The organism is Actinophytocola oryzae (assembly GCF_004364325.1).
Classification (GTDB): domain Bacteria; phylum Actinomycetota; class Actinomycetes; order Mycobacteriales; family Pseudonocardiaceae; genus Actinophytocola; species Actinophytocola oryzae.
The window spans coordinates 1-115,343 of the sequence record NZ_SOCP01000025.1; the positions used below are offsets into that span (position 1 = coordinate 1).

The window sequence follows — 115,343 nt, forward strand, 5'->3', positions numbered from 1 at the left end:
CTGCGCGAGCGAAGCGAGCCCAGGGACTTCCGCGCGCAGGAGGGAAGACGCCGGGTAAAGGCCCGCTCACCGCGAGCGGAGCGAGCCAATGTCACAGCCCGCTCACCCGCGAGCGGAGCGAGCCAATGTCACAGCCCGCTCACCCGCGAGCGGAGCGAGCCAATGTCACAGCATTCAGGTGTGCCACGGCGTCGTCCACGGCTACCTCCGTGCGTTCGCCGGTGCGTCGGTCCTTGACCTCCACGACCCCGTTGGCGAGTCCCCTGCCCACGACCACGATCGTCGGCACTCCGATGAGGTCGGCATCCGCGAACTTGACGCCCGGCATGGACGTGCGGTCGTCGAGCAGCACCGACAGGCCCGCGGCGTCGAGGGCGGCGGCCAGCTTCTCGCCGCCGGCACGGATCTCGTCGGTCTTGCCCGCGATCACGACGTGGACGTCCGCGGGCGCGACCTCGCGGGGCCAGATCAGCCCGTGCTCGTCGTAGGACTGCTCGGCGATCACGGCGACCAGCCTGGACACGCCCACACCGTAGGAGCCCATGGTGATCCGGATCGGCTTGCTGTCCGCCCCGAGCGCGTCGAGCGAGAACGCGTCCGCGTACTTTCGGCCCAGCTGGAAGATGTGGCCGATCTCGATGCCACGCGCGGCGACGAGCGTGCCCTTGCCGTCCGGCGAGGGGTCGCCCTCACGCACCTCGGCCGCCTCGATCACGCCGTCCGGCGTGAAGTCCCGCCCGACGACCAGGTCCACGACGTGGTGGTCCGCCTTGTCCGCACCGGTCACCCACGCGGTGCCGGTGACGACGCGGGGATCGGCGAGGTAGCGAACCCCGTTCTCCTGCAACGCCTTGGGGCCGATGTAGCCCTTCACGAGGAAGGAGTTGGCCGCGAAGTCGGCCTCCTCGAGGATCGCGACCGCGCGGGGCTCCAGGCCTGCCTCGAGCCGCTTCATGTCGACCTCGCGGTCACCCGGCACGGCGACGGCCAGCAGCTCCCACTTGTCCTCGCCGGGGGCGCGGGTCTTCAGCAGGACGTTCTTCAGCGTGTCCGCCGCGGTGAACGTCCTGCCGAGGTCGGCCTTGTTGAGGAAGGTGACCAGCGACTCGATGGTCGGCGTGTCGGGCGTGTGGTGCACCTGCGCCGCGGGCTTGTCCTCGATGGACTGTGCGGGCGGCACGGGCGTGTGCACGGCCTCCACGTTGGCCGCGTAGCCGGACTCCGTGCTGCGCACGAACGTGTCCTCGCCCGTGTCGGCCTCGGCGAGGAACTCCTCGGACGCGGACCCGCCCATCGCACCGGACATGGCCGACACGATCACGTACTTCAGGCCAAGCCGGTCGAAGATCCTGATGTAGGCGTCGCGGTGCTTGTAGTAGCTCACCGACTGCCCGTCGTCGTCCAGGTCGAACGAGTACGAGTCCTTCATGAGGAACTCGCGGCCACGCAGGATGCCCGCGCGGGGCCGCGCCTCGTCCCGGTACTTCGTCTGGATCTGGTACAGGGTGACGGGGTAGTCCTTGTACGAGCTGTACTCGCCCTTCACGGTGAGCGTGAACAGCTCCTCGTGCGTGGGGCCGAGGAGGTAGTCGGCCTTCTTGCGGTCCTTGAGGCGGAAGATGTTGTCGCCGTACTCGGTCCAGCGGCCGGTGGCCTCGTAGGGCTCGCGGGGCAGCAGCGCGGGGAACTGGATCTCCTGCGCACCCATCGCGTCCATCTCCTCGCGGACGACGCGCTCGATGTTCCGCAGGACCCGCAGGCCGAGCGGCAGCCAGGAGAAGCCGCCCGGTGCCACGCGGCGGACGTACCCGGCGCGGACCAGCAACCTGTGGCTGGGCACCTCGGCGTCCGCCGGATCCTCACGCAGTGTGCGCAGGAACAGCGACGACATCCTGGTGATCACGGCATTACTCCTCGGATGGGAAACGTGCAGCAAGGGTAGTGAACGCCGCCCGGTCGACGCATGCGGGTTACGCCGGGCGCTCTCCCGCCGCCGGGCGGACCAGCCGCTCCTCGGTCACGATGGCGGTCACCAGGTCGGCGGGCGTGACGTCGAACGCGAGGTTGAGGGTCGCCGTCTCGGGCAGGGCGCCGAGGATCTCCCTGCCGTCACGCACCTCGATCTCGACGTCCGCGCCGGACGCCAGCGCCGGGTCGATGGTCGACTCGGGCGCGGCGACCACGAACGGCACACCGGCGCGGGCCGCCGCGAGCGCCAGCGGGTAGGTGCCGATCTTGTTGACGACGTCGCCGTTGGCGGTGATGCGGTCCGCGCCGACGACGACCGCGTCGGCGAGTCCCCTGGCCAGGACGCTCGGGCCGGCGGAGTCGACGACGAGGGTGTGTTCGACCCCCATGCCCGCCAGCTCCCACGTGGTGAGGCGGGCGCCCTGGAGCAGCGGACGGGTCTCGTCGACGTAGACGTGGCGGAGGTTGCCGCGTTCGTGCAGGGAGCGGACGACGCCGAGCGCGGTGCCCCACTCCACGCAGGCGAGCGCGCCCGCGTTGCAGTGCGTCTGTATCGCCATGACGCCGTCGACGTGCCGGGCGAGGAAGTCCGCGCCACGCTCGCCGAGTGCCCTGTTGCGGGCGGCGTCCGTCTCGAGGAGGTCGACGGCCGCGGCGAGCACGGCGTCCTCGCCGTCGGGCAGCCTTTCGAGCACCCGGTCCACGCCCCACGCGAGGTTGACCGCGGTCGGCCGCGCGGCCCGCAGTGCGGCCAGGTCGCGGTCCCGGTGCGGGGGTGTGTCGCGGACCGCCATGGCCGCTCCCAACGCGCCGGCCACCCCCAGTGCCGGCGCCCCCCGGATGGCTAGTCGCCTGATCGCGTCGACCAGGTCCTCCACGGTGAAGATCTCCATGATCACGACTTCGGTGGGTAGCTTCGTCTGGTCGATGGCCACGATGTGGTGGTCCTGCCAGTCAATGGTGCGCACGACACCCATTTTTGTCGGTGTCCGCCCGTAGCGTGCCGGGCATGAACCTGAACATGGGTGGAGTCGTCATCGACTGCGCCGAACCACGGGAGCTCGCGGAGTTCTGGACCAGGGCCCTCGGCCTGGAGGTCGTGCTCGACGCCGACGGGGAGTTCCTGGCGCTGCGGACCCCGGGGAGCACCGACGGACTGTACCTGGGGCTGCAGAAGGTGCCGGAGGACAAGGTCGGGAAGAACCGGGTGCACCTGGACCTGAGCACCTCGAACCGGCAGGACGAGGTCGCGCGGCTGGTGGCGCTCGGCGCGACCGAGGGCGAGAGCTTCGAGGTCTCCGGGCTCGCGTGGACGGTCTTACACGACCCGGTGGGCAACGAGTTCTGCGTCGGCTCGCACAGCTGACGGTAATTCGGTTGCGGTGCGGTGGTGGAGCCTGGAAGTGTTCTCGTCGTCGGACAGTCAGCGCGCCGGTGGTTCACCGGCGGACGTCAGGGAGGTGCCAGATGGCTAACAAGGTCGCCTGGACGTGGCACACCCGCGTCCGCTCGCCCCGCTGACGAGGCTCGTCTGTCGCTGACACACGCCTTGGTGGGGCGTCACTTTCCCTTGCTCTGAGGAGAACCCACCAGTGCGTCTGCACGACATCGAAGACTTCTTTGACGACGAGAGCGCCTACGACGACCGCCGTTCGCGCCCCCGCAAACCGAAACGCAGCGAGAACGAGGCTCAGGACCGTGCAGTCCCGGCCGACCTCGGCGACGGGGTGTTCGACCCGCAGTCACCACGCTCGGGCCGCCTGACCGAGGCGGAGAAGGCCCGGCTGGCGCTCGTGCGCGAGAGCGCGCTCGCCGGTCCACCCCTGCCACCCGGTGCCGACCGGTGGTCCACCTGGGGCGACGGCGAGCAGGGTCCGCACCCGAGGCCGAAATGGGTGGTCACCGAGCTGGCGGCCGCGGACAGCGAGCTGGGCATCCTGAAGACCGGCAAGGAGGCCGACGTCTTCCTGCTCGAGCGTGCCGTCCCGGACACCGACCAGGGCTGCCTGATGGCGGCGAAGCGCTACCGCTCCAACGAGCACCGGCTGTTCCACCGGGACGCCGGCTATCTCGAGGGCAGGCGGATGCGCCGCAGCCGCGAGATGCGCGCGATCGCGAACCGGACGTCCTTCGGCCGCAACCTGATCGCCGAGCAGTGGGCGGTGGCCGAGTTCGCCGCCCTGTCCCGGCTGTGGTCGCTGGGTGCCCCGGTGCCCTACCCGGTCCAGCGCAGCGGCACCGAGCTGCTGATGGAGTACCTGGGCGACGAGGACGGCATGGCCGCACCCCGGCTCGCCGAGCTGCGGCCGGACGGCGACGAGCTGCTCGACCTGTGGCACCAGCTGGTCGACGTGCTGTCCCTGCTCGCGAGCGAGGGACTGACCCACGGCGACCTGTCGGCCTTCAACCTCCTCGTCCACGGCACGCGGCTGATGCTCATCGACCTGCCGCAGATCGTGGACCTGGTGGCCAACCCCCGCGGTCTCGAGTTCCTGGGAAGGGACGTCGCGAACGTGGCGGCCTGGTTCCAGGCGAGGGGCCTGCCGGAAGAAACCGCCAACCCGATGGCGTTGACAGAGGAGCTGATCGCGACGGCCGGACTGGACTGACCGCGACACGAGCCGGGGAAGGTGAACTCCGCCGGCCGGCCACGTGCCGGTCGGCGGGGGCTACAGGGAACTCCTCACCCGGCACGTTCGACACACCGGTGTGTCGAACGTCATGATCTGGATCCACCAGCACCGCCACCGGGTCGGAACCACGGTCTGGCGGCCCGCTCAGGGGGTAGGCCGCCAGGCCGCGAGCCGAGCGGGAACAGGTGGGTCGGGTCCGGTGTTGCACAGGCCGGTCACTGAATCGAGTACGATAGTGATCGCATCGCGAGTGGACCCAGTGCCGCTCCCGCGCCCGGCCCAGGCCGGTTCGGCGACAGCGATGCCCACCTTGCACTTCGGCGCAACGTGCGCCGGGCCCGTCCGTGCCCCTGTCCTCCCTGTCAGGGCCTCCGAGACGTGCCATGTCCCGAGAGGACCTTTGTGACGACCATGCATGACCGGTCGGCTGGCCACAGCCACCGCAACCACCGCAAGCCGCGCAACCGCGTCGGCGGCGGTACCCCCACCCGGCATCCCCGCGTGAGCCACACGCAGCCGGTGCTCGAAGACATCCCGAACACCCCGATCCCCGACGTCGACACGTTCGACGAGCTGGGGGTCCCCCGCAAGCTGTCGGCCGCGCTGGCCGAGGCGGGCATCATCAAGCCGTTCCCCATCCAGGCCGCGACGCTGCCCGACGCGCTCGCGGGCCGGGACGTGCTCGGCCGCGCGCAGACCGGCTCCGGCAAGACGCTGGCGTTCGGCCTCGCACTGCTGGCCCGCCTCGACGGCGGCAAGACCCGGCCCAAGCACCCCCGGGCGATCATCCTCGTGCCGACCCGTGAACTCGCCATGCAGGTCAGCGAGGCGCTGTCCCCGCTGGCCCGCTCGCTCGGCCTGTGGTGCCGCACGGTCGTGGGCGGCCTGTCGTTCGTCAAGCAGGTCGACCAGCTCCGCCGGGGCGTCGACCTGTTGATCGCGACGCCGGGACGGCTGTCCGACCACGTCCGCCAGGGCACCTGCGTGCTCGACGAGGTCCAGTTCACCGCGCTGGACGAGGCCGACCAGATGGCGGACATGGGCTTCATGCCGCAGGTCCGCGCCATCCTCGACCTCACGCCGGTCGGTCAGCGCATGCTGTTCTCCGCCACGCTGGACGGCGACGTCCGGCAGTTGGTCGAGCGTTACCTGCACGACCCGGTGACGCACTCGGTGCAGCCCGCCACGGCGAGCGTGGAGACCATGGACCACCACGTGCTACTGGTGTCCAAGGACGACAAGCCCGCGGTGATCGCGGAGATGGCCGCCCGTGAGGGTCGCACCATCCTGTTCCTGCGCACGAAGCACCACGTGGACCGCCTGACCGCGAAGCTGCGGTCGATCGGCGTCAACGCGGGCGCACTGCACGGCGGCAAGACTCAGGGCGCGCGCAACCGCGTCCTGGACGACTTCCGCGAGGGCACGCTGCCCGTGCTGGTCGCCACAGACGTCGCGGCCCGCGGCATCCACGTCGACGGCGTCAGCCTGGTCGTCCACGTCGACCCGCCCGCCGACTCGAAGGCGTACCTGCACCGGGCAGGCCGCACGGCCCGCGCGGGCGAGTCGGGCACGGTGGTCACGATCGCGACGCACCAGGAGCGCCGGACCGTGTTCCGCATGACCGAGCAGGCAGGCGTGCGCCCGACGAGCACGAAGGTCAGCCCGGGCAACGACGACCTGGTCCGCATCACGGGCGCCCGCATCCCGAGTGGCGAACCGATCGTGGAGCAGGAGCGCGCCAAGCGCCCGCCGCGTGCCCGCACAGGCGGCGGTGGCTACCGCGGCCAGGGCGGCCAAGGTGGCCAAGGTGGCCAAGGTGGCGCTCGCAAGCGCTTCACCCCACGCCGCGCCCGCACCGAGCGCTAACTACGAAGACCGGCCACCGGCCCGATCACTATGACGGCCGGTGGCCGAATTCCCTGGGCGACGACGTCATCGGCGACCTTGTCCAGGGTGGACCTGACGACACGCTGCCGCGCCGTGGTTCCTTCCTGAACCACGGCGACGGGCGTGTCCTCCGGCCGGCCACCGGCCAGCAACGCCTCCGCGATCGCCCCGATCCGCTCGACGGCCATCAGCAACACGACTGTGCCCCGCAGCCTCGCGAGTGCCGGCCAGTCCACCAGCGACGCGGGATTCCCCGGCGCCACGTGCCCCGACACGACCACCACCTCGTGCGTGACCCCGCGGTGGGTCACCGGTACCCCGGCCATGGCGGGCACCCCGAACGCCGAGGTCACCCCCGGCACGACGGTGACGGGCACGTCGGCCTCCGCGCAGGCGAGCAGCTCCTCGAACCCGCGCCCGAACACGTACGGGTCGCCGCCCTTGAGCCGCACGACGAAGCGGCCCTCCCTGGCGTGCGAGACCAGCAGCGAGTTGATCGCCTCCTGCGAGGCGGAGCGCCCGTAGGGCAGCTTGGCCGCGTCGATGACCGTCACGGACGGTGACAGCTCCTCCAGCAGCGCCGCGGGTGCGAGGTGGTCGGCGATCACCACGTCCGCCAGCCCGAGCAGCCGCCGCCCCCGCACCGTGATCAGGTCCGGATCCCCCGGGCCACCCCCGACGAGCGCCACCCCGCTCGGCCGCGTGAGCTCCACCTGGAGGTCGCCGGACCGGAGCGCGGCGAGCAGGCTGTCGCGCACGGCGGCCGACCGCCGGAAGGCACCCCCGGCGAGCACCCCGACCAGCAACCCGTCGTGGTCCCCGGTGGCCGGGGTGACGGCCGTGCCCTCGTCCCCGTCGTCGGCCCGCACGCAGAACACCCGGCGCCGCTCGGCCTCGTCGGACACGGCGGCGTTGACCCGCGCGTCGGAGGTGCAGCACAGCACGTACCAGGCGCCGTCGAGATCCCCTTCGGCGTAGGGCCGGCCGTGCCAGACGACGGCTCCGGAGGTGACGAGTGCCTCCACGGAGGGTGTGACCTCGGGCGAGACCACCTCGACCAGTGCCCCGGACGCCACCAGCCTGGGCAGGCGCCGCTGCGCGACGGTCCCCCCGCCAACCACCACGACCCGACGCCCGGCCAGGGCCAGACCGGCCAGATAGTGCGACTCCGTCATGGCGTCAGCATGCCCGAACCCGTGCCCCTCGTGGGGTCATGGTCGCCACACCACGAAGGGCCGCCCCCGCGGTACGGGGACGACCCTTGCGTCGCTCCTGCTCAGCCGATCTGTTCCGTCAGCTCGTCGTACATCGCCGACACCCTGCCGTACACGCCGTAGAAGTCCGGCTCGGCGCAACCCTGGCCCCACGACACGATGCCGATCAGCTTGCGGGTGCCGTCCGCGGCCTGCTCCACCAGCGGGCCGCCGGAGTCACCCTGACAGCTGTCCTTGCCGCCCTCCTTCAGCCCGGCGCACACCATCGTCGTCGCGTCGAACTGGTCGCCGTAGGACGCTGCGCAGTCCTCGTCGGCCGTCACCGGGACGTCGACCTTGCGAAGCGTGTCCGAGGTGTCCCCGCTCTCGGTGACCCCCCAGCCCAGCACGGTGCTGTTCGCACCTGCCGCGTACAGGTCCGCGTCGGCAGGCGACGCCAGCTCGAGCGGCTCCTCCGACAGCTCGGTGTCGAGCGTCAGGACCGACGAGTCGTTCGTCATCGTCGACGAGTTCCAGTCGGGGTGGATCCAGATGTCGGTGACCCCCGCAGAGGTGCCGCCTCCCGCGGAGAGCGACGTCCGGCCGGCGACCACGATGATGTCGGGTTCCGACTGACCCTCCGTGCAGTGTGCGGCGGTCAGCACCTTGTTCGGCGCGACGATCGTGCCGCCGCAGAACTGGAACCCGTCCGTGGTGGTCAGTGCCACCACGAACGGGTTCTCCTCGACAGTCGTCTCCTCGCCCCCGATGATCTTCGGCTGGGCGCCGGACGACGGTTGGTCCGCGTATGCGGGGGACACCGTCGCGGCGATGCCGATCGTGGTGAGAGCCGCTGCGGCAACCCCGATCAGGCGGAGCACACGCCTTGCCTCAGCCATGCCTCGTTCTCCCTTGTTCAGGCTCGTCGTGACCACGAGCTCACCCATAGCTACAAGGTGATCACGTGCGGCACAACGGTCGAACGTTGTAGGCCGAACGGGTGAATACAGGGCGAAACGCCGCGCTGACCTGCGGGAACACGAAGACCCAACTATCGGGTGAACTTACCGCCTCGGCCGGTCCACACCGTCCACAGTGGCCTGTCCTCAGAGGTCGGCCTTCCTGAACTCGATCTCCTTGGCCGCGTCGGAGGTGAAGTTGTACCTGACCTTCTTCAGGCCGAACGGCTTGGCCGGGTCGACCGCGAAGATCGTGCTCGACCTGGGCGGGTTCCTGGTCTCGGCCGGGCCGTACCGGTAGTCGCCGCTCAGTCCCTCGAAGGAGACCGTGCCGAGCCCGGCCGACGCCTTGAGCACGCCCTCGCGCGAGAGGTCACCCAGCTCGACGGCCTTCTCCAGGACGGCGGTCATGGCGCGGGCCTGGTTGTAGCCGAAGGCGAAGTAGTAGTCCGGCTCCTGGTCGGGTGCGTACTTCGTCGCGTCGGCCACCATCTCCTCCATGCCCGGCACCGAGTTGTCGCCCCACTCCGTCCCCTCGGAGACGATCAGCACCGACTTCTGCATGTAGGGCGCCACCGCGGACTTCGCGAGCGCGCCGGTGTAGCTCGGCGACTGCCCGAACCACTGCGGCGCGAACCGGGCCTGTGCCGCGGTGCCCCAGACCTTCGCGGCGTCCGACGGCGTGGCCACGAGGAACACGACCTGGCACTTGGCGCCGGCGAGCGCGCCGATCTGCCCGGCGTAGTTCTCGGTGCCCACCTTGAACTTCTGCGTGTTGGCGACCGTGAAGCCGTACTTCTCCGCCGCGAAGTCGATGCCCTGCTGGCCCGCCTCGCCGTAGACGTCGTCCTGGATCATCGTGCAGATCGTGTCGCTCTTGGACCCGCCGCCGTCGTCGAAGTAGTACTCCATCGCGTTGATGGCCTGGACCTGGTAGGGCGCACCGACCGGCAGCAGGTTCGCCTCACGCACCCACAGCGCGTCGAGGGAGGCGGGCGCGGCGAGGATCCTGTCCGTCTTCAGCTGTGGCAGCACGGCGAGTGTCGGCGCGGTGCCGAGCACCTGGGTGAACGCGACCACGTCGCCCTTGATCTTGTTGTACTTCTGGACGGCGATGTCGGTCTTGTACTGCGTGTCCTCCTGGACCAGCTCGACCTCGTACTTGCCCGCGATGCCACCGTCGGCGTTGAGCGCCTTGAAGAACACCTCGTTGCCCGCGGTCAACGGCTGCCCGATCACCGCGACCGTGCCGGTCAGGGGCGTGAGCACGCCGAGCTTGATCGTCTTGCCGTCGAAGCCGTCCGTGGTGCCCGGCTCCCCCGCGGCGCCCCCACCGCCACCGCTGTCGTTCCCCGCCCCACCGCAGGCCGCGAGGACCAGCGTGAGACCGATCGCCAGTACACCCTTGAACACCCGCATGTGACGCCTCCTCGCTTCAGTAGGAAAACGGCCAGGCCTTGAAGTAGGCCTTGACCCGGACCCAGATCCCGGCGAGACCGCGCGGCTCGAACACGAGGAACAGCACGATCAGCAGCCCGAAGATGGCCTGGTTGAGCGCGAACACGGAGATGAACCCGTCACCGCCCGCCTCGGTGGAGACGCCCGGGATGGCACTGGAGTACTCGTCGATGAGCGCGGGCAGGGCGCCGACGAAGACCGCGCCGAGCACCGAGCCGAAGATCGTGCCGAGCCCGCCGACGATGATGATCGCGATGTACTGGATGGACAGCAGCAACGTCCAGTCGTCCGGGCTCACGTGTTGTTGGTAGGAACCGAAGAGCGCGCCCGCCATGGCGGCGATCGCGCTGGACACCATGAACGCGCCGATCTTGTACCGCCCGGCACGCACGCCGATCACCTCCGCCGCCTGGTCGTGGTCGCGGACCGCGCGCAGCGCCCGGCCGGGGCGGGTGCGCACGAGGTTCCTGGCCAGCAGCGCGATGACCGCGACGAGCCCCCACACGAGCCAGAAGTACCCCTGGTTGCGGGAGTAGACCTCGCCTGCGAGGCGTAGGGAGCCGAGGTCGACGGGTCCGATGGTGGCCTGCGCGCCGACGGACGTGCCGTTGTTGCCACCGGTGACCGTCCGCAGGTTGCGCCAGAGGTGCTCGCCGATGAAGATCAGCCCGAGCGTGACGATCGCGAGGTAGTGCCCGCGCAGTCGCAGCGCGAACGGTCCGATGAGCCCGCCGAGCACGGCGCCCACGGCAGCGGAACCCAGTAGCCACAAGGGAAGCGGCAGCCCGAGGTCGCCGCCGAGGACCGCGGCCGCGTACGCGCCCGCGCCGATGAAGAACGCGTGGCCCAGTGAGATCTGGCCGGTGTAGCCGGTGAGCAGGTTGAGCCCGATGGCGCCGATGGCCGTGATGCCGGAGTAGATGAGCACGGACAGCCAGAAGTCGTCCCGCACGACCGTCGGCAGGACCAGCAGCGTGCCGAGCATGAGCACGAGGCCGACCTTCGACATGGGCGAGCCGAAGAGCCGCAGGTCCTGCGCGTAGCTGCGGACGAGGTTGCGGTGCGGCCTCATATGCGCCTCACGTCCTTGGTGCCGAGGAGCCCGTACGGCCGGATCAGCAGGATCACGATCATGAGCACGTAGGGCACGATCAGGGAGACGTTGTCGCCCGCCCACGAGAAGAGCTGGTCCTGGTAGCCACGCGTGAGCGCCTCGGCGAGCCCGATGATCACGCCACCGAGGACCGCGCCGGCAGGCGAGTCGAGGCCGCCGAGGATCATGGCCGGGAAGGCGGCGAGCGCGATGAAGCTGATCGAGGGCTGGAGCCCGCCCGGCCCGGCGGCGAGGGTGATGCCGGCGAGCGCGGCGAGGGCGGCGGCGATGGCCCAACTGGTCGCGTAGACCCGCCGGGCGCTGATCCCCTGCGCGAGCGCGGCCTCCGGGTCGAAGGCGGTGGCCCGCATGGCGAGTCCCATGCGTGTGTAGCGGAAGAAGAGGAAGAACCCGACCACGACGGCGGCGGTGATCCCGATGGTCCAGAGGTCGCGCACCCCGAGGACCAGGTGTCCGATCTGGACGGTCCGGATGTTCCACGGGTTGTCGACCGGCAGGTTGTCGAACCCCCAGACGGCGGTGATCAGCGGCTCCAGCAGGAACAGCAGCCCGATGGTGATCATGATGACCGCGAAGGGCGGCTGCCCGACCATCCGCCTGAGCACCAGCCGTTCCACGCTGGCCCCCACGACGGCGGCGGACACGCAGGCCAGCAGGATCGCCACTCCGAAGGCGACGGCCAGGTTGTTGGAGAAGGTGTAGCCGAGGTAGGCCCCGAGCGCGAGCAACCCGCCCTGGGCGAAGTTGATCACCCCGGTGGACTTGTAGATGACCACGAACCCGAGCGCGACGAGTGCGTAGGTGGAGCCGAGCGCCAGGCCCGCGAACACGTTGGTGAGGAAGGCGATCACGGGTACATCGCCTCGATCTCGGCGTCGAAGCGCTGCTCCAGGGCTCGGCGTTTCACCTTCTGCGTCGCCGTCAGCTCACCGTCCTCGTGGTCGAGCTCCTTGGTGAGCAGCGTGAAGTGCTTGATCTGCGCGACCTGGGCCAGGTTGCCGTTCGCTTCCTCGACCACCCCGGCCACCAGGTCGCGGACCTCCGCCTTGCCGGACAGGTCGGCGTAGGTGGTGTAGGCCAGGTTCCTGCGGGACGCCCAGCTGCCCACCGTCTCCAGCTCGATGCCGATCAGGGCGGTGACGTACTTCCTCCTGTCGCCGACGACCACGGCCTCGCGGATGTACGGGGAGACCTTGAGGTGGTTCTCGATCTCCGACGGGGAGAGGTTCTTGCCGCCCGCGGTGATGATGATGTCCTTCTTGCGGTCGGTGATCGTCAGGAAGCCGTCGTCGGACAGCTCGCCCACGTCGCCGGTGTGCAGCCAGCCGTCGTCGTCCACCGCGGTCTTCGTGGCCGCCGGATCGTTGAGGTAGCCCTGGAAGACGCCCGCCGATCTGGTGAGGATCTCCCCGTCCTCGGCGATCCGGACCTCCACGCCCGGCATCACCGTGCCCACCGCGCCGAGGCGGATGTCGTCCTGGGGCGTCAGCGTGCAGATGGCCGTGTTCTCCGTCTGCCCGTAGCCCTCACGGACCGGGATTCCTATGGCCCACAGGTACTCCAGCACCTGTGGTGCTATCGGGGCGGCGCCGCTCAGTGCCGAACGCACCCGCGACATGCCCAGTTTCTCCCGGAGGGGGCGGAAGACCAGCAGCTCGCAGAACGCCAGCACGACGCGGTCCGCCACGGTCAGGCTGTGGGACATCCGACGGGGTGCCGTTCGGCGGCCCTGGCGCAGACATGTCCGGTACAGCAGGCGTTTCAGCCGGGACGCGTCCGCCATCCTGATCTCCACCGACGCCAGCATCTTCTCCCAGACCCTTGGCACGCCGAGGAAAACGGTCGGCTGCACGTCGCGGAGGTCCTGGGTGAACGACGGGCCGCCCTCGCCGAAGTTCACCACCAGTCCTGCCCACACGCCGTCGATCACCGAGATCAGACGCTCCGCGACGTGGCACAGCGGCAGGTAGCTCAGCACCTCGTCGCCCCGCTCGGCGCCCAGCGTCACCGCCGTCCTGCCCGCCGCGACCAGGTTGTCGTGGGAGATCATCGCGCCCTTGGGCGGGCCGGTCGTGCCCGACGTGTACACCAGGACCGCCGTCGAGTCCGGGTCCAGCGCAGCCACCGACTCCTCGTACTCCGCGACGGATCCGTTCTGTTCCAGGGAGTCGAACGTCGGGATCTGGGGAGTGACGCCCCGCGGGTCGATCACCACCACGTGACGCAGCAGCGGCAGGCGGACGCGGACCTCCAGCGCCTTGTCCAGCTGCTCCTCGTCCTCGGCGATCAGCACCGACGCCCCCGAGTGGGACAGGACGTACTCCACCTCGGCCGCCGGGGAGGTCGGGTACACGCCAACCGTGCACGCGCCGATGCCCTGCGCGGCGAGGTCGGCGATCACCCACTCCGGGCGGTTCTCGGAGTGGATGGCCACCCGGTCGCCTGCGCCGACACCCAGTGCCCGCAGGCCCGCGGCCACCGACGCCACCCGCCGCGCGTACTCCGCCCAGGTCCACTCCCGCCAGATGCCGCGGTGTTTCTCGCGGATCGCCACGTCGTCGGCGTGTTCCCGCGCGTTGTCCAGCAACCGGGCGCACAGGGTCATGCCGCACCACCCAGGTACGCCTCGACCACCTTCGGGTCCCGCTGGATCTCCCCGGGGGTGCCCGTCGCGATAGGGGTGCCGAAGTCCAGTGCCAGCACGCGGTCCGCGAGGTCCATGACCAGGCGCGTGTCGTGCTCGACGAGGATCATCGCCAGGTCCAGCTCGCGGCGGACCTCCACCAGGTACCTGGCCATGTCCTCGGTCTCCTCCACGTTCATGCCCGCCACCGGCTCGTCGAGCAGCAGCAGCGTCGGGGCCATCGCCAGCGCCCTGCCCAGCTCCGCGCGTTTCGCCACGCCGTACGGGAGCAGACCGGCCGGGGTGTGGCGGTAGGGCTCCAGCTCCAGCAGCTCGACGATCTCCTCGCACGCCGCCCGGTGCTCGACCTCCTCGCGTTTGGCCCTGCCCCACCAGAACATGCCCGCGAGCAGTCCCGTGCGCATCAGGTGGTGGCGGCCGAGCATGAGGTTCTCGACCAGCGTGAGCTGCTCGAACAGGCCGAGGTTCTGGAACGTGCGTGCCACGCCCATCCCGGCGACGGCGGCCGGTGAACGACCGTTGAGCCGCGTGCCCGCCAACGTGATCGTGCCGCGCTGTGGGCGGTAGACACCGTTGACACAGTTGAAGATCGACGTCTTGCCCGCGCCGTTCGGGCCGATCACCGCGAACAGCTCGCCCCTCCCGACGGTGAAGCTCACGCCGTTCAGGGCGGTGACCCCACCGAAGCGCAGGGTGAGGTCCGAGACCTCCAGCAGGGGCGCCGCCTCGCTCACGCGCTCCATCGCTTCTTCCTCCGGTAGCTCTTGACCTCGGCGAACGAGCGCCTGCCCGCGTCCGGCGTCGAGCCGAGGTAGAACTCGCGGATGTCCTCGTCGTCGAGCAGCTCGCGCGCCGGGCCGTCGCGGACGACCTTGCCGACCTCCAGGACGTAGCCGTAGCTCGCGATCGACAGCGCCATCACCGCGTTCTGCTCGACCAGCAGCACGCTCGTGCCCTGGCCGTTGATCTGCACGACGATGTCGCGCACCTGCTCCACCAGCCGTGGGGCGAGGCCGAGCGAGGGCTCGTCCATCAGCAGGAGCCTCGGCCTCGCCATGAGCGCGCGGCCGATCGCGAGCATCTGCTGCTCGCCGCCGGACAGATAGCCCGCGGTGGCGCGACGGCGCTCCGCGAGGACCGGGAACAGGTCGTACACCCTGGTCACGTCCTCGCGGTACTCGCCGCGCCTCCTGGAATGGGCGCCTGCCCGCAGGTTGTCCTCGACGCTCATCTCGGCGAAGACCCGGCGGCCCTCCATGACCTGCGCGACGCCCTCCCGTACGACGTCGGCGGGATCGGCCCCCGTGCGGTCGGTGCCGCCGATCCGCACGGAGCCCTTGGTGATCCGGCCTCGGTGGGCGATGAGCAGACCGGTGACCGCACGCAGGAGCGTGGTCTTGCCAGCGCCGTTCGCGCCGAGGAGCGCCACGATCGCGCCGTCCGGCACGTCGAGGGACAGCCCGCGCAGGACGAGGACGACGTCGTCGTACACGACCTCGAGGTTGTTGACCGACAGGACAGGCAGCGGTGCCATAACCCCTCCGGGGGTGACGTCGATCACGTCAGAAACGGACCGTATCCCCGTGCTCCACGTGGAGCAAGGATCAAGCCGAACCGTTACCAGCCGGGCATATCGGTCGCGGCCGGACCGCGGGCCGGCCCCGAGTCGCCGGATGTCAGACTCGACCGCGTGACCTCGGTTTTCGACTGGCTCGACACGCGTGCGGACGAGCGGCGCCGCGCGGGACTGGCGCGGCAGCTCCGGCCGCGGCGCCACGACGCGGACCACCTCGACCTCGCGGGCAACGACTACCTCGGCCTGTCGAAGGACAAGCGGGTGACCGGCGCCGCCGCCGCGGCCGCACTCCGGTGGGGTGCCGGTTCGACCGGGTCCCGGCTCGTCACGGGCACGCTCGAGCTGCACACCGAGCTGGAGCACGAGCTGGCGGCGTTCTGCGGCGCACAGGCCGCGCTCGTGTTCTCCTCCGGCTTCACGGCGAACCTCGGCGTGCTGACCGCGCTGTCCGGCAAGGGCTCCGCGATCGTCACGGACGCCTACCTGCACGCCTCCCTGATCGACGGCTGCCGCCTGTCCAGAGCGGACGTCGCGGTGATGCCGCACGGCGACGTCGCCGCGATCACCCACGCGCTGAAGACACGCCGGTCCGAGCGCGCCCTGGTCGTGACCGACTCCGTGTTCTCCGTGGACGGCGACCTCGTGGCACTGCGCGACCTGCACGCCGTCTGCCGCGCGCACAACGCCGCCCTGGTCGTCGACGACGCCCACGGCCTCGGCGTGCGCGGCGAGGGCGGCCGGGGTGCCGTGGCGGAGGCAGGCCTCATCGGCGAGCCGGACGTGGTCACGACGGTGACGCTGTCGAAGTCCCTCGGTGCCCAGGGCGGTGCGGTCCTCGGGCCGCGGCGGGTGATCAAGCACCTGGTCGACAACGCACGCAGCTTCATCTTCGACACGGGCCTGTCCCCGTCGAGCACGGCGGCGGCGCTGACCGCGCTGCACATCCTGAAGGACGAGCCGGGCCTGCCAGAGCGGGTGCTCACGGTCGCCCAGACCCTGGCCATGCGGCTGAAGGAGGCGGGGCTGAAGGTCAGCGCCCCGGACGCCGCGGTCGTCTCGGTCATGGCCCCCACGGCCGAGGCCGCGGCCACCTGGGCCGAGGACTGCCGGGCCGCCGGTGTCTGGGTGGGCTGCTTCCGGCCGCCGTCGGTCCCCGACGGCGTGTCCCGCCTACGCCTGACGGCCCGCGCCAACCTGACGGACGCCGAGATCGATCACGCGACCGAGGTGATCACCCGCCACGCACCACGCGGCGCATCGTGATGTGCTCGATGCCGTCCTCGAGGTAGGGCTCGCCGGTCGAGGAGAAGCCGAAGCGGGCGTAGAACTTCTGGGCGTACGTCTGGGCCTCGAGCACCGCCGGTTCGTCGCCGACGCGTTCCATCGCGGCCTTCATGAGCAGGGCGCCGAGGCCCGTGCCCCTGGTGCGGCGGGTCGTGCAGACACGGCCGATGCGGTGGGTGCCGTCCCGGTCACGGAGCAGGCGCAGGTAACCGTCCGGCTCGTCGGCGGGCTGCCACCACAGGTGGTGTGTCGTCGGCAGGAGGTCCCGCCCGTCCGGGTCCTGGTACAGGGACGCCTGTTCGACGACGAACACGGCGGAACGCAGCATGAGCAGCGGGTACAGCTGGGCGGCGGTGATCTCGTCCCCTGGCGCGGTGTACAGCACCACCCCTGGATATCAGATCCAGACGCCGTCCCGCATGAGGTCGCGGTCCGCGATCTCGTTGACCTCGCGCCACGCCTGGACGAGCCGGGGTTCGACCCGGAAGAACGGGTACCTGGGCAGCTTCCTCGGGTCGAAGCCGGTCCGCGTCGCGAACGCCTCGGCCACGTCGGCAGGCGGATCCACGACGCTCGCGACGCCCTCGACCAGCACCACGTCCCTGGTCTCGCCGAGGGTCAGGCGCACCCGGCCGTTGGCCACGATGTTCCGCGCGGTCGGGTTGGTGTCCAGCGTCGACAGGTACAACGCCGTACCGTCCCAGTGGAACGACAGCGGCACCAGGCACGGCACGTCGCCCCCTGCGGTCGCGACCCACGCGTCGACGTCCTCGGTGAGGCGGTGAAGCGTGTCCGCTCGGCGCCGCTCACGGGTCCTCGGTTCGTCCATGCGCACATCCGATCACGACCCACCGACAGCCGTGGTCAGAGCCGGCTGCGCACCAGGTCCACGTACGTCCCGAGCCGCGTGTACACGCCCGGGTTGCCCGGTGCCGCACAGCCCACGCCCCATGACGTGAGGCCCGCGAGCCTGCCGTTCACGACGAGCGGGCCACCCGAGTCGCCCTGGCAGGTGTCGATGCCGCCGTCCGGCAGGCCGGCGCACACCATGGCCTTGGCGTCGTAGTCGGAGTACGAGTTCACGCAGTCGGCGTCGGCCACCAGCGGGACACTCGCCTTGAGCAGGTACTGGGACGACTGGCCGTCGACGGCCGTGCGGCCCCAGCCGAGGATCGTGGCAGGCGTCCTCGCGGCGTACAGGGTGGCGTCGTTCGCGTCCGGCAGGCCGAGCGGCGTGTACGGGAGCCGCTGGTCCAGCGTCAGGACCGACACGTCGGAGCCCACGCGCACGTCGGTGTAGTCCGGGTGGATCCAGATGTCGGTGACGGCGCTGGTGATGCCCTCGGCGCTCGTCTTGTCCTCGCGACCCGCCACGACCCGCACGTCGCCAGGCGCCTTGCGGATCGTGCAGTGTGCCGCCGTGACCACCTTGTTGTCGGCGACCAGGGTGCCGCCGCAGAACTGGAAGCCGTCCGGGGTCGACAGGAAGACGACGTACTGGTGGTCGGCGATGCTCGCCCGGCTGCCGCCGACGATCTGCTCGGTCGCGCTCGCGGACGCGAGCCCGACCGCGACGGCCGAGATGGCCAGTCCCGCGGCGAACAGGAGCCGGATGGGCCGCATGTGTCGTTCTCCTCACTTTCGGATTCGACGACCCTTTCGTTCCCTGCCACTCCGGGTCAACTTGACCATGTAGCTCAACCGGGTGAAGTAGGTGATCAGGCATCCTGAGGGGATGCGCAGAGTCCTGGTGTTGGCCGCCATCGTGCTGGCGGGCTGTTCGAGCACGCCTCCGGCGCCGCCGACGGCACCGAGGACGGTCACGCCACCCGCCTCGTCCGCGACGACCGCCGCGACCGCGAGCCCGGCCCCCGTCACTCCTCAGTGGACGGTCGGCGCCACCCCGCTCCCCCTGCGGCCGGACGGGTTCGGGCAGGTGCTGCCGACGCCGCCGGTGCTCCGGAACCGGGCGCTGCCGACGGCCGACCGCCTGCCGCCGCCTGCCGACGGCAGGTACGCGGCGACCGTCGCCCCGGTGCCGCCGGACGTGCTCGCACGCAGCACGTGGCGGCCGTCGTGTCCCGTCGCCTCGGCCGACCTCCGCTACCTGACGATGTCGTTCTGGGGCTTCGACGGCAGGGCGCACACCGGCGAGATGATCGTCGGCTCGAGGTACGCGGAGGCGATCACCCGCGCCTTCGGGCACCTGTACGACGCGAGGTTCCCCCTGGAGGAGATGCGGGTCGTGTCACCCGCCGAGCTGAACGTGCCGCCGACGGGCGACGGCAACAACACGACCGCGTTCGTGTGCCGCAGCGCGACCGGGCAGACGAGGTGGTCGGCCCACGCGTACGGCCTCGCGCTCGACGTGAACCCGTTCTGCAACCCCTACATCCGGGGCGACCTCGTGCTGCCCGAGCTCGCGTCGTCCTATGTGGACAGGGGCGATGTGCGGCCCGGCATGATCGAGCCGGGCGACGTGGTCGTCCGCTCCTTCACGGCCATCGGCTGGTCGTGGGGCGCGGAGTGGACGACCCCCAAGGACATCCAGCACTTCAGCGCGACCGGCGACTAGCCGAGACCCCTCAGCACGACCGCGAGCCCCTCGCGGAACTCGGTGTCGCCGCCGATCTTCCTCGCCTCGGCGGCGGTCTCGGCGAGCAGCGGGAACCGCTCCTGCGCCGCCATCGACGCCGTGCCCGCCCCACCGAGCGGGCCGTGGTGCTCGTTCTGCAGCATGCCGAACAGGAACGCGATGATCGTCCGCTGGGCGATCACCCGCCGCTCACCGGTGAACCCCGCGTCGGTGAGGATGGCGAGCATCGCCTCGATCTGGACCAGCGACGCCGGCACGGCATGCCTGTGCCGCAACAACAACGGCACGGTCGCGGGATGCCCGACGACGGCCTCGCGTACGCGGGTCAGCAGTTCGGTGACGCGGTCGCGCCACTGTCCCGGCGGCACGGCGAGGTCGACGCCCGTGAGCACGTGGTCGACGACGAGCACCTCCAGCTCGTCCTTGTCGCCGACGTAGCGGTAGAGCGACATGGTGGCCATGCCCAGCTCCCTGGCGACCGCACGCATGGTGAGCGCCTCGAGACCGTCCCTGTCGATCACGGCGAGGGTGGCGGTGGCGAGGCGTTCCGTGGTCAGCGAGCGTGGCCGGGGCACGAGTTGACAGCGTACGGGATACGCGCATACTCGTAGATGTACGTTGTACGCCTACAAGTGACGGAGTCATCCCATGGACCACGTGCCGACCAGGGAGCTGGTCGACATCCACGGCGCCCCCGTGCGCCTCCCCGACCAGGAACGCCTCGTGCACCTGCAGTTCCGCCGGTTCGCCGGCTGCCCGGTGTGCAACCTCCACCTGCGGTCGTTCGTCGCACGGCACGACGAGGTGACCTCGGCGGGCATCCACGAGGTTGTCGTGTTCCACACGAACGCCGACGACCTGCGCCCGCACGTCGCGGACCTGCCGTTCGACGTGGTCGCCGACCCGGGGAAGGTCCTCTACCGCGAGTTCGGCGTCGAGTCGGCGCGCCGGTCGCTCCTGCACCCGAAGGCGTGGCCGTGGATCGTGGCGGCCGTCGCGGCAGGCCTGCCGGACGTGCTGCGCAGGCGCAAACCGTTGCCGCCACCCGATCCCGAGGGCGGCCGGTTCGGGTTACCCGCCGACTTCCTGATCGCGCCGGACGGCCGGGTGCTCGCGAGCCACCACGGCACCCACGTGTACGACCAGTGGTCGGTCGACGAGCTGCTGGACCTCCTGCCGGTCAGGGAGAACCGGACCTGACGGCTACTGCCCGCCGTCGGCGCCGTCCTGCGTGTCGCCCCTGCCGCCGAACCTGTTGAAGACCCTGCCCGCGGCACCCGAGACGGCCTCCCCGACGTCGCTCAGGACCTTGGCCAGCGGGTCGGTCGAACTGGACCACGACTCCTTGTAGGACTGCCCGGCCGCCCTGACGTCGTCCATCATCGTCGAGGTCGGCTGGTCGTCCTCGCGGCGCAGGTAGTCGCCCGCGAGGATCGCGCGGTACTCCTCGGACGCGGCCCAGCGCTGCAGCTGCGCGGCCCGCACGACCGAGAACGGGTGGCTCATGGTCTCGACGGTCATCAGCTTCAGGATGCTGTCGCGGATGTCGTCGACCTCCTCGTACTCCTTGGCCTGCGCCATGAACTCGGGGATGTCGATGTCGTCCATCGAGGTGCCGCCCGCCAGGTACACGTGCGCGCGCAGGGCGGCGGCCGGGTCCTGCGAGCACAGCAGGCCCGCGCGGTCGCCGGTCAGCTCGGCCTTGCGGTACCACTCCATGAGCGCGGCGATCACGGCACGCAGACCGAGCGCGCCGAGCGCCATCCACTGGACGTTGGCCTGCAGGCGCAGCAACCGCATCAGGAGGGTGCGCAGCACGCTGTGGCCGGAGAGGATGTGGCCGACCTCGTGCCCGACGACCACCCGCAGGCTCTCGTTGTCCAGCGCCTCGACGATGCCGGTGGTGAGCACGATGAACGGCTTGTCGATGCCGATCGCGTACGCGTTGGCGACCGGGTGGCGCGCCACGTACAGGTCGGGCACGGTGTCCAGGTCGAGCGTCTCCGCACAGTCGACACGCAGCCGGTTGAGCTTCGGGTACTGCTTCTGCCCCACCCGGATGGTCGAGGCGAGCGTGAACAGCCGCTCGGCACGCTCGTTCCACATCCCGGCGACGGCCTTCAACACGGACGCCACCCCGGGCACCGCCCGCAGCGCGGCCATGGCCGCGCGGTCGGCCGGGTGCTCGTAAGCTCTCGGACTGATCCCCCGGAAGCGCACCCGCGTGGTCCCGGTTGACTCGACATCCTCTGACATTGGCTCGCTCCGCTCACGGTGACATTGGCTCGCTCCGCTCGCTGGTGAGCGGGCCTTTACCCGGCGTCTTCCCTCCTGCGCGCGAAGGTCCCTGGGCTCGTTCCTCGCGCAGGGACCTTCGTGCTCGTCAGTCCAGACACCGGCGGCCCGCTCACGGTGACATTGGCTCGCTCCGCTCGCTGGTGAGCGGGCCTTTACCCGGCGTCTTCCCTCCTGCGCGCGAAGGTCCCTGGGCTCGTTCCTCGCGCAGGGACCTTCGTGCTCGTCAGTCCAGACACCGGCGGCCCGCTCACGGTGACATTGGCTCGCTCCGCTCGCTGGTGAGCGCAGCGTGGTTGCACCTTCTCTTCGTTTCGGAGCGGGGTGTTCCCTGCGCTGCTCGCTCGTCGCCTGTGGTGTCCGTGTGGCCACCATATGCCCGAAACCATGGTCGGCGAGGCGGTTCGGGCGGGTCTAGGGTGGGTTCGCCCCCCCGAAAGTGATCACCTCAATGGGAGACACGATGAGTCTCGAGCGTCCCACCGCGCCCGATCCGTACTCGCTGCTGCCCGCGGTCGGCTCGTTCACGGTCAGTTCCACCGACGTGACCGACGGGCAGCAGCTGCCGCTCTCGGCCGCGCACGACAGCGCGGGCGGGGAGAACCGCTCGCCGCAGCTGTCGTGGTCGGGTGCCCCGGACGGGACGAAGAGCTACGTCGTCACGTGCTTCGACCCCGACGCGCCGGTGCCCGGCGGGTTCTGGCACTGGGTCGCCGTCAACCTCCCCGCCTCGACGACCGAGCTGGCGGCGGGCGCCGGTGCGGACGACGCGAGCCTGCCGGGTGACGCGTTCCACGTGCGCAACGACTTCGCGTCCCGCGAGTACGGCGGCGCCGCCCCGCCGCAGGGTGACGTGCCGCACCGGTACTACTTCGTGGTGCACGCCGTCGACGTGGACTCACTCGAGGTCGACGAGAACGCCTCGGCCGCGGTCGTGAGCTTCAACCTCGCCTTCCACACGCTGGCCAGGGCCGTCATCACACCCACCTACCAGCACTGACGGGAATCGGCGCGGAGGTGACCGGGTTGAATGGGCACGTGACGCACTTCGACCTGGTCATCATCGGCACCGGCTCCGGCAACTCCATCCTCGACTCTCGGTTCGCCGACCAGCGGGTCGCGCTCGTCGAGCGCGGCATGTTCGGCGGCACGTGCCTCAACGTCGGCTGCATCCCGACGAAGATGTTCGTGCACCCCGCCGACCTGGCCTCGATGCCCGCCGCCGGGGCCAGGCTCGGCGTCGACGCCACGCTCGACGGCGTCCGCTGGGCCGACATCCGGGACCGCGTGTTCGGCCGGATCGACCCCATCGCGGCGGGTGGGCGGGAGTACCGCCTGCACCACGAGGACAACAAGAACGTGACGGTGTACGAGGGCACCGCCCGGTTCACCGGCCCACGCACCCTCGATGTCGACGGCGCCGTGCTCACCGCGGACCGCATCGTGCTCGCCGCGGGCGGCAGGCCCGTCCTGCCGGACGTGCCGGGTCTCGAGGAGGTCGGCTGCCACACCAGCGACACCGTGATGCGCATCGACAAGCTCCCCCGCCGTCTGACGATCATCGGTGGCGGCTTCGTGTCGGCCGAGTTCGCACACGTGTTCTCCTCGTTCGGCGTCGAGGTGTCGGTCGTCGCGAGGTCGGGCTCACTGCTCCGCCACGAGGACGCGGAGGTCAGCGCCCGGTTCACGGAGCTGGCGCGGGAGAAGTGGGACGTCCGGCCCGGGCGGAAGGTGCTGCGTGCGTCCCGCACGGCGGGTGGCATCCGGCTGGAGCTGGACGAGGGTGCGCTGGAGACGGACCTGGTGCTGGCGGCGATCGGACGAATCCCGAACTCGGACCTGCTGAACCTGCCCGCGGCGGGCATCGAGGTCGCGGAGACCGGACACGTGGTCGTCGACGCCCAGCAGCGCACGACGGCCGAGGGCGTGTGGGCGCTGGGCGACCTCAGCTCGCCGTACGAGCTCAAGCACGTCGCCAACCACGAGGAGCGGGTGGTGCAGCACAACCTGCTCAACCCGTCGTCCCCGGTCGAGTCGGACCACCGGTTCGTGCCGCACGCGGTGTTCACGGCACCGCAGATCGCGTCGGTGGGGCTGACCGAGGAGGAGGCCCGCGCGAAGGGCGTGCGGTACGTCGTGGCGAAGCAGGCCTACGGCGACATCGCCTACGGCTGGGCCATGGAGGACACGACGGGCTTCGCGAAGCTGCTCGCCGACCCGGCGTCGGGGCAGCTGCTGGGGGCCCACATCATCGGCCCGCAGGCGTCGACCCTGATCCAGCCGCTGATCCAGGCGATGAGCTTCGGTCTGAGCGCACGCGACATGGCCAGGGGCCAGTACTGGATCCACCCGGCGATGCCGGAGCTGGTGGAGAACGCCCTGCTGAACCTGCGGTTCGACTGACCCGTCACCCGCGTGCCTCGGCGGCGGGCCACACGATCTCCCGCGCACGGACGTCCTTCGGGTAGACGACCTTCCATTGGCCGTTCAGCCGCTGCTCGACGACCGCGCGGGCACCGGTGTTCTGGTGCCGGTCGTCGAACCTGATGCCGTCCCAGGGCATGATCGTGTCCCGGCCCGGGATGTCCAGCGCGACCAGCGCGGCACGCACGGCGTCCGGCTCGACGGATCCCGCGTCGTCGAAAGCCCGCGCCACCGCCATGATCGTGGTGAACACCTGCGCCGCGTTCTCCGTGAACGGTGCGTGGTAACGCTTCTCGTACTCGTCGGCGACGAGCTTCGCCGCCGGGTTGCGGCTGCCGAGGTCCTCCGACCACGCCACGCGCCGCGACATGCCGTCCAGGTCCGCACCCGAGTCGGCGAAGCCCGCGCCGGACGCCAGCACGGCGGGCGGCAGGTAGTCGAGCTGCGCTGCCGCGGCGGCGAACAGCGTCGTGGCAGGCGCGTCGGCGGCGACGAGCACCGCGTCCGGCCGGGCGCCCTGGATGTTCCGCAGCTGCGGGACGAGGTCGGTCGCCGACGGGTCGAACGGCACGTCGGCGACGACCAGCCTGCCGTTCGCCTGGGCGAGGCTCCTCGCCACGTTCGCCGCCTCCGAGCCGAACGCGTCGTTCGTGTACAGCAGGGCGATCGTCGCCGCCTTCTCGTCGGCGAGCAGGCCGAAGAACGGCTGTGCGTAGGTGATATCCGTCGGCCCGGTGCGGAAGAACCACTTGAGGCCCTGCTGTGTCAGGTCGGGCGAGGAGGAGACGCTTGCCACGAACGGCACCCGGAGCCGCTCGGCCGCCTGTGCCTCGGCCGACGTGACCTCGGAATCCAGCCCGCCCGCCAGGATGTCGACGCCCTTGCCGTTGACGAGGTCGTCGACCACGCTCGCGCCGGTCTCCGCACTGCCCTGCGTGTCCGCCGACACGATCGCGAGCTTCGCGTGACCGAGGTTCGGGACGCCCTTCTCGCCTGCCGGCGGCAGTGTCAGGCCGGGCAGGCCGTTGTTCACGACCTCCGCGGCCAGCTGGGCGGCCCGCAGCGCGTCCTTGCCGAGCGCGGCGTTCGGCCCCGAGAGCGGCAGCGGTGTGCCGATCCTGATCTCGGTCACGTCCGGCGCACCGGGGCCCGCGTCGGCCACGGTGCACGCCGGCACACCGAGCACGGCGACGACCGTCACCGCGGCGAGTACCCGGCCGGGCAGGACACGCTGGACCACGTCAGCTCCTCGACGAGTGGGATGTCTGGTCAGTTGTCGGTCGGGTTGACGCGTCGCCTGCGTTGCTGCCGCCGCATGGCGACCGCGTCCCGCAGGTCGAGCGCCCGGCCGGGCAGGTACGGCGCGATCTCCCCGACACCGGTCGAGTCCTGCCGGCCGTTGGCCGGGGCCGTCCTCGGCATCCGCTGGTACTCCTGCGGTTCCTCGCCGACCAGGATGGTTCCCGGCAGCACGACCGTGGCGGTGACGCCGCCGCCGTCGGTCGGCCCGAGCCGCACCTCGATGCCGTGTCGCGCGGCGAGCCTGCCGACCACGATGAGACCCATGTTGCGGACCGTCGAGCCGTCGACGTCCTCCGGTGCGGTGACACGCCGGTTCAGCTCGGCGAGCCGCTCCTGCGACAGGCCGACGCCGTGGTCGCGGACCAGCACGACGACCGCGCCGGGATCCGAGGGCGTCCGCATGAACCCAACCGTGACCTGCGTCGACGGCGGCGAGAACGTGGTCGCGTTGTCCAGCAGCTCGGACAGCAGGTGCACGACGTGCGGCACCGCGTGTCCCGCCACGACCACGCCGTCGCCCGCGGACCGCCGGACGACCCGCGTGTAGAATTCCACCTCGGACAGTGCGGCGCCGACGACCTCGTCGAGTGCCGTCGGCCCGGCGCGCCTGCCGACCGTCTGCGCGCCCGCGAGGACCATCAGGCTGTCGTCCGTGCGGCGCATGCGGGTGGCGAGGTGGTCGATTACGAACAGCCTGCGCAGCCGCTCGGTGTCCAGCTCGTCCTGCTCCCACTCGTCGAGTGCGCGAAGGATGCGTTCCGCGCAGAGTTGGTTGCGGCGGGCCAGGTTGACGAAGCCCGCGTTCATCGAGCCACGCAGCTCGCTCCGGTCCTCGACCAGCCTGGCGCAGGCCGAGGTGACCGAGTCGAACGCGCGGGCCACCTCGCCGATCTCGTCGCCGGTGTCGATCTCGACGCGTGGCAGCGGTGACGCCGCCTGCTCGGCACCCGAGGGCCGCCGCGTCAGCTCCTCGGCGACGTGCACCGCCGAGGTCCGCAACCTGCGCAGGGACCGGGACAGCGAGCGGCCGACCACCGCGGACAGGGCGACGGCGAGCAGGATCAGCAGCGCGAACACGCCGATGGTGACCCACGCCGCCACCAGCGCGTCGTCCTGGAGGCCGTCCACGGCGTCGATCGCGCCGCTCAGGAGCTGCGTCTGCGCGTCACGCAACAGGTTCAGCTTCTCGGTGGCCGCGGCGAAGGAGACGGTCGGATCGATGGTGAGCCGCTCGGCACCCGCCTGCTCGAGGGCGCCCGCCTGGTCCGTCCCCACCTGCGAGACGGCGGCGCCCTGGACCGCGTTGGCGTAGCGGGTGCGCTGGTCGCCGGAGGCGTCGGCCAGCAGTGCGTCGACGGCGTCCTGCTGGCGGGCCAGGATGCCGGTGAAGTCCTGGAGGGTGCCGGTGCCGAACGCGCCGGCGGCGAGGACGGCACCCAGCTCGGCACGTGCCTGGCTCGCGTACTCCTTGACCTTGAACATGTCGCCGAGCACGCGCAGGTCGCCCGCGAGGCGCGGGTCCGTGCCGTCCGGGTCGAACGTGACGAGCGAGAACAGCGTCGCGACCGCCTCGGTGTAGGTCGCGCGGATGGCGCCCTCGGTGAGGTTCGCGTTGGTCACCGCGCTGCGCACCGGCTTCAGGCCGTCCAGCGCGTCGTCGGTGTCGGCGACGACCTCCGGGAGACCCGGGGTGTCGGTGACGTCGAGGCCGCCGATCGCGGTGCGGTACTTGGCGACCGCCGTGTCCGTGTCGGTTCTCGCGGCGTCGACCTCGTCCTCCAGCAGGCCCCGGCCGGAGGACACGTAGACCGCGGTGACGTCGCGCTCCTGCTGCAGTGCGTCGGCCAGGTCGTTGATCTGGTGGTGGACTCGCACGAGGTTCGACGCCTGGCCGAGATCGGCGACGGAGGACCAGGAGCCGAGGGCGCCGTGGACGGCCAGCGCGACGGCGACGAGCGCGGGCGCGGCGACGACCACGACGAGCTTCCGCCGCACACGCCAGTGGCGCGGATCGGCGCGCCTCGCGAAACCTGGTTTGGCCTTGGTTTCCGACTGCGCAGCGTAACTGGATCGCGACACGCGGCGGACTATATAGGTATCGCCCGTTCGGAGGCACCAGTCACCGTCAGAAATTTTCCCGACCTGCCTCTTTCTCGGCCGCCGGTTTCGCCTCAGCGGGTGACGGCCAGGCGCGGGAGAGGTTGCGGACCACCAGTGGCGAGCTTCTCGAGCGCCGCGGTGTCGAGATGCTGTGCCACCAGGTCACCCAGCACGTCGAGCTGGGCGGCGCGTGCCTGCGCGACACTCGTGCCCGGTGCCGGGGTGAAGCCCGTCCTGCCTGTCCGGTCCGCAGTCCAGCGAAGGACGTGGCGGCGAAAGTCGTCGTTGTCGAGGAGGCCGTGCCAGTGGGTACCTATCACCCGGTTGGAGTACGCACCTTCGAGTGGGTCCTGGATCAGCGGCGACGCCGGCTGGCGGGTGACGCGCCCGTGGTGGATCTCGTAGCCGCTGACGGCGTGTCCGAAGGCCGTGCCGGTCGGGCGCGCGAGGGTCTTCTCGGTGGCGAACTCGATCTCCAGGTCGAGGAGCCCGAGGCCGGGCACCTCGCCGCGGCCGGACTCGACGTGGTCGACGATGCGCGTGCCGAGCATCTGGTAGCCGCCGCAGATGCCGAGGACCGGGGTGTCCGAGCTGACGATGGCGTCGGCGATCCCCTTTCTCCGCAGCCATTCCAGATCATCCACAGTGGACTTCGAGCCGGGCAGGACGATCAGGTCGGCGTCCGCGAGACGGTCGGGCTCGCTCACGAACCGCACTGACACACCCGGTTCGCAGGCGAGCGCCTCGACGTCGGTCGCGTTGGAGATGCGCGGCAGCCGCACGGCCGCGACACGCAACCACTGGTCACCGTGTGGCGGCAGGGGTCTGCCGACGACGCCGTCCGCGGCGTAGGACAGGGAGTCCTCCGCGTCGAGCCAGAGGTCCTCGCGCCAGGGCAGGACACCGAGCACGGGCCGTCCGGTGGTCTCGGTGAGCCAGTCGAGCCCGGGTTGCAGAAGGGACCGGTCGCCGCGGAACTTGTTGACGGCAAAGGCCTGGATCATGGCCTGGTCGGCGGGGTCGAGCACGGCGAGCGTGCCGAAGAGGTGCGCGAGCACCCCACCGCGGTCGATGTCGCCGACGACGAGGACGGGCAGGTTCGCGGCACGCGCGAGTCCCAGGTTGGCGATGTCGCGGTCGCGGAGGTTGACCTCGGCAGGCGATCCCGCGCCCTCGCAGACGACGACGTCGAAGTCCGCGCGCAGGTCGTCCAATGTGGACAGGACGACGTCGCGGTAGTCCCGCTCCCGGTAGTCACGGAGGGTGCCGACGGGGTGGCCGTGGATGATCACCTGCGAGCTGTTGTCCGAACCGGGTTTGAGTAGCACGGGGTTGAAGCGGGTGCTCGGCTCGAGCCCCGCGGCGCGGGCCTGCGTCGCCTGCGCGCGCCCGATCTCACCGCCGTCGGCCGTGACCGCCGAGTTGTTGGACATGTTCTGCGCCTTGAACGGCGCGACGCGAACGCCCTCGCGCGAAAGCCACCGGCAGATCCCTGCGACCAGCACGCTCTTGCCCGCGTCCGACGACGTGCCCGCGACCAGCAGCGCTCCCCGCATCTCTTTCCTTCCGATCACCTGCCATCATCGCGGACATGGCCGCCACCCCCGTCACCGCCGTACTGGTGCACAGCCCCTTCCTCGGTCCGGCGAGCCTACGGCCACTGGCCGACGCCCTGGCCGCACAGGGACACCCGGCGGTGCTGCTGGACCTGCGCCCGTCGGTGGTGGCACCCCCGGTCCACCAGGTCCTGCTCGGCGCCTTCGCCGACGCGATGAGCGAGGAGCTGCTGGAGGGCCCGGTGGTCCTGATCGGCCACAGCGGCGCGGGCCCGCTGCTGCCCGCGTTCGCGGACTCCCTGGAGGAGGCTGTGACGGGCCTGGTGTTCGTGGACGCGGGCCTGCCGACGCCGGGCCTGTCGTGGCGGGACACGGTGCCCGCGTCGATGTACGCGGAGCTGCGGGCGTCGTCGAGGGAGGGTCAGCTGCCGAGGTGGCAGCGCTGGTTCACCCCGGACCCGCTGGCGACGCTGGTCGCCGATCCCGTGCTGCGGGCGGAGATGGCGGACGAGGCGCCCGAGGTGCCGATCGCGTTCCTGAAGGAGGAGCGCCCGGAGGTGCCGTGGGACGGGCCGGCGGGTTATGTCCTGTTGTCGCCTGCCTACGAGTCGGACGCCGCGGCAGCAGCGGCGAAGGGCTGGCCGGTCCGGCGCCTGGACACCCATCACCTGGCCCCGGCGACGGACCCCGATCCCGTGGCACGCGCGGTACTGGAGGTCCTGTCCGAACTGCTGTGAGAGGGGAACGCCCCAGCGGGGCGGGTGAGCAGCGCGGCGAGCCTGTCGGTGGTCTCGGGTAGCAGCCAGTAGTACACCCAGGTCCCGCGCCGCTCGCAGTCGATCAGGCCGGCCTGGCGCAGCAGCCTCAGGTGGTGGGAGATCGTCGGCTGGGACAGGTCGAACCCCGGCGTCAGCTCGCACACGCACACCTCTCCCCCGGCACGCGACGCGATCATCGACAGCAGCCTCAACCGGACCGGGTCGCCCAGCGCCTTGAACACGGCCGCCAGCTCGACGGCGCGCTCCTCGGACAGCGGGGCGGAGGTCAGGTCGGCACAGCAGTCCTGACCGACGACCGGCAACTCTTGGATCGACACACTTCTATATTGACAGTCCTCTATTCAGGGGGCAACACTGCATCGACAAACGTCGATACAGTGCTCGGAGGATCCACCCATGAGTGACACCACCGATCTGCGCGAGACCGTGCGTGCCCGCTATGCCGCCGCCGCGAACTCGGTCGTCGACGGCACCCGGCAGGCGAAGGACGGCTGCTGCGGCCCCGGAGAGCCGGAGGACGGCTTCGGGTCGGCGCTCTACGCCACGTCGGAGCGGGCCGAGCTGCCCGAGGACGCGGTGACCGCGTCGCTGGGCTGCGGCAACCCGACCGCCGTCGCGGAGCTGCGGGAGGGTGAGGTGGTGCTGGACCTCGGCTCGGGCGGCGGTATCGACGTGCTGCTCTCCGCGCGGCGGGTCGGGCCGACCGGCAGGGCCTACGGCGTGGACATGACCGACGAGATGCTCGCGCTCGCCCGGGCCAACGCGGCGCAGGCCCACGCGACCAACGTCGAGTTCCTGAAGGGCACCATCGAGGCCGTCCCGCTGCCCGCGAACACGGTCGACGTGGTGATCTCCAACTGCGTGGTCAACCTGTCCGTGGACAAGCCCGCCGTGTTCGCCGAGATGTTCCGCGTACTGAACCCGGGCGGTCGGATCGGTGTGTCCGATGTGGTCGCCGAGGACCGGCTCACTCGGGAACAGCGGGCCGAGCGCGGCTCTTACGTCGGCTGCGTCGCGGGTGCCCTGTCGATCTCCGAGTACCGCCTGGGTCTTACCGCCGCGGGCTTCGCCGAGGTGGAGGTCACGCCGACCCACGAGGTCGCCGACGGCATGCACTCGGCCATCGTCCGTGCCGTCAAACCCGCCACCGACGACTGAACCCGAGAGCTCAGGGCAGCGTCAGGATCTCCGCGCCGTCGTCCGTGACCACCATCGTGTGCTCGAACTGGGCGGTCCAGCTCTTGTCCTTGGTGGTGACCGTCCAGCCGTCCTGCCAGATGTCGTAGTCGATGCCACCCAGGGTGATCATCGGCTCGATCGTGAAGGTCATGCCCTTCTCGATGACCGTGTCCACGCTGGGCTCCTCGTAGTGGAGGATCACCAGGCCGCTGTGGAAGGCCCTGCCGATGCCGTGGCCGGTGAAGTCGCGGACCACGCCGTAGTCGAACCGCTTCGCGTAGGCCTCGATCACCCGGCCGATCACGTTCAGTGCCCGGCCGGGACGCACCGCCTTGATCGCGCGCATGGTCGCCTCGTGGGTGCGCTCGACCAGCAGGCGGACCTCCTCCTCGACCTCGCCTGCCAGGAAGGTCGCGTTCGTGTCGCCGTGGACGCCGCCGATGAACGCCGTCACGTCGATGTTGACGATGTCGCCGTCCTCGATGCGCGTCGTGTCCGGGATGCCGTGGCAGATCACCTCGTTGAGCGAGGTGCAGCACGACTTGGGGAAGTGCCGGTAGCCGAGCGTGGACGGATACGCGTGGTGGTCCAGCAGGAACTCGTGGACGATCGCGTCGATGTCGTCCGTCGTGGCGCCCGGTTTTACCGCCTTGCCGCCTTCCGCGAGCGCCTGCGCCGCGATCCGGCCCGCCACCCGCATGGCCTCGATCGTCTCGGGGGTCTGGACCCACGGCTCGGTGTTGCGCTTCGGCGCGGGCTTGTCCACGTACTCCGGCCGGGGGATCGACGACGGCACGGCGCGGCGCGGTGACTGCACACCAGGCTTCAACGGGGCACGAACGGGCATGGCTCCACCCTAGGACAGGCCGGACAGGAACCGGGTCGCGGCTGCCACAGCCTTGCTCGACACCTCGGCGCCGGTCAACAGGACCGCGAACGCCAGGTCACCCTGGTAGCCGACGAACCACCCGTGCGAGTGGACGCCGTCACCGAACTGGGCGGTTCCCGTCTTACCCCGCAGGTCCGGGAAGCCGGCCAGCGCGGGCGTCGACCTGACCATCTCCTGCATCATCGCCCGCACACCGTCGAGCACCTGCGGCGACACGGGCGTCACCGTCGAGTTCGCCTTCGTCGTCTGGCCGGTCAGCAGCGACGGCGTGGGCATCTTCCCCGTCGCGACGGTCGACACCACCAGGGCCATGCCGAACGGGCTCGCCACCACCTTGCCCTGGCCGAAGCCGTCCTCGGCACGCTCGACGATCCCGGTCGCCTGGGGCACCGAGCCGGTGACCGTCGTCGCACCCGGCATCTCGAAGTCGACGCCGAGACCGAGGTTCTTCGCCGCGTCACTCAGCTCCGACGGGCCCATCTGCGACGCGAGCTGCGCGAACGTCGTGTTGCACGACACCGCGAACGCCGTCGACAGCGGGATCGTGCCCTTGTCGAACTTGCCGGAGTTCGGGATCTCGCGACCGTCGATCGTGATCGTGCCGGGACAGCCGACGGGCGAGGCGCCGTTGACCTTGCCCTCGGACAGCGCCGCGGTCGCGGTGACGATCTTGAACGTCGACCCCGGCGGGTAGCGGCCCATCAACGCGACGGGTCCCTGCTGGTCGGCGAGCGCGTTCTGCGCGACCGCCAGCACCTGCCCCGTCGACGGCTGCATCGCGACGATCATCGACGGCGTCGGCTCGGTGTTCACCGCCGCCTGCGCCGCGTTCTGCACACCGACGCTCAACGTCGTGTGGGCGGCCTCCGCGGGCTCGGGTGCCTTCGCGTACAGCTCCTCGACCTCGGCGCCGGTCGTGTCGGTCGTGATCACCCGCCAGCCGGCCTTACCGGTCAGGTCGGCCTCGACGACCTTGCGGATGCCCGGCAGCACGGCCGACCCGAACGCCTTGTCGTTGGGCAACAGCCGCGGCGCCGAGGTGAACCGCACGCCGGGCAGGTCGTAGATGGCCGGCTTGACCGCGTCGTAGTCACTCTGCCGCAGCGCGACGACCTGGTAGGGCTGGCCTGCCGGGGCCTTGTTGACGCCGTCGAGGATCGACTGCTGCGTGATCGTGTTGTCGATACCGGACAGGTTGGTCGCGAGCGCACCCGCCACCGCGTTGACGTCCCCGGCCTTGTCCTTCTCGAGCAGCACGGACACGACCCGGGTCGGCGAGAGCACGAGGTTGCCGTCCCGGTCGAGCACGGGCGCCAGCTCGGGCTGCTGGCCCTGCACGGCGATGGCCTGCTGCTGCGCGAGCTTGGGGTGGATGACGGTGGGGGCCCAGTGGACCAGCCAGGTGCCGTCCTGGTCGCGCAGCTCGAGGTGGCTCTCGTAGGACCACGTCCGGTTGCCGCCGAGGTCCCAGTCCAGCTCGTAGGACGCGTCGGCCGTGGCGGCGCCGTCGTCCTGACCGACCTCCTTGACCTTCACCCTGACCGACTTCGGCTCCAGCGCCTTCCACACCTCGGTGAGCTGCTTCCTGGCCGAGTCCGCCGAGTCGGTCTGCCTGGCCGCCCCACCGAGGTCGTGCTTGGCGAACGCGTTGAGGAACGCGTCGACCGTGTCGCCCGGCGCGGCCTCCGAGCTACACGCGACAAGCGGAACCAAAAGGGCAAGGACAGCGACGAGCCGGGTAACACGCACGGCGGCGAGTATGCCCGAACCCGTGAGCGGGCCGCCGGCGTCTGGACTGACGAGCACGAAGGTCCCTGCGCGAGGAACGAGCCCAGAGGCTTGCGCGCGCAGGAGGGAAGACGCCGGGTAAAGGCCCGGTCACCTGCGAGCGGAGCGAGCCAATGTCACCGTGAGCGGGCCGCCGGTGTCTGGACTGACGAGCACGAAAGCCTCTGCGCGAGGAACGAGCCCAGAGGCTTGCGCGCGCAGGAGGGAAGACGCCGGGTAAAGGCCCGGTCACCTGCGAGCGGAGCGAGCCAATGTCACCGTGAGCGGGCCGCCGGCGTCTGGACTGACGAGCACGAAAGCCTCTGCGCGAGGAACGAGCCCAGAGGCTTCCGCGCGCAGGAGGGAAGACGCCGGACAAAGGCCCGCTCACCTGCGAGCGGAGCGAGCCAATGTCACCGTGAGCGGGCCGCCGGCGTCTGGACTGACGAGCACGGAAGTCCCTGCGCGAGGAACGAGCCCAGAGGCTTGCGCGCGCAGGAGGGAAGACGCCGGACAAAGGCCCGCTCACCAGCGAGCGGAGCGAGCCAATGTCACCGTGAGCGGGCCGCCGGCGTCTGGACTGACGAGCACGGAAGCCCCTGCGCGAGCGAAGCGAGCCCAGGGACTTCCGCGCGCAGGAGGGAAGACGCCGGATGAAGGCCCGCTCACCAGCGAGCGGAGCGAGCCAATGTAACAGCAATGTTGCTAGAAAAGTACCGTGGCGTATTGGCCGACCTGTACGAAACCGATCCGCTTGTATGCCGACTGGGCGACCACGTTGAAGGAGTTGACGTACAGGCTCGCCGTGCGGCCCATGCCTCGGATGAGGCGGTCGGCGACGCTGGCGGTGCCGGTCGAGCCGAGGCCGTGGCCGCGGCGGTCCGGGTGGACCCACACGCCCTGGATCTGTCCGACCGACGACGACAGGGCGCCGATCTCGGCCTTGAACACGACCTCGCCGCCTTCGAACCGGGCGAAGGCGCGGCCGGCCGCGATGAGTTCGGCCACCCGCGCCCGGTAGCTCGCGCCGCCGTCGCCCGCGCGGGGGTCGACGCCGACCTCCTCGATGAACATGGCGATCGCGGCAGGTAGGTAGCGGTCGAGCTCGTGCGGGCGCACCGGCCGCACCTGCGGGTCGGCGGCGATCGCGGGGGACTTGTTGATCGACATGAGCGGCTGGTCGGCACGGACCTCGCGGGCGGGGCCCCAGTCCAGCTCAAGCTCCGACCACAGCCCCATCACCTGCTCGGCGGGGCCGACGACCGACGAGCACATGCGCCTGCGGCGTAAGGCCCGGTCCGCGAACGCACGCAGGGCGGACCGGCTGCCGTGCAGCGGGATCAGGTTCGATCCGGCGAAGCACAGCGAGTCGAGGCGGCTGCCGCGGAAACCGCGGGGCTCACAGCCCCACAGCTCGCCGCCGAGCCGCCAGGGGTCCATGCCGAGGTTCTCGATCCGTGACGCGACCATGCAGGACGCGACGGGATCCGACATGAGCATCGCACGGACGGACAACCGATCCCGCTCGTCCAGCAGCCGTGCACCCGCGAGGCGCAACACAACTTCCAGCGTGCCAGATTCGCCGCCGGCAAAAAAGTCGAGGCCCGTCACGGGAGGAAATCGCACCCGACCTGTCGATATGCCGTGATCCGAGCCGCGTGGACGCGGACGTCGAGTTCCAGGAGGTCGTGCGATGAGTTTCGGTGCACGCGGCAGTCTGTACTGCCATGGGCAAGCTGACTTATGGCATGAACGTGTCGATCGACGGATACATCGAGGACCGGAACCGGGACCTCGGCTGGACCACTCCTGACGACGAGGTGTTCCAGTACTTCACCGACCGGGTCCGGTCCACCTCCGTCGCGCTGTACGGGAGGCGGCTGTACGAGGGGATGGCCGCGCACTGGCCTGCCGCGGGCCAGGCCCCGGACGTCTCGGCGGCGCATGCCGAGTACTCGCGGGTCTGGTGCGACATGCCGAAGGTGGTGTTCTCGCGGACGCTCACGTCGGTCGACTGGAACTCGCGGCTGGCGCAGGGGGACCCCGTCGAGGTCGCGAAGAAGCTGAAGGCGGAGACGGACGGGATCGTCGAGGTCGTCGGGGCCACGCTCGCCGCACCAGTCGTCCAGGCCGGGCTGGTGGACGAGTTCACGATCGTCGTGATGCCGGCCGCCGTCGGGGGTGGCACGTCGTTCATCCCGGAGCTGGAGTCGTGGGTGAAGCTCAGGCTGCTGGAGAACCGGACATTTCCATCAGGAGTGGTTCTCCTCCGCTACGAGGCGGTGCGGTGATGCGGTTCGTGGCGCTGATGTACACCGAGCCCGCGCGGACGGCCGTCATGACCGCCGACGAGCACGCCGAGATCGCCAGGAAGTTCGGGGAGATGGGCGAGGAGCTGGTCGCCTCCGGCGAGCTGCGCAACGGCTGCGGGATGGACTACCCCGCGAAGACCACCACGCTGCGCTTGGGCCGCGAGCCGACCGAGGGCTCGTTCCACACAGGCGACACGCTGCTGTCCGCGTACTGGGTGCTGGACTGTGCCGACAGGGAACGAGCCCTGGCGATCGGCGAACGGATGCTCGACTGGCACGTGACCGCGGTCGAGATCCGCGCCGTCCACGACTCGGTCGATTGACTACCCGACCGTGACGGTGGGGGCGCCGGTCTCGGCCTGCGCTCCCGCCTCCTCGGCGATGCGCATGGCCTCCTCGATCAGGGTCTCCACGATCTGGTGCTCCGGGACCGTCTTGATGACCTGGCCCTTCACGAAGATCTGGCCCTTGCCGTTGCCCGACGCGACCCCGAGATCGGCTTCCCGAGCCTCACCTGGCCCGTTCACCACGCAGCCCATCACGGCGACCCGAAGCGGGGTCTCCATGCCCTCGAGCCCCGCGGTGACCTCGTCGGCGAGCTTGTACACGTCGACCTGCGCCCGCCCGCACGACGGGCAGGACACGATCTCCAGCTTGCGGGGGCGCAGGTTCAGCGACTGCAGGATCTGCGTGCCGACCTTGACCTCCTCGACGGGCGGGGCGGACAGGGACACCCGGATCGTGTCGCCGATGCCCTGGCGCAGCAGCGCGCCGAACGCCACCGCCGACTTGATCGTGCCCTGGAAGGCGGGGCCGGCCTCGGTGACGCCGAGGTGCAGCGGGTAGTCGCACTGCTCGGCCAGGATCTCGTAGGCCCGGATCATGACGACCGGGTCGTTGTGCTTGACCGAGATCTTGAGGTCGTGGAAGTCGTGCTCCGCGAACAGGGACGCCTCCCACATCGCGGACTCCGCGAGGGCCTCCGGGGTCGCCTTGCCGTACTTCTTCAGCAGGCGCGGGTCGAGCGAACCCGCGTTCACGCCGATGCGGATCGGCGTGCCGTGGTCGCGCGCCGCGGCGGCGATCTCGCGGACCTTGTCGTCGAACTTCTTGATGTTCCCGGGGTTCACCCGGACCGCGGCGCAGCCGGCCTCGATGGCCGCGAAGACGTACTTCGGCTGGAAGTGGATGTCGGCGATCACCGGAATCTGGGACTTCGCCGCGATGGCGGGCAGCGCCTCCGCGTCGTCCTGGGACGGGCACGCCACCCGCACGATGTCGCAGCCCGCGGCCGTCAGCTCGGCGATCTGCTGCAGCGTCGCGTTCACGTCCGCCGTGACCGTGGTGGTCATCGACTGGACCGAGATCGGGAACCCGCTGCCGACACCGACCTTGCCGACCATCAACTGCCTGGTTTCGCGCCGCTCCGCCAACACAGGTGGTGGGGTGGCCGGCATGCCCAGCATCACTTCGCTCATGACCTCAAGGTTACCGACCACATCGTTACTGCTCCGACAGGCGGGTGTGACCCGTGTGACCTGTTCGGACGCGCCTACTGCCCTATTCGGATAGGGTTCACGATGTCAGCGGTCACTGTGAGCAGCACCACTGCTCCACCTATGAAGATCACGACCATCGTGACCGCCGAAAGCTTGGTGTAGTCGACCGGGCCGCCCGCGGGCTTGCCGCGTGCCCTGCGGACCCAGTCGCGGATCTTCTCGTAGAACAGGATCGCGATGTGGCCGCCGTCGAGCGGCAGCAGCGGCAGCAGGTTGAACACGCCCACGAAGAAGTTCAGCGTCGCGAGCAGCAGCAGGAACAGCTCCCACACGCCTGCCTCGACCGCGTCGCCGCCGATGATGCTCGCGCCGACGACCGACACCGGGGTGTCCGGGTCGCGCTCGCCGCCGCCGATGGCCTGGATGACCTTCGGGATCTTCTCCGGGAACGCGAGGAGCCCCTCCCACACCCTGACGAACATCGTCCCGGTGAACTCGACCGAGCCGCCGAACGCGCTCCCCGCGTTGTAGTGGTAGACGGGGGTGCTCGTCACGCCGATGGCACCGACGTCGACCAGCTTGTTGCCCTCCGCGCCGATCTTGGCGTCCGGGGCCAGCCGCTTCACGGTCGGGATGTCGATGGTGAGCCTGCGCTCCGCGCCGTCCCGCATGACGACGAACTCGTGCTCGCCACGCAGCTTCTGGACCCGGCTCACGACGTCGGTCCAGGTCGGGGTGGCCTTCCCGTCGATGCTGACGATCTCGTCGCCCTCGCGCAGGCCGGCGTCACGGGCGGGTGACGGGTCGTTCGCGCCGCACTCGGCGTAGTCGCCCGTCTTCGGGTCCTGTGTCGACGCCGCGCAGGAGGTGCCGCTGATCACCGGCGTGCCCGCCACGTTCGGCAGGCCCATCGTGGCGGCCAGCAGGTACAGGATGATGAACCCGAGGATGAAGTGCGTCACCGAGCCCGCGACCATCACGACGAAGCGCTTCCAGGTCGGGAAGCGCCACATCGCGCGGGGCGCCTCCTCGGGGGTCACCTCGTCGAGGGCCGTCATGCCGGCGATGTCGCAGAAGCCGCCGGCCGGGATGGCCTTGAGGCCGTACTCGGTCTCACCGCGGCGGAACGACCAGATCTTCGGGCCGAAGCCGATGAAGTACCGGCGCACCTTCATGCCGAAGGCCTTGGCGGCGACCATGTGCCCGGCCTCGTGCAGTGCCACGGACGCGCAGATCCCCAGCGCGAACAGCACGACCCCTAGCAACCACGCGAGCACTTGTCAGTCCCTTCCTCGCCCGGCGGCGCCGGACCCTGTCACGAGCAGCTCACGGGCACGGGCACGGGCCCAGTCCTCCGCCGCGAGCACCTCCTCGACGCCACCGGGCTCACGGTGCCAGTCATGCGCGTCGTCGAGGACGTGGTGGACAGTGTCCACAATCCCGGTGAAGGCCGTGTGTCCTTCGGTGAAGGCGGTGACCGCCTCCTCGTTCGCGGCGTTGTAGACCGCGGGCAGGCAGCCGCCCACCGTGCCTGCCTGGCGGGCGAGCCGCACGGCGGGGAACGTGTCCTCGTCCAGTGGTTCGAACGTCCACGCGGTGGCCTCGGTGAAGTCCACCGGCCGCGCGGCACCCGCGATCCGGTCCGGCCAGCCGAGTGCGAGCGAGATCGGCAGCTTCATGTCCGGCGGACTGGCCTGCGCGAGTGTCGACCCGTCGGTGAATGTCACCATCGAGTGAATGACCGACTGGGGGTGGACCACGACGTCGATGCGGTCGTAGGGCACGCCGAACAGCAGCTGCGCCTCGATCAGCTCGAGGCCCTTGTTGACGAGCGTCGCCGAGTTGATCGTGATGACCGGGCCCATGTCCCAGGTCGGGTGCGCCATGGCGTCCTTGACGCCGACGTCGGCGAGGTCCGCGCGGCGACGCCCCCGGAACGGGCCGCCGGATGCGGTGAGCACCAGCTTCGCGACCTCGCGCGGCTGTCCCCCGCGCAGGCACTGGGCGATCGCGGAGTGCTCGGAGTCGACCGGCACGAGCTGGCCCGGCTTCGCGGCCTTCAGCACGAGCGGGCCGCCCGCGATCAGGGACTCCTTGTTGGCGAGCGCGAGCGTGGCGCCGGTGTCGAGCGCGGCGAGCGTTGGCGCGAGCCCGCGTGACCCGGTGATGGCGTTGAGCACGATGTCGGCCGGGGTCTCGGCGATCAGCGTGGTCACGGCGTCGGGGCCGGCGAGAATCCTGGGCAACTCGAACTCGCCCCGGTCGTAGCCACGCCGCTGCGCCTCGGCGTACAGGGCGAGCTGCATGTCCTCGGCCGAGGTGGCCTTCGACACGGCCAGCGCGCGAACACGGTGCGTGAGCGCCTGGGCGGCGAGGGCGGCCGGATCGGCGCCACCCGCGGCGACGCCGACGACGTCGAAGCGGTCGGGGTTGGCCTCGATGACGTCGAGGGCCTGGACGCCGACCGAGCCCGTCGAGCCGAGGACGAGCAGGGAGCGCTTGGTCGCGGAGAGTGTCATCGGGGGACATTCTTCCCCGAGTGCCCTCGACCACGCGGGTCGGGGGCGTGTGGGAGCATGACGGCGAACGAAAGAGTGAGGGGACGTGGCGGGCGCGTGCGACCGACGCGAAGGAGCCCTCCGCCGGACCGACCGAGCAGCGGGCTCGGGAGCGAGGCACGAGCGGCGAGCCCGCGAGCGAAGGAGGCGGCTGGGCGGATGAGCGCAGCGAACAGTTCGACACAGCTCGAGAAGCGGGCGAAGAACGCGGTCGACCCGGTCGAGCAGCCGTCCGCGGAGTGGGGCTGGCACGGCAGCTTCCCCAGGGGCCGCGAGATCGGCGGCTGGTTCACCGTCGTCGCCTTCGCCGTGATGGCGTTCGTCGGCAACCACGTTGCCGAGACCGAGCGCCTGTGGCTGCTCGGCATCACCGCGCTGCTCGTGATCGTCCTGATCGGCGAGCGCGTCCGTCGGCGCACCTCCTGGCGCCGCTAGAGCCAACGACTTCCCGAAAAGGCCGTCCGCGATGCACGGGCGGCCTTTTCGTGTGCGCAGGGGTCTGGCGGAGATTTCTACCAGATGGTAGAAATCTTAGTGGGAGCGCTTCCACAGCGGTCCAGCACCTCCAGGGGAGATGGCCATGAGCACAACGTCCGTGCAGCTCTACTCCGTCCGAGAAGCCTTCGCCGAAGATCCCGCCGACACGCTCGCGCGCCTGGCCGGTATCGGGTTCACCCAGGTCGAGCCGTTCGGGCTCGCCGAGCACGCCGAGATCCTGCGCACCGCGCTGCCCGAGCACGGGCTGACGGCGCCGACCGCGCACGCCAAGCTCGTCGGCACCGACCAGGACGCGGTGTTCGCCGCCGCGGTCGCCTGCGGTGTCGGCGTCGTGATCGACCCCTATGTCCCGCCGGAGCAGTGGGAGAACGAGGCGGACGTCGCGGCGACCGCGACCGCGCTCAACGCGGCCGCCAAGAAGGCCGCCGACCTCGGCCTCGCCGTCGGCTACCACAACCACTGGTGGGAGCTGCAGAACTCGTTCGGCGGACGCAGTGCCCTGGAGGTGTTCGCCGAGCTGCTCGACCCCGAGCTGGTGCTGGAGGTCGACACGTACTGGGCCGCCGCCGGTGGCGCCGACGCCCCCGCCCTGCTGGACAGGCTCGGCGACCGGGTGATCGCGCTGCACGTCAAGGACGGCGACCTGGCCACGGACGCGTCGGGACAGGTCCCCGCCGGACAGGGCCGGGTACCGGTGGCCGACGTGCTGGCCGCGTCGCCGGACGCGTTGCGGGTCATCGAGTTCGACGCCTACGACGGCGACATGTTCGAGGGCCTGGCGACGAGCTACGCCTACGTGACGGGTGCGGCGCGGTGAACGCCGGGCCCGTTGGCGTCGGCCTGATCGGCGCAGGCGTCATCAGCGACACCTACCTGGAGAACCTGACCGCGTTCCCGGACGTCCGCGTGCTGATGGTGTCCGACCTGGACCTCCCGAGGGCGGCGGCGCAGGCGGAGAAGCACGGCGTGCCGAGGTCGGGCTCGGTCGCGGAGCTGCTGGCCGACCAGGAGATCGAGCTGGTCGTGAACCTGACGATCCCGGCCGCGCACGTGGACGTCGGGGTCGCGGCACTGGACGCGGGCAAGCACGTGTGGGCGGAGAAGCCGCTCGCGCTGGACCGCGAGTCCGGGCGCAAGCTCCTCGGCACGGCGGCGGAGAAGGGCCTGCGCGTCGCGAGCGCGCCGGACACCGTGCTCGGCGCGGGCATGCAGACCGCCCGCCGCGCCGTCGAGAGGGGCCGGATCGGCGAGCCGCGCACCGCGCTCGCCGTGTTCCAGACGCCGGGGCCGGAGAGCTGGCACCCGGCACCGGAGTTCCTGTTCCAGACCGGCGGCGGTCCGCTGCTGGACATGGGCCCGTACTACCTGACGGCGCTCGTCCAGTTGCTCGGCCCGATCCGCCGGGTGACGGGGGCAGGTGGCCGCGCGCGGGACACGAGGGTCATCGGCTCCGGCCCGCGCGCGGGCACCGAGTTCCCCGTGACCGTGCCGACCACGGTGACCGCGCTCGTCGAGTTCGAGCGCGGCGGGTCCGCGCAGCTGGTGCTGAGCTTCGACTCGGCGCTGCGGCGGGTGATGCTGGAGCTGACCGGCACGGCGGGTGCCGCGGTCCTGCCGGACCCGAACGGCTTCGACGGCTCGACGCTGGTGCACCCGCTCGGCACGGACGAGCTGGTGGAGCTGGCGGCGGAGGGCCACAAGGCGTCCCGAGGCACCGGTGCGCTGGAGCTGGCCAGGGCGATCCGGGCAGGTGAGCCGGAGCGGGCGTCGGGCGAGCTGGCCTACCACGTGCTCGACGCGATGCTGGCCATCGACGAGTCGATCACCTCGGGTGAGCGGGTCGTGGTGGAGAGCACGGTCGTGGTCCCGCCCCCGCTGCCCGCGACGTGGGACCCGCACGCCCGCACCCTCTAGATGGGCTCGGCGAGCATCGTGTTGATGTAGTGGCGAAGCACCCCGACGAGGTCCACCTCGTCGGGCTTCGTCAGCCACTGCACCTGAAGGCCGTCCGAGAGGGCCATGAAGGTGACCGCGGCCGTGCGGGCGTCGACGCCGGTCCGCAGCTCGCCGCGCTCGCCGAGCACCCGGAAGGTCTCGAAGGCGGAGCGCCGCGCGATCCGGTAGTGGCGCACGAAGTAGTCGTGCGCGGGGTGGTCCGGCGCCACCGCCTCGGCCGCGAGCCTGCTGTACAGCTCGACGATGCCCGGGTTCGCGACGTTGTGTTCCGCGAGGGCGAGCCAGTGGCGGAGCACGTCGCGCCCTGGTGGCGCGTTGAGCCGCAGCCGCACGCCGTCGTCGGCGTCCCGCCGCTCCAGGACGGCGGCGAGCAGGGCTTCCTTGGTCGGGAAGTAGTAGAGCAGGCCGGCGTGGGTGATGCCCGCGCGCTTGGCCACCTCCCGCAAGGACGAACCGTGGTACCCGGCCTCCCCGTAGACGGCGACGGCCGCCGTGAGGATGTCCTCGCGGCGGATCCGGCCCTTGGGGTAGCCGCCCTCCATGGCTCGCACCAGCTCATCATGCCGTGCGCGGCCGGGACTTGGACTAGCCGTTGCCGGGACCGGCCTGCGTCCAGCCGGGGACGAGGACCTCGCGGCCGACGTCCGCGGCGTGGACGTCCTCGCCGCAGGTCGCGCAGACGGTCTTCGCGGCCAGCTCGTGGTCGTGGTGGGTCAGGCGGACCGGCGGGGTGGTGACCGCCCAGCGGTCGCCCCAGGTCAGCAGAGCACGCATGGTGGTGCCGAGATCGCGGCCCGCGTCGGTGAGGTGGTAGCCGTCGAGGCGGCCGGGCCCCTTGGTGAGGACACCGGCTGCCACCAGGTCCTTGAGCCGCGCGGCCAGGCGGTCGCGCGGCGCGCCGGTGTTGCGGGCGATCTGGCTGAACTGGTGGTTCCCGTACGCCACCTCCCGCACGGCGAGGAGTGCCCACCGATCCCCCACGACCTCCAGCGCCGCGGCGAGCGAGCAGGGACGACCGGGGAGTGTGGACGGGTCACGACGCATGTGTCCACGATATGACTGGTTTGCTTTTCAAACTACCCAACGGCTACGATTCGCTCCGTGGTTGGAAAATCAAACCGTATGGCGACCGTCGTGGTCGTACTCGCCGTGTTCATGACGAACCTCGACCTGTGGATCGTCAACGTCGCACTGCCGGACCTGGGCAGGAGCTTCGCGCCGGCGACGCTGGGCGACCTGTCGTGGGTGCTGAACGGCTACGCGATCACGCTGGCGGCGCTGCTGGTGGTCGTCGGCCGGGTGGGTGACCGGGTCGGTCAGCGCCCGGTGTTCCTGACCGGGGTGGTCGTGTTCACGGTCGCGTCGCTGGCGTGCGCGCTGGCGCCGAGCCTGTGGGTGCTGGTGCTGGCGAGGGTCGTGCAGGCAGCCGGCGCGGCGGCCCAGCTGCCGACGTCACTGGCCCTGCTGCTGGCCACGGTCCCGGCCGAGAGCCGCACGAAGGCGACCAGAAGCTGGGCGGCCGTGGGTGGCCTGGCCGCGGCGGCGGGACCGGTGCTCGGTGGACTGCTGGTACAGCTCGACTGGCGCTGGGTGTTCGTGGTGAACGTGCCGATCGGCGTGTTCGCGGTGCTGGCGGGGCGTGCGGTGCTCCCACGTCCGGCCGCGCGCGAGACGGGCGCACTGCCGGACGTGGGCGGCGCGGTCCTGGTGACGGTGGCGGTAGCGGCGCTGACGGGTGCGCTGGTGCAGGCACCCGACTGGGGTTGGACGTCCGGGGCCACGCTCGCGCTGCTGGGTGTGGCGGTGCTGGCGGGTGCGTGGTTCGTAACCCGTACGGCAAGGCACGAGACCCCGCTGCTGGAGCTGCACCTGCTGAGGCTCCCCCGCTTCGGCCTGGCAAGCGTGGGGACGACGGTGTTCGGCGTCGCGTTCGCGATCATGCTGATGTCGAATGTGCTGTGGTGCCAGGACGTCTGGGGCTGGAGTGCGCTGCAGACGGGCGTGGCGCTGGTGCCGGGCCCGGCGCTGGTACCGATAGTGACCGTCCTGACGGCGAGGGCAGCGGCCCGGCTGGGCCACGGCCCACTGGTCACGGTGGGCGGCCTGCTGTTCGCGGCGGGGATGACGTGGCGGTCGGTGTTCGTCTCGCAGACGCCGAACTACGTGCGGGATCTGCTGCCGAGCATGCTCCTGACGGGCACCGGGGTGGGGCTCGCGCTGGGCACGCTGGTGGCCGCGGGCGTCCAGTCCCTGCCGCCGAACCGCGCGGCGACGGGTTCCGCGTTGGTGAACTCGTTCCGCCAGATCTCGGCGGCGGTCGGCGTGGCGCTGCTGGTGACGATCCTGGGCACGCACGTGGACTCGGTCAACGAGTTCCGCACGGCATGGCTGCTGGGCGCGGTACTGAGCCTCGCCACCGCCGCGACCGGCGTCGCACTGACCCGAGCCCACCGGCGCGCCGCGATCCCGGTCCCGGCCTAGTCAGCCCAGGGATCGAGCACGGTGAGCTCAACGCGGTCGGTAGACGTCGGCCCGGTGGTCGACGCGCAGCACCACGACTCGTCGGCGTTCGTCGTCGATCTCGTAGAGAACGCGGAACGCCCCACGTCGCGCGGACCGGATGCCGTCCAGCTCGTACCGGAGCGCCTTGCCCACGCGGTGCAGATTCTCCAACAACGTCCCCGTGATGAACTCGATCACGGCAGCGGCAACGCCTTCCGGGAGCTTGTGCTGGATCAGCCGGGCGGCGCCTGCCGCGACTTCGAGATCGTAGTGTTCGGTCACGACCGCGGCCGCAGGGCGCGGACCGCATCCACCCCACGAACGACATCGCCGCGGTCCACCTCGCCGCGACCTTCCCGGATTCCCGCCATCGTCTCGGAGTCGCTGAGAATCTCCAGCGTCTCCTCCAGCGCAGCCAGATCCTCGTATCCGATCAGCACTGCCGCGGGCCGTCCGTTGCGGGTGACGACGACGCGCTCATGCTCGCGCTCCGCCCGATCGACGAACTCCGACAGGTGGTCACGCACAGCGCGCAACGGCTCCACGGTCATGGCCACAATTGTGGCACGCACTCGACTGAACGGCCAGCGCCTGTCGGACGCGGTTCACCAGGGCCGGATGCGGTCCAGCCAGCGATCGATGGTGTCTTCGTACCGGCCGGGGTCATAGGTGGCCTGCGCCCCGTCGACGGCCTTCATCACCGGTCCGCGGACCGCGTCGGCCCACTTGGGCAGGGCGAAGATCTGGCAGTAGTAGCCGTCCCGCATCTGCACGGTCCCGACGTGCTCGTAGCCCTTCGTCGCGAGCGGTACGTCCAGACCGTAGGCGTCGGCAGGAATGTTCGGGTCGTAGCTGCGCACCACGATGACCGTCGGCCTGGCCTCGACGACTCGCGTGGTCGGGTTCTCGCCGTGGGCGACGGCCTCGTCGTTGAGTCCGATGAAGTCGATCGTGTTCCAGCGGCTGTAGTAGGGCATGGCGCCCGCGTCGTTGACCGCCAGGGTGCGCTGGTCCGCGGGCACATCCGCCTCGGCGAGCCCTTTGCCGATGGGGACGTGGGTGCGAGCCAGGTCGGGACCGTAGTTGGCGATCAGCGGCAGGTCCGGCGCCTGCACACCGGTCACGGCAATCCATCCGACGGCAACCGCACCGATGCCGGACGCGAGCCACCGCCGGCGGAACGGCCCGACCACGAGGCCCGCGGCCAGGCACAGCACCGGGAACGCGTGGTAGGCGAACCGGTACAGGTAGTCCATGGTCGGTCCGGACACGACGTAGGTCAGGTAGGTGGCGCCGACCGTCGCGCACAGCACCACGCCCGACCACCGGGTGTCACGGCGAATCAGCAGCGCGAGGGTGCACAGCAGCAGCGGCAGCAACACCGGCACGGTGGTCTCCAACCACAGCCTGCCCATGTCGACGTTGCCGAACTTGACGTAGAACGTGTTGGGGAACGGGTGCCCGTAGTAGGCCCACCGCCACGCGAAGTAGGCCCCGCCGACAACCGCGGCGCCGGCAGTCCACAGCCACGCCTTGCGTTCGCGCCTGTTGACCCAGAGCCAGGCGGCGAACGCGGGGAACGCGGCGAGCACACCTTCTGGCCGAAGCATGCCGGCGAGCACGAGCAGCAGTGGCGGCTCCCACGTCCGCACGGACTGACCGTTGACAGCCCGCAGGCCGACGATGACCACCCGCAGCAGGAGCGCCGCGAACGCCATGGTCTCGAGGCCACTGGTGATGTGGAAGTACGTCGGCACGAAGACCACGTACGCGCTACCCGCCACGAGCGCCGACACGAGCCCGTACCGCTGGTGGCAGTACCGCACCAACAGCACCAGCGCGGCGGCACCCGCGACGAACGAGGTCAGCTTCGCGACGAGCGGCAGGTTCGCGCCGAAGAGAGCGAACGGCGTGTGCCACAGCATCCACAGGAAGTTGGTGAACCCCTCGATCGGGTCCTCACCGACGTTCCACACCGGCCCGTGCCCCGCGGCGAAGTTGTCCGAGTACCGGAAGGTGATGTAGGCGTCGTCGATCGTGAAGAACCACGCCGCCCGTGTGCCCAACAGGAACAGCACACCCAGGCCGATCGCGACGAACAACCATGTCCGCCGTGATCGGGCCGCGGGTGTGGGTTCCTCGTCGGACGAGATCACCTGATCAGTAGACGTGACAGTCACTCGCCGACCTCAGACATGTGTTGTGAAACCCCCGATCCGGCGAAAAACTATCACTCAAAAGGGGTCTTCGACTGCGTGGGGTCACCCACCAACGGGCAGATCCACGAACGCTTCAGCACTCCGGCCACCCACTGGAGGGTTGTAGCGACGCAGCTTCGGCAAACCCGTGTCGGTGACGTACGCGACCACCCAGGTACTCGCGCTCGGCACGGCGAGCGCGGTCGGGTCAGTGGAGGTCTGATCGGCGGTGGTGATGATCCGCCACGGGTTGAACGTGGTCGCGCCGGGCGCGGTCTGGCCGGCGTAGTAGAGGTAGCCGTCCACGCCGCGCACGACCACCTGCAGTGTGCCGTCCGGTGCCATGATCGCCGACGGACTGCCTGCCGCGGTCACTCCGCCGACCGCGGTCCAGGTGCCCGGGAAGCCGGTCGCGCCCTGCCGCTGGGTCTGCACCACGCCTGCGCTGTCGACGGCGAACACCTGGAGCTTGCCGTCCGGCATGGTCACGGCCGACGCACTGCCTGCGAACGCGCTGCCACCCAGACCAGCCCAGGTCGAACGCGAGCCGGGGTTGAACACCGCCGTCTGGAACACACCGTTGCGACCGAGGCCGATGATCTGCACGCCGCCCAGGCTGTTGGGCACCACGGTGAGCCGCTCGTGCGCGAGTGGGGTCGCGCCGACGAACCGCCATCCGTCCAGCGGCGCGTTGGCGGACGGCTGCTGACGGGTCCACAAGTTGTAGTCGGCGTCGAGGGCGTAGGCGGCGAGCTGGTTGGTGGACAACCGCGCGACCGTGGGCGCGGTGCGCAGGTAACCACCCTCGTTGGTCGGCGTGGACCAGGCGTCGTTGGCCCCGAGGATGCTTTCCCGCGTGTCGGCGTCGGTGCCGGTGGCCAGTAGCGCGACCCTGCCGTCCTGGTACTCGCCGGTGGCCGTGGTAGCGGTGGCGCCGACGAAACCGGGCACCACCGCCACGCCGACGGGGGTGCCGCCGGACAGGTCCGCCGCCTCGCCGTGCACCGCCCGACCCTCGCTGTCCACGTAGCTGAGGTGGACGTGGCCGTCGGTCGCGCCGAGCAGGGTTACGGCGCCGTTCGGCTGTGCGGGCACGGCCGGACGCGCGGGAACAGTGGTGCCGACCCGCTGGCACGCGTCCGGCTGAGCGGTCGCCGCCAGGTCCAGCCAACCCCGCCCGATCAGCCCGCCGGTCTGCGCAGCCCAGGAGTCGGTGTCCTCGTTCCACCGATACCAGAACATCTCACCGTCGGGCTCGATCGCGTAGAGGATGTCGCCGCCCGCGGAGAACACGCGGTCGAAGCGCTGCCAGTCGCGGCCGATGTCCTGCACCGTGCCGATCCACCGGTTGGACGCGGCGTGGTAGCGGTAGCGGTGCAGGTTCCCGTTGGGAAGCCTGCCGTAGATGATGCCGCGGCCTGCGGCGAAGATCAGGTTGTACTGGCTCCAGCCACCCGCGATCACCCGGTGCCGCCACGTGCCTGTCGTCGCGTCGAAGGCGCGCCAGTGCAGGGCCCCGTCCGGCTCGACGGTGTAGATGTGGCCTTCCGCGTCGACCGTGATGCGGTTCTTGTAGTCGGCGGTGGTGTATCGGTCCCAACCCGTCGCGTCAACAGTCCGGTACCAGGCGCCGTTGTACATCTCCCAGGCGTTGTTCACCCAGCGGTAGCGGCGCAGCTCGCCGGTGTTCCACGGCGCGTAGATCACCCCGTCCGGCCCGGCGACGGCGCGGCCGGTCTGCCAGCTCAGGCCGATGGTCGGGACGTTGCTGTCCCAGGACAGCACGCCGTTCTCGGGTTCGAGGTGGTGGTAGTGGAGCAAGTCGCCGTTGGAAAGGACACGGAAGATCGGGATACTCGACGCGCACTGGAGTGTCGAGGGTTCCGTGGCAGGCGCCGCGCTGCCGGCTGGAGTGGCGGTCGTCGCGGATATCACGCACACGGCGACAATCGTGGAAATGCGGGCGAGGCGCACGACTGATTTCCTTCCGTACCCATGCCGAATAAAGGCGTCTGGGAATTTCCCGGTCGCCGAACACAGTGCGTTTGGAACCCCAGTGTCACGAAACTCGTGGCGGTCTGCCCGTCCCCGTACGGACCATCCACCAGTCTTGTTTGGGTAAAGATCCCTCGTCAACGACAACGTTGGTGACCTACGTCACACGCAGCTTGTGTAACGTTTTCTCACCTGTCCGCGTAACGCGTTAATACATTGCCAACTCCCACCCCGAGACGGTATTGGTTTTGTGGGCCTTTCGGGGAGGCCGGTTCGAATACTGCGATCGGCGTAATTCTTTTCGGCCAGGTTGCCTATTTATCCGTTCTTGGGGGGCAAGGTGCGGTCGTTGCTGGGGTCGAAGGTCTCTGCGACCAGACGTGGTCTCGTCGTACTGCTCGTGCTCGCGTTGGTGGCGACCTCACTCGGCCCGGACACGCCGAGCACGAGCCAGGACGTGGCCGCGCCCGGGCACGGTCCGGCGCAGGAGTGGGGCGACGCGGCCGGGCTGCCGCACGAGCGGAGCGGCCGAGGCAACCTGGCCGACCCCGCGTCGCTGCAGTCGAAGTACCCGCCCGTCAAGGGACAGAAGCCCGCGGCGGCCCGCAACGCCGCGCGGGTAGGCGAGCCCGCCGATCGGGACGTGCGCGGGTTCGACGCCGCGACCAGCCGCGAACTACCCGAGCTGCGGCAGGAGTCGCAACGAACCTTCGCCAACGCGGACGGCACGCAGACCAGCGAGTTCAGCCGCGATCCCCTCAACTTCCAGCGATCCGACAAGTCCTGGCAGCCCATCGACACCCGGCTCGTCGCCGACGGGACCGGTTTCCGGAACGCGGCCGACTCCGTGGCGATCCGGGTAGCAGGCACGGAACCGTCGGCACAGCTGGACATCGACGACACGCACAGCCTCGCGTTCACCGTGGACGGCGCGGCCCCCTCGGTCGGCAAGGTCGACGGCAGCGCGATCACCTACCCCCAGGTGCGGCCGGGCGCGGACCTCAAGCTCGACGTGACGACCCGAGGACTCAAGGAAACCATCTCGCTGGCCTCACCTGACTCGCCCCACGAGTGGTTCTTCCCGCTGCGCACCAGGGGACTCACCACGTCCATTGTGGACGGCGAGGTCGTGTTCCGCGACGAGAAGGGCACGGAACGCGCACGGATACCGGGCGGCTTCATGGTCGACTCGGTCTTCGACGAGCACATGGGTCAGTACACGACCTCCTACGGCGTCACCTACGAACTCGTCGACGGCGGCATGCGCATGACGCTGGACAAGGCGTGGCTGGCCGACCCGCGCCGCGTGTACCCGGTGACCGTCGACCCGTCCGTCGACGTGCGCCCGGCCGGCAGCAGCATGTACGTCCAGAACGGCACGAGCGCGACGAACGACCTGCGGGCCGGGCACTCGACCGACTCCAGCGGCAGCTACAACGCCGCCAGCTACCTCGCGTTCCCCGGTGTCGAGAACGCGTTGCGCAACCACAAGATCTTCGGCGCGCAGCTCTCCCTCACCAACTACCACTCCTGGTCGTGCAGGGCGCGGCCCGTCACGGTGCACCCCGTGACCCAGGCCTGGACGGCAGGCCCCGGCTACTCCTACCCCGGCCCGAGCTTCGGCCCGTCGCTCGCCGGCCAGAGCTTCGCGCACGGCTACATCCCGTCGGGCCAGACGTCCTCGCCGTGCCCGACGGCGATCGAGGCGATCCCGCTGGGCGACGCAGGCCGCGACCTGGTGCAGCGCTGGGCCGACGGCACACAGGCGAACTTCGGGCTCACGGTCCGCGCCGCCGAGGACGACGTGTACGGCTGGAAGAAGTTCGCCCAGGCAGGCACCGCGAACCCGCCGCGCCTCGCGGTCACGCACACGTCGTTCAACGCCGACTACGAGTTCGTGAACCCGGTGCCGAACCCGCCCGTGACACGCAACCAGGGCGGCACGGTCTCGATCAAGGTCACCAACCGGAGTGTGGACGCCTGGACCGCCTCCGGCTACGCCCTCGCCTACCGCATCTTCGACAACAAGGGTGCCTACCTCGGCTGGAGTGAGGCCGCCTCCCTGACCGGCACCGTGGCACGAGGCGCGACCGTCACCCTCAACGCGTTCATCAGACCGTTGGAGCCACGCGACTACCGGCTCGAGTTCACGATGATGCGCCGCGGTGGCCCGGTGTTCACCGACGAACAGATCCCGCCTGCCGTGCTCGTGCTGACGGTGATCGACGTCCCACCGGTCGTGCAGGAGCTGTACCCGCCCAACGGGTACTCCGCGCCGTCACTGACCCCGACGCTGTGGGCCCGGGCGGTCGACGTCGACGCCCCACCCGGCACCGCCCCCCAGTACCGGTTCGAGGTGTGCGACGAGAACGACGCCAACTGCTTCACCATGACCCGATCGGCCAGTCCTCTGTGGACCGTTCCGGCGGGCCGACTGCAGTGGAGCAGGACCTACCGATGGCGCGTGTACGCCTCGGACGGCACCTCCGAGGGCCAACCGAGCCCGTTCAGCACGCTCCTGACGGCGGTGCCGCAGCCGGAGATCACCGCGCACCTCGGCAACGCCCCGTACGGCGGCCGGTCCGGCGAGTTCGACCCGCAGGTCGGCAACTACACGGCGAGCGCGGTCGACGCCACGGTGTCCACGATCGGCCCGAAGCTGTCGGTCGTTCGCACCTACAACAGCCTCGACCCACGCGTCGACGCCGCGTTCGGCGCGGGCTGGTCCAGCCAGTACGACATGCGGATCACACCGGACAACGACGGCTCGGGCAACGTGGTCGTCACCTATCCGGACGGCGAGCAGGCCCGCTTCGGCGCGAACCTCGACGCCGCCGGGGCGCCGACGGGCGGCCGGCTCGTGTCGCCCCCCGGCCGGTACGCGACGCTCGTGCCCCGCACCGCAGGCGAGGGCGGCGGCTGGACGCTGACCGACAAGTCCGCGACCCTGTACGTGTTCCGCCCCGACGGCCGCCCGTCGGAGATCTACGACAACGCGGGCCGCTCACTCGCGTTCGGCTACGACGCCAACGAGCGGCTGTCCACGGTCACCAACCGGACGAGCAACCGGAAGCTGACCGTCACCTGGCAGGGCGGCCACATCCGCACGGTCAGCACCGACCCGGTCGACGGCGCCGCGCTGACGTGGACCTACACCTACGAGGGCGACAAGCTCAGCCAGGTCTGCGATCCGGACGGCGGCTGCACGAAGTACGAGTACACCGCGGGTTCGCACTACCGGAGCACGGTCGTCGACGCACGCCCCGACTCGTACTGGCGTCTGGGCGAGCCGTCCGGAACCGACGCGCAGAGCCAGATCGGCCTCAACCTCGGCAAGGACAAGGCCACGTACACCGGCGTCACGCTCGGCACCGAAGGCGTTGTCGGCGCCGACACGGCCGCCACGTTCAACGGCACGACCTCCGCCATGACGTTGCCGACCGGCATCGTCCGCAAGAGCCGTGAGCTCACGGTCGAGCTGTGGTTCCGCACGAGCAGCGGCGGCCCACTGTTCAGCGCCCAGAACCAGCCGGCAGGCACCACGCCGACAGCCGCGGTCCCCTTCCTTTACGTGGGCACGGACGGCAAGCTGCACGGCCAGTTCTGGACCGGCACGGTCAACCAGATCGTGTCAACGGGCACGGTGAACAACAACGACTGGCACCACGTCGTCCTGTCGAGCACCCTCACGTCGCAGACGTTGTTCCTCGACGGCAGGAACATCGGCTCGAAGCCGGGCGCGATCGACCACAGCGCGTACAACCACAGCTTCGTCGGCTCCGCGTTCGCGATCACGCCGTCGGACCTGCCCGCGTGGGGCACGGCCCAGAAGCGGTCGTTCGCAGGCGTGATCGACGAGGTCGCCGTCTACCAGCACCCGCTTGGCCTGCCTGCCGTACAGGCGCACTACCAGGCGAGAACCCCGTCGGTGTCGATGGCGAAGACGGTGCTGCCGAGCGGCAAGACCGCGGCCGAGATGCGGTACGACGCCGGCCGCGACCGCCTGACCACCTACACCGACCGCAACGGCGGCACGTGGACCCTGAGCGCCCCGGTGACCACCGGCACGCCGACGAACATCATCCGGACCGTGCGCGTCGCGGACCCCGGCAACCGCGCCCACTACTACGACTTCGACCCGGTACGCGGCCGCATCCTCCGCTACCTGTCACCGATCGCGGAGACGCGTCCCGAGGACCAGCTGCCACCGGACGACTCGGTGGAGACACCACCGCCGTTCGAATGCCCGCCGCCGGAGGAGGACCCGTTCTGCGACATCCCGGTAGGCGGTGACGGCGGCTCGTTCCCGCCGGTCGAGCTGCAGGGCGCCCGCACGTTCACCTACGACGCCAACGGTTTCCAGAGCACGATCACCGACGAACTGGGCAAGTCGGTCACGCTGACGAACGACGCGAGAGGCAACGTCACGTCCAGGAAGACCTGCCGCACGGGCGGGTCGTGCCAGACGGCGTACTTCGAGTACCCACCGGTCGGCTCCAACCTGACGGATCCCCGCCTGGACAAGGTGATCGCGGCCCGCGACGCCCGTTCCAGCGGCCCGACCGACAACCGCTATCGCACCGCGTACGCCTACACGACCCGAGGCGACCTGGAAACCCAGACCACACCTGACGGAGCGCTCGTACGCCACACGTACACGACCGACAGCACTCCGGCGTTCGGCGGCGGCAACACCCCGGCGGGCCTCGTACTGACGTCCAAGAACCCGCGCGACGCGGTCACGACGTACGCCTACTTCAGCAACGGCGACCTGGCCGAGGTCCGCGGCGCGACCGGTCTCATCACCCGTTTCACCTACGACACGCTGGGCCGCCGCCGCACGACGACCCAGTTCTCGGACACGTTCCCGAGCGGCGTGACCACGACGACCGACTACGACAAGCTCTCGCACCCGACCGTCGAGACCGGACCGGCGGTACGCAACGAGATCAGCGGCGTGACCCACCGCGACCGCACCACCACCACCTACGACGTCGACGGCAACCCGAAGAAGACCGAGTCGGTCGACCTGACCGGCGACGACCCGACCCGGACGGCGACCCTCGGCTACGACGACCACAACCGGGTCGTCCGCATCACCGATGCCGAGGACAACGAGACCAGCCTCGCGTACGACAGGTTCGGCAACACCACCCGCATGGTCGACGCGACCGGCGTGCAGTACGAGTACGCGTACACGACCCGCAACAAGCTGGCGGAGGTGCGCCTGCGCGGCTGGCACGGCGATCCCGACGGCGCGGAACCGGGCCCGAGGGACTACCTGGTGCTGGCGTCGTACTCGTACGCGCTGAACGGCGAGCTGACCACCGCCACGGACGCGATGGGCCGCACCGTCAGGTACACCTACTACGACGACGGCCTGCTGAACCAGACCATCGCGGCGGCACGGAACCTGGTGCTGTCCAAGAACGACTACGACCCGGCGGGCAACCTGTCCCGCCAGACCACCGCGGGCAACCGGGTGACGACGTTCGAGACCGACGCCGTCGGCCGCCGCAGCGCCATGACCGCCGACCCGGGCGGTCTCGACCGCCGCACGGCGTGGGCCTATGACCCGAACGGCAACGTGACCCAGGTCAGGATGAGCGGCCGCGAGTCGAACACCGGCGAGTTCGACGACCTGACCATCGCCGAGGTGGTCGACTTCGGCTACGACCCCACGGGCCGCAACACGAGCGAGACAGTCCACACCGGAACGGAAGACCTGACCACGCTGTACGGCTACGACCAGCGCGGCCTGCTGACGTCCAGCACCGACCCGGCGAGTGCGACCTGGACGTACCGCAACGACGAGCTGGGCCGCCCGGTGGCGGAGGTCGCGCCGCCGGTGGAGGTCGAGTCGGTCGGCACGACCCGCCCCACCACGCTGGCCGGCTACGACAACCACGGCAACACGACCCACACGAAGGACGCGAACGGCAACACGTGGCGCAGCGCCTACGACAAGATCAATCGTCTGACGTCGACGACGACCCCGGAGTACACCCCACCGGGCGCCGCCCCGATCACGGCGACGGCACGGTTCACGTACGACGGCCTCGGCAACGTGCTGACGTCGACCAGCCCACGCGGCGCGGTGACCGGCTACACCTACGACCAGCTGGGCAGGCTGGTCGAGCAGGTCGACCCACACGCCGACAACCCGGGCGAACCGGGCGACAAGTGGCAGTACACGTACACGAGAACCGGCGAACTGCTGTCGACGACCGACCCGACGGGCGCCCGCACGGAACAGACCTACGACGACCTGGGCAGGCTGGAGACGTCCACCCAGCAGGAGCGCTTTCCGACGCCAGGCACCTACACCGCGACGTACGGCTACGACGACGCGAACAACGTCGAGACGGTGACGGCACCGTCCCAGGCGATCACCGCGTATGACTACGACAAGCTGGACCAGCTGACCAAGGTGACCTCACCGTCCGGAGTGGACACCCAGCTGGGTTACGACCGCTCGGGTCGGCCGGCGGTGACCGCCGACGAGCTGGGCCGCAAACAACGCACCAACTACGACCTGGCAGGCCGCGCGACGCAGGTCATCGACCTGAGTCCGAACGGCGTCCCGCTGCGGAAGTCCAAGCTCTCGTATGACAGGGCCGGCAACCTGGCCACGGTCACCAACCCGCTGAACAACGTCACGACCCTGACGTCGGACGCGCTGGGCCGCCTGACACAACAGGTGGAACCGGTGTCCGCGACGGAGTCGATCACGACCAGCTTCGGTTACGACGCCGCGGGCAACCAGGTCCGCTTCACCGACGGCAGGAACAACACGACCCGCTACACGGTCAACGAGTGGAGCCTGACGGAGTCGGTGGTGGAACCGTCCACGACGGCGCACCCGAACCTGGCGGACAGAACGTGGACGTTCACCTACGACGCCGACGCCAACCCGTCGAAGACCAGCCTGCCAGGCGGGATCGAACGCACCGGCACGTACGACCTGATGGACCGAATGACTGGGGCCACCGCGACGGGCGCCCCGACCAAGACGTTCGACCACGACCCACTGGGCCGCGTGAAGCTGGCGTCCACCCCCGCGGGCGAGAACCGCTTCACGTACAACGACCGCGGGGAGTTGCTGTCCACTGGTGGTCCGTCCGGCGACACGAACCTGACGTACAACGAGGACGGCAACCTCACGGGCCGCACGGACGCGTCAGGCACGGCGATCTACGGCTACACGAACGGCCGCCTGTCCACCGTGCAGGACGGCGTGACGGGCGTGTCGCAGGCCCTGAGCTACAACGACGCGGGCGAACTGTCCACGGTGAACTACGGCGGCGGCAGGCTGCGCGAGTTCACCTACGACGACCTGGGCCGCGTGAAGCTGGACAAGCTGGGCACGACAGCGTCGACCGAGTACGGCTACGACAACCAGGACCGCCTGAAGACCAAGACGACGACAGGCGTGCTGGGCGCCGGTGTGAACACCTACGACTACGACCAGTCGGACCGCCTGACGAGCTGGACCACACAGCCAACAGGCGGCGCGGCCACAACGACGACGTATGGCTGGGACAAGGCAGGCAACCGAACATCGGCGGCCGGCAAGACATCCACGTACGACGAACGAAACCGCCTGCAGTCCGACGGAACCGACACCTACACGTACGCCCCCCGAGGCACCCTGTCGGCCAAGTCCGGCGCCGCGGTGACGTATGACGGCTTCGACCGGCTGATGTCCCAGGGCGGCCAGAACTACACGTATGACGCCCTGGACCGAGTGGCGACCCGCAACTCGACGACGTTCAAGTACACGGGCGCCAGCAACGAGCTGACGTCGGACGGCACGACGACGTTCGGGAGAGGCCCGTCGGGCGAACTCCTGTCCACCCGAACCGGCACGAACCAACGCCTGACGATGTCCGACCAACACGGCGACGTGGTGGCCACCCTGCCGACGACCGGGGCATCCCTGTCGGACAGCACGACGTACGACCCGTGGGGCAAGGTCACCGCCGGCACGACCCGCACGGTCGGCTACCAGGGCGACTACACCGACCCCACAACGGGCCAGGTCAACATGACAGCCCGCTGGTACGACCCGAACTCCGGCGGCTTCACCACCCGCGACGACGTGCCGTTACCGACGTCGCCATCAGGCGCGGCGAACCGCTACGCCTACGGCCTGGGCGCACCGACCAACTACTCGGACCAGTCCGGTAACTGCCCCATCTGCATCCCCATCGGTATCGGGCTCATCGTCGGCGGACTTCTCGGCGAGTCCGCCAAGCTCAGCCGCAACGGGCACGGCAGCTTCAAGGGGAAACCTCTGAAGATCCGGCCCTGCTCCAGCAAATGCGGTCTTGGCAAGTCCAACGGCTCCAGCGGTGGCATCGGCAGTGGCCTCGGCCTGAACGGACGCCCCACCGGCCCCCGCAGCGGTGGCGGCGGCGGTGGTGGCGGGGCTTTGGCGACGGCGACAGCCCGGGCGGCAGCCGCTGACGCCGCTCGCAACAACCCCATGCCCATCCCGAAGGCAATGACCGCCCCCGTCTACGACGGCTCGGTAGCTCCACCGGTGTCCTCAGCCCCCGACGTCCCGTCCCACCAGGCCGACGACTACCGCGACCCGGTGGACGACGTCAACGAGAGTTACCAGCAACTCCAACAAGACCTGACCGACGACGACAACGTCCTGGGCACGGTCCCGGCAACCACATCCGCTCCGACCGAGGTAGCCCCTGGCGGTGACGGCAGCGGTGGCGGTGGCCAGGACTCCGGCTGCGTCGTGTGGGACTGGCTGTGCGATGCGGGCAATGCACTCGTCGACGCGTTCGACCAGGTAGTCGGCTTCTTCACGGGCGTGTTCGAGGTTGCGTTCGAGACGCTCGCCGGCATCGCCCACATGGCCTGGAACATCGCCGAATGCCTGAACCCCTGGTCAGACGCCTGCGCCGAGAACGTCCAAGCGGTCACGGACTTCCTGGGTGCTCTGATCGACGACCCCCTCGGCGTCCTGGGTGCCATATGGGACGGCATCACCCAACCCATCAAGGAAGACTGGAACAACGGCGACTACGGCGAGGCGATCGGCCGAGGCTTCGCCACCGTCGCCGGCATCGTGGCCGGCGCCAAGGGCGCCGGCAAGCTCCGTTCCGGCGAGCCCAAGGCGTCATACGACCCCGCCAAGCTCGCCGAATACGCCAATGGTCAGCGTGAGGTCCCCGGCACAAAGTACGCGTCCGAGTACAGGTCACCGTCCGGTGAGCCGTACCACTCCACGAACCGGCACGGTCAAGCGGATAAAATCAAGCAGATACCGGAGCTGGCTGGCCCCCTGGCACGATCGGGCAATCACCATGGTGGTTGCGCGGAAATTGGGTGTCTGCTCGACGCATACCGCACGGAGGGACCAGGGGCTATCGTGGGCGGTGCAATGAGAACAGTTCATGTTCGAAACCCGAGGTCGCCTCGAGCCGGAGAACATGGCGAGCCAGCACACCCATGTCTCAGATGTGGACAGGTGCTTGATATCCTTGGGATTGATTGGAAATAGCGTGACGGTAAATTCTTATTCGTTCTCTGAACCCGTGCGGGCCGAACTCAAGGCCGCCGGTTGGTCACCTGAACGTCGATACGACGTGTCACAGTGGACGGCGGCGTTGAGCGATGAGGGATACCGTGAATCAGCGGTGGCGACAGCGGCTCTGGTCTCCTACGGTGGACTCGAGCTCAACCCGACCAACTCGGAAGGGCCGAACTTCGGCAACTACGAGCCGCTGATCTTTGATCCCATCCTCGCCGGTTCGGGGCACTATGCGCTCGCGGAAGAACTCCAGAGGGAACTTGGCGGATCCTGGTATCCACTTGGTGAATGGATCACCAGCGCAAGTGTGTTCGTCGACACGAACGGATGGACCGTGGCCACCGGCATGGACTGGATCTGGGAGCTCGGCGCGTCGGTCGAAGATGCCATCGAGTTCGCTCTGGCAGCACATCGACCACTGATCTGCCTCCGAGTACTGAACCCCAACTCCGACCCGTGGCCCCTCCCCCAACCACCCCGATAACCACACCGCGTCTGTCGATACGGGAACATTCGCCTCAGCGGAGTCTGCGAAGAGTTGGTTGATATGAGGTCAGGCTGACAAGCGCCCCTGCCGCCGACCGGCGCCACAGCAACCGCGCAACTCGACGGCGGCGACATGCCTGGCGAGCACGCGCGGACAGACGTGACCGGGCTCCACGGGTGAATCGACTCGGCGGCGGACGCCAACAGTTGGTTCATGAAAAGACACCTGGGCACCTCAGCGCCCCGACAACGGAAAGCTCAATAGTCCCAGTCCGCGATAGGAAAGGGACAGTGACGTGATATTCGTTGGCCCCTGAGCTGGGCGCGTCCAATGCACGTTGGCTTCCTCTTGTCGGGTGTACTCCAGGAGACGGTCGGTGCTTCCGGTTCAGGACAGCGCTGTTTCCGCGGCGGTGAGATACTCGGCGGTGATCCCGGTGGATGGGTCGACCGGGATCAGAGCGGTGACGACACTTCGGCGGGCCAGAAAAGCCTTGCGGGCGTTCCGAAACAGGTCGAAGTCGTCGTCAAGCCACGCCAGCGGGCGATCACGCGCGAAGCGGCCGACCGCGCCGTACTTCCAGTCCGGGTGGCCGTCGTAGGCACGTACGTCAACCACGGGCAGCGCCGGTAGTCCTAACGCAGCACCGACGGTCGCATTGGCGTCCTGCCCCCACGAGGTGGCCCACGCCAACTCCGCGCCGGTTCGCTCGGCCAGGCCCAGCAACGCGGCGCCGTGCGCGGGGTTGAGCCATGCCCGCCGCACCGCGTTCCGCCGCCACCGTGACAGGCGCCACCGGTGCTCGACGAACCCGGGCGGCGGGGTGCGTGCCGCGAAAGGGTTCAACGGCCCATCCACGTCCACCAGACGCAACGGCCTCACCCGTTCCATCACTACGGGACGGCGACCGGCCGGCACACACCGCTGTTGGTCGAGATCTTGTCCGGAGGCGACCACGGCGCAGTCCCAGACCTCATGCGGCCGGAAGCTGTGGCCACAGCGCCTCGGCCAGGGCGCGTGCTGCCGTGCAGGCCGCGGTCGCCTGTCCTGGCGGCATGTGGACGTACACGCTCGCCAGTTCGACCTGGTCGGCCACGCCCGGCACCTCCGTGAACGGGATGTGCCCGGTCTCCACCGTGCAGTAGGACCGTTCCGGCAGGTCGACCGGATTCGTCGCCGTCGGGCGGCCGGCTACGGGTTGCGACGTGGCGGGAGGCCGGCCTGCGCCGAAGGCGACCACCACGCCGGCGCCTTCCCTTGCCCAGCGGCACTTGTGTTTGCCCGGGTAGTCGTACGGCTTGCGCATTCCCGTGAGGCCGGGGACCGCTGCGACGTCCTCGTCGGTGATCAGCCCGCAGGGATCGAGTGTCACGAACGAGTTGAGCGCGGGTTCGCGGTGCGTGACGTGCCCGTCGAGCACCACCTGGATGACGTGGTTCATGGCGGCTTCGGCGATTTCGCAGGTGTCGGCGTCGTTCGGGGACTCGTAGGCGTACACCTCCACGGTGATGCCGTCCGGGAACACCAGTAACTGCGCGCACGTCGACCCATCGGGGCGCTGACCCACCCACAGTCCGCGCTCCACGTCTCGCTGGTGGTCCATCTCCGGGAGGGTCGCCAGTTCTTCCAGCAGACCAACATTGACGGTCACCGAGCGGTCGTCCGCTGTCTCCACCAGGATCGTGCAATAGTCGAGTGTCAGCTCGGGTTCGCCGTACCTGGCACTGCCGACGGTGTCGAACGCCGACGGGTCGGTCAGCGAGCACGGCGCGACCGTGGTGAGGTCCTCGAACACCGACGTGGCCGTCAGTTCCTTCGGCTCCGGCAGAGTTTCACCGGCCGTCGGCATGCCCCCGTAGCGCGACGTGCACGCGGACAGCGCCATCAACGCCACGACGGCGATGACCCGAGGTAGGACTGCCGGTTTGCTCACGCCCCATTTTCTCCCCTACGCGGACCGAATTACGCACGTGGGCGCGAACATTTCGGAATGTTCCAGGTAAAGGTGAGCGATGCGTGACGCGCTATCCCTCCGCGGCGAGCTGACCGCACGCGGCGGCAATCTCCTGACCTCGCGTGTCGCGGACCGTGCAGGCGACGCCGCCCTCGTTGACGCGGCGGACGAACTCGCGCTCCACCGGCTTCGGGGACGCGTCCCACTTCGAGCCCGGCGTCGGGTTCAGCGGGATCACGTTCACGTGGCCAGCTGCGCCAGGTGCTTGCGCAACCGCTTCGCCAGGAGGTCGGCCCGCCACGGCTGGTCGTTCACGTCGCGGATCAGGGCGTACTCGATCGACACGCGACGGCCGGACGTGTCCGCGTAGTACCGCGCCGCCTCCAGCACCTCGTCGACCGACCAGCGGTTGTTCACCGGGACGAGGGTGTCGCGTAGTTCGTCGTCCGGGGTGTGCAGGGATACGGCCAGGCGGACCTGCATCTTCTCGTCCGCCAGCTTGCGGATCGCCGGCGCCAGGCCGACCGTCGAGACCGTCACCGAACGCTGTGAGATGCCCAGGCCGGAGGGTGCCGGCTCCGTGATCCGCCGCACCGCGGCGACCACGCGCTTGTAGTTCGCCAGCGGTTCACCCCCGACAACGCACTTACAACGATCTCTGACGGGACATTTGCCCTGGTCATTCTAGGTTCAGAGCCCGAGAACCTGCCGCAGCCCCGAGTCCACCGCACGCATCAACGCCGCGGACACCTGCCCAACCGCGCCGGTCAGCTCATCCTTGTCCAGCGTGACCAACGCCGTCACATTCACCACCGAATCACGCGGAAGCCCTGCCGCGCCCGCAGGCACGAACACATTCCCCGGTGCGGCACCCAGCCGCGTGTTGGACGTGAGAACCGCGACCAGCACCGTCGCAAGCCGGCTTTGGTTATAGGGATCCGACTGGATCACCAGCACCGGGCGACGCTTGGCCGGCCGGGAACCGACCGCCTCGCCAAGATCTACCCAATGCACACTTCCCCGTTCGATCACCACTCGTCGTCCGTCTGCGCCAACCGGTGACGCCCCGCAGCGACCGCGGCCTCGGCGGAGTCATCCTCACCGATCATCGCAAGCGCCGCATCAATATCGCTGGTCAACGACTCAGCCCGCAGATGATCAAGGTAGTACTGTGCCGCACGGGTGTAGAACTCCGACCGGCTGACGCCAAGCTCCCCAGCACACTGCTCAACCTGGGCGAAAGTCCCGTCAGGCACCGAAATCGCAGTCTTCATGAACTGAGTATAACTCGGTATAACAGCTGTGGCGACTCTCCCTCTGCCTTCGGCGGCGGGCTGCCCACAGGCGGCGGCGATCTCCTGGCCACGGGTGTCGCGGACCGTGCGGGCACGCCCTCGGCGTTCACCTGCCGCACGAATTCCCGCTCCGCCGGATGGCGGCAGATATCCACCCAGTGATCGCGCCGCGATGGTTCACGCGTTGATCGCGTCGCGCTCGACGGTCAGGTCGGCACGGTCTGCAGCGGCACGGCCGGCCTGCCAGCCGGCTCCGTTGGTGACGGACACCGAGCGTTGCACGGTGTGGCTGAACATCGCCGCGAAGGTCTCCTCGACCACGCGGGACCGCTTGGCCAGCACCGGTAGCAGCCGGGCGTCCTCGGCCGGGGCGTGTGCACGGGTACCGGCGTCGTCGAGACGCTCACCGATTCGTGTGGCGTAGGCGACGAGGTAGGACTGCCGGAACGACCGGGTCCGCGACGTTCCGGCGCGGGTGACCTGGCTGCCCTCGGCGACCATCGTGCGGGTGGCCTGCACCAGCAGGGAGGTGCTCAGCAGTTCGGTGATCTCCAGGTCCATCTCCTCTCCCACGACGGCGAGCAACCCCAGCTTCGAGTAGAAGACGGTTCTGCACCGGTTGGCCCGCGCGATGGCCGCCACCAGATGAGACTTAGCGTCCACGTACGGGCTGTCCAACCAGAGCCCGTGACGCGAGCACCCTGGGGCTGCGTGTAATCATGATCGCGGACGCCAACGCGGCACGACGCGACGAGACCCCGACGCCACGCTGCACACCATCTATCGGACATTCGGAGATATGCGTCCCACCTCCGACGTGATCACGATGATCACAGAGAGCCCAACCTCGTGATTCATCTGGGAACGAACCTTCTGCCGCGAGTCGGGCGGTGTGCTCAGCCGGATGCCACGCCCATGGCAACATGAGAACGCGGCCAGCTACCCCTCGGCGGCGAGCTGCCCACACGCGGCAGCGATCTCCTGACCACGAGTGTCACGCACCGTACACGCCACTCCCCCAGCATTCACCCGACGCACGAACTCCCGCTCCGCCGGCTTCGGCGACGCATCCCACTCCGAACCCTGGCGAATCACATTCACATGCACCAACTGCCCCAGATGCTGACGCAACCGCTTCGCCAACAAATCCGCACGCCACAGCTGATCATTCACATCCCTGATCAGGGCATACCCGATCGAAACACGGGCGGCCCGACACGTCCGCGTAGTACCGCGCCGCTTCCAGGACCTCTTCCACCGGCCAGCGGTTGTTCACCGGCACCAGGGTGTCACGCCACTCGCCATCCGGCGTGTGCAGCGACACCGCCAACCGGACCTGCATCCGCTCGTCGGCCAGCTTCCGGATCGCTGGCGCCAAACCCACCGTCGACACCGTCACTGCCGTCGCGAAATCCCAAAACCACTAGGAGCAGGATCAGTGATTCTCCGTATCGCCGCGACTACTCTCCGAATTGAGGCTAAGGGTTCACCCCTGACAACACACTTACAACGATCACGTGGTCAGTCGCCAGCCGCAGGGCCGTACCACTGTAATGCCTGACCAGTCACTGCCGCGATGCGCTCGAAGTCGTGGTCCCGGTGCAGAAGCGTCAGTCCCTGCAACTCGGCAGTGGCGGCGACAACAAGGTCGACTGGCCCTGCGCTTCGATGCTGGCCCTTTGCGGTGAGCTCGCCCTGGACCACCCAGGCGCGATCGTAAGCGCGGTCGGCGACGGGCGCCCAGCCAAACAGTGCCCGCATATCGTCGACCCCCCGCTCACGGTCAGCGACTGATCTTGCGCTGTAGAAGAACTCCAGCTCGGTGATGGGGCACACCGCGATGAGCCCTGCCGCAGCTGCCCGGTCCCAGCCGAACGACTCGGCGTCCGGTCGCATCAGCCGGGCCAACGCACTGGTGTCGATCAGAAACTCAGCCGCGTTCACCGACGATAATCTCGCTTGTCCTCGAACACGTCCAAATCGAAAGCGCCCTCGGCAGCGGAAGCCCGCAACCGAGCCAAAGCCAAGGCCCTACGGCGATTCTCCAGAACCTCGCGGAGAGCCGCGTTGACCGTCTCCTTCTTCGTACTGGTCCCCAACGCCTTGGACACATCGGCCACCAAGTCGTCGTCGAGGTCGATCACAGTCCGAGCCATCGGCCCACCTCCATGATATCAAGATCTGCATCAATGATATCAGGCGCTCTATCCAATGACGACCTCGCGGCTCAGCCTTCGGCAGCAAGTTGACCGCACGCCGCAGCGATCTCCTGACCACGAGTGTCACGCACCGTACACGCCACTCCCCCAGCATTCACCCGACGCACGAACTCGCGCTCCACCGCCTTCGGCGACGCATCCCACTCCGAACCAGGCGTCGGATTCAACGGGATCACGTTCACATGCACCAGCTGACCGAGATGCTGACGCAGCCGTCGAGCCAGCAGATCCGCCCGCCAAGGCTGATCGTTCACATCTCTGATCAGGGCATACTCGATCGAGACACGACGACCGGTCACATCGGCGTAGTAGCGGGCCGCCGACAGGACCTCATCGACCGGCCAGCGGTTGTTCACCGGCACCAGGGTGTCACGCGACTCGTCATCCGGCGTGTGCAACGACACCGCCAACCGGACCTGCATCCGCTCATCGGCCAACTTCCGGATCGCCGGCGCCAGACCGACCGTCGACACCGTCACGTTCCGCTGCGAAATCCCAAAACCAGCCGGTGCCGGATCGGTGATCCTCCGTACCGCCGCGACTACTCTCCGAAGCGACGCAAGAGGTTCGCCCATGCCCATGAACACGATGTTCGACAGCCGGCCCGGCTCGCCCAGGTCGCCGTCGCGCATCGCGGCCGCCGCTGCCCGGACCTGGTCCACGATCTCCGCGGTCGACAGGTTGCGCTCCAGGCCACCCTGGCCGGTCGCGCAGAACGGGCACGCCATGCCGCAGCCTGCCTGCGACGACACGCACAGCGTCACGCGGTCCGGGTAGCGCATCAGGACGCTCTCCAGCAGTGTGCCGTCGTGGGCACGCCACAGCGTCTTGCGGGTGGTGTTGTCGTCGCAGCTCACGTGGCGGACCACGGAGAGCAACGGGGGCAGCAGGGCGTCTCCCAGGCGAGCACGGGCCGCGGCCGGGATGTCGGTCATCGCCGACGCGTCTGCCGTCAGGCGGCCGAAGTAGTGGTTCGAGAGCTGGTTCGCGCGGAACGGCTTCTCGCCCAGCTCGGTCACGGCTGTGCGCCGCTCCTCTACCGACAGGTCGGCCAGGTGACGGGGTGGGAGGCCGCGCTTGGGCGCGTCGAAGACCAGAGGCAGTGCAGTCATAACTCGTCCAGTGTCCCACGAGCTGCCGACTGTGCTGGTCAGAGGCCAATATGCGCTCGTACGTTGCATCTCGATAGTTTCCGATATATCGTGAAGCTATCGCGATACCCCGCGATACTTCACCAGGGGAGGAACCCATCATGCGTCCATCATTCGGACACGGAAGTCCATTCGAGGGTCACGCTTCGTTCGGCGACCCGCGTGTGCACGCCCTGCGCGAGCACCTGCACTCACCAGAAGCCCGTGGCGGTGTGCCGTTCCCGCCATTCCCACCCGGCCCGTGGCCGGGGCCAGGGGGACCCGGGGGGCCGGGAGGTCCCGGGCCGTTCGGGGGGTTCCCCGGCGGTCCGGGCCGGGGGCACGGCCGCGGTCGTGGCCGTGGCGAGCGGTTCGGCGGGCGTGGCAGGCGGTCCCGGCGCGGCGACGTCCGCGCGGCGATCCTCGCGCTGCTCACGGAACGGCCCATGCACGGCTACGAGATGATCCAGGAGATCAAGGAGCGCAGCGGCGACCTGTGGCGACCCAGCCCCGGCTCCGTCTACCCGACGCTCCAGCTCCTCGCCGACGAGGGTCTGATCAACGACGAGGGCAGCGGCTCGCGCCGTCTCTACGCCCTCACCGACGAGGGTCGTGAGGCCGCCGCGAAGATCGGGACCCCGCCGTGGGAGGAGATCGCCCGCGACGCCGACCCGCGTGACGTCAACCTCCGTGACGCCATCGGCGGGCTCATGGGGGCGACCGTCCAGGTCGCCCACGCCGCTACCGACGACCAGAAGCGGCGGGCTGTCGAGGTCCTCAACGAGGCCCGGCGTGAGCTGTACGCGATCCTCGGCGAGGCCCCGCCTGCCGAGGACGACTCGGACGACGAGGATCCCGAGGACAACAACGAATAACGACCGCGACGGCCGTCCTGCTCCTCGCAGGGCGGCCGTCGTTCACCGCACGATCAGGCCCATCGGCTTTCGCCTGGTCAGCACGCGGTAGCCGACCGGGAACTCCAGGCCGGGGACCTCTCTGACCGCGCGGTCGGCCACTCGGGCGGAGAACTCGATGCGCAGCACCGACTCCAGGCTCCTGCGGTCCGTGAAGCGCCAGCGCGTCTCGACGTTCTGGCGAGAAAAACCCATTCGGGTGAAAAACCGGTCGACCTCGTCCGCGTCGTACTTCGGTAGGTCGCCGCGCATCCAGTCGCCGTACGGGCGGTGCCGCACGTCCAGGTCCACGATCGCCAGGACCCCTCCCGGGCGGAGCACACGGTCGGCCTCGGCAAGTCCTGGTTCGCAGCCTGGGCCGAAGAAGTACGCGGTCCTGGCGTGTGCCACGTCCACACTCGCGTCGGGCAGCGGTAGGTGCTGCGCCGAACCCAGCACTGCCTCCACGGTCGGCATGCCGGCTACCCGGTTCTGTGCGAGCTTGACCAACGGGGCGTGCGGCTCCACACCCGTGACGTGCCTGGCGGTCGCGGCGAACCTCGGCAGGTGGAACCCCGCGCCGCAGCCGATGTCGACCACGTCCCGGGCCGCCCAGTCGGCCACCGACGACAGCATGCGCCAGACGTCGCCGCCGACGTCCTGGGCCTGGTTCTCCAGCTCGTAGAGTTCGGGCCACTGCCAGATGTTCGGGCTCGGCAACGCCTCGATGCCACGACGCACGGCGGCTATCCGTTCCCGAGCGCGCGACACCAATCCCACGCCGTCAAGCAAACCACCATCTAGCTCGGCACGAACAGACGCAACAGCAACCACGCCGCGACCGCCGAGGGAAGCAGCGAGTCGAGCCGATCCATCAGCCCGCCGTGGCCGGGCAGCAGGTTGCCCATGTCCTTGATTCCCAGGTCCCGCTTGATCAGCGACTCCACCAGGTCACCGACGGTCGCCGTGCACACCAGCGCCGCGCCGAACAACGCGCCCTGCCACCACTGGCCGTCGAGCAGGAAGACCACCGCGAGCGTCCCGGCGGCGATCCCCAGGACCATCGAGCCGACAAAGCCCTCCCAGGACTTCTTGGGGCTGATGTTCGGCGCCATCGGGTGGCGGCCGAGTTTCGCGCCGGTCGTGTAGCCGCCGACGTCGTTGCAGACCACCACGATGATGAAGCACACCACCCTCGCCACGCCGTCCTCGGCGACCACGAGCATCGCGGCGAACGACGCGAACAGCGGCACGTACGCGGCGGACAGGATCGAGGCGCCGACGTCGCGGACGTAGCCGTCCGCTCCCCCGCGCAGCCGCCAGACCAGGCAGACCAGGATCGTGACCACGAACGCGGCGAGCAGGCCGTTGCGGCCGAAGGGCCACGACAGCCAGACCATGGCCTGACCGCCGATGAGCACCGGCCACAGCGTGACCCGGATGTCGCCGCCGCGCCTGAGCGCGCCTGCCAGCTCGTAGGTGCCCATCGCGACCGCGAGCGCGACGATCCCCACGAAGATCTGTCGCACGGTCAGCAGCGAGACGAGCACCGCTGCGCCGAGCAGGACGCCGACGGCGATCGCGGCCGGCAGGTTGCGCCCCCCCTGCTTCTTCTGCGGGGTCGGCGGCGCGGCCGCGTCGCCGGTCGTCACAAGGTTCTCCTCGACGGGTTCTGGCCCGGTTGGTGCGCTGATCATGTCCTTGGGCCGAGCTCAGACCTCGAGGAGCTCTGCTTCCTTGTGCTTGACGAGCTCCTCGACCTGGGCGACGTACTTGTCGGTCAGGTTCTGCAGCTCCTTCTCGGCCCGCGCCACCTCGTCCTCACCTGCCTCGCCGTCCTTGGCGATGCGGTGCAGCTCCTCGTTCGCCTTGCGTCGGACGTTGCGGATGGCGACCTTCGCGTCCTCGCCCTTGGACTTGGCGACCTTCGCCATCTCCCTGCGACGCTCCTCGGTCAGCTGGGGGATGATCACGCGGATGAGCGCGCCGTCGTTGGTCGGGTTGACGCCGAGGTCCGAGTCACGGATCGCCTTCTCGATGGCGCCGAGCTGGCTGGCGTCGTAGGGCTTGATGACCGCCATGCGTGCTTCGGGCACGTTGACGCCGGCGAGCTGGTTCAGCGGGGTCGGGGCGCCGTAGTAGTCGACGACGATCCGGGAGAACATCCCGGAGCTGGCGCGGCCGGTGCGCACGGAGGCGAGTTCCGCCTTGGCGTGCGTGACCGCACTCTCCATCTTCTCCTCGGCGTCGAACAGAGTCTCGTCGATCAAAGCCTGCTCCTGTTTCTCATCATCCCCGTCCCCCACGTGTCGCGCGGGTCGCCTCGCCCATCCGCGAGGCGCCTCCTCGGCTCCGTGCTCGTCAGGGAGTGCTGACGACGGTGCCGATCCTCTCACCACGCACCGCGCGGGCGATGTTCCCCTCGGTGAGCAGATTGAACACGATGATCGGCATGTTGTTGTCCATGCACAGGCTGAACGCTGTGGCGTCCGCGACCGCGAGCCCCTGTTCGAGTACCTCGCGGTGAGTGATGTGCTCGTACATCTTGGCGTCCGGGTCGGTCTTCGGGTCAGCGGTGTAGACGCCGTCGACCGACTTGGCCATGAGCACGACCTCGCAGCCGATCTCCAGCGCGCGCTGGGCGGCCGCGGTGTCGGTGGAGAAGTACGGCATGCCGACGCCACCCGCGAAGATCACCGCGCGGCCCTTCTCCAGGTGCCGCTCGGCGCGGCGCGGGATGTAGGGCTCGGCGATCTGGCCCATGGTGATCGCCGTCTGCACCCGGGTGTCGATGCCCAGCTTCTCCAGGAAGTCCTGCAACGCCAGGCAGTTCATGACGGTGCCCAGCATCGCCATGTAGTCGGCGCGGTCGCGGTCCATGCCACGCTGCGACAGCTCGGCACCCCGGAAGAAGTTGCCGCCGCCGATCACGATCGACACCTGGACCCCGTCGCGGACGACCTCGGCGATCTGCCGGGCGACCGTGGCGACCACGTCGGGGTCGACGCCGACCTCGCCGCCGCCGAACATCTCTCCGCCGAGCTTGAGCAGCACTCTGCGGAAACCGTGCCTGCGTAGATCCATGGGTCTCCCCTCGGTGGTCTTTCTACAGGCGAATGCCCCGCCCTCGGTGTTCATCGAGGGCGGGGCACCGCCTGGGGTCCAGGCTCGGAGATCAGGACTGGCCGATCTCGAAGCGGGCGAACCGGGTGACCGTCACACCGGCCGCGTCGAGAAGCGCCTTCACGGTCTTCTTCGAGTCCTGCACGGACGCCTGCTCGGTGAGCACGACGTCCTTGTAGAACCCGTTGACCCGACCCTCGGTGATCTTGGGCAGTGCCGCCTCCGGCTTGCCCTCCTCGCGGGCGGTCTCCTCGGCGATGCGGCGCTCGTTGGCCACGACGTCCTCGGGGACCTCGTCACGGGTGACGTACCGCGGCTTCATCGCGGCGACCTGCATGGCGGCGCCACGAGCGGCCTCCGCGTCGTCACCGGTGTACTCGACCACGACGCCGACGGTCGGCGGCAGGTCGGGGTCGCGGCGGTGCAGGTAGGTCGTGACGGTGCCGTCGAACACGGCCACCCGGCGCAGCTCGAGCTTCTCGCCGATCTTGGCGGAGAGGTCCTGCAGGGCGTCGGTGACCGTCTGGCCGTCCACGTCGGCCTTGAGCAGGCTGTCCACGTCGGCAGGCTTCGTGGCCTTGGCGGCGGTCACGATCTTGTTCGCGAGGGCGGTGAAGTCGGCGTTCTTCGCGACGAAGTCCGTCTCGCAGTTCAGCTCGATCATGACGCCGCCGTCGGCCGCGACCAGGCCGTTGGCGGTCGTGCGCTCCGCACGCTTGCCGACGTCCTTGGCGCCCTTGATGCGAAGCAGCTCGACTGCCTTGTCGAAGTCGCCGTCGGCCTCGTCGAGGGCCTTCTTACAGGCCATCATGCCCGCGCCGGTGAGCTCACGGAGCCGCTTCAGGTCGGCCGTGGTGTAGTTCGCCATTGTGGCTTAGTCCATCCTTCTTTCGGTTCGCTTACTCGGAGGCTGCCGGGGTGTCCGTAGCCGCCGCGTCGCCGCCGGCCGGGGCGGCGTTCTGGCCGACGAGGAGCTCCTGCTCCCACTCCGGCAGCGGCTCGGCCGCGCCGGGCTGCGGCTTCTCGTCGCCGTCCGCGACACCGTTGCGCACGCCGGAGCGGGCCATCAGGCCGGCGGCCGCGGCCTCGGCGACGACCTTGGTCAGCAGCGCGGCGGAGCGGATCGCGTCGTCGTTGCCCGGGATCGGGTAGTCGACCTCGTCGGGGTCGCAGTTGGTGTCGAGGATCGCGACGACCGGGATGTGGAGCTTGCGCGCCTCACCGACCGCGATGTGCTCCTTCTTGGTGTCGACGATCCACACCGCGCTGGGCACCTTGGCCATGTCGCGGATACCGCCGAGGGTCCGCTCCAGCTTGTCCTTCTCACGGGTCAGCATCAGGATCTCTTTCTTGGTGCGACCCTGGAAGCCACCGGTCTGCTCCATCGTCTCCAGCTCCTTGAGGCGCTGGAGACGCTTGTGCACGGTCTGGAAGTTGGTCAGCATGCCGCCGAGCCAGCGCTGGTTCACGAAGGGCATGCCCACGCGGAGCGCCTCGTTCGCGATGGCTTCCTGCGCCTGCTTCTTCGTGCCGACGAACAGGATGGTCCCACCGTGCGCGACGGTCTCCTTGATGAACTCGTACGCGCGGTCGATGTAGGACAGCGTCTGCTGCAGGTCGATGATGTAGATGCCGTTGCGCTCGGTGAAGATGTAGCGCTTCATCTTCGGGTTCCAGCGGCGGGTCTGATGCCCGAAGTGCACGCCGGAGTCGAGCAGCTGCTTCATGGTGACGACGGCCATGGCCTGGTTCGCACCTTCTTCTATGTCTTGCGTACCGGGATGTCGGTCCGGCACGGTGTCGGTTGCCGCGAGGTGACGTGGGTGTCTCCCCGCCCTGGTGCCGGTGCGGGCAGCCGGACCCTTGACTGTGTTCGAGCGTTGTCTCGGGACCGCCGGATGCCGCTGCCGCGATAGCGAGCGCACTGGCACGCGAAGTCGACCCGCGTTGCCACGAGCCGCGTTGGCAGTCTACGCGGTCCCCCCAACCTGCGGTGAACCCGGGCGGCCAGTTGTCCACAACCCACCCGGTTGTCCACAGCCCGGCTCTCTTCTCCCACCCGCGTCGCCCCCTACCGGCATCGTGGTCCCATGAACCTTCACCACCCGCTACTCCACCTCTTGCTGCTCACACTGACCTGGTCAGGCGTGTCGCCGGCTCCCGGACGACCGCCGCCCGACCTCGTGTCCACGAGGGCTGCGGTGTTCGGCTGGCCGCTCGCGTCGCCGCACCCGGTGGTGCGTCCGTTCCGGCCGCCCGCGAACCCGTACGGGCCAGGTCACCGAGGTGTCGACCTGGGCGGTCCGGTCGACGGGGAGGTTCTGGCTGCCGGTGACGGTGTCGTCCTGTTCGCCGGGCCGATCGCCGGGCGGGGCGTGGTGTCGGTCAGCCATGCGGGCGGGGTTCGCACTACCTACGAGCCGCTCACGGTGCTCGTGGCCTCGGGTCAGCGGGTGACTCGTGGGACGGTCGTGGGTCGGCTTGCCGCCGGTCACTGCTTACCCGAGGCGTGTCTGCACTGGGGTGCGCGCCGGGGCGTGGAGTACCTGGACCCGTTGGGGCTGCTCTCGACCGGCCGCCTACGCCTCAAGCCGTGGGGAGGTCCTGTGCGCTGAAGGATCGGTGGTCGCGACTGACGGCTGTTGGGAGAGCATCCGGTCGCGGGCTCGGCCGGGGTGGGCCGGCTCTCGGCCGGGGTGAGCCGGCCGAGCGTGTGACGTGGTCGCGTGTTCGGGGAGACGGGGGCGTCGGCGAGGTGATCGGCGTCGTGGACGGAGGGATTGGTGCCTTTTGGGGAAGTATTGGCGGGCAGACCGTTGGCGCACTCGATCCGCGTTGCCGCTCTCGTTCGAGTCGCGTTTGCTGCTCTCGTTCGAGCCACGTTTGGTGCTCTCGTTCGAGCCACGTTGCCAGGGTGAGGCGGGATCGCAGAGGTAACTGGTCGTCTCGGTGGCCATCGTGATGTCGGGTCATGGTGTCTGGGGGATGGCGCGTCACGCGCCGACTCCCAAGTCCCGGCCTACGACCTGTGCAATGCCCTTGGCAGGGTGCGGATGGTGGCGATCATCCGGTCCCGCACTCGCGGTTCGTTGTGGCCGTTTGGGAGTGCGGCAGCATCACGAGCCGGCTGGCGCTTCGATCAGGGGGCCGAGCGATGACCTGTTGGTTTGTCCATGATCAGGTCGCCCTCCGGTGTTCCGGGACGGCTCGGTTGGTTTCTTCGGCGGGAAATTCGCTGGTCTCGACGACGTTCGGGGTGCGCGGTGGGTTGTGGTGGCCTGGTGTCGCGGTCGGCGCGCGGCTCGGCCTGTGCGCGGACACGGCGAGGTCGCGGACACGCGGCGAGGTCGCCGACGCGGGAAGCGGGCCAGGTCAGGCGTCGGTCTTCTCCAGCAGCTTCGCGCGTAGTCGTAGCACGGCGCGGGTGTGGAGTTGGCAGACTCGGGACTCGGTGACTCCGAGGACGCGGCCGATTTCGGCGAGGGTGAGGTTCTCGAAGTAGTACAGCGTGACCACTACCCGGTCCCGTTCGGCGAGGTGTGCGATCGCCTGGGCGAGTTGGCGTCGGTTGTCCTGGTCGACCAGGAGGGCGACGGGGTCGAGGGCTTCCTGGTCCTCGAGGATGTCGGCCAGTGGTGTGGGGCCTCGGCCCGCGGCGGCCAGTTCGTCCAGCGCCACGACGCTGGTCAGCTGTAGTTGTGCGTAGACGTCGCGCAGCTCGTTCAGCGAGAGGCCCAGTTCGTCGGCCAGTTCGCCGTCGGTCGGGGTGCGGCGGAGTTGGGCGCCCAGGCGTTCCAGTGCTCGCTCCACCTCTCGTGCTCGGCCGCGTACCGAGCGGGGGACCCAGTCCTGGGCGCGGAGGTCGTCGAGGATGGCGCCTCGGATGCGCTGCATGGCGTAGGTCTCGAACTTGAGGCCGCGTTCCGGCTCGAACTTCTCGATGGCGTCGACCAGGCCGAAGATGCCCGACTGGATCAGGTCGGCCACCTCCACGTGCGCGGGTAGTCCTGTGCCGACCCTGCCTGCGACGTACTTGACCAGTGGCGCGTAGTGCAGCACCAGGCGGTCTCGTAGGAGCTGCTCCCGCTGCTCGCCAAACTGGCGCCAGAGGGCGACGATGCCGGCTTCGACGTCGTCGAAGGTTCGTTGGTCGCCGGGGAGCACCCCGGCGGTCTCACCGAACCCGAACGTCACGGACACCCTGCTCCCGTTACCCGCCAACCCGATCGCGTCGCCGGCCACCCCGGCGTCGCCGCCGGGTCTGTTGGTCCCGACGACCAGCACGCGGGCCCCGTCCACGAAGGACCGACCATCGCCGACGACCCCGCCACCGCGACGTTCGCCGTTCCCATCACCTCGACGTTCACCGTTTCCGCCACCGCGGCGGTCACCGTTTCCGCCACCATGACGCTCGCCGTCTCCGCCACCGTGACGGTCACCGTTCGCGTCACCATGACGTTCGCCGTTCGCGGCGCCGTGGCGCGCGACGTGCAAACCACCATGACGCTCGACGTTCGTGCCACCGCGGTTTTCGCCGTTGGGCCGCCACCGTCCTTCGGCGGGCTGTTCGTCGGTGGCATGTCCTTCGGCGACGCGTCCGTTGCCGTTGCGTTCGCCTGTGGGGGGTCTGTCGGTGTCGTTGGTGATGTGCTCGTCGTGGTGTTCACGGGCGTCGTTCGAGGTCACGAGCCTGGTTGGTCCACTCCCACCATACGAGCCGTTTGCACTGACGGCAGCCCACGCCGCGACCACGGCGAGTTCATGGTCACCGTTGGCGCCGTTGCGCGGGACCGTGTCGTACGACGCAGCGTCCACGTTCGTATCGTCGCTGTGACCACCGTCCGCGTAACGTTCGGCGGCTCTCGCGTTTGGTAGTGCCTCGATGACGAGACGTTCGTGTCTGTCGTGTCTGTCGTGTCTGTCTTGTTCGTCACGGGCTCGGTTGTTCGGCGCGTCCTGGGGGTGGTGGGCCGGGTGGGCGTTCGTGTCGTGGTCGTCGGGGGTGCCGTCGGATGGCATGCGCGTGTCGAGCGTCACGGTGGCGAGCCTTCCGCCACCGGACGTCCTGCGCGTCCGCAAACCTTCCCCTTCATCGGGAGCGGGGGTGGGCTCGGTCATGGATTGCCTTCAGCCGTTCGACGGTCACATGGGTGTAGAGCTGCGTTGTTGCAAGCGTAGCGTGACCAAGCAGCTCCTGGACGCTACGAAGATCTGCGCCACCTTCGAGCAGATGTGTCGCGGCAGAGTGACGCAATCCATGCGGTCCCATGACGGGAACACCCGGAACTGCGTTCACAGCCTCGTGCACGATACGTCGAACACTGGCCGGTTGGAACCGGCCGCCGCGCGCGCCGAGCAACAACGACGGCGGTGACGACGGCCTCGCCAAGGCCGGTCGACCACGCCGTATCCAGTCGATGACCGCCCGAGCCGCCGGCTCACCGAACGGCACCGTGCGCTCCTTGCCTCCCTTCCCGAGTACGACCACGACCCGCCTGTCGAGGTCGACGTCGTCGATATCGAGTCCGCACAGCTCGGACACGCGAATGCCCGTCGCGTACAGCAGCTCCAACAACGCGTGGTCACGCAGTGCGACCGGATCGAGCTCGGCCGCGCCCTTCCCCGACGCGTCGAGCACCTCCACCGCCTGGTCCTGCCGCAGCACCGAGGGCAGCTTCCGGTGCCGGCGCGGCGCGGCCAGCCGAGACCCTGGGTCGGTCTCGAGGTGCCCACGCCGGTGCGCCCACGCCGTGAACGTCCTCGCCGCCGCGGACCGCCGCGCCATCGTCGTGCGGCTCACCCCGGCCGACCGCTGCGCGGCCAGCCACGCCCGCAGCGCGATGAGGTCCAGTGCCGCGACGCCCCGGCCCCGGCTCCGGTCGATGCTTCGCGCGTCACCGACCACCGGCAGTCCGTGCAGGAACCCGAGCAGGGAGACGACATCGGTCACGTAGGCACGCACCGTGTGCGCCGAGAGCCCACGCTCGAGCCCCAGGTGCCGCTCGTAGTCGGCCACGACGGTGCTCACCGGCTCGGGCAGCTTCGCTCGGACCTGGTGCAGATCGACCCTTTTGCGTGACTCGGTCACCCGTCTGACGCTGCGCCATTCCGCCTGGCGGGTCAAGTACCGCCACGCGCGATCGTCGGGTCAGCGCCCGTGTTCGCCTCCCTTCGCCTGTCGCCAGCCGTCCTCGCCGCGCTCGACGTGGCCCGTGAGCTCCAGCTCCGGGAGCAGTGCCCGGACCCGGTCGAGCGGCACGCCGGAGTCCACCGCGACCTCCTCCGCGGCGCAGCCCTCCTCGCGGCGCAGTGCCTCGTGGACGCGGAGCGCCTGGTCGGCGAGTCCGTCGGTGCTGCGGCGTGCGGACCTCCCCTCGGTGCGGAGGTGCTCACCGACCGGCCCGACCGCCTCGAGGATCTCGCCGACCGAACCCGCGAGCGTGGCCGCACCCGTCCGCAGCAGGTCGTGGCAGCCGACGGACATCGCGGAGGTGATCGGCCCCGGCACCGCCAGCACGACCTTGCCCAGCGCGGCGGCGGTCGTCGCCGTGTTCCTGGCGCCGCTGCGCACGCCTGCCTCGACCACGACCGTCGCCGACGACAGTGCCGCGATCAGCCGGTTCCGCACCAGGAACCGGTGCCGCGCCGGGTTGGTGCCCGGTGGGTACTCGCTGATGACGAGCCCGCTCGCGGCGACCGCCTCCAGGAGGCCGCTGTGCCCCGCCGGGTACGGGATGTCGATGCCGCAGCCCAGCACCGCGACGGTCTGGCCGCCCGCCTTCAGCGCACCGCGGTGAGCCGCGCCGTCGATCCCGTAGGCGGCACCGGACACGACCGTCATGCCCGCGTTGCCGAGTGCGTACCCGATCTCACTCGCGACGAGGTCGCCGTAGCCGGTGGCCGCCCGCGCGCCGATGACCGAGACCGCCCGGTCGAACACCTCGCCCACCTCCGCCGTGCCACGCACCCACAGCCCGAGCGGCGTGCCCGCGCCGCGCAGCCCCCGGTCGGTCGGCGGACCGAGACAGAGCAGCTGCCACGCGGGCCACTCGGGGTCCTCGGGCATCAGCAGGCGGCCTCCGACCTTCTCCGCGGCGGCGAGGTCCTCCTCCGCGAGGTCCACGTGTCGGCGCGCCTCGCTCTCGTTCGCGACGAGCTGCGGCACATCGCCCCGCCGGACGCGCTCGGCCGCGGCCAGCGCACCCACCACGTTGACGAACGCGTGCAGCGCGAACGCGGGCGGTTCGGCGACCCGCATGAGGTAGGCCCTGGCGAGCCGGACCTCCTCGACGGCCTGCGCGGTCATGCGGCCCTCCTCAGGCTCGCCGCGGACGACGTGGCACAACAGTCCGGTCCCCTGGTGAAGCAGACGGGCGAGTCGGGCGGTGGCAGTGCCGCGTGCACTGACGGCCGATGCATGCGCGGGCACGTGCCCTGGGCAGCGGTGAGTGGCCGGAAGGCGAGGTCGCGGCCACTCGGGTTCGACAGGTTCATCGTCGATACCTTTCTGTTGGTGAGCTAGGCGACCCGGCGGTCGCGGAACTCGAGGGCGGCCGCCACGTGGTCGGCCGTGGGTTGTTCGACCTCGGCGAGATCGGCGAGGGTCCAGGACACCCGCAGGCAACGGTCCGCGCCCCGGGCCGTGACGGCGCCGACGTCGAGGCCATGGTCGAGCAGGGCGGTGGCGTTCCTCGGTAAGCCGTACTCGCGGCGGAGGATCGGGCCCGGCGCCTGTGCGTTGGTGAGCCAGCCGTGTTTCTTCCAGCGTTCGGCCGCCCTGGCTCGCGCGTGCGCGACCCGCTTGCGGACGACGGCCGTCGACTCGGGGACCACGCCGTCGGCGCGGGACAGTGCGGTGATCGGGCGCATGCGGACCCTCAGGTCCACGCGATCCAGCAGTGGACCGGAAAGCCGGGCCGTGTAGCGGCGTTTGGCGTGCGGGGTGCAGGTGCAGTCGAACTCCCTCGGCGGGGCGCACGGGCACGGGTTGGTCGCCAGTACCAGCTGGAACCTCGCGGGGTAGCGGACGACACCGTCCCGGCGGGCGAGCCGGATCTCCCCTTCCTCCAGGGCGGTTCGCAGTGCCTCGAGCCGGTCCGGGGCGAACTCGCAAGCCTCGTCCAGCAGGAGCACACCATTGTGTGAATGGCTGATCGCACCGGGCCGCGCCAGACCCACGCCGCCGCCGACCAGAGCAGGCACGGAGCAGGTGTGATGTGGCGCGATGAAGGGTGGGAAGGCCACCAGGGGTGACTCCGGCGCGAGGATTCCCGCGATGGAGTGAATTGCCGTGACCTCCAGGGCCTGGTCGAGGGTGAGGGAAGGAAGGAGACCGGGGAGGCGCTGCGCGAGCATCGTCTTGCCGGTGCCCGGTGGGCCGGTCATCAGGAGGTGGTGGCCGCCGGCCGCGGCCACCTCCAGGGCCCAGCGGGCCTCGGGTTGACCGACGACGTCCACGAGGTCGGGAGCCTCGGTCTGCGGTGGCGCCGAGTGCGGTTCGGGTCTGCGGAGGGCTTCGGACTCACCACGGAGCCAGTGGAGGACCTCGGTGAGGTGTTCCGCGCCGAACACCTCCAGGCCGGTGACCAGCGCGGCCTCGGGAAGGGCCTGTACCGGGACGATGGCGCGCCTGAGCTGTGCCTTCCTGGCGGCGAGAAGACCGGGGAGGACGCCCCTGACCGTGCGGATCCGGCCGTCCAGCGCCAGTTCGCCCATGAGGACGGTCTTGTCCAGGCGTTCCGCGGGTTCCAGGCCCGCGGCGACCAGCACCGCGCAGGCCAGGGCGACGTCGTAGCCCGAGCCGCCCTTCGGCAGGGCGGCCGGGGACAGGGCGAGGGTGACCAGTTCCTCCGGCCACGCGCGTTGGCTGTTGCGGACGGCGGCGCGGACACGCTCCTTGGCCTCGTTCAGCGAGGCGTCGGGGAGGCCGACGATCTGGGTCCGAGGGCGGCCGCCACCGATGTCGGCCTCGATCTCCACCGCCACGCCGTCCACACCGAACAGCGCCACGGACCAGGCGCGGGCGAGCGGCATCACAGCACGCCCCTGAGGTGGCTGATCCGCGGGGTTTCGCCAGCGGGCCAGGTGATGGCGACGATGTCGTAGCGGGTCGGCACGGGGCCGACGCGGTAGTCGACCCGCCAGCGGCGGGCCAGGCGCCGGATGCGGGCGGCCTTGGTGTCAGTGACGGCCTCGGCGGGAGCGCCGTAGTTGTCGCTGGTTCGGGTCTTCACCTCGCAGACGACCAGGGTGCGGCCGTCGGTGAGGACGAGGTCCAGCTCGCCCTCGGAACATCGCCAGTTCCTGGACAGGACGGTCAGGCCCTGTCTCTCCAGGTAGCGGGCAGCCAGCGCCTCCCCGCGCTCGCCGGTGGTCAGGTGCTTGGGCTTGGTCGACTTCGTGTTCGTGGTCATGCCGACGAGACTGCCGGGCCCGGCGGGTCGGAACCACGGGGTGAAGATCAACTGTGGACAACTGGAGCGGCTGTGGACAACTCCGGTCGTTCGAGATCGACGGCTTGACAGCTCGTGCTAAAGGACTCAGAACGCGAAAACCGCGAGGTCCGGTGCGGACCTCGCGGTTTCCTCGAAGAACTGCCTACGAACCGAACGGGCCTTCTTCCGGGAGGCGCAGGTCAGGCTTGTCGAGCTCCTCGACGTTGACATCCTTGAAGGTGATCACTCGGACGTTCTTGACGAACCTCGCCGGGCGGTACATGTCCCAGACCCAGGCGTCCGACATCCTCACCTCGAAGTAGACCTCGCCGTCGGAGTCCCGGACCTGCACATCCACGCCGTTGGCCAGGTAGAAACGACGCTCCGTCTCCACCACGTAGGAAAACTGGCCAACTATGTCGCGATACTCCCGGTAGAGCTGCAGCTCCATCTCGGTCTCGTACTTCTCGAGATCCTCCGCGCTCATGCGGTTTCGCGCTCCTCCTGGTCGACGGGGGACGTTGTCATTCCTGCCGGTGTTGCCAGCCTCCCAACCTGACCATTCTGGACCACGGCGGCCGCTGCCACACTCAACGCCACAGGGTGTGGCGCACGCATACCGTGTGTAATTCCCGCCGCGGTCACGTTGACGTACGACCAGCGGTGTACCCGGCTGGGCCCGTGGACCGTCAGCGCCGCGCTGTGCGCACCGGTGCAGTAGCCCTTGTGCTCGTCGAAGCCGTACTGCGGGAACTCCTCGTGCAGGTCTGCCATGATGCGGTCACGCGTCACCTTGGCCAGGATCGACGCCGCTGCCACACACGCTACCGCCTGGTCACCCTTGATCACCGGCGTCGAGGGGGCGGTCAGGCCCGGCACCCTGAAGCCGTCGATCAGCACGTAACCGGGGTGCGTCCGCAGCTGGGCGATGGCCCTGCGCATGCCTTCTATGTTGCAGACGTGGACACCCTTGAAGTCCACCTCCTCCACCGGGATCACGATGACGGCGTAGTCCACGGCCCGGCGGATCACCACGTCGTACATCCTGTCGCGGGCGGCCGCCGTGAGGAGCTTCGAGTCCGTCAGGCCCTCGAACTTCGCGGAATCACCCGGACGGAGTACGCAGGATGCCACGACCAGGGGACCCGCGCACGCGCCCCGACCCGCCTCGTCCACCCCCGCCACGGGACCGAGCCCACGGCGGTCCAGCGCGGTCTGGAGTGCCCAGTTACCCGCGTCGCGCCTCAGTACGGGGCGGGGCGGGCTGGACTCCAACCACGCCAGCCGCCCCTGTCGAGCCGTTGTCACCTGCGGGATCCCACTGATCTGACCGTCCGGCGCACCCGCCTGCCCAGCCACAGCGTCGGGAACGCGGCAGCCAGGCCGAGGCCCGGGATCACGATCTGCGCCGCGGCGGACGCGGCCGGGCCCTGTTGCGGGTCGTGGTCCCCCACCCCGCGCCAGCGGGACGGCGGCAGCACGATGTAGCGCACCTTGCCGATGATGTTGTCCACCGGCACGAGCCCGTTCTTGCCACCACCACCCTGGCAACGCGAGTCGCACGAGTTGTTGCGGTTGTCGCCCAGCACCCAAAGCATGCCCTCCGGCACCTTGATGGGCGGGAACTCCTCCTGGGTGTTGTTACCGGGAAGCCAGTACACGTACGGCTCGTCCAAGGGCTTGCCGTCCACCAGCACACGGTTCTTCTCGTCACAGCACTCCACGGTCTGCCCGCCGACCGCGACGATCCGCTTGACCACGTCGTCCTCGTTGGGCGACGCGAGCCCGAACGCCGCGCCTACGTCTTGCAACCATGACACGAAGCCGTTGCTGGATCGGTTCGCGGAGAACTCGGATCGGTTCCAGGTGTCGGGGCGCTGGAACACGACGACCTCGCCGGGTTCCGGGTCACCGAAGCGGTAGACGAGCTTGTCCACCAGCACACGGTCGCCGTAGCAGCCGGGGCAGCCGTGCAGGGTCTGCTCCATCGACTCCGACGGGATCACGAAGACCCGTGCGAGGAATGTCTGGATGATGAGGGTCAGCAGCAGGGCGACCCCGATGAGGATAGGCAGTTCCTTCCAGAAAGACCGTTGTTTCTTCTTTCTGGCTTTTCTGCCGAACCCGGCGGTGACGTCAGGTTTGTCCTGCTCAGCCGGGCTCTCCTCCTCGTCCTCGTTGTCCCTGCTGTTACCAGAGCGTGCGACGTCGACCACTAGAGCAGACTACCGGTGCCGCCTTCGCACCCGACGGCCCAGCCACAGTGTCGGCCACGCGATCGCCAGCCCTGCGCCGAGCGGCGCGCTCTGCTGCCACGCGGGGGCGCTCAGGGCCACCGAGACACCCGCCTGGGAGTTGTGGTCGCCGACGCCCCGCCAGCGGCCGGGAGGCAGCACGATGTAGCGCACCTTGCCGATCACCTTGTCGATCGGCACCACGCCGCGCAGCCCGCCGCCGCCCTGGCAGCGGGAGTCGCACGAGTCGCTGCGGTTGTCCCCCATCACCCACAGGGTGCCCTCCGGCACCACCACGGGGTCGAACCGCTGCCTGCCGTCCGGGGCGCCGTTCTGCCAGTAGACGTACGGCTCGTCGAGCGGGTGGCCGTCGACCAGGACGCGGGACTTCTCGTCGCAGCACTGGACCTTCTGGCCGCCGACGGCGATGACGCGCTTGACGAAGTCACGCTCGTTGGGCGGCGCGAGGCCGACGAGCGACCCGATCCACTGCAGGCCGCGCACGACGGGGTTGCTGGGGCCGAGGGGCGTGGTGTCGTTCTCGGTCCAGGTGTCGGGGCCCTCGAACACGACAACGTCGCCGGGTGCGGGGTCGCGGAAGTCGTAGACGAGCTTGTCCACGAGCACGCGGTCACCCGTGCAGCCGGCACAGCCGTGCAGGGTCTGCTCCATCGAGCCGGACGGGATGGAGTACACGCGACCCAGGAACGTCTGGATGAGAAAAGTCAGGACCAGCGCGATTGTCAGCAGCGTGAGCAGCTCGCGCCACAGCGGCTGCTTCCTCGGCGGTCTCCTGTGCTTGCCGGCCCTGTACTTGGCCGACTTCTCCTCCGTGCCTCCCAAAGGTAGCGACGCCAGTGAAGACTCGGGGTCGCTGACCTTCGGGATCAGCTCGGTGCGCTCCGGATCGTCCTCTGGGGACGGAGCGTGCACAGGGTCGGCCACACACCCCAGGTTACCGGGGTTCGTGAAAAGTACAGGTCAGGCCGTGGGCGCGGTCTCGCGCTTCTCCTTGATCTTGGCGGCCTTGCCGCGCAGCTCGCGCAGGTAGTACAGCTTCGCGCGACGCACGTCACCGCGGCGGTCGACCTCGATCTTGGCGATGTTCGGGGAGTGCACCGGGAAGGTGCGCTCGACGCCGACGCCGAAGGAGATCTTGCGGACGGTGAAGGTCTCGCGGATGCCGCTGCCCTGCCTGCGGATCACGACGCCCTTGAACACCTGGACCCGCTCGCGAGAGCCCTCGATGACGCGGACGTGCACCTTCAGCGTGTCACCCGGGCGGAAGGCCGGGATGTCGGAACGCAGCGACTTGGCGTCCAGAGCGTCCAGGGTGTTCATGGGTGTATCCGTCCTCAACTGTTGTTATTTCATCCCAAGGCGCGACCAGACTCCTGCAGCCAACCTAGGGGAGTTCGGGAGTGCGCCCAGGCGCCACCCGGTCGCAACAACCGGTCCAGTATGTCAGACCGATTTCCCCGGGTCGAAATCGGGATCTCGGAGGCTCGCCAGCCGGGCCCGGTCGTGCTTGTCGAACGCGGTGTCCGGCAGGGCGGCGAGCAGGTCGGGGCGTCGGTGGTAGGTCCGGTCGAGTGCCTGGTCACGACGCCAGCGCGCGATCGCGCCGTGGTTGCCGGAGCGCAGGACCTCCGGCACCGGGAGGTCGCGCCAGACCTCCGGACGGGTGTAGCTGGGACCTTCGAGGAGGCCGTCGGAGAACGAGTCCTGCTCGTGGGAGGCCGGGTTGCCCAGCACGCCGGGCAGGAGGCGGGCGACGGCCTCGACCATCACCATGACCGCGACCTCGCCGCCGACGAGCACGTAGTCGCCGATGGAGACCTCGTCGACGGTCATGCGTGCCGAGGCGTCGTCGAGGACGCGCTGGTCGATGCCCTCGTAGCGGCCACAGGCGAACATGAGCCAGTCCTCGGCCGCGTACTCGCGGGCGAGGGCCTGCGTGAAGGGGCGGCCCGCAGGCGTCGGCACCACGAGCCGTGGCGAACCCGACGCGCACAGGGTGTCCAGCGCCTCACCCCAGACCTGGGGTTTCATGACCATGCCGGGGCCGCCGCCGTACGGGCTGTCGTCGACGGCCTTGTGCACGTCGTGCGTCCACTTCCGCAGGTCGTGGACGTCCAGTGACAGGAGTCCACGCTCGATCGCCCGGCCCAGCAGCGCCTGGCGCAGTGGGTCGAGGTACTCGGGGAAGATCGTGACGACGTCGACGCGCATTCAGTCCAGCAGGCCTTCCGGCGGGTCGATGACGACGCGCCCGCCCTTGACGTCCACCTCGGGGACGATCGCGCGGACGAACGGGACCAGCGCCTCCGTGCCGTCCTCTTTCCTGACCACCAGCAGCTCACCACCCGGCGAACGGGCGATCTCGCCGACGGTGCCGACCGGCGAGCCGTCGACCAGCACGACGGCGAGGCCTTCCAGCTCGTGGTCGTAGAAGGCGTCCGGGTCGTCCGACGGCGGCAGCTCGGCCGCGTCGACCACCAGCTTGGCGCCGCGCATCAGCTCGGCGGCGTTCCGGTCGGGGACCTCGTCGAACCGGATCAGCAGGCGACCGGAGTGCTCACGAACGGTCGACACGGTGACGGGCCGGACGGAACGGTCCCGGAGCCGTGCGGTCAGCACGGCACCGGGCGCGAACCGCTCGTCCGGCTCGTCGGTGTGGATGTCGACGGCCAGCTCGCCGGAGATGCCATGGGCCTTGGCGACGCGACCGACCAGAAGCTCACGCTGCATCACTGGTTCGCTCCGCAGGCTTCGCTCACTGGTCGGTGTCGACGACGTCCACTCGGATGCCCCGGCCGCCGATGCCGGCCATGACGGTCCGCAGCGCGGTCGCGGTGCGCCCGCTGCGGCCGATCACCTTGCCGAGGTCGTCCGGGTTGACGTGCAGCTCGAGCGTGCGACCACGGCGTGTGGTCACCAGCTCGACGCGCACGTCGTCCGGATGGTCCACGATGCCGCGCACCAGGTGCTCGAGGGCGTCCGCCAGAAAGCTCACGACTCTTCCTTGGCACCCTCATCCGACTTGTCGTCGGCCTTCTTCGCGTCGGGGGCCCGCTTCGCGCCACCCTTCTTCCTCGGGGTGGTGGCGTCGGTGGTCGGCTCGCTGCCGGCCTCCTTCAGCGCCTGCGCGAAGAGCTCCTCCTTGGAGGTCTTCGGCTCCTTGACCTTCAGGGTGCCCTCGGTGCCCGGGAGGCCCTTGAACTTCTGCCAGTCGCCGGTGATCTCGAGGATCCGCTGCACCGACTCGGTCGGCAGCGCGCCGACACCCAGCCAGTACTGCGCGCGCTCGGAGTCGACCTGGATGAAGCTCGGCTCCTCCTTCGGGCGGTACTGGCCGATCGTCTCGATGGCCTTGCCGCTGCGGCGGGTGCGGGCGTCGGAGACGATGACGCGGTAGTACGGCGACCGGATCTTGCCGAGACGCTGCAGCTTGATCTTGACTGCCACGGGTGGTGGTGCTCCTCTTGATGACGTGTGAGCGCCGGTTCGCCGCGTGGGGTTGCGGCTCGCCGATGCCCCAAGTTCGATGGCGCCATGGCACGGTGAGAGGGTCCGGCCACGACGGACAGCTAGCCATTCTGCCAGATGGGGATTGTCAGGCGGGCATGACCCCGAGCGCGACCAGCAGCACGGCCAGCGCGGGCAGGAAGTTGTTGACCTGGTGAGCCACGATGCTGGCGCCGAGCCTGCCGCTGAACAGGCGCGCCAGACCGATCGGGATGCCGATGACCAGCAGCAACGAGGTGCGCAGCGGCTCGAGGTGGCTGACCGCGAAGATCACCGTGGTGAGGCAGAACACCGCCCACCGGCCCCACTTGAGCCGTTCGAGTGCTCCCCAGAGCAGGCCGCGGTAGATCAGCTCCTCGCAGACCGGGCCGATCAGCCACACGAACAGGAACAGCGTGATGGCCGGGCCGATCGGCATGCGCTGGTTGTCGACGAGCGCCCCGATGGCGGACTGGGCGTTCTGCTCGCCGACGACGCTCGTCCACACGAACGCCGCCAGCGTGGTGACGAGCAGGCCGATGAAGCCCCACTTGAAGCCCGCGCGGATGTCCTCGCCGCGCATCGACCAGCGCAGGTCGATCCTCGGGCCGTTGCCACGCAGCTTCGTGACGAGCAGGGTCACGCACGCCGCGACGACCGTCGGCACCACCGTGCCGACGACGATGACCGTGGGTGACGGGCCCGCGTTCGGGAAGAAGGCGCCGACGAACGCGCCGATCATCACGGCGGTCAGCACGAAGATGGCGAAGACGAAGAGGAAAGCGCCGAAGCCCCATCGATGAGTGCGCTCCGGCACGGCCTCGACGGGGTCAGCGAGGACACTCGGCGTGTCGGTCACTTCCCTTTCCGCTGTCACGTATCCGAGCGTAGTCGGTTGACGCCGCTCGAACCTGGTGAGAGCGCGTGACAATTGCCGGTCAAATCGGGGAGCGGTCGGCGGGGGCGCCGTTCACCTGATGACGCGGCCCCGCAACACGATGCGTGACGGGTGCCGCAGCGCGGCCAGATCGGTGCGCGGGTCCTGGTCGTAGGCGATCACGTCGGCCGCGGCGCCCTCCTCGATGCCCCGGTAGCCGAGCCAGCTCCTCGCCGACCACGACGCGGCGCCGATGGCGTCCTCTGTGGTCATGCCCATCTCGTGGAGTGCCACGATCTCGTCGACGATGCGGCCGTGCGCGATGCCGCCGCCCGCGTCGGTGCCCGCGTAGACCGGGATGCCCGCCTCCAGGACGTCCGCGACCGTCCGGCGGATGCCGCCGTACAGGTCGAGCATGTGGCGCGCGTACACCGGGTACCTGGTCGCGCCGGCCGCCAGCCCCGGGAACGTCTCGATGTTGATCAAAGTGGGCACGAGTGCGGTGCCGTGGGACGCCATCAGCTCGATCGTGTCGGGCGTGAGGCCGGTGCCGTGCTCGAGGCAGTCGATGCCCGCGTTGATCAGCCCGGGCAGCGCCTCCTCGCCGAACACGTGCGCGGTCACCCGCGCGCCCGCCTCGTGGGCCACCTTGATGGCCTCGGCCAGCACGTCGTCCGGCCACAGCGGCGCGAGGTCGCCCGTCTCGCGGTCGATCCAGTCGCCGACCAGCTTCACCCAGCCGTCGCCCTCCGCCGCCTGCTCGGCGACCACGGACGGCAGCAGCGAGGCGTCCTCGACCTCCTCGCTGACGTAGCGGATGTACCGCTTGGGCCGCGCGATGTGCTTGCCTGCCCGGATGATCCTCGGCAGCTCCAGCTTCTCCTGCAGCGGCCGGGTGTCCAGGGGGGCACCGCAGTCGCGGACGAGCAGCGTGCCTGCGTCACGGTCCGTCAGGGCGTGCCGCTCCGCCTCGTCGAGATCCTCGGCGGCCAGCCCGATGTGGCAGTGGGCGTCGACGAGGCCAGGCACGAGGAACCCGCCGTCCACCACGGTCTCCGCGCCGGGCACCGGTGTGGTGCGGACGCGGCCGTTGACGATCCACAGGTCGCGTGGCTCACCCTCGGGGAGCACCACGCCCCGCATGTGCAGCGCAGGCACGGCCTAGTTGTCCTTGGGCTTCTTGGGGAACTTCAGCTTGGACGGGTCGAAGCCGGGCGGCAGCCCCTGGTCGAGACCGGCGAGGCCCGGGGGCAGCTCGCCCAGGCCGGGCGGCATCTTCGACAGGTCGGGCATGCCGCCGGGGAACATCGGCATGCCGCCACGCACCTTCGGCGGCGTCGGACCGCGCCCCTTGCCCTTCTTCCCCTTCTTGCCCTTGCGCGTCTTGCTGCCGCCGCGGGCGCCGCCCGGGAAGCCGAACCGGCCGGCCATCTGCTGCATCATCTTGCGGGCCTCGTAGAACCGGTTGACGAGGTCGTTGACCTCCCGGATCGCGACGCCGGAGCCCTTGGCGATGCGCTGGCGGCGGGACGCGTTGATGATCTTCGGGTCGTTGCGCTCGGCCGGCGTCATGCCGCGGATGATGGCCTGCAGGCGGTCGAGGTGGCTGTCGTCGACCTGGGCCAGCTGGTCCTTCATCTGGCCGGCGCCGGGCAGCATGCCGAGCAGGTTGGCGATCGGGCCCATCTTGCGGACGGCCAGCATCTGCTCGAGGAAGTCCTCCAGCGTCAGCTCGCCGGTGCCGATCTTGGCGGCGGCGGCCTCGGCCTGGTCCTTGTCGAACGCCTGCTCGGCCTGCTCGATGAGCGTGAGCACGTCACCCATGCCGAGGATGCGCGAGGCCATCCGGTCGGGGTGGAACGCGTCGAAGTCCTCGAGCTTCTCGCCGTTGGACGCGAACATGATCGGCTGGCCGGTGACCTCGCGGACCGACAGCGCGGCACCACCCCGGGCGTCGCCGTCGAGCTTGGTGAGGACCACGCCGGTGAAGCCGACGCCGTCGCGGAAGGCCTCGGCCGTGTTGACGGCGTCCTGACCGATCATGGCGTCGACCACGAACAGGACCTCGTCCGGCTGGACGGCCTCGCGGATGTCCGCGGCCTGACGCATCATCTCCTCGTCGACGCCGAGGCGGCCCGCGGTGTCGACGATGACGACGTCGTGCTGGGCGCGCCTGGCCTCGTCGATGGAGCGGCGGGCCACGTCCACCGGGTCGCCGACGCCGTTGCCGGGCTCCGGCGCGTACGTGGGCACCCCGGCCCGCTCGCCGACGACCTGCAGCTGGTTGACCGCGTTGGGCCGCTGGAGGTCACACGCGACGAGCAGCGGCGTGTGGCCCTGGCCGACGAGCCAGCGGGCCAGCTTGCCCGCCAGCGTCGTCTTGCCGGAGCCCTGCAGACCGGCGAGCATGATCACGGTCGGCGGGTTCTTGGCGAGGGAGAGCCTGCGGGTCTCGCCGCCGAGGATGGCGACGAGCTCCTCGTTGACGATCTTGACGACCTGCTGGGCCGGGTTCAGCGCACCGGAGACCTCCGCGCCCTTGGCGCGCTCCTTGATCTGCGCGATGAAGGTCCGGACCACCGGGAGCGCGACGTCCGCCTCCAGCAGCGCGATCCTGATCTCGCGCGCGGTGGCGTCGATGTCGGCCTCGGACAGCCGGCCACGGCCGCGGAGGTTCTGCAGGACCGAGGTGAGCCGGTCGGAAAGGGTGTCGAACACCCTGTCTACGGTAGCCGGTCAGCGCCCGTGGTCGCCGGGATGGGCCCGACCCCTCGACGAGCCCCATCCCGGCCTTCCCAGTTGCGCCCCTCCCTCCCTTGGGGCGCAGAGCAAGCCTCTCGTCTCACGGGCGCCGTGAGCAGCGCGAACACCCCCGGATCGGGGTAGGGGTTACTACTCACGCCGACGGGGAGCGTCTGCTCAGACGGCCGCGAGCACCGCGCGCTCGATCTCCGTGCGCCACTCCTCGCTCGCGGTGTCGCCGCCGGCCGGGGACGTCGATGCGAGGCTGAACGACGCGATGGCCGTGCCGCCCACCTGCATGGCACGTGCCCACAGGATGTCCGCGCCGCAGCGTTCGAGCACCTCGGCCACGCTGTACAGCAGGCCGAGGCGGTCGGCTGTGCGCAGCTCCAGCACCACGTCCTTGGACTCGGTGCCGCCGTCGGCCTCTCCGGCGAACCACAGCACCCGGGGCTGCGGCGGGTCGTCGGGCTCGGAGGCGTAGTCGCGTTCCTTGGCCGCCAGCTTCTCCGCGAGCGGCAGCGAGCCGGACAGCGCGCGGCCGAACTGCTCACGCAACAGCCCCGGGTCGGGCAGTGAGCCGAACCGGGGCGACACGGAGAACACGTCGACCGCGACGCCCGCGTGTGCGCGCAGCTCCGCCGCGTGCACCTGCAGCGAGTGCAGTGCCAGCACGCCGGCCGCCCTGGACAGCAGGCCGGGGCGGTCCTGCGCGATCAGTGTGATCGTCGCGAAGGTGCGGTCCGGCGCGGAGACGACGATGTCCGGCCTGCCCGACACGGCCACCGCCTCGGCCGCCGTGCGCTGCTCCGAGGAGAGCGGGACCGGCTCTCCTGCCTTCTCCCCCGCCATCCTCCTGCGGCCCCTGGCCACGAGGTCGGCGACGAGCGACGCCTTCCACTCCGTCCACACGCCAGGTCCCGTGGCGAGCGAGTCCACCTCGGCGAGCGCGTGCAGCAGCTCCAGCAGCACGGGGTCGCCGCCGAGGGTGTCGACCACGCGCCGCACGGTCGCCTCGTCCTCGATGTTGCGGCGGGTGGCCGTGTGCGGGAGCAGCAGGTGGTGACGGACCATCGCGGACAGCGTGGCGACGTCGGCGGCAGGCAGCCCGAGGCGCTCCCCCACCTGTGTGGCGAGCGCGGCGCCGACGACCGAGTGGTCCTGGTCGCGGCCCTTGCCGATGTCGTGCAGGATCGCGCCGATCAGCAGCAGGTCGGGACGGGACACCCGGGTGACGAGCCTCGCGGCGTACGAGGTGGCCTGCACGAGGTGGCGGTCGACCGTCCACACGTGTGCCTGGTCGCGTGGCGGGAGGTCGCGGACGGCGCCCCACTCGGGGAACAGGCGCGCCCACAGCCCCGTGCGGTCCAGCGACTCGATGACGTCGACCAGGCCCTCACCCGCCCCGAGCAGGGACACCAGCTCCTGACGTACCTCGGCGGGCCACGGCGCGCGTGGCTCCGGCGCCGACTCGCCGAGCCTGGCCAGTGCGGCGGGTGCGATGGGCCGACCGGTTCGGGCGGCGGCAGCGGCGACCCGCAGCAGCAGCCCGGGGTCCCTGCCGGGGTCGACGTCGCGGGCGAGGGTCACCTCGTCGCCGTCGAGCACGACCCCCTCGGAGAGCGGCCTGCGCTGTGGCTGCCTGCGCAGCACGCCGAGCACCTTGCGGGCCTGGCGGGACGGCTGGATCGCGCGAAGGGCCACGTCGAGGGCGTACGCGACCGTGCGGCCCGCGCCGGACAGGGCGCGGGCGAGGGAGAAGCGGTCGCCGACACCCAGCACGGAGGCGATCTCGTCGCCGTCCTGCGGCATGAGGACGTCGCGGGGGCGGCCTGCGATGCGGCGCAGCTCGGTACGGGTGTCCAGGAGCAGCTTTCGGGCCTGCGAGACCTCGCCGGAGGGCCGGTCCACCAGCTGCGCGAGCGCCAGGGCGTCGAGGATCGAGAGGTCGCGGAGGCCGCCCCGGCCGTGTTTGAGGTCGGGCTCCACCCAGTGCGCCACCTCGCCGCTGCGCTGCCAGCGGGTCCGCGCGGACTCGACGATCTCCTCGACGCGCCGCCGCACACCCGTGCGCCAGGCGTCGCGGGCGGACTCGGCGAGCACGCCGGCCAGGTCCGCGTCACCGGCGAGGTGGCGGGCGTCGAGCAGGCCCATGGCCGTGCGCAGGTCGGTGCCCGCCACGTCGAGTGCCTCGGAGACGGTGCGCACCGAGTGGTCGAGGCCGACCCCAGAGTTCCACAGCGGGTACCAGAGCTGCTCGGCGACCTTCTCGACACGGCCGTCGCGGTTGCCCTCGTGCACCAGCACCAGGTCGAGGTCGGAGAACGGCACGAGCTCGCGGCGGCCGAGGCCCCCGACGGCGACCAGGGCGATCCCCGTCGCGTCGGCGCCGATACCCGCCTGCGCGGCGTGCACCGTCAGCCAGAACTCGTGCAGGTCGGTCAGGGCCTCCCGAAGGACCTCCGGACCGAGACGGCCGGCCTGCTGGGACGCGCCGCGGCCGAGCAGCCGGTCACGCGCCAACACCAGGTCGGCGGCAGTGGGGGCGGCCGAGACCTTGCGGTCGGCCGCCCCCTCCCCCTGAGGTGTCATCAGAGCGCGTCGGTGCCGCGCTCTCCGGTGCGCACCCGTACCACGGTGTCCACCGGTGTGACCCAGACCTTGCCGTCACCGATCTTGCCGGTGCGCGCGGCCTCCACCACGGCGTCCACCACCTTGTCCCCGAGCGCGTCGTCGACCAGGACCTCGAGCTTGACCTTCGGCACGAAGTCGACGGAGTACTCCGCACCCCGGTAGACCTCGGTGTGGCCCTTCTGCCGGCCGTAGCCCTGGACCTCGCTCACCGTCATGCCGAGCACGCCGACCTGCTCCAACGCGGCCTTGACGTCATCGAGCGTGAACGGCTTGATGATCGCCGTAACCAGCTTCATTGCTCAGCCTTCCTTGCTCGCGCTTGCGGGCACCTTGTTGCCGGAGAGGATCTCGGCGGACTTGGCGATCGACGAGCCACCACCGCGCAGCCCGGAGAACTCGTACGCGCTCTCCGCGTGCTCGGCCTCGTCGATGCCGTTGACCTCCGCCTCGTCGCTCACCCGCCACTTGACCGTGAACTTGATGATGTACCCGATGATCAGCGTGACGATCAGCGAGTAGAACAGCACCGCGAACGCGCCGACGGCCTGCTTGCCGAGCTGGGACAGCCCCCCGCCGTAGAACAGACCGTTCACGCCGACGTCGTTGACGTAGGTGGTCTGGAACAGACCGATTGCCAGTGTGCCCCACAGACCGCCGACCAGGTGCACACCCACCACGTCGAGCGAGTCGTCGAAGCCCAGCTTGTACTTGAGGCTGACCGCGAGCGCACAGAACACGCCGGCGAGCACACCGATGAGCAGCGCGCCCCAGGTGTCGACGAACGCACAGGCCGGGGTGATCGCGACCAGACCCGCGACTACGCCGGACGACGCGCCGAGGCTCGTCGCCTTGCCGTAGCGGATGCGCTCGACGAGCAGCCAGCCGATGATCGCGGCGGCGGTCGCGCTGAACGTGTTGATGAACGCGACGCCCGCGAGACCGTTGGCGGCCAGTGCCGAACCCGCGTTGAACCCGAACCAGCCGAACCACAGCAAGCCGGCGCCGAGCATCACGAACGGCAGGTTGTGCGGCTTCATCGACTCCTTCGGCCAGCCCGCACGCCTGCCGATCACGATGGCCAGCGCGAGGCCGGCCGCACCGGCGTTGATGTGCACCGCGGTGCCACCGGCGAAGTCGAACGCGACGAGCTTGTTCGCGATCCAGCCACCGACGTGTCCCGAGTCGTTGCTGAAGTCGAACACCCAGTGGGCGACCGGGAAGTACACGATCGTGGCCCAGACACCCGCGAACAGCAGCCACGCGCCGAACCGGACGCGGTCGGCGATCGCACCGGCGATGAGGGCCACCGTGATGACCGCGAACATCGCCTGGAACGCGACGAACGCCGTCGTGGTGAGCGCGTCCGGATTGCCGATGAGGCCGGAGAGGCCGAGGTACTGGGTCACGTCACCGAACAGACCGCCGGTGACGTCGTCCCCGAACGTGAGCGAGTATCCGTAGATCACCCAGATCACGCCGACGACCGCCAGGGCCCCGAAGCACATCATGAGCATGTTGAGCACACTCTTGGTGCGCACCATGCCGCCGTAGAAGAACGCCAGCCCCGGGGTCATCAGCAGCACCAGAGCGGCACTGGTGAGCAACCAGGCCGTATTCCCTTCCACGCTTCCTCCTCCTGCCTAACGCGGCGAAACTTTGCGAGGAGCATCGAGAAATGCTGTTTCGCGGGATCGCGTGTCCGGTTTCTCGGAGGTGAACTGTCGTCCGAATTTTGTTACATCGGTGTTTCCGGTCGGTAGCGGCTACTCTCGGCGTTCACCGGCGGACGAGAAACACACAACGGCCTGGTAACGACGCCCCACACGGCCGTCGCCGACCCCGACCGGCACGACGCACGGCTCACGCTCGCGGCGGGCAACGGCCCGACGATCGGTTACGACGGTCGCATGAGGTGCTCGGTCAGGTGCCGCAGGACCGCGTCCGGCACCTCCTCGGCGAGGTAGTGGCCGATCAGGAAAGGCCGGTGTACACCGGCAGTGCGCCCTTGCGCACCCGGAACCGGAACCAGCGCCCTGGCGGACCCAGCTCGCCGTCGAGCGCGATGCGGCGCTGGCCGTCGACGAGGACGACGTCGAGCGCGGGGACCTCCATGTGCCGGTACACGTGGCTGACGGTCAGCGTGCCGGTGAGCGTGGCGAGCACGAACCGCAGGCGCGAGTAGGGGATGTCGGCGCGCAGGTACCGCACGTCGAGCACGCCGGAGGCCAGCGTCGGCCGCCGTCCGACGGCGAAGCCCTTCGGCACGTACGCACCCGCGCCGACGAACAGCATCCACACCTTGTGCCGCTTGCCGTTGAGCAGGATCGTCAGCGGCTTCGCGCGCCGCAGAGTCCTCGTGCTGGCGAGTGTCGCGGCCACCCACTTCGGCCACCGCGTCTCCAGCTTCTCGCGCAGCCGTACCGTCTCCGGGTAGCCGCCGAGGCTCGCCGTGTTGACGAAGACCGCGTGCTCGGACTCGCCACCACCGTCGGTGACGTCCACGTCGCCGAGGTCGCAGACCACGACGCTGCCCGCGCTGGTCGCCGCCTTGGCCTGGTCGAGGTTCTCGACGCCGACGTCGCGGGCGAAGTGGTTGAGCGTGCCGCCCGGCACGAGCACCATCGGCAGGCCGTGCTCCGCGGCGATCTCCGCGACGCTCTTCACGGTCCCGTCGCCGCCGACCGCGCCGACCGCGCGGACCCCGCCGTGCTCGACGCGCTTGGTCACCTCGGCGACCACGTCCACGTCCGACCCCAGCTCGACGATGTCGGCGTTGGGCCACGCCTTGCCCACCTCGGTGGCGACCGAGGTCGCCGACCCCGCGCCGGGGTTGACGACCATCACGAGCCCTTCACCGTCACCCAGCTCCGCGGCGGTGTCCCGCAGCTGTTCGCCGTCGGGCAGGTCCCGGTGGTGCGGCCACCAGTGGCGGGTGGCGTAGGCGGCGCCGACGCCGATGGCGCCACCAGCGACGACGTCCGTCGGCCAGTGCACGCCGGTGTGGACGCGGCTGTACCCGACGGCGGCGGCGAGCGGGACGACGACCGCCGCGGCACGCGGGTACTCCATGGCGACCGCCGACGCGAATGCCGCGGCGGAAGCCGAGTGCCCGGAAGGAAAGGACGACGAGGTGGGCCTGCGGGTCATGCGGCGGGCGACGGGAAGGAGGTCGGCGGCCGGTCGGCGGCGCGGGAACAGCCGCTTGCCGACGAGGCTCGCGGCGAAGCTGGCGAAGCCGATCGCCACGACACCACGGAGTCCGGCCCGTCGCGGGGCGCCCTTGCGTGCGGCGAGCACGGCGGCGGCGGCGAACCAGATCTTGCTGTGGTCGGCGGCCCTGCCGAGCACCCGAAAACCCTTGTCAGCCGGGTTGATCGGGAGATCTCCGACGTGCCGGACGAGATCCGCGTCGACCCGGCTGACCGGCCAACGCCGGAACTTCTTGCGCACCAACGCTATGTACCCGAAACGCGACATGAGAAACCTGCTCAGCCCTGCTCGATGGTCGTGGCCAGACCCCAGTGGTCGGACTCGTGGCTGACGAACCTGACCGTGGCTGTCGTGCGTACGCCCCGGACCAGGATGTAGTCGATACGCCTGGAGTCCTGCTTGGGATGTTTCTGGTCGATGGTCGGACCTTTGCCCTTGGTGACGTCTGTATAGCCGAACTGGTCGGTGAACGCCCGGATCGCCGCCATGGTCTGGGCACTCGGGTCCGGGATGTCGATCGTCTGGTTGAAGTCACCGGTGACCACGGTCGGGTTCCGGCGCGACTCGGTGGCCTGCTGGATCCGCCGGACGTCCTCGGCGCGCCGCGGGTCCGGCACCTGGCGGGCGAGGGCGAGGTGGGTGTTGTAGACGTCGACCACACCCCACGCCGTGGTGACCTCCACGCCGCTGAACGCGCGGGCGCCGGAGGGCAGCACGATGCCCTGGTCGTCGTTCGCGCCGTCCACGGTGATCGGTCGCTGGGCGGTGATGCCGTCGCCGATGCGGATCAGCTGGGCGTTGCCGGAGGAGACCTCGTCGTAGGTCGGCCGCTCGGTGCGGGACCTGCCCGCGTAGAAGGTGGCCGGGACGACGTGGGCCCAGTTCAGCTGCCACTCGTTCCCGGTCTTCTCCCGGAGGATCGACCGCAGCTCCTCCGCGCCGGGCAGCGCCATCTCCTGGAGGTTCGCGATGTCGCCGTTCTGCCTGACGATGTCGTCCGCCAGCAGGGTGAAGTCGGCACGGGTCGCGTCGGTGCCGCCGGGATCGCCCGGACCCGCCCGGTATCCCATGGCCGCGTTGAGGTCCACGACCCGCACCAGCTCGTCGGGTGCCGGGCGCGTGGGCCGCGCCGAGGAACCGGTCGCCGTACTGCATCCGGCGGCGACGAGCACCGCCAGCACAGCGGCCGCGATCCTCACGACAGCGCCAAGGTCTCGGGTACCACGGACAGCGGTCGTGCGGCGACCACGTCCTGATCGCCGGAGACCGCGAGTGCCTGCGCCGCGGGCAGACGGTTGAACCAGCGCAGCACCAGGTCCTCCCGGCCCGCGGTGGTCAGCGTGCCGTGCAGGCGCAGCCGGGCCATGCCGCCGTCGGGGTAGACGTCCATGCGGACGTGGTCGACCGGTGGACCGCCGGGCAGCAGGAAGCGGTGGCGGGTGTCCGGCTGCAACGCCGTGCGGGGCAGCAGGGTCACCCAGTCGTCACCGGTCCGACCGGACAGAGCCGCCCAGCCGGGAGCGTTTCCCTTGAAGTGACTGGTGTCCAGCTCCGCGAGCCGGACCGTGCCCTCGCCTGCCAGGCGGACCGTCACCCAGTCGTTGCCGTCGTCGCGACGACGGGCGGTCTCCCAGCCGTCCCCCATCACCGAGGCGAAGCCCGGCGAGATCAGGTTCGCCGGGGACGAGTAGAACATGTTGCTGCAGCCCTCGATCGCGGCGCCGTTCTCCAGCGCGGCGAGGTCCAACGAGGACGGGTCGAGGAAGCGGGGGTCCGCGACCGGGACGCCGTGCACCCGCAGCCGTGCCACGCCGCCGTCCGGGTCGATGGTCAGCCGGACGTGCGTGTACCGCTGGGGATCGTCGACCTCGAACGGGTTCTTCGTGTTGCCGAGCAACGCAGAGCGCGGGACCAGCGGCTGCCAGTCCGCCTCGGACAGTTCGGCGGGCGACGGGTAGCCCTCCACCGCGGCGGCGTCGACCCAGCAGAACGGCGGGTAGTTGCCGGTGAAGTACGCCGTGTCGACCACGATCCCGTGCACAAAACCCGGCAGTCCCAGCCGGAGCACGGCCTGGTCGACGCCGGGCTCGCGGCGCCTGCGGGTCTCCCAGCCGTCGTAGAGCTGTCCCTTGTGGCCGAACGTGGCCGGCTGGTAGACCGGCTCGGTCGGGCGGATCAGGTTCTCCTTCTCCGCGAACAGCTCGTCGTCCGCCCACACCACGGCGCCGCCCACCCGGCGGGACACGAGATCCGGTAGCCCGGTGACGTCCATCAGCGCTCCAGGAGCTTCCCGTGCGGGACCTCGCCCGTCACCTCGCGGCCACGCAACCACGTCCGCCGCACCACACCGGTCAGGGTGCGACCGTGGTAGGCGCTGACCGCGTTGCGGTGGAACAACTTCGCGGCGTCCACGGTCAGCTCGGCGGCGGGCGCGAGCACGCACAGGTCCGCGTCGCGGCCCACCTCGATCGCGCCCTTGCCCGTCAGGCCGACCAGTGCCGCGGGTGCCGTCGACATCCACCGCACCACCTCGGTCAGCGGCACACCACGCTTGCGTGCTGCCGTCCAGACCGCGGGCAGCCCCAGCTGCAGGCCGGCGATCCCACCCCACGCCTGGCCGAAGTCGCCGGTCTCGAGGCGTTTGAGGTCGGGGGTGCACGGCGAGTGGTCGCTCACCACGCAGTCGATCACGCCGTCCGCGAGGCCCTGCCACAGCAGGTCCTGGTTCGCCGCCCCCCGGATCGGCGGACAGCACTTGAACTGCGTGGCACCGTCCGGGACCTCCTCGGCGGTCAGGGTCAGGTAGTGCGGGCACGTCTCGACGGTGACCGCAACGCCGTCGCGGCGCGCGGCGGCGATCATCGGCAGTGCGCCCGCCGAGGACAGGTGCAGGATGTGCACGCGGGCGTGGTGGCGGCGGGCCAGGTCGATCACGGTCGCGATGGCGCGGTGCTCGGCGTCGGGTGGGCGCGAGGCGAGGAAGTCGGCATAGGCGCGGCCGTGCGGGGCAGGCGCGTGGTCGATCAGGGTGGGGTCCTCGGCGTGCACGATCATGAGCGCGTCGAGGTCGCGGAGCGTCGCGAGTGCCGCGGCCAGCTCACCCGTCGACAGGTGGCCGAACTCCTCGACACCGGAGTGCAACAGGAAGCACTTGAAGCCGAAGACCCCCGCGGTGTGCAGTGGACGCAGCTCGGGCAGGTTGCCCGGCACGGCGCCGCCCCAGAAGCCGACGTCGACGTAGGTGTTGCCGAACGCCGTGGCGCGCTTGATGTCCAGAGCGGGCACGTCGACCGTCGGCGGCACGCTGTTGAGCGGCATGTCGACGATCGTGGTGACCCCGCCTGCCGCCGCGGCGCGGGTGGCGGTCGCGAAGCCCTCCCACTCGGCGCGGCCGGGGTCGTTGACGTGCACGTGCGTGTCGACGAGACCGGGCAGCAGCACCTCGTCGTCGGCGAGGTCGATGAACACCGGACCGTCCAGCTCGTCCGCCACGTCGGCGATCACCCCGTCGCGGATGCCGACCGCGCCGGACCTCTCGCCGTCGGGGGTGACCATGCGCGGCGCACGGATGATCAGGTCCATGTCAGAGGGTCTCCCGCCGGGCCAGCCTGTCCAGGTCCATCGCGGTCAGTCCACACAGGCCCGCCACGTCGGCCGACGTCAGCGCACCGCAGTCCACCGCCCGTTTCATCGACATGGCAAGCGCTTGCGCCGTCGCGGGCTCGTCGAGCACGCCCGCGTCCGCCTTGTCGACGTAGTCACGCAGGCGCTGGGCGTCCGCCTCCGCGCTGCCGAGGTAGAAGGCGTAGTTCGCGGCGTAGCGGGTGACGAGCTGCGCCGGGTGCAGGTCCCAGCCCTGGTAGAAGCCGTGCTCGAGCGACCGCAGCGTCAGGCGGAAGTGCTCGCGCCACGCCTCGTGCACGGCGTGCCGGTCGCCGACCGGCAGCCTGTTCGTCGAGCCGTCGGACAGCCGCACCCCGGTGCCCGCGGCGCCGACCTGCATGGCGTGCCTCGCGAAGTCACAGGCCGCGTGCGCGAGGTGCTGCTCCCCCGCCGACAGCCCGCACGCGGCGGTGTAGTCGTAGGTGCCGAAGTGCAGGCCGCTGACCCGGCCCCGGCCCGCCGCGACGAGCTTCGGGACGGCGAAGGAACCCGTCGCGTCCACGATGGACTGCGTGGTCTCGATCTGGATCTCGAACCGCAGCCGTCCCGAGGGCAGGTCGAGGCGCTCCTCCAGCAGGTGGAGCAGCTCGCACAGCACACTCACCTGCTCGACGTCGGTGACCTTCGGGAAGGTGAGGTTCAGGCCGTCCGGCAGCGCCGTGAGGTTGGTCAGGAACAGGTCGAGCGTGCGGGCGCCGCGGTCGAACTGCTCGAACGACTTGAACCGCAGGCCGACCCAGGGCACGCCGAGGACGCCCGCCAGGCCCGCGCAGCGCACGGCGTCGGCGTCCTCCGTCGCGTCCGGCTGACGGCCGTAGCCGTCCTCGAAGTCGATCCGCAGGTCCTCGACCGGCTCGGTGGCGAGCTTCGCGACGACCTTCTCGTGCACCCGTTCCACGAGCGCCGGGGACAGGCCGAGCACCTCCGCGAACGCGAGCGGGCCCGGCGCGTACTCCTCCAGCGCCGCGAGTGCGGCGGCCCCCCACTGGACCGGCAGACCCTCGCTGACGGCGTCGGCAGGCACGTAACACGTGTGCACCGGCTGGCGCCCGCCCGCGTCCCCCGGATACCGGGCGCCACGCTCGGCGTCCACACGGGACAGTCGGTCCGCGAACCCCGCGAGCGCCGCGGCGTCCAGGGAGGTCCGCACCCTCAGATCCGCTCGTAGGCGGGCAGCGTCAGGAAGTCGGGGTACTCTTCGGCCAGCGCGACCTGCTCGAACAGCTCGCACGCGACGTCGAGGTGCGGGGTGCCGTCGAGATCGCGCCGGACGTCGGCGAGCTGCTCGCGCACGAGGTCGGCGGTGACGGTCGCGCCGGTGTCGAGCTCGACCTCGTTGCGCACCCACTGCCAGACCTGCGACCGCGAGATCTCCGCGGTCGCCGCGTCCTCCATGAGGTTATGGATGGCCGCCGCGCCGTTGCCGCCGAGCCACGACGCGAGGTAGCGGACGCCGACGTCGACGGCCGCACGCAGGCCCGCGGCCGTGGCGGCGCCCGGCGTTGACTTGACGTCGAGCAGCTGGTCGGCGGTGACCGCCACGTCCTCGCGGAGCTTGTCGAGCTGGTTGGGCCGGTCGCCGAGGACGGCCGTGAACTCCTCGTCGCAGATCGACACGAGGTCGGGGTGCGCGACCCAGGAGCCGTCGAAGCCGTCGCCCGCCTCGCGCCGCTTGTCGTCGTGGACCTTGGCGAGTGCCTTCTCGGTGACCTCGGGGTCGCGGCGGTTGGGGATGAACGCGGCCATGCCGCCCATGGCGAACGCGCCGCGCCGGTGGCAGGTGCGGACGAGCAGCTCGGTGTAGGCACGCATGAACGGCGCGGTCATGGTGACGTCGTTGCGGTCGGGCAGCACGAAGTCGGCGCCCGCGTCGCGGAAGTACTTGATGATGCTGAACAGGTAGTCCCAGCGGCCCGCGTTGAGGCCGGAGGCGTGCTCACGCAGCTCGTAGAGGATCTCGTCCATCTCGAAGGCGGCCGGGATCGTCTCGATGAGGACCGTGGCGCGGACGGTGCCGTGGGCGATGCCCAGGGTCTTCTCCGCGTGGGTGAAGACGTCGTTCCACAGGCGGGCCTCGAGGTGGCTCTCCATCTTGGGGAGGTAGAAGTACGGGCCGCTCCCCCTGTCCAGCAGGGCCTGCGCGTTGTGGAAGAAGTACAGCCCGAAGTCGACGAGCGCGCCGACGGCCGGCCTGCCGTCGAAGGTGATGTGGCGTTCGTCGAGGTGCCAGCCCCGGGGGCGCATGACGATCGTGGCGTGCCGGATGTCCGGTTTGAGGGTGTACTCCTTGCCCTCCGGCGAGGTGAACCCGATGGTGCCGCGGACCGCGTCGGCGAGGTTGACCTGGCCGCCGACGACGTTCTCCCAGTGCGGGGTGTTGGCGTCCTCCAGGTCGGCCAGCCAGATCCTGGCGCCGGAGTTGAGGGCGTTGATGGCCATCTTGCGCTCGGTCGGCCCGGTGATCTCGACGCGCCGGTCCTTCAGGTCCTCCGGCGCGCCCGCCACCCGCCAGTCGCCTTCCCGCACGTCGCGGGTGTCGGGGAGGAAGTCGAGCCTGCCGGTCCGCGAGGCCTCGGCACGCCGGCCCGCGCGCGCGGCGACCAGTTCGTCGCGGCGGCTCGCGAACCGCTCATGCAGCCCGGCGAGGAACTCCAACGCCTCGGGGGTGAGTATCTCCGCGCTTCGCTCGACCGGACCGCCGGGCACCTGGATGTCGACCATGACTACACCCTAGGAGCACGACGGGTCGCCGCGCACGGCCTCGTCCGCCACACGGGGAGGGCGACGACCGCGGCCGTGCACTGAAGGACTCCTTCGTAACGCTCAGCGTAAGGAAGGCTCCCTTCAGTGCACCCAGCGAGTCACCAGGCACCCAGCGAGTCACCAGCGGCCGCGGTGGACGACCTCGTCGGTGGGGCGGCGGGCGCGGGTGCGGGGCGAGCCGGACTGTTCCGGCTCGTCGGCGTAGCCGATGGCGACGGCGCCGATGGGCTCGTACTCGGCGGGGACGCCGTAGAGGTCGCGGAACGGCTGGACGTCCTCCGGCACGATGCCGAAGTACAGGGCGCCGAGGCCCTCGTCGACGACGGTCTGCAGGATCAGCAGCGTGGCCATGCCGGTGTCGATGTGCCAGAACGGCACGGGCCAGCGGGCCTCGTCGCGGTCGGTCCAGCCCTTGTCGGGCTGGGCGTAGCGGTCCAGGTACACGTGCTTGGCCGAGAAGGGGACGATCAGCAGCGGCGCGGTCGAGACGCCGTTCTCGTGCGGGCGCAGCTCCCAGAACCTGGCGAGGTCCTCGCCCTCCAGCACGAGGAACGCCTGGCCCTGCGAGAAGCCCGCGGACGGGCCGCGAGTCGCGTTGTGCAGGATCCGGTCGAGCGACTCCTTCGGCACCGGCCGGTCCGCGTGGAAGCGGCGGACCATGCGGCGCCTGCGGACGACGTCCTGGAACTCCACTGGTGTCTCCCCTGTCAGTCGAGCAGCGCGTCGACGAAGGCGGTCGGCTCGAACGGGGCGAGATCGTCCGCGCCCTCGCCGAGGCCGACGAGCTTGACCGGCACGCCCAGCTCGCGCTGCACCTGGAAGACGATGCCGCCCTTGGCCGTGCCGTCGAGCTTGGTGAGCACGATGCCGGTGACGTCGACGACCTCGGAGAACACCCGCGCCTGGGTGAGCCCGTTCTGGCCGGTGGTGGCGTCGAGGACCAGGAGGACCTCGTCGACCTTGGTCAGCTTCTCGACGACCCGCTTGACCTTGCCCAGCTCGTCCATCAGGCCGGTCTTGGTGTGCAGGCGGCCTGCCGTGTCGACCAGGACCGCGTCCACACCGGTCTCGACGCCCCGTTTGACCGAGTCGAACGCGACGGCCGCCGGGTCGGCGTTGTCCCTGCCGCGCACGACCTCGGCGCCGACGCGCTCACCCCAGGTGGCGAGCTGCTCGACGGCCGCGGCGCGGAACGTGTCGGCCGCGCCCAGCAGCACCGTGCGGCCGTCGGCCACGAGCACGCGGGCGAGCTTGCCGGTGGTGGTGGTCTTGCCGGTGCCGTTGACGCCCGCGACCAGCACGACGGCGGGCAGTCTCGTGCCGTCGGCCTCGTGCGGGAGGGCGCGGACGGACCGGTCCATGTTCGGGTGCAGCGCGTCGACGAGGACCTCGCGGAGCAGCGCCCGGGCCTCGTCCGGGGTGCGGACCTTGCGGCTGACCAGCTCGTCACGCAGGCGGTCGACGATCTCGGTCGTGGTGGCCGCGCCGAGGTCGGCGAGCAGGAGGGTGTCCTCGACCTCGGTCCAGGAGTCCTCGTCGAGGTCGCCGGCGCCGAGCAGGCCGAGCAGGCCCTGGCCGAAGGTCGAGCGGGAGCGGGACAGGCGGCCCCGGAGCCGCTCGAGCCTGCCGGACGTCGGCTCGATCTCCTCGACCTGCGGTTCCGTCAGCTCGTCGATGAGCGTGGGTTCGGCCGGGACGGTGCCGGGGCGGTGGAGGACCGGCTGGGACGGGTCGGGGGCCTCCTCGACCACCGTCTCGGGCTCGAAGTCCTTGCCGAGGTGTTCGGTGCCCGCGACCTCGTCGATCAGGGAGGGCTCGGCGGGGACGGTGCCCGGCCGGTCGAGTACCGGTGTCGGTTCGTCCTCGGTGCGGCGGCCGCCCGGTGCCAGGCTGATGCCACCGCCTGCCTGGTAGCCCTTCGGCTTCTCCTCGACCGCCTGCTTCTCGGACAGGTCGATGCGCCGCCGCCGTCGGAGCATCACGCCCGCCACGACGGCGAGCGCGAGTAACACGACAACGACGACGAGGATCACGATCACGGTGCTCGACACGCCGCCATCCTCGCATCACGCACCGACGGCCGTACGAAACGCCCCGTCGAAAGCACTGAAGGACTCCTTCGTAACGCCCAGCGTCAGGAAGGAGTCCTTCAGTACGGTCAGCTACTTCAGCACGCCTGCCGTCAGGCCCGCCTGTACCTGCTTCTGGAACAGGATGTACACGATCAGCACCGGCAGCAGGGCGATCACCAGGCCGGCGAACAACGCCGTCCAGTCGCCTCGGTAGCCCTGGTTGATCGCGAGCGCCGCCAGGCCCTGTGCGAGCACCTTGCGGTTCGGCTCGTTCATCAGGACCACCGGCAGCACGTACTGGTTCCAGTGGCCCAGCACGTTGAACAGCCCGATGCTGATCAGCCCGGGCTTCGCCATCGGCAGCATCACCCGGAAGAACAACCCGAAGTGGGAACAGCCGTCGATGATGGCCGCCTCCGCTATGGACGTCGGCTGGGTGCGGAAGAACGCGGTCAGGAAGAACACCGTGAACGGCATCGAGAACGCGACGTACACCAGCGACAGCGACAGGTAGCTGTTCAGCCCGAGGAGACCACCCACGACAGGTGCGTTGGCCAGGTTGCGCACCACGAAGAACAGCGGCACCAGCGCCAGGAACACCGGGAAGATCAGCCCGCCGACGAAGCCGAAGTAGATGACCCGGTTGCCGGGGAACTGGTACCTGGACAACACGTACGCCGCCATCGCGCCCAGCAGCATCGTCAGCGGCACCGAGATCACCACGACGATGACGCTGTTGAGGAAGTACTGCCCGATGTTGGCGGTCGTCCACGCGCGGGCGAAGTTCTCCAGCCGCGCCACCGTCGGGAAGCCCCACGGGCTGGCCAGGAACTCCCTGTTCGTCTTGAACGACGACACGATCGCCCACAGCAGCGGCAGTGTCGTCAGCAGGCCCCAGATGAGCAGGAACGTGCCGTTGAGCAGGTTCAGCGCCCCGGCACCGGCGCCGACACCCGGTGACCGGCGGCGTGGCGCGGGTGCCGGGGCGACCGGTCGTTCGATGGTCGTCGTCATGAGAACTCCACTCGCTCCCGCCTGGCCAGCCGCAGGAAGACCAGCGCCACCAGCAGCGTCAGGATCAGCAGCACGACCCCGATGGCCGAGGCGTAGCCGAACCGGTAGTCGTTGAAGGCGCTGCGGTACATCGACAGGCCCATCACGTCACCGGCCTGCGCCGGACCGCCGCTGATGCCGAGCATGACGTGCACCAGCGCGAACGCGTCCATGGCCTGGATCGCCATGTACACCCAGCCGACCTGCACGGTGTCCCACACCAGCGGCAGCGTGACGCGCAGGAACGTGGTGTACCTGGTGGCACCGTCCAGCAACGCCGCCTCGTAGATCTCCTTCGGGATGGACTGCATCGCCGCCGAGAACAGCACCACGTAGAACCCGACGAAGAACCAGATCATCACGACGACCACGCACCAGAGCGCGAAGTCCGGCTCGCCCAGCCACGACTTGGTCAGCGAACCGAGGCCGATCCCCCGCAGGAAGCTGTTGAGGATCCCGCCTGCCTGGGTCGGCGCGAAGACGTACTTGAACAGCACGCCGACGATGGCGACCGAGAGCACCTGCGGGAAGAAGTACACGATCTTGTAGATCGACGACCCCCGCACGCCCTCGACGCCGGATCTGCCGCGCTTGCCGATGTTGAGCATCGACGCGAAGAACAGCCCGAGCAGCACGGTGACCGCAGGGACGATGACCAGGAGGATCGCGTTGTTCCTCAACGCCACCAGGAACTGGTCGTCGTTGAACAGCCGCACGTAGTTGTCCAGGCCGACGAACTTCTGCGAGGCCGTCAGGCCCGTCCAGTCGGTCAGCGAGATGAAGATCGCCTGGAGGTACGGCGAGACCGTGAACAGCCCGTAGATCCCCACCGGGAACACCAGGAAGACGACGATGAACAGGTACTTGCCGTGCTGCAGGGCGGGCCCCGGTTTCGAGACCCGCCCGCGTGCCGCTCGCTCCGCCACTGCTTACCGCTTGTACTTCTTGACAGACGCGTCGTCGCGGATCTTCTTGACCTCGGCCTCGGCCTGGGCCACGAACTCGTTGACCGACGCACGGCCGGACATCAGGTTGGAGAGGCAGGTGTTGATCGCCGGGTTCCACAGCTTGCCGTACCAGTTCTGGTAGTTCCAGAACAGGACGTCCTTGCCCGCGCCGTCGACGGCCTTCTTCGCCGAGCTCAGGCCAGGGGGCAGCTCGACGCCGTCCGCGGAGCCCTGCACGACCGTGAGGCTCGAGACCTCCTTGACGAAGCCCTTGGCGCCCTCCTTGGAGAGCATGATCCGCATGTACTCGAGACCACCGCGCGGGTTCTTGGCCTGCGCGGGTACGACGTAGGGCTCACCGGCCTGTGCCCGCAGCGCGCCCTTGGACATCTTCGAGTCCTTGGACAGCACCGGCTCGGCCATCACGGCCATCTTGAAGCCCTCGGGCGTGACGTCCTTCTGCTCGTTCTCCAGCCACGATCCACAGGGGACGAACGCGGCCTTGCCCGCACTCCACTGGCCCTGTGCCTGGATGTGGTCCATGCCCTCGGTGCCGTCGAGGATGTAGCCCTTGGTCTTCAGGCTCTGCAGGGCGTTCGCGGACTCCTTGATCGCGTCGTTGTCGAAGCAACCTTCCTTCAGGTTGTCGATGTCGACGAGGACCTGGTCACCGGCGAGCTTCGCGGCCATCGTGATCAGCGGCCAGGACATGTAGCGGGCGTGGATGCCCTGGTAGGTCCACGGGGCGATGCCCGCGGCCTTGATGTCGGCGCACAGGTCCATCATCTCGTCCCACGTCGTGGGGGCCTTCCAGCCGTGCTCGTCGAACAGCGCCTGGTTGTACCAGATGCCGTAGACGGTCAGCGCCATCTGCATGACGAACGGCTTGCCGTCGAAGCTGCCCTGCTCGACCGCACCCGCGACCATCGTGTCGCGGACCTTCTTGCCCGGGTCGTCCCAGCTCGGGGCGTCGTACAGGTCGCTGAGGTCGTAGAGCTGGCCGTTGGCCACCAGCTCGCCCAGCGGGATCTGGCCGTCGCCGGAGTCGTTCACGAAGTCCGGCGGGTTGCCCGCCACGAAACGGGACTGGAGCGCGCCCTTGATGTCGACCTCGGCCTTGTGGTTGACCTCGGCCTTCGGGTACGCCTTCTTGTACATCGGCTCGTGGACGCCCGTGGCGTAGGAGTCACCGAAGCCGCCGTTGAAGATGTAGACCTCCAGCGGCTTGTCCTCCGGCACGCCCAGCGGGTTCTTGTCGGTCTTCGCCCCCGCCGACTGCTCCTGGCCGCCACCCGAGGTGGCGCACCCGGCTAGGACACCCGTTCCCGGCAACGCGAGCGCGCCGGTGGCAAGTGCCCCTCGCAGGAACTTCCTCCTGCTCCAATCGGCCGAAAAACTGGTCATGCTCGCTCCTCCTGCTGTCCAGCCGTCCCTGCCCTCGATGGGGAGACACAGTATCGCCAAGGTCTATACCGTCAACCGCCAACACTCAACCACTCTGAACATCAATTTGGTTAAGAACTAACGTGTCGTCTTGCGAGGTCCGACGCTGTCCATATAGCCACTTACGTTGTGAGTGCTTCGCGGGTGATCGGGCTTCTGTCCGGAACGTCCATGGACGGCGTCGACGTGGCCGTCGCCGATCTGGCGCTGAACGGTGACGTCATCGAGCTCGTGCCCGTCGGGCACGTCGAGCTCCCCTACCCGGCGGGCCTGCGGGCCGCGCTGCTCGACGTGTTACCGCCAAGGACGACCACCGCCGAGCAGATGTGCAGGCTGGACACCGCCGTCGGGCAGGCGTTCGCCGCCGCTGCGGGCCACGCCCTCGCGACGATCGCGGACGGACGGGCGGATCTCGTGGCCTCACTGGGTCAGACCGTCTACCACTGGGTCGACGGCGACCGGGCGCTCGGCACGCTCCAGCTCGGTCAGCCCGCGTGGCTCGCCGAGGCGACCGGGCTGCCCGTGGTGTCGGACCTGAGGGCCAGGGACATCACGGCCGGCGGGCACGGCGCGCCGCTCGCGATCGTGCTCGACCGGCTGTGGCTGTCCGACCAGCCCGGCATCACGGCCGCGCTGAACCTCGGCGGGATCGCCAACATCACCGTCGTCGAGCCGGGCCGCCCGGCGGTCGCGTACGACACCGGTCCCGGCAACGCGTTGCTGGACGCGGCGGCGCGGCTGATCTCGAACGGCGTGTGGCAGCAGGACGTCGACGGCGACCTCGCCGCGCAGGGCTCGGTCGACCAGGAGCTGCTCGAGGTGCTGCTCGCCGACCCCTACTACACACTGGAACCCCCGAAGTCGACCGGCAAGGAGCACTTCAACCACGAGCACCTCGCGGCCGCGATGGCCGAGGTCGGTCACGTCGCCGGCGACGACCTGCTCGCCACGCTGGTGGAGCTGACCGCGGTGACGGTCGCACGGGCGTGCCACGCCCACGGCGTGACGAGCGTGATCGCGTCCGGCGGCGGCACCCGCAACCCGACGCTCATGGCCGCGTTGAAACAGCGCCTGGCGCCGGCCTCACTGATGACGAGCGACGAGCTCGGGCTGCCCGCCGGCGCCAAGGAGGCGTATCTGACGGCGCTGCTCGGGTTCCTTACCTGGGCGGGGGTGCCTGCCACGACCCGGCTGCTCGGCAGCGTCACCCCGGGCGCCGGCCCGCTGCGGTTGCCGGCACCCGCGACGACCGAGGTCAACAGGCTGCGGGTGGTCACGGAAAGGGGAGGTTCCCGTGCGAGCGCTTGACGTCGCGATCATCGTGCTGTTCCTGGTCGGGATGCCGCTGCTCGGCGTCCTGATCGGCGGGCGGCAGAAGTCCTCGACCGACTACTTCGTCAGCGAGAAGAAGATCTCCTGGTGGGTGGTGTGCCTGTCGGTCGTCTCCGCGGAGACCTCGACGCTGACCGTGCTGTCCGTGCCGGTGGTCGCCTATGTGGCGCCGCCGTCGGCGGGCGGGATGACCTACCTGACGCTGGCGCTCGGCTACATCGTCGGCCGGGTCATCGTGTCGTTCGTGCTGCTGCCGCGCTACTTCGTCGGTGACCTGGTCACGGCGTACGCGTTCCTCGGCAAACGGTACGGCGACGGCATGCGGGCGACCGCGTCGGTGACGTTCCAGTTCACCCGCCTGCTCGCGGACGGTATCCGCCTCTTCGCGACGGCGATCCCCATCAAGGTGGTCCTGGCCACCTACGGGGTGAACGCCTCGTACTGGGTGATCGTGCTCGTGCTCGGCATCGCGATGGTGTTCTACACGTTCGTGGGTGGGGTGCGCGCGGTCGTGTGGGTCGACGCCATCCAGATGCTCTGGTACGTGCTCGGTGGCGTGGTCGTGGTGATCGCGCTGCTCAACGCCGTGCCGTCGGGGTGGTTCGGCGACGCCGTCGACGCGTCGAAGTTCCAGCTGTTCGACTTCTCGTCCAACCCGCTGACCGGCGGCTACCCGTTCCTGGCCGCGTTCCTCGGCGGCACGATGCTCGCGATGGCCTCACACGGCGTCGACCAGCTGATCGTGCAGCGGCTGATGTCGACGCGGGACCTGCGTGCGGCGAGGAAGGCACTCGTGGCCTCCGGCGTGGTCGTGTTCCTGCAGTTCGCGTTCTTCCTGTTCATCGGCGTGCTGATGTGGGCGTTCTACGAGGCCGCGGTGCCCGCGGACCCGACGTCGGCAGGCGGGCTGGGGCTGGCCAACAAGGACGAGCTGTTCGCGCACTACATCGTGACGGAGCTGCCGTCGGGGCTCTCGGGCTTCGTGATCGCAGGTATCCTCGCGGCGGCGCTGTCGTCGTCACTCGGCGCGCTGGCCTCGGCGACGGTGACGGACGTGTACGAGCGGATCTCCCGCCGCGAGCTGACCGACGACCAGCGCCTGCGGCTCGGCCGGATCTGGACGGTCGTGTGGGCCGGGCTGCTGATCATCTGCGCCGGCTTGTTCGCGACGGCCAACTCGACCACGGCGGACCCGATCGTCGTGCAGGCGCTCGGCATCACGGGCTACACCTACGGCGCGCTGCTGGGAGCGTTCCTGCTCGGGCTGCTGTTCCGCCGGGCCAACCAGGTGGACGGGCTGGTCGCGTTCGTGGCCACGGTGGCGGTCATGACGTTCGTGATCCTCGGCGTGAAGTTCGTCGGCCCGTCCGCGGCCGCCGACGTCGTCGCCAACGGCAGGGCGGAGTGGACGTCCATCAGGATCGACTTCTCCTCGGCGGTGCCTGCCGAGGGCGTCCGCACGCTGACTAGCTGGTGGTACACGCCGCTGGGCGTCCTGGTGACGCTCCTGGTGGGTGGCCTCCTGTCGCTGCGCCACCCACGGACCCCGCTACCGGACACGGCTGAGGTGACCACCGCGAAGGCCGCCTGAGCGGAGCTTGCGGAGCGAACCATCGACACTGAGCCGAGCTTGCGGAGCGTCCGCTGAAGGGTCAGCCCGCGGACTGGGCCTTGTGCGCGGCCGTGCGGGCCACCTTCGCCAGCTTCTTGTCCGGGTGGTGGCCACCGACGAGGGTCAGCACCTCGAAGACCGCCGGGTGGGGCAGGCGCCACGCGTCGGTCAGCGTCTCCTCCTCGCGACCCGCCGGAAGCACTTCCGCGCAGACGATCTCCACCGCGGCCGGGTTCAGCTCGCCGAGGATGTTGGCGCTCGCCGTGATCGCGTCCAGCATCCGCCAGGCCGCGTCCGCGGGGTCGAGGTCCTCGCCGAGCGCGGACTTCGCGTACGGGCGAAGCGCCGGGTCGTCCAGGACCGTCGGCCAGGGGACGTCCTGGAGCCGCCCCAGGATCGACCACGCGTAGTAGCGGCCTGCCGGGTCGGCCTCCGCCGCGGCGGCCAGCAGCTCGGCGGCCGGCTTGTCGCGGCCGTCGAGCCAGGTGTCGGCCAGCTCGGTCAGCTCCTCGCCGGTGCGGCCGCCGACGACCGTCAGCAGGTCGGCGGCGGTCATCTCGGCCGGTGGCGGCAGCAGGGGGACGTCCACGCCACCGTCGACCAGTTCCTCGCGCATGACCAGCATGCCGAGCGGGGTCAGCCGGACGGTCGTCTCGTCGACCTCGACGGCGCCGTGCTCGACGAGGCGGGCGAGCAGCGTGGTGACCGGGTCGCCGTGCTCGGCGACCCACGCGTGCCACGCCGAGTCGTCCGGGAGGTCCTCGGTCTCCATCTCGTGGGCCATCTGGCGCAGCTCGTCGATCTGCTCGCCGTGCTCCCGAGCGAGGAACAGCGGCAGCACGAGCGCCCCCGCGCCCTCGAACGTCAGCAACTGCTCACCCGCCAGCTCGGCCTCGATGGCGAGGCTCTGCAGCACCTGCGTGAACCCGAACGCCCAGGTGCCGATGTCCTCCTCGTCGTCACCCGTCGGCCACAGGTCGGGGTTCGCGTCCGCCGTCCCGTCCTCCGACGGCATCACGAGGTCGGTGGCGATGGCCGTCTCCCAGCACACGAGCAGCTCGGTCGCCGAGACGCCGAGCATCTCCGCGGCCTGCGCCGCGTCGGCCTCGACGAGGTCGCCCTCCTCGGTCAGCTCCCTGCGCTCCCCGACCCACGCGACCAGCTCGCCGACCCGCTTGAGCAGCAGGCTCTCCCGCGCCGCGGCGGCCAGCTCGGACAGCGGCGGCAGCCACACCGGAGGCAGGCGCTCCGGCAGGCCGAGTGCCTCGACGAGGTCCTCGTAACCCTCGAAGTCATCGAGATCGTCGAGGTCCTCGAAGTCCTCGATCTCGTCACCGGAGTCGCTGCCCTGCTCGACCGTCATGCGCGGCAACCTACCCGCGGCCCCCGTCACACGGCCGGGCGGTGCATCGTCGGCGCCGTGAGGTCGGCCTGGTAGTTGACGAGCTCCGCCCGTGCCGCGAAGCCGAGCTTGGTGAACATCCGCTCCGACGCCTCGTTCCCGTCCCTGATCATCGCGGCCGCCCGGTCCCGGACCCCGCCCCGTGCGGCCAGCTCGGCGAGCAGCCGCCGCACCACGGTCCTGCCCACCCCGCACGACCTGGCGTCCTCGTCGACGCCGACCACGTCCACGTAGTACTCCTCGGCCTGCGTGTACCCGGCCGCGTAGCCGAGCAGGCCGCGTTCACCGAGTAGCACCACCACCGTGTGCCGTTCGCCGGTCACGAGGTCCGCACCGGTCGTCGGTGCGTCGGGGAAACATCGGTCGTGCAGGGCGGCCACCGCGTCGCGGACCGCCGGGTCGGCGGGCAGGAGGGTCGCGCGGTCGTCCTGGCCGGGGCCGCGGACGAGCAGGCTGCGCAGTGGCGCGGCGGTGAGCGTGAAACACCTGGTCGTCATGCGGACGGGCGCGTCGTGGCGGGCGGCGAAGTCGGCGAGCAGGCGGTTGCCCCGGTGGCCGAACAGGTCGAGGCTGCGGACACCGGACAGGCGGGGCAGTCCGAGTGCGTGCGTGAGCATCGCGTCGGCCGTGGCCTGCCACACGTGACCAGCGGCCGGGTGGTTGGCGGGCACGTCCACGAACGGGCCGTACAGGTAGGCCCGCCTGCCCTCCACCTCGACGGACAGCACACCGCGCACCCTGCCGTTGCCGTCGACGGCCACCACCGCGTTGCCCGCCCAGTCGGGGGCGAGCTCGGCCAGCTCCTCGGCGACCTCGTCCTCCGTCTCGCCGTGGAAGCCGATCTGGTGCGCGGGCTCCCGTTGTAGCCGTGCGACCAGTGCGATCACGGCATCAAGATCAACCGGCATCGCATTCCTTACGTCGTACATGACCGAATCCTCATCCGTGAGCGGGGTCCGGCGCGAATGGATTACCGCCCCTTGGGGCAGTGTCCGGTGCCCTACTGGGTGTGGTCCTGTTGGGACACCCGCAACAACACCGTGACCAGCCGATACTTGGCCACGGGCCGGCACGCCGGTAATCTCCGTTCTCTTCCAATATCTGCAGAAAGGCCATGCTCGATGGCTGAATTCGACCTCAAGCGCGTCACTCCGCTGGAGTGGGCAGGCGTAGGTGCCGGTGCGCTCGCGTTCATCGTCAGTTTCTTTCCGTGGTACTCGGTCAGCTACGCGGGCTTCGGCGAGAGCCTGAGCGCGTGGAACACCGGCTTCCTGGCCTGGTTCTCGGTACTGCTGCTCATGGCCGCCGGCGGCCTCGTCCTCGCGCCGCACTTCGGCACGAAGGTCGATCGCCTGCCGCTGATCTGGCTGGTCCTCGCGGCGGTGGCCACCGTGTTCATCCTCCTCCGCTGGCTGACGCTGCCGGACGACGGTGGCCTCGGTGACCTCGGCGTGCTCGGCGACTCGGGCTTCGAGTCCGGAGCCGGGTTCGGCCTGATCGTCGGCCTGCTCCTCGGCATCGTCTCCACGGTCGCCGCCGTGCTGACATTCCGCGCGGCCCCGAAACCGGTCACCGGTTACGGGCAGAACCCGACCGTCGCCTGACGGCTCACGCTCTGGAGGGCATCCCGGGACATCGACGTCCCGTGGGTGCCCTTCGGCACGTTCCGGCCCGGTCAGGACGGCGCGGGCGCGGGCTCGGGCGCCTCCGGTCGGACCTGCTCCGCGTCGGGCTGCGCGGCCTCGAGCTGCGCGGCTGTGGCCTGCGGCTCGTCGGCGCCACGCATGCGCTGCGAGATCACCTGCGTGATGCCGTCACCACGCATGCTGACGCCGTAGAGGGCGTCCGCGATGTCCATGGTCGGCTTCTGGTGGGTGATGATGATCAGCTGCGAGTTCGCCCGCAGCTCCTGGAGCAGGCCGATCAGGCGACGCATGTTCACGTCGTCCAGGGCCGCCTCCACCTCGTCCATCACGTAGAAGGGCGAGGGGCGGGCCCGGAAGATCGCGACCAGCATGCCCACCGCGACCAGCGACTTCTCGCCACCGGACAGCAGTGACAGCCGCTTGATCTTCTTGCCCGGCGGGCGGGCCTCGACGTCGACGCCGGTGGTCAGCATGTCGTCGGGCTCGGTGAGGATCATCCGGCCCTCGCCGCCGGGGAACAGCGTCGAGAAGACGGTCTCGAACTCGCGGGCCACGTCCTCGTACGCGGACGTGAACACCTCGAGGATCTTGTCGTCGACCTCCTTGACCACGGTCAGCAGGTCGCGCCGGGTCGCCTTGAGGTCCTCCAGCTGCGTCGACAGGAACCTGTACCGCTCCTCCAGCGCCGCGAACTCCTCCAGGGCGAGCGGGTTGACCTTGCCGAGAAGCGTCAGGTCGCGCTCGGCCCGCTTGGCCCGCCGCTCCTGTGCGGGCCGGTCGAACGGCATGGACTGCGGCTCGCTGACCAGCTCACCGCGCTCCTTGGCCGCCTCGTACTCGGCCATCTCGCCCGGGCTCGGCGGCACCGGGACGTCGGGGCCGTACTCGTTGACCAGGTCGTCGAGGCCGATGCCGAAGGTCTCCGCGATCCGCGACTCGAGCTGCTCGAGCCGCAGCCGCTGCTCGGCACGCAGCACCTCGTCGCGGTGCACGGCGTCGGTCAGTTTCTCCAGCTCGGTGGACAGCTCGCGGACCCGGTTGCGGACCTCCTGCAGCATCCGCTCCCGGTCGTACCGCTGTGCCTGCACGGCGTCCCGCTCGCTCGCGGCGGCCTGCAGCGACACCGTGATCCGCTCCAGCGCCAGCTCGCCGTTCTCGACGACGGCCCGCGCCACGGCCGCGCCGTACGCCCGCTTGGCCATCGCACGCTGTGCCCGCTCGCGGGCCTCCCGCTCGGCGCGGGCCGCGCGGCGCAGCTCCTCGGCCTTGCCGTAGAGCGCGCGGTGGCGCTCCTCGGCCGTCCGCAGTGACAGCCTGGCGTCCATCTCCTGCTGGCGCGCGGTGGCCAGCTCGGCGGTCGCCTCGTCGCGCTCCGCGGTGTCCGGCTCGTCCTCCAGGACGGTCTCGTCCTCGGCGACGACCAGGCGCTCCTCCAGCTCGGCGAGCTTCGCGAGGCTCTCCTCGCGGGCCTGCTCGACGCGGGTGCGCTGGGTCTGGACACGCTCGGCCTCGGCCTGCGCGGACCGGACGGCCTGCTGCATCCTCGACAGCCGCTCTGCCGACCGGGCGGCACGGACCTTGCCCTCGTTGCGTGCCTCGGCCGCTGCCTGCGTGTCGGCCTGGCGTGCCTGCTGCTCGGCCTTGGCCCCCGCGAGCGCGGCTGAGGCCCGCTGAGCGGCGGTCTCGGCGGCGGCCAGCTTCTCGTTGGCCTCGTCGACCGCGGCCTGCACCTCGATGACGCTCTGCACGCGGGACGTGCCGCCGACCGCCCAGTGCGCGCCGAGGACGTCACCCTGGTTGGTGACCGCTCGCACCGACGGGTGGGCGTCCACCAGCATGCGGGCGATGGGCAGCGACTCGGCGACCGCGACCCGGTCCAGCGCCTGTGCGACGGCGGGCCGGAGCGTCTCGGGGGCGCGGACCAGGTCGACGGCCCAGCGCGTGCCGGGGGGCAGGGACGGCCAGCCGGACCTGTCGACGTGGCCGTAGCCGCCGACCACGATGCCCGCGCGGCCCGCGTCGGAGCCACGCAGCAGCTCCAGTGCGGCGACCGCGTCGTCACCGGAGGCCACCGCGACGGCGTCCGCGACCGGCCCCAGCGCGGCGGCCAGGGCGGCCTCGTTACCCGGCTCGACGGTCAGCAGCGCCGCGACCGAGCCGAGCAGCCCGGGCAGCCGGTCGCCCGCGGCCAGCAGCACACCCGCGCCGTCCTTGCGGTGCAGACCCATCGACAGCGCGTCGACGCGGGCCTTCCACGAGGCTATGTCCTTCTCCGCGGTCCGCTCGGCGCGGACCAGCTCCTCGACCCGGGCCTGCGCCGCCTTCTGCGCCTCCTTGGCCCGCTCGTGCCGGTCCGCGAGGCCCGCGTCGTCGGAGTCCTCGATCCCGGTCTCCTCCTGGGCCTCGGCCAGCTCGACCGCGGCGGCCTCGGCGCGCTCGGTCGCCTCGAGGAGGTTGGTGGACAGCCGGTCGATCTCCTCGGCCGTCGCGTTGGTCTTGCTGCGCAGTGCCTCGACCTGGCCTGCCAGGCGTGCGAGGCCCTCCCTGCGGTCGGCGACCGCGCGGACGGCCGCGAGGTGGGCCTTCTCCGCGGCCTGGACCTGCTGTTCCAGCTCGGCACGCCGCTCGGCCGTGTCACCGAGGAGCCCACGGGCCACCTCGACGTGCTCGCCCAGCTCGGCCTCGCGGATGGCCGTCTCCTCGGCCTCCGCCTCCAGCTCGTCGGGGTCCATGCCGCCCGACTGCGTCTCGACGGCGGCGGACATGTGCCGCTCGCGCTCGACGGCCAGCCGCACGGTGCCGCGCAGCCGCTCCTCCAGCGCGGAGAGCCGGTACCAGGTGTCCTGCGCGGCGGCCAGGCGCGGCTGGTCGACGGCGAGCTGGTCCTCCAGCTCCGACTGCCTGGCGTCGGCGACCTCGAGGTGCTGCTCGACGTCGTGCCTGCGTGCGCGGGCGGCGGCCTCGTCGGCCTGCTCCCTGGCGATCTGCGTGCGCTGG

At 70.0% G+C, this 115,343-nt stretch carries 103 protein-coding genes and 3 pseudogenes (1 of these 106 running past the window's edge); 24 read left to right on the forward strand and 82 right to left on the reverse strand.

Annotated elements, in window-relative coordinates:
* Positions 1-139 precede the first annotated feature (139 nt).
* Both CLV71_RS42265 and mtnA read right to left on the reverse strand, forming a co-directional pair.
* Positions 140-1,903 carry a proline--tRNA ligase gene (locus tag CLV71_RS42265; protein WP_133908600.1) on the reverse strand — a complete coding sequence of 588 codons (1,764 nt, stop codon included), beginning with the start codon at positions 1,901-1,903 and terminating at the stop codon, positions 140-142.
* 67 nt (positions 1,904-1,970) lie between these two features.
* Entirely contained in the window at positions 1,971-2,945 is a 975-nt protein-coding gene (mtnA, locus tag CLV71_RS42270; RefSeq protein ID WP_133908601.1) for an S-methyl-5-thioribose-1-phosphate isomerase, read from the reverse strand.
* A 32-nt stretch (positions 2,946-2,977) separates the two neighbouring features.
* Here mtnA and CLV71_RS42275 point away from each other — a divergent pair, with 32 nt between their 5' ends.
* From CLV71_RS42275 to CLV71_RS42285, 3 genes are all read left to right on the forward strand, one after another.
* Positions 2,978-3,334 carry a VOC family protein gene (locus CLV71_RS42275; protein WP_133908602.1) on the forward strand — a complete coding sequence of 119 codons (357 nt, stop codon included), beginning with the start codon at positions 2,978-2,980 and terminating at the stop codon, positions 3,332-3,334.
* A gap of 226 nt (positions 3,335-3,560) precedes the next feature.
* A complete protein-coding gene (locus CLV71_RS42280) occupies positions 3,561-4,577 on the forward strand; it encodes a serine protein kinase RIO (protein ID WP_424923954.1) in 1,017 nt (338 codons plus the stop codon).
* A gap of 435 nt (positions 4,578-5,012) precedes the next feature.
* Positions 5,013-6,467, forward strand: a complete 1,455-nt coding sequence (locus tag CLV71_RS42285) for a DEAD/DEAH box helicase (RefSeq protein ID WP_133908741.1) — start codon at positions 5,013-5,015, stop codon at positions 6,465-6,467.
* Here the strand turns inward: CLV71_RS42285 and cobA are convergent.
* The 8 genes from cobA to CLV71_RS42325 form a co-directional block, all read right to left on the reverse strand.
* Complete coding sequence (cobA, locus tag CLV71_RS42290; protein WP_133908603.1) at positions 6,464-7,663, reverse strand: uroporphyrinogen-III C-methyltransferase; 1,200 nt, start codon at positions 7,661-7,663, stop codon at positions 6,464-6,466. The genes CLV71_RS42285 and cobA overlap by 4 nt on opposite strands.
* Before the next feature lie 101 nt (positions 7,664-7,764).
* Positions 7,765-8,580, reverse strand: coding sequence for a S1 family peptidase (locus CLV71_RS42295; RefSeq protein ID WP_133908604.1), 816 nt, complete (start codon positions 8,578-8,580; stop codon positions 7,765-7,767).
* A gap of 207 nt (positions 8,581-8,787) precedes the next feature.
* Positions 8,788-10,059, reverse strand: coding sequence for an ABC transporter substrate-binding protein (locus CLV71_RS42300; protein WP_133908605.1), 1,272 nt, complete (start codon positions 10,057-10,059; stop codon positions 8,788-8,790).
* Between the two features lie 16 nt (positions 10,060-10,075).
* Complete coding sequence (locus CLV71_RS42305) at positions 10,076-11,170, reverse strand: branched-chain amino acid ABC transporter permease (RefSeq protein WP_133908606.1); 1,095 nt, start codon at positions 11,168-11,170, stop codon at positions 10,076-10,078.
* Positions 11,167-12,063 carry a branched-chain amino acid ABC transporter permease gene (locus CLV71_RS42310; RefSeq protein ID WP_133908607.1) on the reverse strand — a complete coding sequence of 299 codons (897 nt, stop codon included), beginning with the start codon at positions 12,061-12,063 and terminating at the stop codon, positions 11,167-11,169. The genes CLV71_RS42305 and CLV71_RS42310 overlap by 4 nt, the downstream gene beginning before the upstream one ends.
* The gene (locus tag CLV71_RS42315) at positions 12,060-13,817 is read right to left on the reverse strand and encodes an AMP-dependent synthetase/ligase (protein ID WP_133908608.1); all 1,758 of its coding nucleotides are present in this window, start codon (positions 13,815-13,817) and stop codon (positions 12,060-12,062) included. Before CLV71_RS42315 ends, CLV71_RS42310 begins: the two co-directional genes overlap by 4 nt.
* Positions 13,814-14,599 (reverse strand): ABC transporter ATP-binding protein, encoded by a 786-nt coding sequence (locus tag CLV71_RS42320; protein ID WP_133908609.1) that lies wholly within the window; start codon positions 14,597-14,599, stop codon positions 13,814-13,816. The genes CLV71_RS42315 and CLV71_RS42320 overlap by 4 nt, the downstream gene beginning before the upstream one ends.
* The gene (locus tag CLV71_RS42325; RefSeq protein ID WP_133908610.1) at positions 14,587-15,390 is read right to left on the reverse strand and encodes an ABC transporter ATP-binding protein; all 804 of its coding nucleotides are present in this window, start codon (positions 15,388-15,390) and stop codon (positions 14,587-14,589) included. Before CLV71_RS42325 ends, CLV71_RS42320 begins: the two co-directional genes overlap by 13 nt.
* Before the next feature lie 156 nt (positions 15,391-15,546).
* Here CLV71_RS42325 and CLV71_RS42330 point away from each other — a divergent pair, with 156 nt between their 5' ends.
* Complete coding sequence (locus CLV71_RS42330) at positions 15,547-16,695, forward strand: 8-amino-7-oxononanoate synthase (RefSeq protein WP_133908611.1); 1,149 nt, start codon at positions 15,547-15,549, stop codon at positions 16,693-16,695.
* On the opposite strand, the gene CLV71_RS42335 is transcribed toward CLV71_RS42330, so the two are convergent.
* The 3 genes from CLV71_RS42335 to CLV71_RS42345 form a co-directional block, all read right to left on the reverse strand.
* Complete coding sequence (locus CLV71_RS42335; protein ID WP_133908742.1) at positions 16,664-17,044, reverse strand: GNAT family N-acetyltransferase; 381 nt, start codon at positions 17,042-17,044, stop codon at positions 16,664-16,666. The genes CLV71_RS42330 and CLV71_RS42335 overlap by 32 nt on opposite strands.
* Before the next feature lie 69 nt (positions 17,045-17,113).
* Positions 17,114-17,545 carry a pyridoxamine 5'-phosphate oxidase family protein gene (locus tag CLV71_RS42340; protein WP_133908612.1) on the reverse strand — a complete coding sequence of 144 codons (432 nt, stop codon included), beginning with the start codon at positions 17,543-17,545 and terminating at the stop codon, positions 17,114-17,116.
* A gap of 35 nt (positions 17,546-17,580) precedes the next feature.
* A complete protein-coding gene (locus CLV71_RS42345; RefSeq protein ID WP_133908613.1) occupies positions 17,581-18,339 on the reverse strand; it encodes a S1 family peptidase in 759 nt (252 codons plus the stop codon).
* A gap of 112 nt (positions 18,340-18,451) precedes the next feature.
* On the opposite strand from CLV71_RS42345, the gene CLV71_RS42350 reads away from it, so the two are divergent.
* Positions 18,452-19,291 (forward strand): M15 family metallopeptidase, encoded by an 840-nt coding sequence (locus tag CLV71_RS42350; protein WP_133908614.1) that lies wholly within the window; start codon positions 18,452-18,454, stop codon positions 19,289-19,291.
* Here the strand turns inward: CLV71_RS42350 and CLV71_RS42355 are convergent.
* Positions 19,288-19,887: a TetR/AcrR family transcriptional regulator gene (locus CLV71_RS42355; protein WP_133908615.1), complete on the reverse strand. Its 600-nt coding sequence runs from the start codon at positions 19,885-19,887 to the stop codon at positions 19,288-19,290. The genes CLV71_RS42350 and CLV71_RS42355 overlap by 4 nt on opposite strands.
* A 73-nt stretch (positions 19,888-19,960) precedes the next feature.
* On the opposite strand from CLV71_RS42355, the gene CLV71_RS42360 reads away from it, so the two are divergent.
* Positions 19,961-20,512, forward strand: a complete 552-nt coding sequence (locus CLV71_RS42360) for a peroxiredoxin-like family protein (RefSeq protein ID WP_133908616.1) — start codon at positions 19,961-19,963, stop codon at positions 20,510-20,512.
* Between the two features lie 3 nt (positions 20,513-20,515).
* On the opposite strand, the gene CLV71_RS42365 is transcribed toward CLV71_RS42360, so the two are convergent.
* Positions 20,516-21,568, reverse strand: a complete 1,053-nt coding sequence (locus CLV71_RS42365; RefSeq protein WP_133908617.1) for a M48 family metallopeptidase — start codon at positions 21,566-21,568, stop codon at positions 20,516-20,518.
* A 502-nt stretch (positions 21,569-22,070) separates the two neighbouring features.
* Here CLV71_RS42365 and CLV71_RS42370 point away from each other — a divergent pair.
* Together CLV71_RS42370 and CLV71_RS42375 are read left to right on the forward strand one after the other, a co-directional pair.
* Complete coding sequence (locus tag CLV71_RS42370; protein WP_133908618.1) at positions 22,071-22,607, forward strand: YbhB/YbcL family Raf kinase inhibitor-like protein; 537 nt, start codon at positions 22,071-22,073, stop codon at positions 22,605-22,607.
* Between the two features lie 38 nt (positions 22,608-22,645).
* Positions 22,646-24,010 carry a mycothione reductase gene (locus tag CLV71_RS42375; RefSeq protein WP_133908619.1) on the forward strand — a complete coding sequence of 455 codons (1,365 nt, stop codon included), beginning with the start codon at positions 22,646-22,648 and terminating at the stop codon, positions 24,008-24,010.
* A 4-nt stretch (positions 24,011-24,014) separates the two neighbouring features.
* Here the strand turns inward: CLV71_RS42375 and CLV71_RS48190 are convergent, their stop codons facing one another.
* From CLV71_RS48190 to CLV71_RS42390, 3 genes are all read right to left on the reverse strand, one after another.
* Complete coding sequence (locus CLV71_RS48190) at positions 24,015-25,271, reverse strand: ABC transporter substrate-binding protein (RefSeq protein ID WP_166664483.1); 1,257 nt, start codon at positions 25,269-25,271, stop codon at positions 24,015-24,017.
* A gap of 29 nt (positions 25,272-25,300) precedes the next feature.
* A complete protein-coding gene (locus tag CLV71_RS42385) occupies positions 25,301-27,412 on the reverse strand; it encodes a sensor histidine kinase (protein WP_133908621.1) in 2,112 nt (703 codons plus the stop codon).
* Between the two features lie 92 nt (positions 27,413-27,504).
* Positions 27,505-28,989 carry a cobyric acid synthase gene (locus CLV71_RS42390; protein WP_133908622.1) on the reverse strand — a complete coding sequence of 495 codons (1,485 nt, stop codon included), beginning with the start codon at positions 28,987-28,989 and terminating at the stop codon, positions 27,505-27,507.
* A gap of 35 nt (positions 28,990-29,024) precedes the next feature.
* Here CLV71_RS42390 and CLV71_RS42395 point away from each other — a divergent pair, with 35 nt between their 5' ends.
* A complete protein-coding gene (locus CLV71_RS42395; protein WP_133908623.1) occupies positions 29,025-29,726 on the forward strand; it encodes an alpha/beta fold hydrolase in 702 nt (233 codons plus the stop codon).
* Here the strand turns inward: CLV71_RS42395 and CLV71_RS42400 are convergent.
* Entirely contained in the window at positions 29,654-30,085 is a 432-nt protein-coding gene (locus CLV71_RS42400) for an ArsR/SmtB family transcription factor (RefSeq protein WP_133908624.1), read from the reverse strand. The genes CLV71_RS42395 and CLV71_RS42400 overlap by 73 nt on opposite strands.
* A 79-nt stretch (positions 30,086-30,164) precedes the next feature.
* Here CLV71_RS42400 and arsM point away from each other — a divergent pair, with 79 nt between their 5' ends.
* Positions 30,165-30,926, forward strand: a complete 762-nt coding sequence (gene arsM, locus CLV71_RS42405) for an arsenite methyltransferase (protein ID WP_133908625.1) — start codon at positions 30,165-30,167, stop codon at positions 30,924-30,926.
* A 10-nt stretch (positions 30,927-30,936) separates the two neighbouring features.
* On the opposite strand, the gene map is transcribed toward arsM, so the two are convergent.
* The 3 genes from map to CLV71_RS42420 all read right to left on the reverse strand — a co-directional run bounded on the left by map (position 30,937) and on the right by CLV71_RS42420 (position 35,163).
* A complete protein-coding gene (gene map / locus CLV71_RS42410; RefSeq protein WP_133908626.1) occupies positions 30,937-31,794 on the reverse strand; it encodes a type I methionyl aminopeptidase in 858 nt (285 codons plus the stop codon).
* Between the two features lie 9 nt (positions 31,795-31,803).
* Positions 31,804-33,549: a penicillin-binding transpeptidase domain-containing protein gene (locus tag CLV71_RS42415; RefSeq protein ID WP_133908627.1), complete on the reverse strand. Its 1,746-nt coding sequence runs from the start codon at positions 33,547-33,549 to the stop codon at positions 31,804-31,806.
* 759 nt (positions 33,550-34,308) lie between these two features.
* Positions 34,309-35,163, reverse strand: a complete 855-nt coding sequence (locus CLV71_RS42420) for a GNAT family N-acetyltransferase (RefSeq protein ID WP_133908628.1) — start codon at positions 35,161-35,163, stop codon at positions 34,309-34,311.
* Positions 35,164-35,330: 167 nt separating this feature from the next.
* Here CLV71_RS42420 and CLV71_RS42425 point away from each other — a divergent pair, with 167 nt between their 5' ends.
* Positions 35,331-35,894 (forward strand): dihydrofolate reductase family protein, encoded by a 564-nt coding sequence (locus CLV71_RS42425; RefSeq protein WP_133908629.1) that lies wholly within the window; start codon positions 35,331-35,333, stop codon positions 35,892-35,894.
* Positions 35,894-36,238: a YciI family protein gene (locus tag CLV71_RS42430; RefSeq protein ID WP_133908630.1), complete on the forward strand. Its 345-nt coding sequence runs from the start codon at positions 35,894-35,896 to the stop codon at positions 36,236-36,238. Before CLV71_RS42425 ends, CLV71_RS42430 begins: the two co-directional genes overlap by 1 nt.
* Here the strand turns inward: CLV71_RS42430 and ispG are convergent, their stop codons facing one another.
* From ispG to dxr, 3 genes are all read right to left on the reverse strand, one after another.
* Entirely contained in the window at positions 36,239-37,393 is a 1,155-nt protein-coding gene (gene ispG / locus CLV71_RS42435) for a flavodoxin-dependent (E)-4-hydroxy-3-methylbut-2-enyl-diphosphate synthase (protein WP_133908631.1), read from the reverse strand.
* A 74-nt stretch (positions 37,394-37,467) separates the two neighbouring features.
* Positions 37,468-38,691, reverse strand: a complete 1,224-nt coding sequence (locus tag CLV71_RS42440) for a M50 family metallopeptidase (protein WP_133908632.1) — start codon at positions 38,689-38,691, stop codon at positions 37,468-37,470.
* Between the two features lie 3 nt (positions 38,692-38,694).
* Positions 38,695-39,933, reverse strand: coding sequence for a 1-deoxy-D-xylulose-5-phosphate reductoisomerase (gene dxr / locus CLV71_RS42445; protein ID WP_133908633.1), 1,239 nt, complete (start codon positions 39,931-39,933; stop codon positions 38,695-38,697).
* Between the two features lie 198 nt (positions 39,934-40,131).
* Between dxr and CLV71_RS42450 the strand changes: the two genes are divergently transcribed.
* From CLV71_RS42450 to CLV71_RS42460, 3 genes are all read left to right on the forward strand, one after another.
* A complete protein-coding gene (locus CLV71_RS42450) occupies positions 40,132-40,407 on the forward strand; it encodes a DUF2631 domain-containing protein (RefSeq protein WP_133908634.1) in 276 nt (91 codons plus the stop codon).
* Between the two features lie 145 nt (positions 40,408-40,552).
* The gene (locus CLV71_RS42455) at positions 40,553-41,287 is read left to right on the forward strand and encodes a sugar phosphate isomerase/epimerase family protein (protein ID WP_133908635.1); all 735 of its coding nucleotides are present in this window, start codon (positions 40,553-40,555) and stop codon (positions 41,285-41,287) included.
* Positions 41,284-42,384: a Gfo/Idh/MocA family protein gene (locus tag CLV71_RS42460; protein WP_133908636.1), complete on the forward strand. Its 1,101-nt coding sequence runs from the start codon at positions 41,284-41,286 to the stop codon at positions 42,382-42,384. Before CLV71_RS42455 ends, CLV71_RS42460 begins: the two co-directional genes overlap by 4 nt.
* Here CLV71_RS42460 and CLV71_RS42465 read toward each other — a convergent pair.
* Both CLV71_RS42465 and CLV71_RS42470 read right to left on the reverse strand, forming a co-directional pair.
* Positions 42,381-42,968 (reverse strand): TetR/AcrR family transcriptional regulator, encoded by a 588-nt coding sequence (locus CLV71_RS42465; protein ID WP_133908743.1) that lies wholly within the window; start codon positions 42,966-42,968, stop codon positions 42,381-42,383. The genes CLV71_RS42460 and CLV71_RS42465 overlap by 4 nt on opposite strands.
* 43 nt (positions 42,969-43,011) lie before the next feature.
* Positions 43,012-43,470: a winged helix-turn-helix transcriptional regulator gene (locus CLV71_RS42470; protein ID WP_133908637.1), complete on the reverse strand. Its 459-nt coding sequence runs from the start codon at positions 43,468-43,470 to the stop codon at positions 43,012-43,014.
* 78 nt (positions 43,471-43,548) lie between these two features.
* Between CLV71_RS42470 and CLV71_RS42475 the strand changes: the two genes are divergently transcribed.
* Complete coding sequence (locus tag CLV71_RS42475) at positions 43,549-44,907, forward strand: DHA2 family efflux MFS transporter permease subunit (protein ID WP_133908638.1); 1,359 nt, start codon at positions 43,549-43,551, stop codon at positions 44,905-44,907.
* Positions 44,908-44,934: 27 nt separating this feature from the next.
* On the opposite strand, the gene CLV71_RS42480 is transcribed toward CLV71_RS42475, so the two are convergent.
* The 4 genes from CLV71_RS42480 to CLV71_RS42495 all read right to left on the reverse strand — a co-directional run bounded on the left by CLV71_RS42480 (position 44,935) and on the right by CLV71_RS42495 (position 48,947).
* Complete coding sequence (locus tag CLV71_RS42480) at positions 44,935-45,210, reverse strand: type II toxin-antitoxin system RelE family toxin (protein ID WP_133908639.1); 276 nt, start codon at positions 45,208-45,210, stop codon at positions 44,935-44,937.
* A complete protein-coding gene (locus CLV71_RS42485) occupies positions 45,207-45,479 on the reverse strand; it encodes a type II toxin-antitoxin system Phd/YefM family antitoxin (protein ID WP_133908640.1) in 273 nt (90 codons plus the stop codon). Before CLV71_RS42485 ends, CLV71_RS42480 begins: the two co-directional genes overlap by 4 nt.
* A gap of 54 nt (positions 45,480-45,533) precedes the next feature.
* The gene (locus CLV71_RS42490) at positions 45,534-47,108 is read right to left on the reverse strand and encodes a hypothetical protein (RefSeq protein ID WP_243867331.1); all 1,575 of its coding nucleotides are present in this window, start codon (positions 47,106-47,108) and stop codon (positions 45,534-45,536) included.
* Positions 47,109-47,189: 81 nt separating this feature from the next.
* Positions 47,190-48,947: a tachylectin-related carbohydrate-binding protein gene (locus CLV71_RS42495; RefSeq protein WP_166664484.1), complete on the reverse strand. Its 1,758-nt coding sequence runs from the start codon at positions 48,945-48,947 to the stop codon at positions 47,190-47,192.
* A 523-nt stretch (positions 48,948-49,470) separates the two neighbouring features.
* Between CLV71_RS42495 and CLV71_RS42500 the strand changes: the two genes are divergently transcribed.
* On the forward strand, positions 49,471-58,644 hold the full coding sequence (locus CLV71_RS42500) for an RHS repeat-associated core domain-containing protein (RefSeq protein WP_133908642.1): 9,174 nt from the start codon (positions 49,471-49,473) through the stop codon (positions 58,642-58,644).
* Positions 58,645-58,678: 34 nt separating this feature from the next.
* Positions 58,679-59,158, forward strand: a complete 480-nt coding sequence (locus CLV71_RS42505) for an SUKH-3 domain-containing protein (RefSeq protein ID WP_166664485.1) — start codon at positions 58,679-58,681, stop codon at positions 59,156-59,158.
* A gap of 390 nt (positions 59,159-59,548) precedes the next feature.
* Here CLV71_RS42505 and CLV71_RS42510 read toward each other — a convergent pair whose 3' ends face one another.
* From CLV71_RS42510 to rlmN, 11 genes and pseudogenes are all read right to left on the reverse strand, one after another.
* Positions 59,549-60,007 (reverse strand): hypothetical protein, encoded by a 459-nt coding sequence (locus CLV71_RS42510; protein WP_133908644.1) that lies wholly within the window; start codon positions 60,005-60,007, stop codon positions 59,549-59,551.
* Positions 60,008-60,134: 127 nt separating this feature from the next.
* The gene (locus tag CLV71_RS42515) at positions 60,135-61,094 is read right to left on the reverse strand and encodes a hypothetical protein (protein ID WP_133908645.1); all 960 of its coding nucleotides are present in this window, start codon (positions 61,092-61,094) and stop codon (positions 60,135-60,137) included.
* Between the two features lie 91 nt (positions 61,095-61,185).
* A pseudogene (locus tag CLV71_RS42520) lies at positions 61,186-61,748 on the reverse strand (radical SAM protein); the annotation flags it as partial.
* A gap of 57 nt (positions 61,749-61,805) precedes the next feature.
* Positions 61,806-62,150, reverse strand: coding sequence for a type II toxin-antitoxin system PemK/MazF family toxin (locus CLV71_RS42525; protein ID WP_133908646.1), 345 nt, complete (start codon positions 62,148-62,150; stop codon positions 61,806-61,808).
* A complete protein-coding gene (locus CLV71_RS42530) occupies positions 62,144-62,389 on the reverse strand; it encodes a CopG family transcriptional regulator (protein ID WP_133908745.1) in 246 nt (81 codons plus the stop codon). Before CLV71_RS42530 ends, CLV71_RS42525 begins: the two co-directional genes overlap by 7 nt.
* Positions 62,390-62,434: 45 nt before the next feature.
* Positions 62,435-62,547, reverse strand: a pseudogene (locus CLV71_RS49860) (dual-specificity RNA methyltransferase RlmN); the annotation flags it as partial.
* 40 nt (positions 62,548-62,587) lie between these two features.
* Complete coding sequence (locus tag CLV71_RS42540; protein WP_166664486.1) at positions 62,588-63,052, reverse strand: hypothetical protein; 465 nt, start codon at positions 63,050-63,052, stop codon at positions 62,588-62,590.
* Positions 63,053-63,349: 297 nt separating this feature from the next.
* Positions 63,350-63,901, reverse strand: a pseudogene (locus CLV71_RS42550) (radical SAM protein); the annotation flags it as partial.
* A 30-nt stretch (positions 63,902-63,931) separates the two neighbouring features.
* Positions 63,932-64,354 carry a PIN domain nuclease gene (locus CLV71_RS42555; protein ID WP_133908648.1) on the reverse strand — a complete coding sequence of 141 codons (423 nt, stop codon included), beginning with the start codon at positions 64,352-64,354 and terminating at the stop codon, positions 63,932-63,934.
* Complete coding sequence (locus CLV71_RS42560) at positions 64,351-64,566, reverse strand: type II toxin-antitoxin system VapB family antitoxin (RefSeq protein WP_133908649.1); 216 nt, start codon at positions 64,564-64,566, stop codon at positions 64,351-64,353. The genes CLV71_RS42555 and CLV71_RS42560 overlap by 4 nt, the downstream gene beginning before the upstream one ends.
* Positions 64,567-64,637: 71 nt before the next feature.
* Complete coding sequence (gene rlmN / locus CLV71_RS42565) at positions 64,638-65,741, reverse strand: dual-specificity RNA methyltransferase RlmN (protein WP_133908650.1); 1,104 nt, start codon at positions 65,739-65,741, stop codon at positions 64,638-64,640.
* Positions 65,742-65,881: 140 nt separating this feature from the next.
* Here rlmN and CLV71_RS42570 point away from each other — a divergent pair, with 140 nt between their 5' ends.
* Positions 65,882-66,634 (forward strand): PadR family transcriptional regulator, encoded by a 753-nt coding sequence (locus CLV71_RS42570; RefSeq protein WP_133908651.1) that lies wholly within the window; start codon positions 65,882-65,884, stop codon positions 66,632-66,634.
* Positions 66,635-66,676: 42 nt separating this feature from the next.
* Here CLV71_RS42570 and CLV71_RS42575 read toward each other — a convergent pair whose 3' ends face one another.
* The 6 genes from CLV71_RS42575 to rpsB all read right to left on the reverse strand — a co-directional run bounded on the left by CLV71_RS42575 (position 66,677) and on the right by rpsB (position 71,517).
* Positions 66,677-67,402, reverse strand: coding sequence for a class I SAM-dependent methyltransferase (locus CLV71_RS42575; RefSeq protein WP_424923958.1), 726 nt, complete (start codon positions 67,400-67,402; stop codon positions 66,677-66,679).
* A gap of 50 nt (positions 67,403-67,452) precedes the next feature.
* On the reverse strand, positions 67,453-68,349 hold the full coding sequence (locus CLV71_RS42580; RefSeq protein ID WP_133908652.1) for a phosphatidate cytidylyltransferase: 897 nt from the start codon (positions 68,347-68,349) through the stop codon (positions 67,453-67,455).
* A 15-nt stretch (positions 68,350-68,364) separates the two neighbouring features.
* Positions 68,365-68,922: a ribosome recycling factor gene (gene frr / locus CLV71_RS42585; protein WP_133908653.1), complete on the reverse strand. Its 558-nt coding sequence runs from the start codon at positions 68,920-68,922 to the stop codon at positions 68,365-68,367.
* A 91-nt stretch (positions 68,923-69,013) separates the two neighbouring features.
* A complete protein-coding gene (gene pyrH, locus CLV71_RS42590) occupies positions 69,014-69,736 on the reverse strand; it encodes a UMP kinase (protein WP_133908654.1) in 723 nt (240 codons plus the stop codon).
* 91 nt (positions 69,737-69,827) lie between these two features.
* Entirely contained in the window at positions 69,828-70,643 is an 816-nt protein-coding gene (gene tsf / locus CLV71_RS42595) for a translation elongation factor Ts (RefSeq protein WP_133908655.1), read from the reverse strand.
* A gap of 31 nt (positions 70,644-70,674) precedes the next feature.
* The gene (gene rpsB, locus CLV71_RS42600) at positions 70,675-71,517 is read right to left on the reverse strand and encodes a 30S ribosomal protein S2 (RefSeq protein WP_133908656.1); all 843 of its coding nucleotides are present in this window, start codon (positions 71,515-71,517) and stop codon (positions 70,675-70,677) included.
* A 348-nt stretch (positions 71,518-71,865) separates the two neighbouring features.
* Here rpsB and CLV71_RS42605 point away from each other — a divergent pair, with 348 nt between their 5' ends.
* Entirely contained in the window at positions 71,866-72,390 is a 525-nt protein-coding gene (locus tag CLV71_RS42605) for a murein hydrolase activator EnvC family protein (RefSeq protein WP_133908657.1), read from the forward strand.
* A 757-nt stretch (positions 72,391-73,147) separates the two neighbouring features.
* On the opposite strand, the gene CLV71_RS42610 is transcribed toward CLV71_RS42605, so the two are convergent.
* Positions 73,148-73,939: a FliA/WhiG family RNA polymerase sigma factor gene (locus CLV71_RS42610; RefSeq protein WP_424923959.1), complete on the reverse strand. Its 792-nt coding sequence runs from the start codon at positions 73,937-73,939 to the stop codon at positions 73,148-73,150.
* A gap of 240 nt (positions 73,940-74,179) precedes the next feature.
* Between CLV71_RS42610 and CLV71_RS42615 the strand changes: the two genes are divergently transcribed.
* Complete coding sequence (locus CLV71_RS42615; RefSeq protein ID WP_133908658.1) at positions 74,180-74,650, forward strand: hypothetical protein; 471 nt, start codon at positions 74,180-74,182, stop codon at positions 74,648-74,650.
* A 214-nt stretch (positions 74,651-74,864) separates the two neighbouring features.
* On the opposite strand, the gene CLV71_RS42620 is transcribed toward CLV71_RS42615, so the two are convergent.
* The 30 genes from CLV71_RS42620 to ngcE all read right to left on the reverse strand — a co-directional run bounded on the left by CLV71_RS42620 (position 74,865) and on the right by ngcE (position 106,315).
* Positions 74,865-75,863, reverse strand: coding sequence for a tyrosine recombinase XerC (locus CLV71_RS42620; protein ID WP_424923955.1), 999 nt, complete (start codon positions 75,861-75,863; stop codon positions 74,865-74,867).
* Between the two features lie 60 nt (positions 75,864-75,923).
* Entirely contained in the window at positions 75,924-77,081 is a 1,158-nt protein-coding gene (gene dprA / locus CLV71_RS42625; protein ID WP_133908659.1) for a DNA-processing protein DprA, read from the reverse strand.
* Positions 77,082-77,293: 212 nt separating this feature from the next.
* On the reverse strand, positions 77,294-78,808 hold the full coding sequence (locus tag CLV71_RS42630) for a YifB family Mg chelatase-like AAA ATPase (protein WP_133908660.1): 1,515 nt from the start codon (positions 78,806-78,808) through the stop codon (positions 77,294-77,296).
* A complete protein-coding gene (locus tag CLV71_RS42635; RefSeq protein ID WP_133908661.1) occupies positions 78,808-79,188 on the reverse strand; it encodes a YraN family protein in 381 nt (126 codons plus the stop codon). Before CLV71_RS42635 ends, CLV71_RS42630 begins: the two co-directional genes overlap by 1 nt.
* Before the next feature lie 184 nt (positions 79,189-79,372).
* Complete coding sequence (locus tag CLV71_RS42640; protein ID WP_133908662.1) at positions 79,373-79,696, reverse strand: DUF2469 domain-containing protein; 324 nt, start codon at positions 79,694-79,696, stop codon at positions 79,373-79,375.
* Positions 79,693-80,484 (reverse strand): ribonuclease HII, encoded by a 792-nt coding sequence (locus CLV71_RS42645; RefSeq protein ID WP_133908749.1) that lies wholly within the window; start codon positions 80,482-80,484, stop codon positions 79,693-79,695. The genes CLV71_RS42640 and CLV71_RS42645 overlap by 4 nt, the downstream gene beginning before the upstream one ends.
* A gap of 29 nt (positions 80,485-80,513) precedes the next feature.
* Positions 80,514-81,425, reverse strand: coding sequence for a signal peptidase I (gene lepB / locus CLV71_RS42650; RefSeq protein WP_133908663.1), 912 nt, complete (start codon positions 81,423-81,425; stop codon positions 80,514-80,516).
* A 9-nt stretch (positions 81,426-81,434) separates the two neighbouring features.
* Positions 81,435-82,388: a signal peptidase I gene (lepB, locus tag CLV71_RS42655; RefSeq protein WP_133908664.1), complete on the reverse strand. Its 954-nt coding sequence runs from the start codon at positions 82,386-82,388 to the stop codon at positions 81,435-81,437.
* 36 nt (positions 82,389-82,424) lie between these two features.
* A complete protein-coding gene (gene rplS, locus CLV71_RS42660) occupies positions 82,425-82,784 on the reverse strand; it encodes a 50S ribosomal protein L19 (protein WP_133908665.1) in 360 nt (119 codons plus the stop codon).
* A 123-nt stretch (positions 82,785-82,907) separates the two neighbouring features.
* Positions 82,908-83,675 carry a tRNA (guanosine(37)-N1)-methyltransferase TrmD gene (gene trmD, locus CLV71_RS42665; protein ID WP_133908666.1) on the reverse strand — a complete coding sequence of 256 codons (768 nt, stop codon included), beginning with the start codon at positions 83,673-83,675 and terminating at the stop codon, positions 82,908-82,910.
* The gene (gene rimM / locus CLV71_RS42670) at positions 83,676-84,194 is read right to left on the reverse strand and encodes a ribosome maturation factor RimM (protein WP_133908667.1); all 519 of its coding nucleotides are present in this window, start codon (positions 84,192-84,194) and stop codon (positions 83,676-83,678) included.
* Positions 84,195-84,219: 25 nt separating this feature from the next.
* Positions 84,220-84,459, reverse strand: coding sequence for an RNA-binding protein (locus CLV71_RS42675; RefSeq protein ID WP_133908668.1), 240 nt, complete (start codon positions 84,457-84,459; stop codon positions 84,220-84,222).
* Positions 84,456-84,911 carry a 30S ribosomal protein S16 gene (rpsP, locus tag CLV71_RS42680; RefSeq protein ID WP_133908669.1) on the reverse strand — a complete coding sequence of 152 codons (456 nt, stop codon included), beginning with the start codon at positions 84,909-84,911 and terminating at the stop codon, positions 84,456-84,458. The genes CLV71_RS42675 and rpsP overlap by 4 nt, the downstream gene beginning before the upstream one ends.
* A 148-nt stretch (positions 84,912-85,059) precedes the next feature.
* Positions 85,060-85,827, reverse strand: coding sequence for a CPBP family intramembrane glutamic endopeptidase (locus tag CLV71_RS42685; protein WP_243867335.1), 768 nt, complete (start codon positions 85,825-85,827; stop codon positions 85,060-85,062).
* A 93-nt stretch (positions 85,828-85,920) separates the two neighbouring features.
* Positions 85,921-86,985, reverse strand: a complete 1,065-nt coding sequence (locus CLV71_RS42690) for an amidohydrolase family protein (RefSeq protein ID WP_208298005.1) — start codon at positions 86,983-86,985, stop codon at positions 85,921-85,923.
* Positions 86,986-86,988: 3 nt separating this feature from the next.
* The gene (gene ffh / locus CLV71_RS42695) at positions 86,989-88,545 is read right to left on the reverse strand and encodes a signal recognition particle protein (protein ID WP_133908670.1); all 1,557 of its coding nucleotides are present in this window, start codon (positions 88,543-88,545) and stop codon (positions 86,989-86,991) included.
* Between the two features lie 201 nt (positions 88,546-88,746).
* Positions 88,747-91,161, reverse strand: coding sequence for a [protein-PII] uridylyltransferase (locus CLV71_RS42700; protein ID WP_133908671.1), 2,415 nt, complete (start codon positions 91,159-91,161; stop codon positions 88,747-88,749).
* A complete protein-coding gene (locus CLV71_RS42705) occupies positions 91,161-91,499 on the reverse strand; it encodes a P-II family nitrogen regulator (RefSeq protein ID WP_133908672.1) in 339 nt (112 codons plus the stop codon). The genes CLV71_RS42700 and CLV71_RS42705 overlap by 1 nt, the downstream gene beginning before the upstream one ends.
* A 3-nt stretch (positions 91,500-91,502) precedes the next feature.
* Positions 91,503-92,828, reverse strand: coding sequence for an ammonium transporter (locus CLV71_RS42710; RefSeq protein WP_133908673.1), 1,326 nt, complete (start codon positions 92,826-92,828; stop codon positions 91,503-91,505).
* A gap of 346 nt (positions 92,829-93,174) precedes the next feature.
* Entirely contained in the window at positions 93,175-94,680 is a 1,506-nt protein-coding gene (locus CLV71_RS42715; protein WP_133908674.1) for a bifunctional phosphatase PAP2/diacylglycerol kinase family protein, read from the reverse strand.
* A gap of 11 nt (positions 94,681-94,691) precedes the next feature.
* The gene (locus CLV71_RS42720; RefSeq protein ID WP_133908675.1) at positions 94,692-95,612 is read right to left on the reverse strand and encodes an endonuclease/exonuclease/phosphatase family protein; all 921 of its coding nucleotides are present in this window, start codon (positions 95,610-95,612) and stop codon (positions 94,692-94,694) included.
* Positions 95,609-96,685: an allantoicase gene (gene alc, locus CLV71_RS42725; RefSeq protein ID WP_133908676.1), complete on the reverse strand. Its 1,077-nt coding sequence runs from the start codon at positions 96,683-96,685 to the stop codon at positions 95,609-95,611. The genes CLV71_RS42720 and alc overlap by 4 nt, the downstream gene beginning before the upstream one ends.
* Complete coding sequence (gene allB / locus CLV71_RS42730; protein ID WP_133908677.1) at positions 96,685-97,995, reverse strand: allantoinase AllB; 1,311 nt, start codon at positions 97,993-97,995, stop codon at positions 96,685-96,687. The genes alc and allB overlap by 1 nt, the downstream gene beginning before the upstream one ends.
* Position 97,996: 1 nt before the next feature.
* A complete protein-coding gene (locus CLV71_RS42735) occupies positions 97,997-99,226 on the reverse strand; it encodes a DUF6986 family protein (RefSeq protein WP_133908678.1) in 1,230 nt (409 codons plus the stop codon).
* Between the two features lie 2 nt (positions 99,227-99,228).
* Positions 99,229-100,797, reverse strand: a complete 1,569-nt coding sequence (gene aceB, locus CLV71_RS42740; protein WP_133908679.1) for a malate synthase A — start codon at positions 100,795-100,797, stop codon at positions 99,229-99,231.
* A gap of 159 nt (positions 100,798-100,956) precedes the next feature.
* Positions 100,957-101,532, reverse strand: a complete 576-nt coding sequence (locus tag CLV71_RS42745; protein WP_133908680.1) for a nitroreductase family protein — start codon at positions 101,530-101,532, stop codon at positions 100,957-100,959.
* Between the two features lie 14 nt (positions 101,533-101,546).
* Positions 101,547-102,890 (reverse strand): signal recognition particle-docking protein FtsY, encoded by a 1,344-nt coding sequence (ftsY, locus tag CLV71_RS42750; protein WP_133908681.1) that lies wholly within the window; start codon positions 102,888-102,890, stop codon positions 101,547-101,549.
* A 111-nt stretch (positions 102,891-103,001) separates the two neighbouring features.
* The gene (locus CLV71_RS42755) at positions 103,002-103,925 is read right to left on the reverse strand and encodes a carbohydrate ABC transporter permease (RefSeq protein WP_133908682.1); all 924 of its coding nucleotides are present in this window, start codon (positions 103,923-103,925) and stop codon (positions 103,002-103,004) included.
* A complete protein-coding gene (locus tag CLV71_RS42760) occupies positions 103,922-104,890 on the reverse strand; it encodes a carbohydrate ABC transporter permease (protein WP_243867336.1) in 969 nt (322 codons plus the stop codon). Before CLV71_RS42760 ends, CLV71_RS42755 begins: the two co-directional genes overlap by 4 nt.
* A 3-nt stretch (positions 104,891-104,893) precedes the next feature.
* On the reverse strand, positions 104,894-106,315 hold the full coding sequence (ngcE, locus tag CLV71_RS42765; protein ID WP_133908683.1) for an N-acetylglucosamine/diacetylchitobiose ABC transporter substrate-binding protein: 1,422 nt from the start codon (positions 106,313-106,315) through the stop codon (positions 104,894-104,896).
* A gap of 210 nt (positions 106,316-106,525) precedes the next feature.
* Between ngcE and CLV71_RS42770 the strand changes: the two genes are divergently transcribed.
* The gene (locus tag CLV71_RS42770; RefSeq protein WP_243867337.1) at positions 106,526-107,662 is read left to right on the forward strand and encodes an anhydro-N-acetylmuramic acid kinase; all 1,137 of its coding nucleotides are present in this window, start codon (positions 106,526-106,528) and stop codon (positions 107,660-107,662) included.
* Positions 107,649-109,277 (forward strand): sodium:solute symporter, encoded by a 1,629-nt coding sequence (locus tag CLV71_RS42775; protein WP_133908685.1) that lies wholly within the window; start codon positions 107,649-107,651, stop codon positions 109,275-109,277. The genes CLV71_RS42770 and CLV71_RS42775 overlap by 14 nt, the downstream gene beginning before the upstream one ends.
* Before the next feature lie 61 nt (positions 109,278-109,338).
* Here the strand turns inward: CLV71_RS42775 and CLV71_RS42780 are convergent, their stop codons facing one another.
* Positions 109,339-110,661: a hypothetical protein gene (locus CLV71_RS42780; RefSeq protein ID WP_133908686.1), complete on the reverse strand. Its 1,323-nt coding sequence runs from the start codon at positions 110,659-110,661 to the stop codon at positions 109,339-109,341.
* 26 nt (positions 110,662-110,687) lie between these two features.
* A complete protein-coding gene (locus tag CLV71_RS42785) occupies positions 110,688-111,608 on the reverse strand; it encodes a GNAT family N-acetyltransferase (protein ID WP_133908687.1) in 921 nt (306 codons plus the stop codon).
* 213 nt (positions 111,609-111,821) lie between these two features.
* Here CLV71_RS42785 and CLV71_RS42790 point away from each other — a divergent pair, with 213 nt between their 5' ends.
* Positions 111,822-112,304: a DUF5336 domain-containing protein gene (locus tag CLV71_RS42790; RefSeq protein ID WP_133908688.1), complete on the forward strand. Its 483-nt coding sequence runs from the start codon at positions 111,822-111,824 to the stop codon at positions 112,302-112,304.
* 71 nt (positions 112,305-112,375) lie between these two features.
* Here the strand turns inward: CLV71_RS42790 and smc are convergent, their stop codons facing one another.
* Positions 112,376-115,343: the 3' portion of a chromosome segregation protein SMC gene (smc, locus tag CLV71_RS42795; RefSeq protein ID WP_133908689.1), read on the reverse strand. Its footprint extends 707 nt past the window's final position; only the last 2,968 of its 3,675 coding nucleotides appear in the window; its start codon lies off the right edge, out of view; the stop codon is at positions 112,376-112,378.

Bases quoted from the DNA above. Each gene is read 5' to 3' on its own strand.
- CLV71_RS42295 (WP_133908604.1), bottom strand. From the start codon at position 8,580: ATGGCTGAGGCAAGGCGTGTGCTCCGCCTGATCGGGGTTGCCGCAGCG.
- CLV71_RS42340 (WP_133908612.1), bottom strand. From the start codon at position 17,545: ATGGACGAACCGAGGACCCGTGAGCGGCGCCGAGCGGACACGCTTCAC.
- CLV71_RS42780 (WP_133908686.1), bottom strand. From the start codon at position 110,661: ATGACGGTCGAGCAGGGCAGCGACTCCGGTGACGAGATCGAGGACTTC.
- CLV71_RS42275 (WP_133908602.1), top strand. From the start codon at position 2,978: ATGAACCTGAACATGGGTGGAGTCGTCATCGACTGCGCCGAACCACGG.
- CLV71_RS42450 (WP_133908634.1), top strand. From the start codon at position 40,132: ATGAGCGCAGCGAACAGTTCGACACAGCTCGAGAAGCGGGCGAAGAAC.
- CLV71_RS42700 (WP_133908671.1), bottom strand. From the start codon at position 91,161: ATGACACCTCAGGGGGAGGGGGCGGCCGACCGCAAGGTCTCGGCCGCC.
- alc (WP_133908676.1), bottom strand. From the start codon at position 96,685: ATGGACGTCACCGGGCTACCGGATCTCGTGTCCCGCCGGGTGGGCGGC.
- CLV71_RS42345 (WP_133908613.1), bottom strand. From the start codon at position 18,339: ATGCGGCCCATCCGGCTCCTGTTCGCCGCGGGACTGGCCATCTCGGCC.
- CLV71_RS42790 (WP_133908688.1), top strand. From the start codon at position 111,822: ATGGCTGAATTCGACCTCAAGCGCGTCACTCCGCTGGAGTGGGCAGGC.
- CLV71_RS42370 (WP_133908618.1), top strand. From the start codon at position 22,071: ATGAGTCTCGAGCGTCCCACCGCGCCCGATCCGTACTCGCTGCTGCCC.
- arsM (WP_133908625.1), top strand. From the start codon at position 30,165: ATGAGTGACACCACCGATCTGCGCGAGACCGTGCGTGCCCGCTATGCC.
- CLV71_RS42335 (WP_133908742.1), bottom strand. From the start codon at position 17,044: ATGCTGCGTTCCGCCGTGTTCGTCGTCGAACAGGCGTCCCTGTACCAG.
- rpsB (WP_133908656.1), bottom strand. From the start codon at position 71,517: ATGGCCGTCGTCACCATGAAGCAGCTGCTCGACTCCGGCGTGCACTTC.
- CLV71_RS42715 (WP_133908674.1), bottom strand. From the start codon at position 94,680: ATGTCGCGTTTCGGGTACATAGCGTTGGTGCGCAAGAAGTTCCGGCGT.
- CLV71_RS42430 (WP_133908630.1), top strand. From the start codon at position 35,894: ATGCGGTTCGTGGCGCTGATGTACACCGAGCCCGCGCGGACGGCCGTC.
- CLV71_RS42605 (WP_133908657.1), top strand. From the start codon at position 71,866: ATGAACCTTCACCACCCGCTACTCCACCTCTTGCTGCTCACACTGACC.
- tsf (WP_133908655.1), bottom strand. From the start codon at position 70,643: ATGGCGAACTACACCACGGCCGACCTGAAGCGGCTCCGTGAGCTCACC.
- CLV71_RS42570 (WP_133908651.1), top strand. From the start codon at position 65,882: ATGCGTCCATCATTCGGACACGGAAGTCCATTCGAGGGTCACGCTTCG.
- ngcE (WP_133908683.1), bottom strand. From the start codon at position 106,315: ATGACCAGTTTTTCGGCCGATTGGAGCAGGAGGAAGTTCCTGCGAGGG.
- CLV71_RS42475 (WP_133908638.1), top strand. From the start codon at position 43,549: ATGGCGACCGTCGTGGTCGTACTCGCCGTGTTCATGACGAACCTCGAC.
- cobA (WP_133908603.1), bottom strand. From the start codon at position 7,663: ATGACGGAGTCGCACTATCTGGCCGGTCTGGCCCTGGCCGGGCGTCGG.
- CLV71_RS42390 (WP_133908622.1), bottom strand. From the start codon at position 28,989: ATGCGGGGAGCGCTGCTGGTCGCGGGCACGTCGTCGGACGCGGGCAAG.
- CLV71_RS42785 (WP_133908687.1), bottom strand. From the start codon at position 111,608: ATGCCGGTTGATCTTGATGCCGTGATCGCACTGGTCGCACGGCTACAA.
- allB (WP_133908677.1), bottom strand. From the start codon at position 97,995: ATGGACCTGATCATCCGTGCGCCGCGCATGGTCACCCCCGACGGCGAG.
- CLV71_RS42360 (WP_133908616.1), top strand. From the start codon at position 19,961: ATGGACCACGTGCCGACCAGGGAGCTGGTCGACATCCACGGCGCCCCC.
- CLV71_RS42470 (WP_133908637.1), bottom strand. From the start codon at position 43,470: ATGCGTCGTGACCCGTCCACACTCCCCGGTCGTCCCTGCTCGCTCGCC.
- trmD (WP_133908666.1), bottom strand. From the start codon at position 83,675: ATGCGCGTCGACGTCGTCACGATCTTCCCCGAGTACCTCGACCCACTG.
- CLV71_RS42425 (WP_133908629.1), top strand. From the start codon at position 35,331: ATGGGCAAGCTGACTTATGGCATGAACGTGTCGATCGACGGATACATC.
- CLV71_RS42580 (WP_133908652.1), bottom strand. From the start codon at position 68,349: ATGATCAGCGCACCAACCGGGCCAGAACCCGTCGAGGAGAACCTTGTG.
- CLV71_RS42615 (WP_133908658.1), top strand. From the start codon at position 74,180: ATGACGCTCGCCGTCTCCGCCACCGTGACGGTCACCGTTCGCGTCACC.
- rimM (WP_133908667.1), bottom strand. From the start codon at position 84,194: ATGCAGCGTGAGCTTCTGGTCGGTCGCGTCGCCAAGGCCCATGGCATC.
- CLV71_RS42320 (WP_133908609.1), bottom strand. From the start codon at position 14,599: ATGGAGCGCGTGAGCGAGGCGGCGCCCCTGCTGGAGGTCTCGGACCTC.
- CLV71_RS42325 (WP_133908610.1), bottom strand. From the start codon at position 15,390: ATGGCACCGCTGCCTGTCCTGTCGGTCAACAACCTCGAGGTCGTGTAC.
- CLV71_RS42285 (WP_133908741.1), top strand. From the start codon at position 5,013: ATGCATGACCGGTCGGCTGGCCACAGCCACCGCAACCACCGCAAGCCG.
- dprA (WP_133908659.1), bottom strand. From the start codon at position 77,081: ATGACCGCGCAGGCCGTCGAGGAGGTCCGGCTCGCCAGGGCCTACCTC.
- CLV71_RS42755 (WP_133908682.1), bottom strand. From the start codon at position 103,925: ATGACGACGACCATCGAACGACCGGTCGCCCCGGCACCCGCGCCACGC.
- CLV71_RS42705 (WP_133908672.1), bottom strand. From the start codon at position 91,499: ATGAAGCTGGTTACGGCGATCATCAAGCCGTTCACGCTCGATGACGTC.
- CLV71_RS42365 (WP_133908617.1), bottom strand. From the start codon at position 21,568: ATGTCAGAGGATGTCGAGTCAACCGGGACCACGCGGGTGCGCTTCCGG.
- dxr (WP_133908633.1), bottom strand. From the start codon at position 39,933: ATGACACTCTCCGCGACCAAGCGCTCCCTGCTCGTCCTCGGCTCGACG.
- CLV71_RS42395 (WP_133908623.1), top strand. From the start codon at position 29,025: ATGGCCGCCACCCCCGTCACCGCCGTACTGGTGCACAGCCCCTTCCTC.
- rlmN (WP_133908650.1), bottom strand. From the start codon at position 65,741: ATGACTGCACTGCCTCTGGTCTTCGACGCGCCCAAGCGCGGCCTCCCA.
- CLV71_RS42635 (WP_133908661.1), bottom strand. From the start codon at position 79,188: ATGACCACGAACACGAAGTCGACCAAGCCCAAGCACCTGACCACCGGC.
- CLV71_RS42465 (WP_133908743.1), bottom strand. From the start codon at position 42,968: ATGGAGGGCGGCTACCCCAAGGGCCGGATCCGCCGCGAGGACATCCTC.
- CLV71_RS42455 (WP_133908635.1), top strand. From the start codon at position 40,553: ATGAGCACAACGTCCGTGCAGCTCTACTCCGTCCGAGAAGCCTTCGCC.
- CLV71_RS42560 (WP_133908649.1), bottom strand. From the start codon at position 64,566: ATGGCTCGGACTGTGATCGACCTCGACGACGACTTGGTGGCCGATGTG.
- aceB (WP_133908679.1), bottom strand. From the start codon at position 100,797: ATGGTCGACATCCAGGTGCCCGGCGGTCCGGTCGAGCGAAGCGCGGAG.
- CLV71_RS42300 (WP_133908605.1), bottom strand. From the start codon at position 10,059: ATGCGGGTGTTCAAGGGTGTACTGGCGATCGGTCTCACGCTGGTCCTC.
- CLV71_RS42485 (WP_133908640.1), bottom strand. From the start codon at position 45,479: ATGACCGTGGAGCCGTTGCGCGCTGTGCGTGACCACCTGTCGGAGTTC.
- CLV71_RS42305 (WP_133908606.1), bottom strand. From the start codon at position 11,170: ATGAGGCCGCACCGCAACCTCGTCCGCAGCTACGCGCAGGACCTGCGG.
- pyrH (WP_133908654.1), bottom strand. From the start codon at position 69,736: ATGGATCTACGCAGGCACGGTTTCCGCAGAGTGCTGCTCAAGCTCGGC.
- map (WP_133908626.1), bottom strand. From the start codon at position 31,794: ATGCCCGTTCGTGCCCCGTTGAAGCCTGGTGTGCAGTCACCGCGCCGC.
- CLV71_RS42315 (WP_133908608.1), bottom strand. From the start codon at position 13,817: ATGACCCTGTGCGCCCGGTTGCTGGACAACGCGCGGGAACACGCCGAC.
- ispG (WP_133908631.1), bottom strand. From the start codon at position 37,393: ATGAGCGAAGTGATGCTGGGCATGCCGGCCACCCCACCACCTGTGTTG.
- CLV71_RS42640 (WP_133908662.1), bottom strand. From the start codon at position 79,696: ATGAGCGCGGAGGATCTCGAGAAGTACGAGACCGAGATGGAGCTGCAG.
- CLV71_RS42630 (WP_133908660.1), bottom strand. From the start codon at position 78,808: ATGCCGCTCGCCCGCGCCTGGTCCGTGGCGCTGTTCGGTGTGGACGGC.
- CLV71_RS42350 (WP_133908614.1), top strand. From the start codon at position 18,452: ATGCGCAGAGTCCTGGTGTTGGCCGCCATCGTGCTGGCGGGCTGTTCG.
- CLV71_RS42770 (WP_243867337.1), top strand. From the start codon at position 106,526: ATGGACGGCGTCGACGTGGCCGTCGCCGATCTGGCGCTGAACGGTGAC.
- CLV71_RS42530 (WP_133908745.1), bottom strand. From the start codon at position 62,389: ATGAAGACTGCGATTTCGGTGCCTGACGGGACTTTCGCCCAGGTTGAG.
- rplS (WP_133908665.1), bottom strand. From the start codon at position 82,784: ATGAACACCCTGGACGCTCTGGACGCCAAGTCGCTGCGTTCCGACATC.
- mtnA (WP_133908601.1), bottom strand. From the start codon at position 2,945: ATGGGTGTCGTGCGCACCATTGACTGGCAGGACCACCACATCGTGGCC.